We start from the raw sequence: 115,343 nt of genomic DNA on the forward strand, positions 1-115,343 counted from the left end.
TAGTTACGCTTGTTTTTGATTGACTTGATTTAGCATTAATGTTGCACTTGTTGTAAAGTGAGTTTGCATTATATAAATGTATATAATTTGCTATGTTTCTAACTGTCAGTGGTTTATAGTTGTTTTGCCTCTAAGTGCTTTGATTGCATATTTGCTTTAAAAAATCTTTTATAACTTTGGTGCTTATGAAAGCATTAGAAGGAAAAGTAGCTCTGGTAACCGGGGCATCAAAAGGAATAGGCCGTGCCATTGCACAAAAGTTTGTGGAAGAAGGCGCGCAGGTAGCATTTACCTACTTATCAAGTGTTGAAAAAGGTCAGGCCCTGGAGCAGGAACTTACTGCCAACGGTGGTAAAGCAAAAGGCTATCGCTCCGATGCTTCTGACATCGCGCAGGCTGACAAGCTGATCGAAGATGTTGTTGCTGAGTTCGGTAAGATCGACATATTGGTGAACAACGCCGGCATTACCCGCGACGGTTTGCTGATGCGCATGACCGAGGACCAGTGGGATGCCGTGATCAACACCAACCTGAAATCTGTTTTTAACCTGACAAAAGGTGCTACCAAGCACATGATGCGTGCCAAGAATGGCTCTATTATCAACATCACATCGGTGGTAGGTATAAAAGGTAACGCAGGTCAGGCTAACTATGCAGCTTCTAAAGCTGGTAGCATTGGCTTTACCAAGTCTGTTGCCTTGGAGCTGGGTTCGCGAAATATCCGTTGCAACGCTATTGCCCCAGGCTTTATTGAAACAGAAATGACCGGCGAGCTGGATCAGAAAGTGGTAGACGAGTGGAGAAAGGCTATTCCGTTGAAGCGTGGCGGTACTCCTGAGGATGTGGCAAACTGCGCTGTATTCCTGGCGTCCGACCAGTCATCTTACATTACCGGGCAGGTATTGCAGGTAGATGGCGGTATGCTGACTTAACAATTAAGAATGAAGAATTGCGGATTATGAATTAAATTTATACTTCGTAAAACTATATAAAGACCAATGCTGTAACGTTTACGTTAGTAGCATTGGTCTTTTTCGTTTATCTTTAGTTGAAAGACATCCATTCGTAATTCAAAATCAGAAATAGCTTGAACAGTTTCCGACTGATAACGACTTATTCGCCGTGGCTTATACTTGCCTGCCTGGCTGTGGGGGCGCTGTATGCGTGGTTACTGTATAGTAAGCGTGCGCCGTGGCCTAAAAGTATAAACTATGGCTTAGCAGCTTTAAGGTTTCTGGTAGTTAGCTTTTTGTGCTTCCTGCTGCTGGGGCCAATGGTGCGGTATATTGCGAACACTACTATAAAGCCGGCTATAGTTTTTGCGATGGACAATTCGCAGTCGGTGAAGTTGTTTTCTGATTCGGTGCAACTGAACCAGGCGCAGCTGCGCTTGCAAACTATACTTTCCAAATTACAGGATGCTGGCTATGAAACAGAGATCCGAACCCTGAGCGATACTACCAAACCTGAAACACTGGAGCAACTGCATTTTAAGGCACCTGCCACTAACCTGAGTCAGTTTTTACAGAACATCCGTAGCGACTATAGTAACCAGAACCTAGCAGGTGTGGTTTTGCTTTCTGATGGTATCGTGAATCAGGGAATCTCACCTACCTATGCCAACTATAACTATAGTATTTACCCGGTAGCAGTAGGCGATACAGTGCCTAAAAAAGATATTGTGCTGGCATCGTTGCGTTACAATAAAGTAACCTATAGTGGCAATCGTTTCCCGTTGGAGGCAGAAGTGGAACAACAGGGCTTTGGCAATAGAACAGTGGCCGTAACATTAAAAGAGAATGGCAAAGCGATAGACCGAAAAACTATAACTCTAAAGCAGGGGCAGGCCGTACAGCAGGTGCCTTTCCAGGTGATGGCTGGTGGTTTGGGTAAACGCCATTACGAAGTGCAAGTTGTGCCGCAGCAAGGTGAGTTTACAGCCATCAACAACACCAAGCATGCTTATATTGATGTGGTAAAAGGCAAGATAAAAATACTGATAGCCGCCGCTGCGCCACACCCGGATATCAATGCCCTGCGTGCCGCCATTGAAACGAACGAGAACTACGAAACAGAACTGTTTATACCTGGCCTTACCTCTTTAAAACAACAGGATTATGATGTGGCTATACTCCACCAGTTGCCGGGCAGAACAGCCGGAGGCGATGCAGCTTTAAGTCTGGTACGACAAAAGAACATTCCGAGCCTGTTTATACTTGGCCCACAAAGTGACATTCAGGATTTTAACCGTCTGAACGCAGGAGTAAGGGTAAGTACAACTGGTCAGGCAGATGAAGTAACTACGGCTATTAACCCTAACTTCAGTACATTTAAAGTGGCAGATGAGGCTACAGAGCGACTGAAACAATATCCGCCGGCTACAGTGCCTTTTGGCGATTACCAGGTGGCTCCTAATACTGAGACCGTGCTATACCAGCAGGTTGGCAGTGTTCGCACGACAAAACCTTTGCTTACAGTGCAAACGGCTGGTAACACACGTAACGCTACGTTGCTGGCATCCGGAACATGGCAATGGCGCATTGCTGAAGCAGCCAATAACCAAAATCCTGTGGTATATGATAAGCTGATTACAAACCTGGTACAGCTGCTAAGCGCGCCCCGTAATAAGAAACGCCTGAACGTATATCCATCCCAGAACGACTATACCAGCAACGACGAGATTATTTTTGAAGCAGAAGCTTACAACGAAGCGCTTGAGCCTGTCTACGGACAGAAAATTACACTAAGGATTACCGATGAAAAAGGAGGGGCCAAGTCTTTCACCTTCGCAAATGGGGAGAACCAGGCAGGAGTAAATATAGGTTCGCTGGTTGGCGGCCGCTATACCTACACAGCAACAGCACACATTAACGGCTCGCTGCAGCAGGACAAAGGCGAATTTATAGTTGAGGAACTGCAATTAGAAGCGCTGCATGCCGTAGCCGATCATAATCTGCTTTACCAACTGGCCAGCAACACCGGCTCCCGATTATACTACCCTAACACCTTAGAGCAGCTTGAGCAGGATATCTTAAAAGCCAACCATAAACCTGTAATCGACAGCACTGAAGATGTGCGGGATGTTGTGGATCTGAAGTGGCTGTTCTTTGTATTGTTAGCGTTGATAACCGCGGAGTGGTTTGTAAGGAAGTATAATGGGAGTTATTGATAAAGATTCCTTAGTTTCCTCAGCGCCTGTGAGCGTCTTACTGCTATAGTTTGCATATTGTCATCCCGAGCGCAGTCGAGGGATCTTATATGTCCTGTAGTTAGAGTCTATACTTACTTGAACCAAGCTATACTTCCATAGCTGCCTCTATTCCTGGGAGCTCTACTTGCCTTTCGTTCATTTCCAGCTTTGGTGCGCTCACCGCCGCGGGGCCTCGCCTTTGGGCATCGCGCTGCTGATTTGAAGCTACCCTCGCTGTGCTCGTGTTGCCTTCGGCACCGCAACAAATCAAAGGCGCTCCACCCAAAGACTGTTAGCAGTTCGATAGCTATAGATAATTAGAGATACTATAGTTGCATAGCTTTATCAGCAATGTATTTCCGTAGGGACAGGTCACGAACTGTCCGCTCATGGTCTGTAGCTATAAAATTATAGCTTGTGCTATAGCAAAGGCAGAACTGTCCCCTTAAGGGGACTACAGGGGTGTAAAACAGTTACTATAAAACAATAACTTAAGAGTTCGCAGGAGCTGAGAAGCGTGCCAAAGGCTTTTGGATTCTGTAAGGTCTTCATAACCTGAACCAGTAATCATATAAGTACTAATTCCCACTAAACTAGGAAGGACTAAAACAAAAAAGCCACTCGGTTAAGAGTGGCTTTTTATCTTGTGATCCCGCTGGGATTCGAACCCAGGACCCATACATTAAAAGTGTATTGCTCTACCAGCTGAGCTACGGAATCGGTACTGCTTGTTTACCCTGAATGGGAGCGCAAAATTAGAAGCTTCATTTTAAAAATCAAATTTAAATTCAGCTTTTATTTTACAGCTTTACCCTTACAGGTGCAAGAAACAAAAAGCCTTTTCGTTCAGAAAAGGCTCTGCTCTTATTTGTGATCCCGCTGGGATTCGAACCCAGGACCCATACATTAAAAGTGTATTGCTCTACCAGCTGAGCTACGGAATCTTTTAGTAACTTGCAGTGCTAAGGGCGTTTCCCTTAATTGCGATGCAAAAGTAACAGCAATCTGATTAAATGCAAAATCTTTGGTTCAAAATATCTGGCTTTTTAGCTGTTTTTTTGCTCTTGCTTTTAAAACCAGCTTATAGTCAGGAACATAAATTTATGTATGCCAAAGCTGATTCTTTGTTTGAACGGCAGCATTATACCGAAGCGCTGACGTTATATGAGCAAATCCTGAATAAAGAGCAGCAGTACTCCCCGCAAATGCTGCTTAAAATGGCTTACATAAAAGAAGGACTTCGTGATTATACCGGGGCTATGTATTACCTGCATTTGTTTTACACCAAGCAACCCAGCCGGTCGGTGTTGAAGAAGATGGAAGAACTGGCCCAGGCGCACCGCCTGAGTGGCTATGAGTATAACGACTTGCAGTTCTTTAAAACACAGTTCAGTAAATACTACATGCGTATCCTGGAGCTGATGTTATTGGCGGCTGTGGTAACAGTAACGGTGATGGTAGTAAGCTGGCGGAAAGGCCATACATTTACCCGTACTTTTAAGACTGGCTTTGTGCTATACCTGCTGTTTATACTTTACTATATCAATTTCCTGAACCTGGGCCGTGGCGGCATCATTAAAAGTAACCAAGTTGCTATTATGTCAGCGCCTTCGGCTGGGGCTAACTGGCTGGCTACAGTTTCCCAAGGCCATAAAGTACCCATTACTGGTGAGCGCGATATCTGGTACGAGATAAAATGGAAAGGGGAGACGGCCTATATCCGCAAGAAGAACCTACTGCAGTTACCTTAAGTAGTTTTTAGTTTTTCGTGTTTCGAATTAATTATAAAATGAAATACCAAACACGAAAAACTAAACACGATCTATTTCAGCGGCGAATCCTTCTCTTTAGCCATATGGTTGTAAACAAGCTTATCTGTTAGACTTGGAAACCACTTATTCAGGAACACAGTCAGCTTGCCCTGAAAGGTCATTACAAGATCTCGCTTGCGTTTTATAGTTGCTTTAAGTATCTGGTCTGCTACTTCCTCCGCTGTCATCATGTTACCTTCGTCGCGTGGCGATTCACCTTGCTGCTGACCATTAGCAGCCAATGCCGTGTTTCGGATATTGGATGCAGTAAAGCCAGGGCAGGCAATAAGTACATGTACACCTTTGTGCAGCATTTCGGTACGTAGTGTTTCCAGGAAGCCATGCATGGCAAACTTAGAAGCGGAATAACCCGTGCGGGCAGGCAAGCCACGATATCCAGCTATAGATGAGATACCGATAATAGAACCTTTAGCAGCCATAATGTAAGGCAGCGCAAATTTGGTAGTGTAAACAGTACCCCAGAAGTTAATATCCATCACCTTCCTAATCACATTCAGGTCCAGGTCCTGGAATAAGGCGCGCATTGATATACCAGCGTTATTGATCAGGATGTCCAGCCTGCCAAAGCGATCTACGGTTTCCTGCACCATGCGCTGACAATCTGCTTCTATACTTACGTCGGCGTTAATGGCTACATTCGCTATACCTGCTGCGCTAAGTTCCTGGCTCGTCTGGTCCAGGTTCTGCTGGTTACGACCTGATACGGCTACTTTAGCACCTGCCTTACCAAATGCAATAGCACATGCCTTGCCTATACCTGATGTACCACCAGTGATCAATACAACTTTATCTTTCATTAAATAATTGCTGTTTCTATAATTGCAAAGATAAGCTAAGATTATCAGGATAAAAGAATAGCGGGAAGTGTTGCCGTTATGTATTTTAAACTTAAGCTATGGGTAGGATTATAGCTGATACAAATAAAAAGCCCCTGCTGTGATGGCAGGGACTTTAAAATACTTAATTATTAGGCTTCAACTTTAAAGAGTCTGCCAAAAAGTTCGTGTTTATACTTCCGGTTCTCTCTGAGTACAGCTATCATTGCAAATACAGAAACAGCTATTAATACAGGGTATAGCAGGTAAAGCAATGGGTGTAGTAACGGTAATAACAATAAGCCAACAAGCAGCAACGAAAGCATGTTATAAAGGTATGATGTTTTAGCACTAAAGCTCATCATGCTGCCTTTAACTACTTTAGGACTAACAAATGAGGCAAGTATACCTAGCGGAGTTAAAACAAGTACCGAAGCCACATACATTACCAGCATGAACATAGCATCTTCATGGTTAAAGAGTGCTACATAAAGCGCCAGCATTGCGGCATCAATCAGTAAAGGCACACGCAAAGGTATCAGGCTTGATTTAAAGAAATCTTTAGCACTGCCGCTGGTGCGCTCAACCGTTAACCACAGGTTTTTGTAAAAGCCCCACACGTTGTTGAACACGTACGAGTAAATAATAGCTGGGCCAAAGAAGATCCAGATCGTTAAGTTCTTATCGTAGATGTGGATGCCTTTAGCTGTGTAAACAGCTGCATCTGCACCAAGTATAATCAGTTTTAGTCCTAGGCCAAACAATAGTAACTGACGCGCCTGCTTAGAATTTTTGAACAAGCGCCAGCCCAGGCTGCGGTGTTTGTTGTGGCTATAGTTTACCACCTTGCGTTTCGGCTCCATGGCTGCCAGTTCCAGGAAATAATTTGCGCCCAGAAATGCTCCCAAAGATGCCAGATGTACTACCAGATCAAACCAACTCTGTGCTGGGTTATACATAGGCAGTCTTGCCTGCAACGCTATAAATGCACCACCCAAAACAGCTGCAGAAATAAAGTTGAGGTGAAGCCAGCGCATTTTACGCTCCACCAGTACCTGCAAAGAGCGTTTGGTAACGTGTGCCGTGAGCAGCACCATCGTACTTTGTAAAAGGTACAGGAAAGTATAATCCGGTGAAAGTATAAACAGCAGGAACAGGAAATTAACCAGTACAAAGTTAAAGGGAGAGAAAAGCTCAACAGGCAATTCTACCCAAAAACGTTTTAAAGGCTTAATAGGGTACAGGCGCGGGATCAGGTCTAGTTTAGGTACATAGGCCGGGAAAAAGCCCCGAATTACAGTAATACCCAGGACAAATAAGTTAATGTAGCGGATTACTTCTGTAACACTTGTAGCACCTCCATTATGGGCCTGCTCCAGTAAATAGGAAAACAGCCATCCATAGAAGCCCGATAACACAATACCACCGCCAAGCAGGAGCACCCGTTGTAGTTTATTTTGTCTGAAAAATCCGGCAAGTCTCGCGTTAAGCGAAAACAGTACTAAATCCATTATCTGTAGTTAAGAGTTATGAGTTAAGAGTTTTGAGTCGGAAATATAAATTACTTTCTAACTTCTCACTTTTTAACTTTCTAACTTAGTTAAGCATCCACTCAAAATCAGCTTCGGCTGTCTGGTGGTGTGGTAGCAGTAGCTGGAACAGGGCCTGATCGATCAGGTTTTCTCCGTTCATGGTGAACTCCTGTAATGAGCCGTTATACATCAGTTGTCCATCGTTCAGCACACCTATGTGGGTGGCAATACGCTCTACATAGTTAAGGTCATGCGACGATATCAAAACCACGCGGTTAGGAGTAGAGTAGCTTCGGATTAGCTTAACCAGTAGCTGCGCTGCAATCGGGTCAAGGCCGGTAAATGGTTCGTCAAGTATAAGCACCTGCGGTTTGTGAAGTATAGCTGCCACTATTCCTATCTTCTTTTTCATACCTGTAGAGTAACCCGCAATGTTCTTATGCAACGACTCCTGGTCAGTGAAAAAGTAATTGGTAAGGCTCTTTATGCGCTCGGCAGCTTCTGCAGTAGGCAACTGGTATAGTTTAGACACAAAGTTCAGGTACTCCAACCCAGTAAATTCTTCTATCAATGGGTTGTCTTCGCATAATGCACCTAAATTTCGCTTTACTTCAAGGTGATTAGTGGCATAGTCTTTACCAAAAAGAGAGATAGATCCTTTATCCGGCTGTATCAGATCAAGTATAGCATTCAGGAAAGTACTTTTACCAACACCGTTTTTGCCAAGTAAACAATAGCATTGACCGCTCTCTATTATCAGGTCCAGCTCCTGCAGCACATGCTTCTTACCATATGCTTTCGTTAATCCTTTTATCGCTATACTCATATGCTCTTTTGTACTTTTACCTTTGTGCCTAATTGAAAACTGTTTCAGGTTGAGTCGCTTTAAAGTTACTTACTGCCTCTGAAAAGTCCTAGTGTAAAGCTTTTAAATTTAAAGCTTTATATTTTGTAACAGACATATTTTAAGTGTGTATGTTTTGCAACATCCGTAACAAAGAAAATAGTTCTGTAACAGAGTTATACTTTTAGATAATATTTAAACTAGTAAATAAGACTTGCTTGGGTTATATCTGAATTGTATTTAATTTATGTAATGGTGTAGTTGGTAAGGCTATATTAAATAACATTTTAAGGGTTATGTCGTTTATTATTTAGATAAACCTAAAATTTAGTTTAAGTTTGTTTATTAATAGTTACGGCTGATATGATAAAATTGTACACTGCTTTACTTCTGTCTATTCTTCCTGTTATAGGGTTAGCACAGAACGGCAAGGTAACAGGCATTATAAAGAGTGGAACTGAAAGGATTGGATTTGCAAGTATCGGGCTTGAAGGAACCAGCCTTGGTGCCACGGCAACAGCTAATGGTAGTTTCGAGATAGGACAGGTGCCTGCAGGCAACTATAAGCTTCTGGTGTCGGTGCTGGGTTATAAAAAGTTTAGGCAAAGTATATCCGTAAAACCCGGCCTGGATACAAACCTGCAGGTGCAATTGGAAAAAGATGATGCCCGGCTAAACGAAGTAGTGGTAACCGGAACAATGCGCGAAACCTACTTAACGGAGTCGCCAGTGCCGGTTGAAATCTATACCCCGGCCTATTTCCGGAAGAACCCGACTCCAGCTTTGTTTGAGGCCCTGGAAATAGTAAATGGCGTACAGCCTCAGATAAACTGCAACGTATGCGGTACCGGCGATATTCATATAAACGGAATGGAAGGGGCCTATACAATGGTGTTGATAGATGGTATGCCGATCATGAGTGCATTGTCTACGGTGTATGGGCTGAGCGGCATACCCAACAGCCTGGTAGAGCGGATAGAGGTGGTAAAAGGGCCGGCATCTACCTTGTATGGGTCAGAAGCGGTGGCCGGCCTGATAAATGTGATCACTAAAAGCCCTGTAAAAGCGCCTGTTGCAACAGCAGATGTATTTTATACTTCCCATAAAGAACTGAACGCGGATGTAGGTATAAGTAAAAGGCTGGGTGCAGCATCCACTATACTTAGTACCAACTATTTCCGGAACCAAGACAGGCGCGATGTGAACAACGATAACTTTACAGACATTCCTCTACAGCACCGGGTATCCGTTTTTAATAAGTGGAGCCTTGCAAGAACGGGCGGTAAAACAGCTGACCTAGCACTCCGGTATTATTATGAAGACCGCTTCGGCGGTGAATTGCAATGGTCTCAGGCTTTTCGGGGCGGCGACAGCATTTATGGCGAGTCGGTGTATACACGTCGCTACGAAATGCTGGGCGCTTATCAACTGCCCATATCGGAGCGTGTTATGCTCAGCTACTCTTATAATGATCATCTCCAGAACTCAGTTTATGGCAATACTATTTACAAAGGCCACCAACGGGTATTATTTGGGCAACTGGTTTGGGATAAGCAACTTACATCTGCCTTTAACTTACTGGCGGGCACTGCTTACCGCTATACTTATTACGATGATAATACCCCTGCAACCGGTACCCAGGACAAAACTGATCCGGATTATACTTCGCTGCCCGGAGCTTTTCTACAGGGCGAGTATAAAATTGCCCCAACCACAACGTTATTAACCGGGTTGCGCTACGACTATAATTCCGACCACGGCAGCATATTTACGCCACGCTTTAACCTGAAATGGAGTCCGGATAAAGACAACACGCTCCGGCTTAGCCTGGGCAATGGCTACCGTGTGGTAAACCTTTTTACAGAAGACCATGCCGCGCTGACCGGAGCCCGCACCATCGTTATCCGGAATGAACTTAAACCTGAGCAGTCTTACAACGCCAGCCTTAACTACCAGCGCTATATTAACCTGAGCGCAGGGTACCTCGAACTGGAAGGCTCTGCATTCTATACTTACTTCACAAACAAGATCGTAGCAGATTTTCTGACAGATAATGACCTGATCATTTATGACAACCTGAGCGGGTATGCTATTTCAAAAGGGTTGGCCCTGGATGCAGAGTTGGTTTTTACACTTCCGCTTAAGTTAAATACAGGCATTACCTGGATGGACGTATACCAGGTAAACAAACTTGGCGAAGGCCGTAAAGAACGTGTTCCGCAACTTAATGCACCTGCTTTTTCAGCTACGTTTGCGGCTTCTTATAACTTTATAAATGCAGGGCTTACCTTAGATTATACCGGAAGTATAAAAGGGCCTATGCACCTGCCTGTGCAGGAAAACGACTTCAGGCCGGATAGGTCGCCGTGGTTTACCCTGCAGAATATCCAGCTTACCAAGGCATTGGCTAATGGACTGGAGTTTTATGGTGGTGTAAAGAATATCTTCAACTTTATGCCCAGGCACCCACTCATGCGCCCATTCGACCCGTTTGACAAGCATGTAGAAGTTGATAACCCCAATAACTATACTTTTGACACGGAGTATAATTATGCGCCATTGCAGGGCAGGAGAACATTTATAGGTGTAAGATATACATTGCCAAAAACTATAAAATAATGATGCCTATTATGTTATGGAATTTTTAAGAGCAGCCACAAACCGTGATTTGCATATATGATGGCAGCTGTTTACTTTTGCACCCACCTAATATCCGCGCACGTGGTGAAACTGGTAGACACGCCATCTTGAGGGGGTGGTGCCTTCGGGTGTGGGAGTTCGAATCTCCCCGCGCGCACTTTACGATAGCCGTAGCTTTAACAAGTTACGGCTATTTTATTTTCTCGAAAGGATTTTCAGGTTTTACCAGCAACACTCTTTCACGCTCAACCACTACAGCACCGGCAGGAGCACCTTTGGGTTTGCGAACCCATTTTTTAGGCGTGTATAGGACAGGGCAAAGCGAGTCCTGTTTACGTTTAGAATACCAGGCAGCTAACTGTGCCGCTTTTTCAAGAACCGTGTTAGGTATAGTTTTGCCAGCCTGATGTTTGATAACTACATGTGAGCCTGAAACATCTTTAGCGTGCAGCCACATATCTTCTTTGTAAGCATGACGCTGTGTAAGTTCATCGTTATTCTGAGAACTTTTGCCTACTAATATCTTATAGCCTTCTGTCTCAAATACCCTGAAAGGCGATTGCTGTTGCGCCTGCTGTTTTGAAGTGAGTAAATTGGCGTACTCGCGTAAGTATAATTTCAGCTCTTTATAGTTTTTAATTTCAGCTAAGGCATGTAGGGCATCTTCCAGAAGAATGATCTCCTCCATTTTCCGCTCCGCTTTCTCTTCCAGCTGCTGGATTTCCAGGTGCTGGTTTTTTGCTTTGCGGTATAGTTTCTCTGCCTGCTTTTGTGGCTTCTCACCACGTTTTAACTTAAAAGTGCGCTGCTGATCGTTATAAAAATCATAAAGGGTTACTTCTTCTGCCTGTGGCGGAATGTTATTCAGGTTAGCCATCAGGATATCGGCCGTCTGAGAATAGGAGCGGTTATAGCGCATTTCCTGTAGTTGCTGCGTTGCCTGTTCTAACACTGTTTTAGAGCCGTTCAGCTTTTTGGTAAGCTGTTGCTTTGCCTGCTCGTACTGCTGCTCAAAACCAGTTTCAGATAAGTATAAACGGGTATAGTTATTCAGTGCCTCCAGCGGGTCAGTAAAAGTATAAACTACTTCTCCTAATTGTAGCAATGATAACCTGAGTTTGCCTTTATAGCGGATGATGTAATAGCCATTGGGGTTATCTAATTGCTCAAGTACCTGTTGTACCAGTTCCCATTTTTCTTCCAGCGTGGCAGAATTATAGTTTTGTTGCTCTAAATAAGCTACCGGCAGCTCTCCAAAAGTAGGGTATAGTTTGCGCAGGTTACCTTGTGCAGCTGTAAAGGCAGCAAAATTCTGAGGTAACTGCCGGTCCATTTCCAGCGGGTTAAGGTCAGCATCGGTTCCAAACTTTTTATGAAACAGGTGCAGCGGTTCGTTGTGCTGGTACAATACTATGTTCGATCTGTTGCCAAACAACTTGAAAAGCAGCAGCATATCATCAGTAAGCTGCAGGTAAAAGCTACGTTCGTTATGGTGCTGCACTACATCCACCACCGTTTGCCCGATCATCTGCTTAAAAAGGTTTACGCTGTTGGCACGTGCCCGCTTAAAATCATCCGGGAAAGAGAGCGCAGAGAAATGTGCCGTTAAACCCGCACGGATATAGAATTCTGTATTTTCATCAGCAAAGCCAATTACCAGCTCGTCTTTGTTCTGGCTAAAACAGGTAATTACTTCTTTGCCAACCAGCTCCTGGCGAAGACTGGCAGAAAGGTGCTGCAAAAAATGATAGTTCTGGTGCAAATTTTTAGAATTACGAATTACGAATTACGAATTACGAATTACGAATTACGAATTACGAATTCATTTCCTTGAACAACTATAGTTTGTGTATTGTGTTTGGTGTTTCGTTTTTCGAGTCTGTATCTAATTCCGGTCAACGAATAACAAGCAACGATCAACTATAGCTGTATCTGCAGGCCATCGTAGCCGAGCCTGATAAATTCAGGAAGTTGCTGCTCTACTTCACGGTGCAATCCCATTAGATGGCTGATGTGTGTCAGATAAGCCTTTTCAGGTCTTAGTTCGGTAAGTATATCTATAGCCTCCTGAAGCGAGAAATGAGAAATGTGCGGTTCTTTACGCAAAGCGCCCAGCACAATTACTTTAGAGCCACGTACCTTATCCATCTCTTCTTCTGAAATAGCATTGGCATCCGTAATGTATGTAAAGTCGCCTACCCGGTAACCGAGCACAGGCAGTTTGTAATGCTTTACCCGGATTGGAATAAATTCTACGCCTTCTACCTCAAAAGGCTCTTCGGCAATAGGATGTAGCTGTACCCTCGGAATACCCGGATATTGAACCCCTGAGAAGATATAGGCAAATTCCCGCTTCAGCTGTTCCAGTACACGCTCTTCGCCATAAAGCGGCATGTCTTTGTGCTGACTGAAGTTATAAGCGCGGATATCATCAAGGCCTGCTGTATGATCTTTGTGTTCGTGTGTAAAGATAAGAGCATCAAGCGTACGGATACGCTCACGTAGCGCCTGCTGACGGAAGTCAGGGCCGGAGTCGATGATGAAGCTTTTGCCGTTTACTTGCAGATGCACCGATACCCGGAGACGGTTATCACGGTAGTCCACAGAACGGCAAACCTCGCAGTTGCACCCAATAACGGGTACACCCTGCGAGGTTCCCGTACCTAACAGTGTTATTTTCAATTATTTTGCTTCGTGATTTCGGATATCGTGGTATAGTTGCCTGTTCTTATCACTAAGACGGCTTTCATCCAAAGCAATTGAGCGCAGGATATCGTAGAGGCAATTCACTTTACCTTCCAGGCTATAGTATTTATTCACTACGGCCACTTTCATATCCTTCAGCACACAGTAGCCGGCTTTAAAATTGCCTTTCTCATAACGCAGCACAAAATCCGACTCTGCAAAAATATCTTCCAGCTTGTTTAAAAAAGGCCGCGTGTACTTCAGCTCCATTTACTCGGCAGTATACTGTTTTACGGTTTGCACCAGCATGTCGAAGTCCAGTGGTTTTGGCAGGTAAGCATTTATACCAGCCTCTTTAAAGTCTTCCATGCTATAGTTATTGGCGTTACCTGTTACCGCAATAATCGGAATACCTGCAATGTCTTTGTTCTTATGGGCGCGGATCTCCCGAGTACATTCCATGCCGTTTTTGATCGGAATGTTCAGGTCCATCAGGATCGCATCGATCTTGTTGTTCTCCACTGTCTTGATTACCTCGCCACCATTTTTAGCGGTCAGGATCTTATAGTTCTGCAGTTCCAGGATCTTTTTTGTCAGGTTCAGAATAACAGAGCTATCCTCTGCTATCAAGATTGTTTTGGTCTCTGCCATAGGTGTAGGTTAGATGATAATGTCCTTATATATTTTTCGATAGTTTTCGTACTGATCGAGCAGCTTCGCGAAGTTTTCCTGCACGCTGTCGAAATTGTCTTGTTTAATGTCGTGCTCCAGCTGTTTGGCTAGCTCGGCAAGCTGATTTATACCTAACGTAAAGCCGGTGCCTTTTAGCTGATGCAATGTACTTAAAATACTCTTGTAATGTTGTGCCTGAAGGTCTTTTTTGGCTTCCTCAAGTAATTCAGCGGCTTCCAGCTCAAACTCTTCATACAATTGTATGGCAAACGCTTCGCCCCCGATCTGCTTCAACTGCTCTACAACCTCTTCATTGATAACGTCTTGAGGTGGCATTTCTTCCTCGGTTTGAGTAGCATTTGTTTCCTCTATATTTGTGGTCAGTTCCTGCAGTCCGTACCACTCTGGTCGTTCCCATTTACTGATCACCCCCAATAGGTCTTTGCTCTTTACCGGCTTCGATACATAGTCATCCATTCCCTGCCCCATGAATTTATCGGCATCATCTTTCATAGAGTAGGCTGTCATGGCTACAATAGGAGGGCAGGCATCACCTAACTGTTCTTTGATATGTTTGGTAGCGGTAATTCCATCCATCTCCGGCATCTGAATATCCATAAAGATGATGTTATACTTGTTGGCGTTGGCCAGTTCTATTGCTTCGAAACCGTTAGATGCGATGTCAGTACGACAGTTCAGGCGTTCCAGCTGTTTCTGAGCTACCTTCTGGTTTATCTGGTTATCATCTACAAGGAGCACATACGGGCTGTTTTTCAGCACTTCCACTTCAGCATTCAGTTCCTGCATGCGAAGCTGTTGGGCTGCTACAGCGGCATCGTCGGCCTTGCGTACCTTTATTTTAAACCAGAAAGTGCTACCATCATTTTCTTTAGATTCTACTCCAATCTCACCGCCCATTATACTTGTGAGCTGTCTTGAAATGGCAAGCCCCAGGCCTGTGCCTCCAAATGTTTTAGTAGAGGAGTTATCTAATTGTGTAAAGTCAGTGAAAAGTAACTGCTGATCTTCCGGGCTTATACCTATACCTGAGTCCTTAACACGTACGTGCAGCATGTATTCTTCTGCATTCTTGTTCAGAAGCTCGCTGTTAACAGTTATACTTACTTCTCCGGCATTTGTAAATTTAATTGCGTTCGATGTAAGATTAGATAATACCTGCAACAGGCGTGTTTCATCGGTTAATACATACCGTGGTGTTTCCGGAGAAATATGGTAGGTAAAAGTAAGGTCTTTCTGTTGTGCCCGGTTTGCAAACAGAGAGTGTATCTTGCCTAACGTATCATGCAGGTCTACGCTGCTTTCGTGTAGCACCAGTTTTCCAGCCTGTATCTTGCTAAGGTCAAGTATATCATTAAGTATAGCCAGTAAGGCATCCGAAGACTTACGTAACGTATCGATGTACTCCTGCTGTTCAGGGTCAGAGTTGATGTGGGTGAGTAAGTCGATCATACCAATGATACCATTCATTGGCGTACGTAACTCGTGGCTCATATTCGCAAGGAACTGCGTCTTGGCTTTCAGCAGGTTTTCTGCTTCTTCCTTCGCCTTAAGTAGTTCTATCTGTGTGCGTTTCAGCTCCGATACGTCACGGATAACCCCTTCCAACGCAATTGGCTTATTGTCTTTGTCATAAATAAGGCGGGCATCGGCCACTACCGTAATCGGAGTACCGTCTTTGCGTTTCATCAGGATTTCATAATCCCTGATGGTTTTATGTTCCAATACATATTCCCGCATGCGTATCCTGTCTTCAGGATTTACATACAGGTAGGTGATATCCTTGCCTAATATTTCTTCTTCATCAAAACCAAATATCTGCTTTACCGATGGGCTGACCAGTTCCAGCGGGCCATTTAAAGAAGTGCGGTAATAAACGTCCTGAAACGATTCGAAGATATGTCGGAACTTCTCTTCGTTCTGAGCAAGTGCCAGCTGCGATTTTTTCTTGTCAGTAATATCAAGCGCAATGGCAGATACTTCTTCAAAGGTGCCGTCTTCCAGGTAGATCGGGTTCAGGAACACCTCGCGCCAGCTCTCCGGATTCTGTAAGTATACTTCGAAATGCTGCGGCTTACCTTCAAAGGCATTTCTATACTTTTGCTGCCAGAAATTGAAAGTGAACTCGTGATGGTTAATCAGGTGGCTTTCTACTAAGCTATCGAAGAGCTCCAGGTGATTGCCTGTTCTTCTCTCAAAGGTGGCTGCAAAGTTTCGGTTAAAGGAGGTTAACTCATAGTTCTTGTTGAGTGTCCACATATGGTGTGTACCACTCTCAAAGATTGCGTTTAGCTTGGCGTTCTGGTTATTTATCTGCTCCTCGTTGCGCTTACGTTCAATGGCAAGAGCAACCTGGTTCGATATGAAGTGAAGTATCTCAATATCAGTATGCACATAAGCATCCGGGTTCTGGTAATCCTGTAACGTGATAACTCCAATAATGCGGTCTCCGATTGCCAGCGGAGAACAAAGTATAACTTCCGGTATGGTGCCCTGGATAACCAGGTTCTCGCGCTGCGCAAGGTCTAATAGCTCCTGCTTCTGCATGTAAAGCGGCTTGCCAGTATTAATAATATACTCTGATAAACCACCAGAAAAAGGCCTTCGTGGTTGTGTCTGAGTTGTTTTATCGATGTATTGATCTACGAGGTATGCGAAGTTGAGGTACTTGTGCTCGTTGTCGCAAAGTGCAATGTAGATGTTGCGCGTTTCGATGATCTTGCTTAGCTCGCGGTGGATAGCGCTGTAAAGGGAGTTAAGATCTTTACTGCTGATGGCCAGGTTAGCTATACTATAGTATACTTTCTGTAAGCGCTCTGCTTTGATACGGTCTGTAATATCGTGCAGGATAGCGCGTGTAGCTACAGGGCGGTCGTCTTGCCAGCTGCAGGTTATACTTCCGATCAGGTGTACAGGCTTACCAGCCTTGGTAAGAAACACCGTCTCAATCTTGTTCACATTTTCCCCTTTATACAAATTGCGTAGCTGGTAAATCAGCTTGGCTTTGTAATAGGGGTGTACTATATCGTTCAGCGTTAACGACTCAATATCTTCGTCACTATAGCCTAAACGATCTTTCCATGCTTTGTTAACAAATATGAATTTATTATCGACCGAAATGTTCTGAATAAGGTCATGCGCATTGTCGAATAGATCCTGCAAACGAACTTTGTTGTCCTTCAGGGCCTCCATGGCAATACGCTTGTCGGTCATGTCTTTACCTACACTGGTTATGCCGGTAATTTCGCCATCAGGACCATACTCGAGCATGCAATTCCAGCGAATGGTTTTCAGCTGACCTGATTTAGTAACCAGGTTGCGCTCGTAATATGCATTAAGGTGCTTTGTAGCAAGTGTATGCAGGAAGTCCTGCCAGCGGTGCTCTCTTTCCTGCTCCGGTACCAGTAACTCGTAAAAGTTTTTACCTATCAGCTCATCGCGTTCATACTCCACATATTTCAGGAAGTAATCGTTAGCAAAAGAGATATTACCGTTTACATCCAGGTTATAATAAACAAGATTTACTTTTTCCAGGAAATCGCGGAATTGCGCCATAGACTCTTCAGCCACTTCTTCGCGCCGTTTTGCCTGCTGTATTTGCTTGCGCTGCGTTATATCGCGCTTAAAAGCCTGCAGGTAATATTCCCCATCAATCAGGATGCGACTCAGGTTGATTTCGGTATCAACATACGTACCATCTTTGCGGATATTTTTCCACTCAAACGTGACAGGAGTACCAGTTGTAAGTACCTGCTCCATCAGTTGAGCGGTTTTCTCTTTAGAATTAGAACCGTCAGGTTGATATTCTGGAGAAAAATCCATGGGAGTAGCGCTCACAAGGTCTTCGCGCTTGCAGCGGAAAAACTGGAGCGCTTTCTCGTTACAGTCAACTACCTGCCCGTCTTTAAACAATAGGATAGCATCGTATGCAGAATCGAAGAGCATTTTATACTTGTCTTCGCTATGCGATAACTGCATTAAAAGCTCGTGGCGGGAAATGTAATTACCAATAGCTGTGCCCACAAAATCAAGCAGCGACAGGAACGACTGGGTCATGTGATGATCTCCGCCAGGCCACACCAGCAGTATAGCAAGCAGCTTATCTTCGGAGGTAACAGGTACAGCAGTTAATTCGCGTTGTAATTGATCGGAGAGTAGTCGTGTTAAATCGGCAAGGCTACGGCGTTTTTCATATGTCAGAAGTTGCTGTGCCAGCTCAGGACGTATTTCCAGATTAGATAATAACTCCTGTGCACCCACATCGCCAGCAGAGTAGGCAAGCTCTGCGATGCCAGTATTCTGATTGTAAGTATAAACGCAGCCACCTGTCACATCGCTTTTCTCCAGAAGTTCATCCAGGGTATACTTTAGTACTTCCTGCTGGCTACCAACTGCCGAAAGGTTTGTGATAAGGTTATTTACGAACTCTAACTGATGGTTTCGAAAACGTACATCCTGCTCTGTTCCTACAACTTCGTACAGATTTTTAGCAGACCCGAAAATCATTTCGCGGCCTTTAAACAAGCCTTTCCGAAGTGATATCTCTATTGGCAGTAACTCATGGGTTTTATCCTGAATCCACCACTCAAACTTTTGTGGCTCGCCAGCCATGGTGTGTTGTAACTGGCCCTTAAGAGCCACACGTTCAAACAGGTTCAGGTTAAAGCTTCTGTATACTGTCTGGCCTATTAGCTGCTGTTTCTTTTGCTGGGTCAGGCTTAATGCCTTTTTATTGATGTCAACAAACGTCCCTTCCTCATCAAGTATAAAAAGTGGCTCAGTGCTGTTCTCAAATACATTGTGGTAACTGTTGTCGTCGATCTCTACCCTGGACGTTTCTGTTTCTGCAGGTTGAAGCTCTGCTACCAGAAACTGAGATTCTTCGAACTGAACGGGTTTTAAGCTATAAGTATAGCTTTGGGAATTTGGACCCACTTTTCCTGAGCGCAGGCCATCTATTTTTTCTTTAGGTAGACCCAGCAGGTCTGATATGTGCCTGGAGGAAGTATAACTGCCAGCTGCAGGTACAAAAGTAGCTGCACGGGCATTTGTTGCCAAAACCTGGCCGGCCGCTGAAGCTATTACCAACCCATATGCAGGATCAGACAGCTGCACAAGTACCTGTAGTAAAGAATTTGCTTGTAAATGCAGATGGTCAGACACCTGCCGGCTTGGTATATATGGCATTATTACAATTTGCTAAAGTATAGGAGCAAGAACTAACAACGCTTAGGTGCCCCATTGTACATTTTACGATTTTAGCGATAATTTTACAAAAGAAACAGAACATTTACCGATTTCTGTTCCTTCTGTACTAAAGCAAGTGCACGTCAACTATAAATTTCACAGGCATGGGGCATCAGCCAGATTTAATGAAAAATAAATACCTGATTGTGGTAGTAGGTCCTACGTCGGTGGGTAAAACAGACCTGTGTGTGCAGTTGGCAAAGCACTTTCATACGGATGTTGTGTCAGCTGACTCAAGGCAGTTTTTCAGGGAAATGAATATTGGCACTGCAAAACCTTCACCTGAAGAACAGCAGGGCATTACACATCATTTTGTTGACTCACATACCATTGCCGAAGACTATAATGCCGGCGCCTACGAGCAGGATGCCCTTAATTTACTGGAGCAGCTTTTTAAAAAACACGATGTAGTTATACTTACCGGCGGCTCCGGGTTATACGTGCGGGCACTCTGCGAAGGGATGGATGAAATGCCTGAAACCGATTCGGCACTGCGCGAACAGTTGGCCGCAACTCTTGAAGCTGAAGGTATAGCTCCTTTACTGGCGCAATTGCAAGTACTAGACCCGGTATACTATAACCAGGTTGACCAGGCAAACCCCCAGCGTGTGATTCGTGCCCTGGAAGTATGTTTATCAAGTGGGCAGCCTTACTCTTCTTTCCGAAAAAGCGAACGGGTTGAGCGACCTTTCCAGATAGTTAAAATTGGCCTTACCCGCGACCGGCAGGAACTATACAACCGCATTGACCAACGCATGGACCTGATGTTGCAGCAAGGATTACTGGAAGAAGCTAAAGCATTATTCCCCTATCGGTCTCATAACGCCCTGCAAACGGTGGGTTACAAAGAGATATTTGATTACCTGGAAGGAAAATATGATTGGGAAGAAGCGGTGCGGCTGCTAAAGCGTAACAGCCGTCGCTATGCCAAACGCCAGCTTACCTGGTTTACCAAGCACCCCGAAGAATATACCTGGTTCCATCCGCAGCAGTGGGATGAGATAGTGAGTTTTATAGAGTTTAAGAGGTTTGAGTTAGGAAGTAAGATTTAGGGAGGGAAGAGTTAGAGAAGTATACCTTTTATAAGTATAACACCTAAGGTAATTTATACTTTACTTTCATTTATAATGCCTTCCAAATTTTCTAACTTCTCTATCTCATTCTTCACTAACTCCTAAACTGAAAGTATATCTATCATGCGGCTGTAGTTGGGATTGAGCGCTTTAACCTTGGTAATGGTCTCAATAAACGGGGTATAAACCAACTCTGCATTTATAATCCCGGCCATTTCGCAGGAGCGACCCTGAATAAGGCCCTCCACGCAGGCTATACCTAACTGGCTGGCCAGCATTCTGTCAGATGCAGTGGGAGCGCCGCCGCGCTGCACGTGGCCAAGTATAGTTACCCGCGCATCCATTTGTGGTATCTCCTTTTGTACTTTGGCTGCTATTTCTACTGCGCTTCCTTCTTCATCGCCTTCCGCAACTATAACTATAAAAGATGTTTTGGAACGGCTCCAACCCAAACGCAAAGCTTCCACCACTTTTTCTATACTTGTTTTAGTTTCGGGTATCATTACAATTTCAGCACCACCGCCTACTGCACAAGGTATAGCTATATAACCGGAGTCACGGCCCATTACTTCCACAAAAAATACACGCTCGTGGCTGTCTGCCGTATCCCGGATCTTGTCTATGGCATAAATAGCTGTGTTTACTGCCGTGTCATACCCAATTGTGTAATCAGTACCATACAGGTCGTTATCAATTGTGCCGGGCGCACCTATGGTAGGGATTCCAAATTCCTCATAAAAGATATTTGCGCCTGTAAAGGTACCGTCGCCTCCGATGGCTACTAATCCTTCAATACCATGCTTTTTCAGCTGCTCATATGCCTGCTGGCGCCCTTCTTTGGTCATAAAGTCTTTGCTGCGTGCCGACTTAAGTATAGTGCCGCCCCGTTGTATAATGTTACTGACCGATGAAGACTCCAGTTTTATGATCTCACCTTTGATCATGCCGTTATAGCCGCGCTTGATGCCGTATATTTCCAGCCCGTTAAATATTGCAGAACGTACTACTGCACGTACACATGCGTTCATACCTGGTGAGTCGCCGCCGGAGGTAAATACTGCTATTTTTTTCATTAATCTGGTTTCGTAAATAATTTTTTGCTGCCTGGCAGGCAATTTAAGCTTATACCTCGTTTTTTTCAGGAAGTAACGCAGAAGCGCTATTTTTTAAAAAAAATGAAAAACATTATCTCTTAAATAGGGAAAACCGTATGCAATAGCGGCAATTAAATCTATGTGTTCAAATTTTAACTGTGCCTGTTGCATAACATAAGGCAAAAGAACTGCATTTAAAAAAAGCCTGTGGCTAAAATAAGATATTAAAATAAAGTAAGGCAACCTATGTTTCGTTTTTTTGAAAGTGAAGAAACAAAAAAGTTAAAAAGCCATTTGACCAACCTGGGCGCACTGGCAAAAATAGACGGGCACATAGATCCGGCAGAAATAAACTTTATTATCTCGATAGGTACCCGACACGGCATGCGTGCCAGTGAAGTAAAAGACTTGCTCTCTGGTTCTTCTAAAATTACGCCTCAGCTCCCAAGCAACGATTCAGAGCGTTTTGATCAGATTTACGATATGGTAGAAATGATGCTGGCAGATGGTATTGTAGACGAAAATGAGATGGACTTTTGTATGCATATGGCTACAAAACTGGGCTTTAAAAAAGCTGTAGTTGGCGTTTTGGTCCGAAAGATATCAACAGGTGTAAAAGATGGCTTAAGCCGCGAACAGATAAAGAACGACGCACAGTCTTTTCTGAATTATTAATACCCGGCCAAGATGCGAAAACTACTTGAAAGTAACAGGTTGATTCTTGTGTTGTATGGTTGTTTGCTGGTTTCACTGGCATCTTTCTTTATTATCCGGGAACAAGATATTTTACACCAGATTCATCATGAGTTGCCGCTTATGTTCTTGGTAAGGTTCGGGGTTTTCTGGTTTGTTAGCCTGATGATAGCCATAGTGTTATACCTGGTGCACCTGAGTTATTATCATCTGTTCCTTAAGTCGCCGGATAGAACACTTGCCCGCAGAGTTGGTTATCTCACGTTTTGGTTAGGTGTGGGAGGTGGTACGTTAATAACTGTACTACTATACCTTTATCATGAATATCCGGATTATTTCTACCTGTAGGTATAGTTACTCTTCGGCAGTAGCATAGCTCTTAAATGCTTCATCTTCTAAAACATATGCTGTGGTATTGCTTTCCGTACTGATAGCTACAGCGTCGTAAGGAGCCTTTATCTTTTTGGAGGTGTCAGTTTCGTCCTGTAGTTCCGCTCCTCTTGCCAACAAGTGCAAAATGTATAAACTCTGCAGTTTGCCCCGCTCATTAAAAAGTACATCCCGTTTCAATTCATATGTTTTCCAGTTCCTAGCCGAATCCTGAAGCAGGGCGATCATTACTATATCTTTGTCCTGTTGTAACTGCAGGGCATAATCAGGGATGGTATCCTGGTTAAAATTTCCTGTAATTATAGTCGGGCCCTGCTCATAAACTTCTGCGGATTTCTCTGCGCTTTGGGATAAAACAGGTTGCTGCCATCCCGGATAGCGTTTATCTAGTACCTGAGTTGCCGGTGGAGGCAATGTAAGAGCAGGAGGTATTGTAGGATCATCTATCTGCACCCCATCCTCACGGGTGTTGGCAATACTATCCAATACCTCTGTGCGGCCGCCTGTTTCTATCTGTTCGTCTGTAACCTTTTTATTTTCAGGACCACAGCTGCCCATTATAACAACAACAATGGCTAACATTGCCGTTGTTTTCTTACATCTCTCCAGTCTCATATAGTAGGGTACTACAGATACAGCCATGCAGTTACATTGGCCAGAATACCGGAACCATCAGAAGTATAACCGCAACCAATAGCAGGGTTAGGGGAGATCCGATCTTAATGAAGTCACTGAAGCGGTATTTCCCGGGGCTATAAACCAGTATACAGGCCGGCTCAAACGGTGTAACCAACGACACCGAAGCCGCCAGCATAATAGCAATGGCAAAAGTACGGGGGTCTGAGTTCATCTCAACAGCTGCTTTTAAAGCCACAGGTACTATTACAAGAGCAGCGGCAGCGTTAGACATGGGTTGTGTAAGTATAACAGTAAGTATAACAAAGCCTGCCAGCACTGCCAGTTTACCCAATGGCCCCATTATGTCTACTATACCTTTGGCCAGAAAGTCGGCTGCACCTGAGTTGTCCATGGCTGTACCAAATGCTGTCATACCACCTATAAGTATAAGCAGGCGCCAGTCTATAGCTCCATAGGCTTTTTCTGTGCTGATGCACCGGAACACGATGCATGCAATGGCAGCCATTAAAAAGGCAATGGAAAGTGGCAGCACTTTGGTAGTTCCCAGTATTATCGCCAGCAGAAAAGCTACAATTACAAACGTGCCTTTTCGTTTTTTGAACAGTAAAGGCTCAAACTCATCTAATAGGGCAACATTGCTGGATGATCTTAATTGCGCCAACCGTTGAGAAGCGCCTTGTACCAGTAACACATCCCCTAATTGCAGGCTTATACTTCCTATTTTAGTACGTAATGTTTCGCCGTGGCGCGAGATAGCGATCACAACCAACCCGAAGCGCTGCAGGAAATTTACTTCTTTTACAGTCTTGTTAATCAGGTTAGATTGCCTCGGAATCATAAGCTCAGCAAGGCGTATGTCTTCTGTCTGGAGGTCTTTTTCGAGAATCACGTCGGCCATTATCTCAATGCCCTTTGTCTCCTTTACCTTCATTAGGTTATCAAGATCACCTTCCACCAACAACACATCGCCCTCTTCTATCCGGGTTCTGAAATCCGGGAGGAAGTTTTCTTTTCTGCGGATGATATTCAGTATCCTGAAATGAAGTGTTGTGAGATCTGAAGCAAATACCAACTGCCCGATCAAAGGAGAATCCTCCATGACAATGATCTCTGTGAGGTACTTCTGCAATTTATACTCTTCTGTTAGTTGCTGATCAGCATGGTCAGGTAACATCCGCTGGCCTATGGTCATCATATAGGCTATCCCAACTATAAAAATGATCAGGCCTATACCTGTTATCTCAAATAAGCTTACAGGTTCAAGACCGGTTTTGGCTATATACCCGCTAACTGCAACGTTGGTAGAAGTACCAATAAGGGTACATGTACCGCCAAGTATAGCTGCATAAGCAAGTGGCATTAGCAGCTTGGAAGGGTTTGTATTTGTGCGTTTTGTAAGGCTTACCAAGGGGGTAATGAACATAGCCGTAACCGTGGTATTATTCATAAACGCTGATACAATGCCTGTAGTAAACATGATTATAAAGAGCATCAGGTTTTTACTCTTTTTGGCGAGTTCAGCCATACGAACTACTGCAAAGTCCAATATACCGGTTTCTTCCAGAGCTGCACTTATTATAAATATAGAAGCAATTATGATGATAAAATCGCTGCTGAACCCGGCAAAAGCTTCTTCTGGGCTAATGATGCGAACAGTGGCTAACACGATAAGAATCAGTAGCGTTACAATCTCTACAGATAGTTTCTCGGTCGAAAATAGCACTACAGCTATTACCAGAAGTGTTAGCACAAGGGCAATTTCCATAGATGCGTTTCTGTGGTTTAAGCGGGAGAATATGCAGCGGTATGGTCTGCAGTTTCGGCTTTTACGTTGCTTTAAAGTGGTAGGTGGTGTTTTAGATGAAAAAGTTTATTCTTTACACCTGCTGATCTGACCTTCCAAATACAGTTCCTAACTTATACTTGGATGTAGCACTGCTTAATATGCGACGAATCTATTCAAGTAATTAGTTGGGTAGGAACCATAAAAAAAGCTCCTGCTATAAACATAACAGGAGCTTAGTAGGAATTAAAGCAAATTACAATATCTATAAATTCTTCAACCAGCTGTTGCGAAGCGCGAGTTGCTGTGGTGTGGCTTGTTCGTTTACTTCGAACAAATGCTTTTTAACCTCATCTTTGCTCAGGATTTTGCAGGCAATATCCTTTTGCTCGCCATTACGCTTAACTGTAAAAGTATAAGCATCGCCAATATTAAGTGTGCCTAGCTTAGGCAGCACCTGGTTCGCATTCCCTAAAGAAACAGCTACACCATCAAGGGCTATAATCTCATCTCCAGGCTGCAAACCTGCTTTCTGCATTTCTTCATCTACCTGAGTTAAGGAAAGTACACCTCCCGGAGCACCAATAGCATAACCTAACCCTTTTACTTTATTGCCTGTGCTTAAGGCAGCTTTATAGTTTATACCCAGTTTGCCAAAGTAAGAGGCAACTGGTAGTGGCTCTGCATTTTTAATATAGCTGTTCATAAAATCAGCTATTTCCGGGTACGTTTTAGAAGCGAAGATTTCGAAGAACTCATTTTCCGGGAAAGCTTTATCAGGGCCATACTCTTTAGATAGCTCATTTATTACTTCGCGCAGACCTCTTTTACCGCCTGATAACTCTAATAAACGGATATCCAGTAAGGTAGCTACAAGTGCCCCACGGTTGTAAATATTAAAGTACTGTTTATGGCCTTCAGGGGTGTACGAAGTAAGTGCCAGTTTTTGCAGACTATAGTTCTTATCCAGTTGGTCATCGATCAGTAGCTTTTGCCTGGTATCGGCCAGGTAGGCAGGCAATGGTTTCTGGCCGCTGCGCAGTTGCATAATATGCGATGCCCACTCTGTTGTGCCCTCGTACAGCCACAAGTGCTGCGATGGCGTTGGCTGCACAAAATTAAACTGCTCTATAATTTCGCTGTGTATGTTAAGCGGCGTGATGATGTGGAAGAACTCGTGCGCAGCAATATCGGTCAGGTGTTTGGCATACTCAGGGGTCAGGTCTTTTTCCTGCATTACATAACCTGAACTATACGAGTGTTCCCAGGCACCCCAATCCTGGTCTTCGAAGTGGTATAGGAACGTATAACGATCCACCGGGAAATCAACCACAAACTTATGTGCAGATTCCAGCATGGTGGTCATGTTGGTCATCAGGTCCTGCGACTTTATCTTACCTGTTTTGGAGTAAGTATAAATATCAATGGTAGTGCCGTTATACTCCGTCTGTGCCTTGGTCAGATTACCGGCCATAATCGGGGAATCAACAATATGGTCATAGTCTTTAGCTACATAGTACCCATTCTTGTCGCTGCTAAGAGCAGTACCAACCAACCACTCTTTCGGGTGCTCCAGCTTAATACGCATTGGGGTAGCCTGTAAACCAGTTAAGTAACCAAATACAGCTTGTCCGTTAATCAAAGCATGGTCCTTTTCCAGAGAAGTGCCGCACATGGCGTATACCTGGTCTTTATCTACAGGCGTATCAAAGGTTTCAGCGATCTGGTAACTTATTTTACGTACCTTTTCGGGCTTGCTTAGTTGCCATTGGTTGGTGCTTATCTGCTTTGTTTCCAGCTCACGGCCTTTTTTATCATAGGCTTTAAAATCTTTTACAAAACGGCCCATATCCATGGTCTGGTAAGTACCGGGCGCAGTTGCTGCAAACTGGAAAGTATGGTTTTCAGCTTTCAGGCCTTTTACATCCAGTGTAACTTTAAAACGGTCATCTATACGGTCGTTCAGGTTAACGGTGTAAGTAAGTTCAGGGCTTTTAGAAGCTTCGGCTATGGGTGCAAATGCCAGCAGGCAAAGCAGTGCAACCGAGGTGGTCATTTTTTTCATAGTTAGAGAGTTTATTTTAAAATGAAAGTATAAAACCGGATGACCAATTGCCAACTAAATAGATGAACCTGCCCAACAACTCGACTAACTGCCTGCCCTGAAGATATAGCCTTTAATATATCGTAATTTCGGTTTAACCTGTATCTTAGCTTAGAACACGCACTAACTTAAACTATGAACATACAGGAACTGGAACTGCACACACGGCAGCTTGGCGCAATAAAAAACTTCTATACACAGGTGCTGGAGCTTCCGGGGCATCACGAATCAGATAATCAGATTTGTTTTGCAGCCGGTAACTCCAAATTATACTTTAAACATGATCCTGAACGGTCGCCCGGTGTCTACCATTTTGCGTTTCGCGTTCCTTTTCTTTTGTTTGATGATATAGTAGAAAAGCTGCGCGGGCGAGTTGAGTTTCTACCAGATCCTGCATCCGGAAACGAAATAATAAAACACGTTGAGTGGCAGGCGCAGGCAGTCTACTTTCTGGACCCGGAAGGGAATATAGTTGAGATTATTGCGCATAAAACCATACCTGCCATACAGGATGTAAGTATAAATGCCCCGGCACATATAGTTTCAATTTGTGAGATAGGACTGGCCGTACCTGATGTACCTGCTTTTGCTACAGAACTGAAAAATAAGCTTGAACTAAGCCAATGGAAAACAGGAAATGAAAAGTTTGAGGCGGTAGGCGATGCAGAAGGTCTTTTTATACTGGCAGAAGAAAATCGCCCGTGGTTCCCGACAAAACTTGGTGCCGCTGATTTGCCTGTGAGGGTTATGGTTAGCACGCCTGGTAAGGCAAATATAGAGGCGGGCCAATACACTATCGAGCAGCATTAAGCCTCCCGAATTTTAGTAATAGCTTAACACTGCAGGCTTTAGCTCGTTTATAAAGGGAGTAAAACCTAAATAAGCTAAAAGCTATGGAAAGAAACGACGAATATTACAGCAACAACTATCAACAGCACTACAGTAACGAGAACAACCCTAGTCAGTTCAGTCAGCGTTACACGCAGCGGGGCAACTACTATGGCATGCCGGATAACCAGCGCGAATATGGAAATGTGCGGATACAGCAGCGCCATGATTTTAATGATTTCAGCGAAGGCCCTGTAGGTGGCTACGGGGCAGGCAACTATAACGAAAACTACGAGCGTGTGCACCGCAACCGCGACGACCATTATCGTTACGGAGATGATCCTCATTTTAAACAAAGTCATGGCTATACCGGCCAGAGCGACTACCGCAGCAATGACTACAGAAGCCAGGACTACAAAAACCGTGACCGAGATAATCAGAACTATAGCCGCGGACAGCAATACAGCTCAAACTATGATGTAGCCGGAAACCGCCGTTATGCCCGCCAGGAAAACAGTTACGAAAACCCGGGACATGGCAGAAGATACAGTGAATATGGCCGCGACGAGCGCCGCAACTATGGCCACGAACTGACAGACATCCATCATGACCGAGGCGAATTTGACCATAGCCGCCACGATAACAACTATGGCCGCAACTACAGACCTTCCAATCAGTTTGACTTTGATGAGAACAAGGAAGATTACCGCTATAGCGGGCGCATAGAGAGTACTGGCTCCAACAGAAATGAGAACCGCGAAAACATGAGCAGAGGCCCACGTCCGTCCGGACCGGATTATTCCAAATGGTCACCGCTCGGAAGTTATGGTTATGAAACCTTTGGTATATAATGTATAGCCGGAAAACGCCCGTTCTTTACAACGGGCGTTTTTTATACTTGCTATTTTACAAACAACCTCATTATGAAAAAATATTGTTATCAGCTATTCCTGCTACTGCTGCCATGGCTTTACAGCTGCACCACGGCCAATCCAAAACAGCCAGAAGAAGAAACAGATTCTATCCTGGATGCTTACTGGATGCTGCTTTCGCTGGAGGGGCAAAGTCCGCAGAGTGAAAACAGCACACGAACCGCCTACATCCGTTTCCAGGAGCGCGAGAACGATGTAAAAGGCTTTGGCAGTTGTAACAACTTCTTCGGCAAATATGAGCTGAACGGAAACTCGCTTAAACTATCAAGATTAAGCTCTACCCGTATGTCCTGCCCTGACATGGCGGAGGAAACCAGGTTTATGCAGGTGCTTGAGCGGGTTGATTCGTACAGAATTGCAGACAGAATCTTAACATTATACCAGGGGAATGAAGCTATTGCTACCTTCAGGAGTGGGAACCCCGATGAGTTAGAACAGCCGCCCCTTGATACTAAAATAAGAATTAAAAGACTTTGATTATACTACAGAAAATTAAACTTAAGTAGCAGACAGTGAATATACTTAGGTAAGAATTGCTGCGTTATAGCAGTACACTTTATAAACAGATACTTAGCGAAACAAACCTACCTAGTTGTTGAACTTATACTTACTCCTGTCAGGTTTTACAAGCAAGGCAGACTATAAGTATTTGCTGAAGATTCTCTCACCTTAAATTTCGCTGATATGTTTAAAAAGCACCTCTTGCCCCTCGTTTTTATAATCGCTTCTATCTTTGCAACTAATCAGGCTACGGCGCAAACTGCTGCCCACGAAAACTGGCTGCACGAGTATAACACAGCTTTAAAGCAAGCTAAAGCAGAGCATAAGCCAATTTTAATGGTATTTGCCGGTTCTGACTGGTGCAAGCCCTGCATTATGCTGAACAAGCAGGTATGGGAAACCGAAACCTTTGAAAAATACGCCAAGGAAAATCTGGTGCTATTAGAACTTGATTTCCCTAGATTTAAAAAGAACCAGTTACCAGCCGAGCAGGTAAAGCACAACGAGCAGCTAGCCGAAAAATATAACACAGAAGGCATTTTTCCGCTGGTAGTGCTGGTGGACGAAAATGGTAAGGTGATCTCCAAAACAGGATACAAAACCGGAGGTCCTGAAGCTTACGTAAAACATCTAAATGAACTGCTGCACCATTAATTAACATTTATAGCCCATGCTGCATCGCGTTAGCTTACTATTTATAGTTTGTTTGCTGCTGATGCAGGGGAATACATTTGCCCAGGGAGCACCTTCTTCTGCCAAAGCGCACAAGAAAGTGCTCCTTTTAATGGGGACCCGATTTGAACTGGTAGCTGTAGCTGAAAGCGAGCAGCTTGCAAATAAAGCCATAGATGCGGGTATAAATGAGATCAAACGTATCGAAGCCCTAATCTCGGAGTGGCAACCTACCAGCCAGACCAGCGCAATAAACCGGGCCGCAGGGTCCATGCCTGTTTCTGTTGACCCCGAACTATACGACCTGATCTTCCGAAGTATAAAAATATCCAAACTTACAGGTGGCGCTTTTGATATTTCGTTTGCAGCTGCTTATAATATCTGGAAGTTTGATGGCAGCATGACCAAAATGCCATCCCCTGAAGAAGTTGCCGCTTCCGTTAAACACATAGGTTACGAACATATCATACTCGATCCTAAAAACCACAGCGTATTCCTGGAAGACCCGGAAATGAGGATCGGGTTTGGAGCGATTGGTAAAGGCTATGCAGCTAACCGGGCACGTGATGTGATGCGCAAAATGGGTATAAAGGCCGGTATAGTTAATGCCGCCGGCGACATGATTACCTGGGGCAAACAACCCGACGGACAGCCCTGGTACGTGGGCATTGCCGACCCAGCCGAAAAAGACAAAGTATTCAGTTGGCTCACAGCTAGCGAAACAGCCATCGTTACCTCCGGCGATTATGAGAAGTATGCAGAAATAGACGGCAAACGTTACGGCCACATCATCGACCCCAGAACCGGCTACCCTGCCACCGGCCTTAAAAGTGTTACCATCATCTGCCCCGATGCCGAACTGGCTGATGCGCTGGCTACCGCTACTTTTGTGCTTGGCCCTGAAGAAGGTATGTACCTAATCAACCAGCTGAAAGGAGTGGAGTGCCTGATGATAACAGATAAAAACGAAATGCTGACATCGGATAACCTGCACCTGCACTTTTACCAGAACAAAAAATCTCCCTCCAGTACAAGCAAAACAGCCAAAGCCCCTAAACAACCTTAATGCTCTTATACTATGAAAACGAGATTCAGAACATTGCTTGCATGTATCGGGCTTATTGCCACAGGCTTGCTGAGCGGTTGCGAAACAGTGAAGCCGTTCCAGAAATCCTACCTGAACGAAGAGGAAATGCAGCTGAGCGCACGGAAGGTACAAACCTTTGAAATGAACTTTGAATCGTACAGAGAGGGTGCAGCCGGGGCTACCGGTGGTAAAATGGGAGGAGGCTGCGGATGCAACTAAAGTATATCGGGATGCTGGTAGCTTGCACTATGGCTACCTCTTCCATGGCACAGAACACAACTACAACAACAACTACAACCAGTGGCCGCAGAGTACGGGAATTGTCGCCGGCAGAAGTAAATATACTGGGGAGCTACTACAGCCAGACTGGTGAGCACTCGCCGGTAACAGGTGGCATCGGTACCGAAGAACTGACTGATATCACACCAACTATCATCGTAAATGTGCCCTTGGATACGGTTACCAACCTGAACGTAAATTTCGGGATGGATTTCTATAGTTCGGCATCGTCTGATGAGATCGATTATAATGTTTCCGGTGCTTCTAAATCTGACATCCGCACACACCTGAACGTGGGCATCAGCCGCAGCAACAACGCCCGCAGAACTATAAAAGGCATTACCATCGGCGGCTCCACCGAATATGATTATCAGTCGATTTCGGTAGGGGTGAACTGGGCAAAAATTTCCAGGGACGGAAACCGGGAGCTTAGCCTGGGCGCCCTGGCTTATTTTGATACATGGTCGCGTATTTACCCGATTGAGCTGCGCGGGCAAGGCGAGCTGCTGAGCGAGGATAAACGGCAATCTTATAGTTTGTCGGCTACACTTTCACAGGTGATCAATCGTAAAATGCAGGCCGCCCTTTCGTCAGATATCGTGTACCAGACCGGTTTGCTTTCCACGCCTTTTCATAGGGTTTACTTCCAGGACCAGGAATTGCCCGACATCGAGCGCCTGCCCGATAATCGCTATAAATATCCGGTAGGTTTGCGCTTTAACTACTATACTTCCGATTACCTGACGATGCGCATCTTTTACCGGTTTTATACCGATAGCTGGGGTATGACAGCCAATACCGTAGAGCTGGAAACGCCGATCAAAATAGGCCCATTCTTTTCATTCTACCCGTTCTACCGCTACCATACCCAAACCGCTATCGATTATTTTGCACCCTATAAAGAACATACTTCAACCGAAGAATTTTATACTTCAGACTACGACCTGGCAGGTATAAACAGCCACAAAGCCGGCCTTGGGGTGCGCTATTCGCCGCTGGAAGGAATTGCCCGGTTTGGTTTGCCTTTCTCGAAAAATGCCACCCGCTTTAAAAGTATAGAGCTACGGGCAGGTAATTACTGGCGCAGCGACGGACTCAACGCGTTCATCATCAGTGCCGATCTGGGCTTTACCCTCCCTGACAGATAGATTATACCTGTCTGAAAACATACAGCATTTCACGGCCTATCTGTAAGGCTCGTTCACGGTAGGCTTGGGCTTGCTGCGGGGTATTATCTGATGCTTTAGGATCGTTGTAAGTAATGGCAATGCGTTTCTCAACGCCGGGCACAAACGGGCAGTTGTCATCCGCATCGGAGCAGGTCATTACAGCTGCAAAATCAGCTTTAGGGTTGGCCACATCATCAAACCGTTTCGACCACACTTCTATAGTTGGCTCATCAGGGCTATACTTTACTTTATACTTCGGATTTATAGTTTCCGGACCCGTCTCTATCTCAAACCCAAGTTCCTGCATGGCCTGTACGGCAGCCGGGTAAAAAGCAGTCGCCTCGGTTCCACCGGAGTAAGTTTTTACAGCAGGTATGTTATAGTTTGCAGCAGCGGCCTGCGCCCATAGTTGCGCCATATGGCTGCGCCGCGAGTTGTGCGTGCAGATAAACACCAGGTTTATATTTTGGCCGGCTTTCTTTTTCTGTTTGATATAGTCCGTCAGTTGATTTAGTAGCTCCTTTCGCTCTTCCGGGATCTGGTCAAACGTTTGGGAAAGTTGTGCTATAGTTTGGGAGAGGGTTGGGTTTAGGCTCATGCTGTTTCTTTGGTGAGTTTGTCTTTGTATAGTTTACGACGTAGCCAGAAAGCTACATTTACCAGCGCAATAAGTGCCGGCACTTCCACCAGCGGACCAACTACCCCGGCAAATGCTTCTCCGGAGTTAAGGCCAAACACGGCAATGGCTACGGCAATGGCCAGCTCAAAATTGTTGCCGGCCGCCGTAAACGCCACTGATGCGTTCTCGGCATAGTTAGCTCCCGCCGCTTTGGAAACTATAAAGCTAACCAGGAACATCACGGCAAAGTAAATTACTAACGGCACCGCTATACGCAGTACATCAAATGGTATGGTTACGATCAGCTCACCTTTTAAACTGAACATCACAACTATAGTAAACAGCAGGGCAATTAAAGTGATAGGAGAGATGGCAGGCAAGAATTTGGTCTGATACCAGTCCTGGCCTTTCAGCGGCACCAGTATTACCCGGCTCAGCACACCCAGCACGAAAGGAATACCTAAGTAAATAGCCACACTCTCTGCAATCACGCTGATCGAGATATCAACTATAGCACCTTCGAAACCAAACAGTGGCGGTAGCTTAGTGATGAATAACCAGGCATAAAAGCTATAAAGAAACACCTGAAAGATACTGTTAAGCGCAACCAGTCCGGCGGCGTATTCACGGCTACCATCGGCCAAGTCGTTCCATACCAAAACCATCGCAATGCAACGTGCCAGACCGATAATTATAAGCCCGGTCATGTACTCAGGGTAATCGCGCAGAAAAGTAATAGCAAGTATAAACATCAGCAACGGGCCAAGTATCCAGTTCAGCAACAGCGATAATCCTATCACTTTTACATTGCCGAACACTTTTGGCAGCAACCTATAGTTTACCTTAGCCAGCGGCGGGTACATCATCAAAATTAAACCAATAGCAATGGGTATGTTGGTAGTACCGCTGGAAAGGGAATTGATGTAGCCGGAACTGTCAGGTATAAAGTAGCCCATAGCCACGCCGATCAACATTGCCAGGAAGATCCAAAGGGTGAGGTAACGATCCAGGAAGCCCAGTTTTTTCCGGTTGTGGGCAGGTGCGCAGTGTTCCATTTTCGGGTGTAAAGGTGTGTTGTAGATAATGGCGCGAGCGTCCACGCTCGTGACTTGCTATGGTTGGGCCTCTGGCCCAGTCGGTTATATGTTTATATTAGCAAAAGTGTCATCCCCCTAGCCCCTTCAAAGGGAGACTTTGAGTTACTACTTATCCATTTTGTCATCCTAAAAGGATCTAAGTGGAAGAGAGATTAAGCATCTGCTATTAACCCACCCCAACCCTCCGAGGAGGGGAATTATACTTGTGGTAAAGTCCCCCTTTGAAGGGGGTAGGGGGATGACACTTTTGCTGAGAAAAAATCTAGCAGCAACCGGCACCGGGTGCGCAGCAGGCAGCTTCAGCAGGTTTGTCGCCGTAAACGGTGATGCTGAAAATACCGGTGTTACTCTCACGGAATGCTTTAATGCCAGCTTCGTCCAGGTAATCTTTAAGGATCTCATCCGGTAACTGTATGGCTTTTTCTTTCTGCACGGTTACGTTGGCAAAACCGGCTTTGCGGATAATGTCTAGGTAAGCATCTTTTTGGATAGCGCCCGATACACAACCGGCATACATCTCGGCATCGTTCACCAAACCGGCAGGCAGATCACCAACCAGCACCACATCCGAAATACTGAAGTGGCCGCCAGGCTTCAGCACACGGTACGTTTCGGCGAAGGCTTTCTGTTTATCAGGTACCAGGTTCAGTACGCAGTTGCTGATCACCACATCTACCCGGTTGGCAGCCAACGGCAGGTCTTCAATTTCGCCCTGGCGGAACTCTACGTTGTTAAAGTTCAGCTTTTCGGCATTGTCGCGGGCTTTGGCGATCATGGCATCGGTCATGTCCACGCCAATCACTTTGCCGGTGTCGCCAACTATAGCGCGGGCTACAAAGCAGTCGTTGCCGGCTCCGGAACCAAGATCCAGCACCACATCGCCTTTTTTTATCTGGGCAAACTCAGTTGGTACGCCGCAACCTAAACCTAAATCGGCATCAGGGTTGTAGCCTTCCAGTTCGGTATAGTTGTCGGCAAAAATGGCGTAGTCTACGGTGCAGCAGCCGGTGGCGCCACAACAGGAGGCTTCGTTCTGTTCCTTGCTCTGCAGCGCAATTTCGCTGTACTTGTCCTTTACTATTTTCTTTAATTCTTCTGCATTGTTCATAGTCTTCAAAATTAAGTTTTATCGGTATTTTACGATCAATTATTCCAAAAAATTTTAGCAGCAGTTAGTGCCGCACGAGGTGTAGCTGGCAAACATTTGCTGCATCAGTAACTGGGCATGTTTCCAGGCTTTTTCATCGATACAGTAACATACTTTTTTACCGTCAATGTCACCTTTTATCAGCCCGGCTTCTTTCAGTTCTTTTAAGTGCTGCGACACTGTGGATTGCGATAGCGGAAGCTCCTCCACTATGTCGCCGCAGATGCACAAACTGCGCTCCAGCAAAATGCGAAGTATAGCCACGCGTGCCGGGTGCGCCAGCGCTTTTGCATAAGTTGCCAGTGTTAAATCTGCTTCTGTAAAGGCCTCTGTTTTAGTTGTTCCCATTAATGTTTCTTTCTTATCGTAATATTACGATGATAAAAATAAAAAGTAAAGCAAACTATAAAATATTTTTCAGGAGCCAGTAGAAAAGTAAAGTATAACTTATAGGTATAGCTGCGTAGACAATGCTTAACAGACAGGTTTACATGCAGCAGGAAACTATAATCGGGGTTGATATTGGTACGACCAGCACCAAGGCAGTGGCTTTTGGCGTGGATGGAAAGTTGCTGTTTCAGTATGCCGTAGAGTACCCGATCTATAGTTCGCAGCCTGGTTATGCTGAACAAGACCCGGAGCAGGTTTTTAAAGCCGTGTTACAAACGCTTCAGGTTATAGTTGAGAAAATCAGGCAGGCAAATTATAGTTTACTGGGTGTTAGCTTCAGTAGCGCGATGCATAGTTTGATTGTGCTGGATGCTGCGGATAACCTGCTTACCAACTGCATTATCTGGGCCGATACGCGAAGCAACCTGCAGGCAGAAAAGCTGAAACAAACCGAAACCGGCTATGATATTTACCTGCACACCGGCACACCCATCCACCCGATGTCGGTGTTGCCGAAGCTGATCTGGCTGCGTGAACAGCAACCGGATTTGTTTGCCAAAGCAGCCCGATTTATAGGCATAAAGGAATATGTGTGGCACAAGCTGTTTGGGGAGTTTATAGTTGATCATTCGGTTGCATCTGCCACTGGGCTGTTCAATATTTTCCACCTTACCTGGCATAACCCTGCGCTGCAAATTGCCGGAATCTCACCACAACAACTATCCAAACCGGTACCTGCCACTTACTGCAACTATAACTTAAAACCAAACTATGAGGAGCAACTCCATCTGCCTGAAAACACACCTTTTATAGTTGGTGCAAACGATGGCTGCCTGGCAAATTTAGGGGCAAACGCTATGGATGATGGCCACCTTACCATTACGATCGGTACAAGCGGGGCAGTGCGTGTTATGGCCAGACAACCAGCTACCGACAGGCAGCAACGCATTTTTAGCTACATCCTTACCCCGGAGCATTATGTGCTGGGCGGAGCTGTAAATAATGGGGGAGTGGTGCTGCAATGGTTCCGGGATACTTTTTACAGTTCAGAAACGGCAACTGCCAAAAATCATAACGAAGACCCTTATGCGCTGCTCTGCAACGATGCTGCTACTGTGCCTGCCGGAGCCAATGGTTTGCTGTTTTTGCCTTACCTGTTTGGTGAGCGCGCGCCTGTCTGGGATGCCAGCGCCAGCGCCTGTTTTGTAGGGATGCGATTTGGACATACACGCGCTCACTTTGTACGGGCGCTACTGGAAGGCATCACATTCAACATTTATAGTGTGGCAAAAGCGCTGGAGCAGGTTGCAGGGGCGGTCAGTAAAGTATATGCAAATGGCGGTTTCTCCAGGTCAGCACTATGGGTACAACTACTGGCCGATGTTTTTAATAAGGAAGTGCACCTGACGGAAACGTACGAGAGCTCTGCTTTTGGCGCGGCTATAGTTGGCCTATATGCTCTAGGCAAAATTGACAAGCTGGAAGATGCTGCCAAACTGGTAACTATCACCAAAACCTATACACCCAACCCTGAAAACCACCAGCGCTATCAGAAGAACTATAAGATTTTCGAAGAACTCTATACCAAGCTAAAAGATACTTTCAGCCAGTTGGATGATCTTAGAAACGAACCATAGCACCGCAATGCAAGTAAGATTTATATTGAAATTAAACTGAAAGAGTATGCAGATAGGACTGATCGGGTTAGGTAAAATGGGCTACAACCTGGCCCTGAATCTCCGCGACCACCAGCACGAAGTAGTAGCCTTCGACATTACCCGTGAAACTATAGACAGAGCTGCTACCGAAGGCATAACTCCCGCTTATACCATACCCGAAGTCGCGCAGAAACTATCTGGACGAAAGGCTGTCTGGATAATGGTGCCCGCCGGTGACCCTGTAGATGCTGTAATATCTGAGCTTTTGCCTCTCCTGAAACCCAACGACATTATTATTGACGGCGGTAACTCTAACTTTAAACAAACTATAGTTCGGGCAGACAAGCTAAAAACGCAGCAGATTCATTTACTGGACTGCGGCACCAGCGGCGGATTGAGCGGCGCACGAAACGGAGCCTGCACCATGGTGGGCGGCGACCCCGATGCTTTTACCTATGTAGAGCAGATATTCAAAGATATTTCAGTAGAGAAAGGCTATCTGTACACAGGAAAATCGGGGAGCGGGCATTTTGTGAAGATGGTGCACAACGGTGTGGAATATGGAATGATGCAGGCCATTGCCGAAGGCTTTGAAGTACTTTATAAAAGTGATTTCGGGCTAGACTATAAAGAAGTGGCTCGCGTCTGGAACCATGGCTCGGTGGTACGCAGCTGGCTGATGGAACTGGTAGAGAACGCTTTCAGCAAAGACCCGGATCTGTCAACTATAAAAGGCATTATGCATTCGTCTGGCGAAGGAAAATGGACCTTAGAGACTGCGCTGGATATGCAGGTACCAACACCGGTAATTGCCCTTTCTGTGCTGATGCGTTATCGCTCTTATGAAGCAGATACGTTCTCAGGAAAAGTGGTGGCAGCGTTACGCAACGAGTTTGGCGGACATAAGGTGGAGCAGGCGGAGTAAGTTATACTTGTAAACCAGCGATTTAAAAGTGATAAGAGGCAAATGCCACTAGATTTATCGTTGTCATTGATAGCTTATACTTTGCTGCATTACCTTGTGCATCTGTAAGCTTAAATGTTGGCCTGGTACTTAGTATACCTGATTCTAAACCCAACGAAAACTGATTAAGGTTAATCAAGGTACCGGCACTCGCGCCATAAGCAAAAGAAGTATTGGTATCCGGAGCATGATTTATAGTTCCGTAGGGTGTTTCAACCTGCAGAGAGGCCGAGCGATTAAACGCAGCTCCGACAGAACCTTTTAAATAAAGATTTCGGGTGAGGGTGGAAAAGTTAAATTGTAGATCTGCCAGCGTAAATACCGATTGCCATGATTCACTGTTTTTGCTAATCACCAGTTCATCTGTATCACTTGCAAATTCATCTAAATCCATTGCGTTGCGGCGTAGGCCAAGTGTGGCGCCAGCAGCTAGGTAGGGTTTAATATCATGTAAGTAACTTATCTGTGCTAACGGCCCGGACAAGGCAAACGGAGTAAAAGTATCTTCGAAATCAGAACTGCTAAAGTCGCCAACCGGAAAAGCACCACCAAATGATATACTTATTCGTGAAGAATGAGTTAACGAATCAGGTTGTGCGATTGTGGTAAAGGCACAAAGTACAAGCAGCAAACCAAGTATAGATTTCTTCATTTAGGTAGTGCTAGAAGGTAACCTGGTAAGTATAAACCTGGCCTGGAGGCACGGTAACGGTATCTTCGGTTACGGTTTCGGTGCCGGCTTTCCGCTTCTCAGTCCGGATAATGACCTGCTGGTTTGCAGCAACTTCAGATTGATCTTCAGGAGTAGTTTTACTCCAATACAGTGTTTGCATACAATTCTGGTCCTCTGCCGACTCACCTATGTCAAATATAAAGCAGGTATACATGTAGTCTCCTGTCTGCATGACTGCTGTGTTCTGTGCCTGCACTTTTATTATTGCTTTCTGGGGCAGATTATAGTTAAGCGAAATGGTAGTGTCGCGACCCAGTTCGTATGCTGTAAGTATAGTTGTGCTACCTGGTTCCGATAAAAACTTAGTCTCGTTGATGTGCGCATTCACTTTTATAATTCCCGGAGTGTTCGAATCCTGTAACTCGTCATCGCGCAGCAGAAAACTTAGTATATAGTTTCCGTTTGTATCGGTAGTGGTCACAGCTTTGCGGCGTGTCTCACCTCCTAACATATTGCTTTCATCCCAGATTACATCCAGTTTTACGCCTGCCAATGGTTTGTTTCGGCCATCGGTGGTAAGTTTACCGGTAATTACGGTGCAGGAGCCGGGGCAGTGTTTGCTTATAAAATCATCTGTTTCTTGAGCGCAGCCGGAAAGTATAAGCAAGAGTGAGAGTAGTAAGTATAACTTTGTTTTCATAGGTATAGCCTTTGCACTAAACTAGTGAAATATAGACTATTTGCTATAAAGTAACAAAAAGTTATTTGAGTAGGTCCTGGTGTTGTTTGTTACGGGCGATATACTTAGCAACAACCGGGCAGGTAGCTATCACAGTAAACCCGTTATCGCGGGCAAAGCATAAACCTTCTTCAATCAGTTGCTGAGCGATTCCTTTGCCGCGGGCCGATTCGGGTACATAGGTGTGTGTAAAGTCTATTTCTTTCTCTGAAGGTTTTGCGTAAGCCAGTTCCGCTTCTTCGTCGTCTTCTAAGGTAACAGTAAACTGCTGATATTTTTCTTCGTGTACGATCTTTACATCCATAATAAAGTAGTTTAGTGATGTAAGTTTACGCAGCAGTCGTTGTTAGGGTAAACCACCGGTAGCTCCAACTATAAAATTATAGTCAGACCAATATCATTTTAATATGGTCAATGCCATCTTCGTCGTACACATCGCTGCTCTGCACAAACCCAAAGCTTTCATAAAACTTTTTGGCGTATAACTGTGCACCTATTTTAATTGGCCCATCCCCGAAAAGCTTCCGGCACTCTTCAATCGAGAAATCTACCAACTGCTTGCCTACACCTGTACCCCGCACAGCCATACTGGTAACAATTCTACCAATCGACATTTCAGTATAGCTTAAACCCGGTGGTACCAATCGCGAAGATGCTACTAAAGTCTGCCCATCGTAAAACAACACGTGGTAGCATTGCTGGTCTTTGTCATCCAAGTCCAGGAAAACACAGTTTTGTTCTACCACAAATACTTCGCTTCGCAACCGGAGCAGGTCGTATAGTTCGGCGTTAGTAAGGTCGTTAAAGTGTTTGCAGATACGGGTAAGCGACATAAATAGTATAGGTTAAATAAAATCTCAGCAAATTTAGTGTATCTGGAGCAGCTTACATGAAAATTTAGCTCACTTCCTGTAATTCAATTTTTTAAAACGATTGTAGAAGATAGGATGTAGTATAAGTTATCAATCATGTCCTATATTTGTAGATAAATTTATACTAATTAATGTGGCATGGAACTACCATTTCATCCTGAGTCGGTTACAGAAGAAGTGCTGCAAAATGACTTTGTCTCGATTATTAACTGTCAGTCCGATTCCTGCATTCTGATCAAATGGAAAAGACAGATTGATTTTGAAGAGCGAAAAGAGATCTTTTTGTGGGCGTACCAATTCTGCAAGGATAATGAAGTAAAGAATTGGCTAATTGATGATGAAGAAATATACATAATTACATCAGAGGAAAGAAATTGGGTAGCAAACGAATGGACGGAGATAGTGGCAGATTCAGGAATCCGGAAGATAGCGGTTTATGTTCCGGAGTATAACTACAATGCCCTTGCTAACCAGACTGATTTTACCCAAACGGCACAAAATAACTATCAGCGGCACGGCACAACGGAGCACGAAGTGTTTACCGATTACCAGACCGCCATGCACTGGATACGGTCTTAAGTATAGGAAATAAGGCTTATAAAATAAAAGGTCCTGCAGGTAATACCTGCAGGACCTTTTATTTTAAGCTAACTATAAAAATTACTTATTTGAGCTACCTGATTTAGAGCTGCCAGATGGCACCGGGAAACCACGGTCACGCATCAGGGCATCAATCTTGGCATCACGGCCACGGAACAGTCTGTAAGCTTCAGCTGGGTCCATGGCGTTGCGCGGCGCAAACAGGTACTTCACCAGCTTGGCAGCTACTTCTTTATCGTAGAATCCGCCCGGCGCTTCTTCAAAAGCTTCAGCAGCATCAGAAGTAAGTACGTCGGCCCACAGGTAACCATAGTAACCGGTTGCATATCCTTCGCCGGAGAATACGTGTCCGAAGTGTGGTGTACGGTGGCGCATTACTACTTCCTTCGGCATGTTCATGGCAGCCAGGGTTTCGCGCTCAAACTTATCAGGGTCTAAGCCATTCGGGTCTGCCAGGTGAAGTTTCATATCCATGATGGCAGAAGCCAAGTATTCTGTTGTTTCAAAACCCTGGTTAAAGGTAGATGCTTTCTTGATCTTAGCTACCAGATCGGCAGGCATCGGCTTGCCTGTTTCATGATGCTTCAGGAACTGGTTGATCACCTTATCTGTAGATAACCAGCGCTCCAGCAACTGCGACTGGAACTCGGTATAGTCTCTCACGCCGCTGTTCAGGGTCGGGTACTTTACATTAGCAGCCAGGAAATGCAACGCATGGCCAAATTCATGGAAGAACGTAGTCGCATCATCCCATGAAACCAGAACAGGCTCACCCGGCGCAGGCTTCACGAAGTTAGAGTTATTAGATGCCAGTACCGTTTTCTTACCATCGAAGGTAGTATGCGCGCGGTAGGTAGTAGCCCACGCACCAGAACGCTTACCTTGGCGTGCAAATGGATCAAGGTACCATAAGCCAATATGCTCACCAGTAGTTTTATCGGTTACTTCCCATACTTTCACATCCTCATGAAATACAGGAACCTTGCCTTCCTCTACAGGCGTGAATTTAAAGTTAAACAGCTCGCCTGCTGTAAAGAACATAGCCTGTGTCAGGTTGCTCAGTTCCAGGTATTGCTTTACTTCATCAGAGTTCAGGTCATACTTCTGTTTGCGCACTTTCTCGGCGTAGTAGCGGTAATCCCAGGGCTGTATTGTTATCTTGGTTTTGCTGGTAGCGTTTGCTACTTTCTGCATATCGGCTACTTCTTCTTTTACGCGGGCTATGGCAGCTGGCCAGACAGCATTCATTAAAGCCATAGCATTTTCAGGGTTCTTCGCCATACGGTTTTGTAAGCGCCACTCAGCATAGTTGTCGTAACCCATCAGCTTCACACGCTCGTTGCGCAGTTTCAGGATTTTGGCAATGATGGCATTATTGTCTTTGTCGTCACCGTTATCGCCACGCGAGTAGTAGGTGTTCCATACTTTCTCACGCAGGGCACGCTCATCCGAATAGGTAAGGAACTGGTCCATGCTGGAGCGGGTGTTTGTAACAGCGTACATACCAGCTTTGCCACGATCTTCGGCAGCTTTGGCTGCGGCCTTCACAAAATCTTCGGGTAAGCCTTTCAGCTGGTCTTTGGTCAGGTACGTTACATAGTTCTCTTCGTCGGCCAGCACGTTGTTCCCGAATGCAGTATAAAGCGACGAAAGCTCTTTGTTGATCTCAGCATAGCGTTTCTTTGCTTCGGGGCTCAGGTCAGCACCTTCCATGGCGAAGTTCTCATATACCAGTTGTACCACACGCTGCTGGTCGGCTGGTAACGGGTTCTTCTGAGCGTTCTCATAAACTGTTTTGATACGCTGGAACAGCTTCTCGTTCTGAGATATTTTAGAGCTGAATTCAGAAATTTTAGGGGCCAACTCTTCCTGTATCTTTCTGAACTCTGGTGTAGATACGTTGCTGCTCCAAATACCATAATATGTAAAGGCTCTGTTCAGTTCTTCACCAGCCCGCTCCATCGCTTCTATAGTATTCTCGAAAGTAGCGGGAGCAGGGTTATTGGCTATAGCTTCTATCTCAGCTAACTGTAACTCCATTCCTCTTTCCATAGCAGGCTTCAGGTCTGCCAGGTTCATTTTGTCGAAGGCAGGTACGCCACCATACGGCCCGGTCCATTCTGTCAGCAGCGGATTGGTTTCAGCCTGCTTTTGTTCTACGGCAGTAGGTGTTTGCGATTGCTGCGTTGTTGTGGAAGTACAGCTTGCAAGGGCCAGTAAAGCCATTAGTCCGGTTTTGGTTCCGGTGGCAATTATATTGTTTCCCATAGGATGTTAACTAGTTGTTTTGTGGTAAGTGTAAACACTGAATCTTAATTAATAACACAAGATACTATAAAATCAATGGTTATACGCGCTGCCAGGCAAATGTTAGTTTAATCTGCTTCCAAAATCATATTTAAGCGTAATACTATCAGGTGGTTATACGTTATACAGAAGTGTGTCTGCTATTTACCCGTTTATGTAACGGGTTTACCCATAAAACCGGCAGGCACCTGTCGTTTCCTTTTTTTTAGTTTCTCGTATATGTCTCTATGGATCTCACCCAATTCAATACATATTCTACAGCAGCACGATTCGAGATAGTCTGGGAACATGGTACTTTCCTGGCTTATCGCGGCAGAAGAGGGTATCGCATCGAACTGTTTGATCTTGGCAACTTCCTGGCTGAAGTATGGTTTAACCCACAAACTAACGTTACAGCGCTGGTTAGAGGGTATCAGAGCAAAAAAGCACTGGAACTGTATGTTGGCAAGATCAACCTAGAAATGTTAAGCTAAATCTGCCTGCTCTCACCCGTAGCACCTGAGTTTAGTAGTTTATCAGATCAGACTACCCGTCTATAACTATAAACTATAAATATCACAACTATAGTTTTACAAAGCTGAAGCCTTGCGATCTGTTAGCGGGGCTTTTATAGTTTATATCCATAAAACTTTTTCTGTTTTATAGTTGATCAGTACTTAATTAAGAAGATTTGAATGCGTTTTTTATAATTTGCGCTTCTATTACATCTACCCAGGCACTTAAAAACATTAGATGAACATAATCAAGAATTTAAAGATCAGAGATAAGCTTATTCTTCTTCTCTCACTTTTACTTATCCCGCTGATCTATTTTGTAATTACAACCATCAAATCTGAGATTGATGAAAATAATAAACTGAAACAGGAAGTAGTTCATTTAGAGGAAGCTGAAAGGATATCTGATCTTGTGCATGCCTTGCAAAAGGAGCGTGCCCGCATAATGGCTGCTGCCATGGGCAACGAATCTTTTTTATTGGAAGCCCGGAGCCTGCGAAGTATAACAGACAAAGCTGAGCAAGATCTGAAGGACTTTCTGATAAGTTCCGGACGTCAGTTCCCGGACCTGGTGTTACTGAATGAATTAAAAAAATACCGAAACGATCTGGATCAGAACAAGCTTAATGTACAGAATTTCAGAACGTATTCATCTGATCTTATTTTTACTTTCCTGGATAGGATGGATGCCAGTGCAACAGGTGTAAGTAATGCTGAGATCTCAACCCAGCTGGAAAGCTTCCGGAACCTGGCAGATGCAAAAATTCAGTTAGGCAGGATAAGAAGCCTGCTGATGATGGTAATACAGGATAAAGCCTTTACCTATGAGAATTACGGGCAGATTAAATCACAGATAAATTTCTATAACGAGGCGCTCAAAGACTTTAACAGGTTTGCCAACGAAGAAACAATACAGGATATCCGGGAGGTTACAACTTCAGATAACTATAAGCAGGTAGCTGCCATTTTACAGGCCATTGAATCAAACCCGCGGCTCGATCTTTCTGCTTATTCCACAACAACTACGTTCAATGTTTTTACTCAAAGTATAGAAGATTACAGAAAAGGGGAGTTGCGCCTTATCGATAGGATTAGAGCACAGGTACAGGAAGAGAGCAATCAGAAACAGCAGAACATGGTGCTGCTGATGGTATTTATAGCTGCCATACTTGTGCTGACAACAATACTTTCTGCTTATATCATTAACATGATCTCCGTTTCGTTATCGAAGTTAAAGTCCGCGGCAGACCGTATTAAGTTAGGTGCTACAGATGTTGACATAGATATTTACAGCAAAGACGAAATTGGCAGTGTGGCTTCTTCCTTCAGGGGCGTAGTGCATAAAACTGTTGCTTTGTCGGAGGTGGCACAGGCAATAGGCGAGGGTCGCTATGATGTGGATATAACTGCCCAAAGCGAACATGATGTGCTGAGCCATGCCATCAAGGACATGAAGGATAACCTGCAGACCTTTACAACCGAGAATGCAAACCGTAACTGGGTATTAACAGGGGTTGCAGAATTTAACAGCCAGGTGAGCAGCGAAACCACTCTGAATAAAGTGGCAGAAAAAGCGATCTCTTTCCTGTGCCATTATACCAGCTCTGAAGCAGGTATAATATACTTGCACAACGATGCCGGTAAACTGGAGCCAGCTGCCAGTTATGGTGTGCCGTATAGCCTGGAACAGTTGCCATCGTTTGCAGTAGGTACAGGTAAGGTAGGGCAGGCTGTAAGCGAAAAGGGCATTATTGTACTGGAAGATGTATCAGAAGATTACCTGAAAATTAAAACCGGGCTTTCTGAAATTGATCCGGCCTCTGTTATTATTCTTCCTTTATACTTCGGTAAAACTATAGTTGGGGCTATTGAGCTTTGTTCGCGCCAGCAATACACCCTTTTGCAACAACGTTTCTTCGATGCTGTTTCTGAGCGTATTTCGGTGGTAATGCATACCCTGAAGGCGCACCTGCAAACACAGGAGCTTTTATACGAAACACAGAACCAGGCCGAAGAGCTCGAAACTCAGCAGGAAGAGCTTCGCCAGTTAAACGCGGAGCTAAAGGCATCTGAAGAAGAATTGCGTGTAAACCAGGAAGAACTACAGGAAAAAAATACTGAGCTGGAAGAGAAAGCCCAGTTGCTGGAAGAGCAGTACGAAGCATTGAGTGGTAAGAACAAAGCCCTGGAAGATGCCCGCGCTGCTATTGAACTGAAGATACAGCAGGTAGAAACAGTTAGCAAGTATAAGAGTGATTTCCTGGCAAACATGAGCCACGAGCTGCGCACGCCGCTTAACAGTATACTTATACTTTCCAGGTTGCTGGCCGATAATGTGGAGAATACGCTGTCTACAAAACAGATCGATCATGCCCAGATCATACACCGCTCGGGCAATGACCTGCTGAAGCTTATAAACGAGATACTGGACCTGTCGAAGATAGAATCTGGTATGGTAAAACTCGAAACCGATGAACTGAAACTGGAAGACCTGAGAATGGAGCCAATGTTCCGGGAAGTGGCTGCCAAAAAGAAGATACGCTTTACTGAGAAATATACCCCAGGAAGTTTCAATACTATAGTTACAGATCGTTTCAGGCTGGAGCAGGTACTTAAGAATTTTATTGGCAATGCCATTAAGTTTACAAACGAAGGCGGCGAAGTAGAACTGGCAGTGTATGAAGTAAAACAGCGGCCACGCTTTAAATCCGAGCAACTCCGGGAGCAGGCAGATATAGTTGCCTTTGCAGTACGCGACACAGGTATAGGTATCCCGAAAGAAAAACAGGATGTGGTATTTGAAGCGTTTCAGCAGGCAGATACTTCTACTACCCGCAAGTATGGCGGAACAGGCCTGGGCTTAACTATAAGCAAGGAGCTGGCAACCCTGCTGGGTGGCGAAGTTATGCTGGAAAGCGAACCAGGCAAGGGAAGCACCTTTACGCTATACTTACCACGAGTGCTACAGACAGTAGAAGCCAGGAAAAAGGAAACAGTAAAAGTTACTCAGAATGCTTCTTCTTTCAGCAGGGCAGAATCCATGAGCCACGTCTTCGACAAAATGGAGAAGAAGGATAAGCATGATAAAAAAGATATCTCGGTACTGATCGTGGAGGATGATAAGGGCTTCAGCGATATTCTGGCAGACTTTGCTGCCGCCAAAAACTTTAGAGTACACCAGGCCTATACCGGTACAGACGGCTTACGCATGGCCACTGAACAAAAGCCGGATGCCATGCTGCTCGATATCCAGTTACCGGATATGAGTGGTTGGGATGTGCTGAAACAGATACGGGAGGATAAGGCTCTTCGCCATACCAATGTGCACGTTATGTCGGCGTATGATAAAGAGGTGATAGGCGAATACGAAGGTAACGAAGAGTACCTGCCGAAACCGGTAACCCTGGAGATGCTGAACAAGGCTTTCACTACCATTTCGGGCGCTTCAGGAGCATCAATCGAGAACATCCTGATAGTGGAAGACAACGAGGTAGAGAACCATGCGGTAGCAGAACTGTTGTTGGCTCATGGCCTGAAATCTACATCAGCTTACACAGCCGAGGAAGCAGAGCAAGTATTGGCCAAGCAGAAAGTAGACTGCATTATACTTGACCTTAACCTGCCAGGCATGAAAGGCTACGACTGGATGAAGAAGATCAAATCTACTACCGGTCTGGCTGATATTCCGATCATCATTTACTCTGGTAAAGACCTGAGCGAAGAAGAGGAGACTTCCCTGAAAGAGTTTGCTAATACGATCATCATCAAGAACGAGTATTCTTACCTGCGCCTGCTGGATGAAGTACAGCTTTTCCTGCACAAGGTAAATCAGAAACTGCCAGCCGGCAGCGACTTTAAAATGAAGCTGCACGTGCCGGAGGAAATACTGAAGGATAAAAAGGTACTGGTAGTGGATGATGATGTGCGCAATATTTACTCGCTGAGCAGCCTGCTGGAAATGCACGGCATGGAAGTAGTAGTAGCTTACGATGGAAAAGAAGCGCTGCAGAAACTACAGAGCGAAACAGGTATAGATATGGTACTGATGGACGTGATGATGCCTGAAATGGACGGGATAGAAGCTACAAAACGAATTAGGCAGATTTCTCGTTTTAAGCAGCTCCCGATAATCGCGCTCACTGCAAAAGCCATGAAAGAAGACAAGGAGAAATGCCTGGAAGCAGGTGCATCCGATTACATACCTAAACCAGTAGATACCGATAAGTTGCTGACTTTAATGCGGGTGTGGTTATATGAAGCATAGCAGCGAGATACTTTTTGAACAGGATGTAGAATCGCTGCTAAAGGATATTCATCTCCAGTACGGGTATGATTTCAATGGGTATGCGCGGGCATCTGTGTACAGAAGGATCAAGCGTTTTCTGGCACATAAACACCTGAACAGCTTGCAGGAACTACGCGCCCCACTATTTGCCGATAGTTTCTTTTTTGAGAATTTTCTGCAGGAAGTGACCGTGAACGTGACTGAGATGTTCCGTGACCCGTCTTTTTTCCTGTCGCTGCGCCAGCATGTGCTGCCTATACTTTCTACGTATCCGTTTATTAAGATCTGGGATGCCGGCTGCTCTACCGGCGAAGAGTTATTTTCGCTGGCTATACTTCTGAAGGAAGAAGGCCTGCTCGAAAGAACAAAGATCTACGCCACCGATATTAACCAGAAAGTGCTGAAACAAGCAAAAGAAGGTATATTTTCGGCTAAACATATGCCGGCTTACACGGCAGCCTATTATGCTGCGGGTGGTAAACAGGAATTTTCAAGTTATTATACAAGCAACTATGGTAGCGTAAAATTCAACTCCTCGCTGGTGAAGAATGTGGTATTTTACCCACATAACCTGGCTACCGATTCTTCTTTCAATGAATTTCACCTGATCCTGTGCCGCAACGTGCTGATATACTTTGGACGCGAGCTGCAGGAGCGGGTATTTAACCTGTTTGATGAAAGCTTAGTGAGTCTTGGGTACCTAGGCCTGGGTAAAAAGGAAACGCTGTCTATGTCCGGAATCAGTGGCAATTATATGGCAGTTGATAAGAACAACCGGATCTACCGGAAACAGAACTGATGACTGCATCTCCGAAATTAATTGTGATAGGTGGTTCCTGGGGCGGAATACAGGCATCGTTGCAGATACTGCAGCAGTTGCCACCGGACTATAGTATCCCGATTGTGTTGGTATTGCACCAGCTCCGCAATAATGAAGGAAACCTGCAGCAGGTATACCAAAAGAAAATAAAGCTGCGTGCTGTAGAGATAGAGGAGAAGGAAAGTATAAACAGCGGGTATGTATATTTAGCGCCGACCAATTATCACGTACTTATAGAGAATGATTATACATTTGCTTTAGACGACTCAGAACTGGAAAATTACTCCAGACCATCTATAGATGTGACCTTTACAAGCGCAGCCGACGTGTTTGGAGACCAGGTAATCGGAATCTTACTTAGTGGTGCCAGTAAAGACGGAAGTTCAGGATTAAAGTATATCTTTGAAAAACAGGGCAAAGCCATCGTGCAAAATCCTGAAGAAGCTGAAGTAGACACCATGCCACAGGCAGCCATCGACCTTATACCTGGTTGTAGTATCATGAATTTAACTAGTATACAAGCATTTTTACTTTCTTTACATGTTAGCTGATCAGCATCTTACTCCTGCAGTTTTAGATAGTGCCGTGCAACCGGTCAAGATCCTGTTAGTGGATGATAAGGTAGAAAACCTTGTTAGCCTGGAGAGTTTACTTGCAAAAGAAGATGAGCATATAAGCTACATTTTTGCCAACTCCGGTGAAGAGGCTTTAAAAGTTGCTTTACAGGAAGAGCTTGCCCTTATTTTGCTGGATGTACAAATGCCCGGCATGAACGGTTATGAAGTAGCCCGCTACCTGCGCGATATTTCCAAAACACGGGATATACCTATTATTTTCGTGACAGCTATAAACGAGCAGGATGCGCATGTAATTGAAGGCTTTGAGGCAGGTGCCGTAGATTTTCTGTTTAAGCCGTTGCACCCTTACGTTACAAAAGCCAAGGTATCCACGTTTGTAAAGTTTTACCTGCAGAAAAAAGAACTGGAGCGCGTAAACAAAGCCACCCTGGAAATAAACCAGCAACTGGAAGAGCGTGTGAACGAACGTACAAAAGAGCTCACCAAGGTAAATAAAGACCTTGATAACTTTGTATACACTGCCTCACACGACTTAAAAGCCCCTATAAATAACATAGAGGGCCTGGTAAAAGCGCTGAACGAAACATTGCATGAAAATGGCACAGAACTGGAGGGTGTGGCGCCGATCATGGAAATGATAGATGGCTCTATCACCAGGTTTAAGAACACACTCCTGGACCTGACAGAGATTGCCAAAGTAAAGCATGAGGAAGAGGCAGGCGAGGAAAGTATAAACCTGAAAGAGATACTGGAAGATGTAAAACTGAATATCAAAGATCTGATTCAGCGATACGATGCCATTATTCTGGATGATTTCTCGCAGGTGCCAGACATAGTTTTCTCCAGGAAGAACCTGCGCAGCATTATCTACAATCTTATTTCAAATTCTATTAAGTATTCTTCACCGGAGCGTAAACCGGAGGTCAGGATAACATCTGCTTCAGCAGGAGATTATACGTTGCTGACTGTGCAGGATAACGGACTGGGAGTTAAAAAAGAAGACCAGGAGAAGGTATTCGATATGTTTAAGCGACTGCACGCGCATGTAGAAGGCACAGGCGTAGGGCTTGCCATCGTTAAGAGAATAGTAGAAAATTGCGACGGTAAAATAGAGTTCCAGAGTGAGCTGGACAAAGGTTCTGTTTTCAGGGTATATCTGAAATAAGGCTAAACTATACCTGCAGTACCTGCACCTGCTTTATGTATTCTGTTAAACTCAGTTCTTACTACAGGCTCTATTCCTTTTCGGATTACCAGAGCATGCGAACAGCCTTGCCATACATGCAGCACGTGGTATTAGCAAAAGCCTTATCTGATGTGCAGAACGCTGAAGCACGTCGTTTTGTGCAGCGCATTACCGGCAAAGGCTATAAGAATTACCTGGAGCCGCTCGGTTCAGAGCAAGCGCTTTACTCTGCCACCAGATCGCTCATCACCGCCCTGCAACTACTCTACAAAAGCAATGGATACTCTGCCAGGTACATTGTAATTGAACGAGGATAGCAGATTATTACATATTGCAGCCAGTGCACTAACTATAGTATAATAACAGACATGGAAGAAAGACCTATTCGTAATAAACAGTCAATTCAGCAACTATACAACGATATACTTCCCATGCTTGGACAGCACATCCATAAGAATATTGCACCCGTGCTACCGCTGTTCGAAAACTTTACCCTGGAGCGCCTGCTTGATACCTGGACAAAAGACCCTTCTGCAGACTCGGATAAGGAAGTAAGTGTAGATAACGGAAATGTGCAGTTCCTGGGGCTTATACTTCGATTGGAAGGCTTTAACAAACCCGGTATTGAACCTTTTGACCTGCGCAAAGACCTGCTTTTTAAACTGGAATACAACCATTACACCGTAGGCCCCGACAAAAACACCATCTGGCTGGAAAGAGATTACCTGCAACGCTGGGAAACCGCAGACTATGAAACTATAGCCAGCAAATGGGGAGATGCTTTGGTTGAAGAACTGACCGAAAAGTTGAGAGGGCAGGAGTAGAAGTTTAACCGGCCTTGTTCGTTATTTGCCTTTATTAAAGCCACATAAGAAATCTTAAAGTTATAAAATGCAACTCGCCTAGCAAAAGTACTGTTTAGCTCATCCGTGCGTTCTCTTTTTGATTAGCAGGTAATTTTCGTTAATTTAAAGAGGGCGTTTTAAAGTATATTCTGTAAAGATAAGGAGGAAGCTATGGCACAACAGAACTGGAAATACATTGCTATCACGTTGCTTTTAGTAGTTGGACTACAGCTATTTAGCCAACAACAGGTGATTACAGCAGGTAATCAACATGAGCTGGCAGAGGATGAACGAAATACTGATGCTATAAGGCCTACAGTTGTGCCCAGCTCGCTCAGCTTTGCCGGCGAACCGGTGCCGTTGCATGTACCCGATGTGGCAGAGCGCCTGGACCGTGAACTGCTGGTAAACTCATACCTGCACGCCACCACCTTGCTTGGCCTTAAACGCATGCAGCGTTACGAGCCCGAGATCAGAGCTATACTTAAAGAGAACGATATACCCGAAGATTTTATCTACCTGGCACTTGCTGAAAGCCTGTTTGGGCAGGTTACCTCACCGGCTGGTGCAGCAGGTTTCTGGCAACTGATGCCCGATACTGCCCGCGGCTATGGCCTTATTGTGAACAGCGAAGTAGATGAGCGCTTCCATGTACGCAAAGCCACGTTTGCAGCCATAAAATACCTGAAAAGTGCTAAGAACCGTTTCGGGTCATGGACCAATGCAGCGGCCTCTTATAACAGGGGTATGGGGGGCCTGGACCGTGCGCTGGAACAACAGGGTGTACAAAGCTATTATGACCTTTACCTGAACGACGAGACCTCGCGCTATATGTTCCGGATTCTGGCTTTAAAAGAGATATTAGGCAACCCACAGAAGTATAAATTTGAGCTACCCGAAGGAGCAGGTTACCAGCCACTGCCAACACGAACCGTAAAGGTTACCGCTACCATTCCTAACTTAGCTGACTACGCTTTGCAACAGGGCACCAACTATAAAACCCTTCGCCTGTATAACCCCTGGATAAAAGACTTTGCCCTAACTGTGCCACAAGGAAAGGAATTTGAGCTGAAGTTGCCTGTGCAGGCGAACTAACAAGTATAGCTTTAGTGGATTTATAGATGAGGTCTAATAATAAATTAAAGGGTTTTACTTTAAGTAGAGAATAGGCAGAGTTACTAATTACTTCAAAAGGCCTTGCAGATTTTGATCTGCAAGGCCTTTTTGTTTTTAAGTACCAAGAGCCGTTCTCGAATGGTTTTAAATGACTGATTCCATCTGTAAATGCGGTTTGCAGGTTCTATATCAACTTGTTTATGCAATTGAATTAATGTAAACATATTTTAACTTAAGTTTTGCCGCCTTTTTGCCATCCTATTCCAATCCTAAAATTTGCCCCAACTTATTCTTGACTATTAACTATTCATAATATTGTTAATAGTACATACCAGCAGTTATAACCACACCCGACTTCTGCTACATTTTGAAGCTAACTATTATAGAACTGGATCACATTCAATAAAATCTTACCGGCTTTATATATATTTACTATTGAATATATTTCAATATTATTCTAGCTATACAAACAGTAAAGTCTGCACATCGCCTGAATAGTTCGGTTTTTAACCATACTTATATGAACAACAAACTTCTACGCTACTTATTTATTTTCTGTCTGTTTGCTATCCCGGCACATGCACAAACCCAGGTAACCGATATTCAGTGGTCAAATGCTGAGCTAAGCTCTATGCCATCTGGGTATTTAGAGTATAGTGGGAAACTATACTTTGCAGCTACTTCTGACAATTATGGAGAAGAGCTTTGGGTCAGTGATGGTTCAGAATCAAACACGCTCTTATTCAAAGATCTTAACCCGGGCTCTGGGAGTTCTGCTCCAAGGAACCTGCTCGTATTAAATAATGAGCTATACTTTGTTGCAAACGATGGCATCAGTGGCCAGCAGTTGTTTAAGACAGACGGCACCACAGGAAACATTCAGAAGCTTACCAACTTTATTGATAAAACTATACCAAGGCTGACGCTAGTAAATGATCAGATCTTCTTTACGATCACAGAAACTATTTCAGATGGAGGAGATGGCTTTTTGGCAATCTGGAAGAGTAATGGTACCAAAGCAGGTACAACGTTAATAAAAGACAAATTAAATACCTGGAGTAAAGTGACAGCCTTTGAAGGTAGTTGTAACGGCCTGTTCTTTTTTGAATCACAGGCAACAGATAGTCCTAACTATACCAAAATGTGGAGAAGCGATGGTACTCCTGCTGGTACTTACCCACTAACTTCAAACCTGGAAGGAAGCGGTTCAGGCTATAACGGATTTGGTGAAAGTGGTGGGAGAATATTTTCTCAACATATTATTTATAACAACAATCTATACTTTGTGGCTCGCGGTACTGTTTTTGGCTCAGACCAGAGTGTAGGTATCATGAAGACTGATGGCACAGTGGAAAATACTGTGCCGGTAGGTAAAGTGCATGAAGGATATTTGATCAACCATGGTGGAGTAGCTGAATTGAGTGGCAAATTATACTTCTCATTTTTTGAGTATAAAAAGAACAGGCTTTTTATCTGGGAGACCGATGGTACGGCAACAGGTACAGAAAAAGTGTATGATAAGACTGCTGAGCAATATTTTGGCCCATCTAACCTTATAGCTCATGAAGGTAAACTCTTTTTCTCAAGTGCCGGAAGTAGCGGGGCTGGTACTTCTTTAATGAGTCTTGATCCGCAAAACGATACAGTTACTCCAGTAGCACAACTGGAAGTTGTTACCACAAAGCCTTACGAATTGTTTGGCGGAACATTGAACAGTAACCAGCTCTTTGGCATAAAGCAAGGTCTGATGTTTTTAGGGTTAAACAAGCCTAACTTCACGAATACAAAAGATTTTCACATAATTAATTTAGCAAGTGGAAGTAGTACTAAGGCTCCGGCTATAAATTATGCTACCAGTTTTTATTTATTTAACGGGCGCTATTATTTTTCAGGATACTCTTCAAATACAGGACTAGAATTGTGGTCTGCAGATCAGCTTCTTGAAAACTATAGCATACTAAAGAATATAAATAAAGGCAGAACTGGTATTTACAGCAGAGAAGTAGTAGCCTTAGGTAACAACATGATTTTCGATACCCACGAAGCAAAAGCAGCGAAGGGAAGGGAACTATGGCAATTTAACACCAATTCTCAAACTGCTTCTGTGTTAGCAGATATAAACCCGGGAGCTCTATCATCAGATCCGTCACAGCTTATAAAGTTTAAAGACAAGATTTACTTTATAGCTAATCAGAACGACAAAGGGAGAGAAATTTGGTCTACTGACGGTACAGAAGCAGGTACAATAAGACTGACAGATTATGCAAACAACGTATGGTCTTCTTATCCTAGTCTGCTAACCAACCAGGGCGAAGAGAACCTGTACTTTGCGGCGTTTAACGAACAGGAGAGACGTAGTTATCTAATGAAAACAGATGGTACTACACTTACAACAGTTAAAGATGTAGGTGTAAACATGTACGATTCTCCCTTGTTTATAAAATCAATTGTGGCTACAGAAAACAAAGTCTTTTTCGCGACAGAATTTGATGGTGACGATCTGTGGGTAAGCAATGGCACAAGCGAAGGTACCTTAAAGTTAAAGGACTTTTGTAATATTAAACAGATCACCTATGGCAATGGCTTCATCTACTTTATTGCTAATGAATATGGAGATTGCAAGGGAGAAATAAAGCTGTGGAAGTCTGATGGTACGGTTTCAGGAACAAAAGCAATTTTCGAATCTGGAGCGATGCCGTTTACTAATATCAGAAGCCTTTATAGTTATAACAATGCACTTTATTTTGTTGCTTATACCGAGGGGTCTGGAAGTGAAGTATGGAAAACAGATGGCACTGCAGCAGGTACAACAAAGGTAAAAGAAATAGGACCTGGTGCTTTGTCAGGTATAGGTAGCCCTGACTTTACCGTTTTTAACGATAAGCTTTATTTTGCGGCAGATGATGGAGTTCATGGGACCGAACTTTGGCAAACTGACGGGACTACTGGCAATACGTTTATGGTAGCTGATATTGCTGCAGGAAGTATAGCATCGATGCCCCGAAACTTGACACCAATTGGGAACAAGCTTTATTTAAATGCCACTACCACTGAAAACGGGAGCGAATTGTTGGTTACAGAAGGTGCTGATGTTTCGCTTGCTGCAGAGATGGTTCCAGGATTAAATCATTCTGATCCAACTAATATAATGCTAGTAAATGGTAAGATTTACTTTATGGCTAATACTCTTAGCGCCGGAAGACAACTCTGGATGTTAGATGGCGAAGATGTGACAGGCATAGAGGAGGAGATAATTAAGAAGAGCCTTACTGTGTTCCCGAATCCAGCTTCTGAATATATCACATTTTTATATGACAAAGGAAGCAAAGCTAAAGTAAGCGCTATTGAGCTTACAGACATGCAAGGTAAAAAGCAGGTTTCTATCGTTAACAGGGAAGCAGGAAAAATAAATATAAGCCATCTTTCTCCAGGTATTTACTTGCTGACCTTCCAAATTGGCGCAGAACGAGTATCAAAGAAGTTTATTAAAATAAACCAGTAGCTTTTAACTGATTGTACTTGGGCAGCATATACACCAGAGCATAAAACCAGTTATACCTATGTTCGAGAACTTTGTGCTGGAGCGCCAGCTCTATACCTGGACCAAAGACCCCGCCAGTGACAATAATAAAGAGATAAGTATAGAGAACGGTAACGTGCAGCAACTGGGGCTCAGGCTAAGACTGGAAGGCTTTAACAAAGGCAACGTTGAGCCTTTTGATATCCGGAAAGACCTGCTTTTTAAACTGGAGCATAACCACTACACGGTCGGCCCCAACAACGATACCCACTGGCTGGAAAAGGATTACCTGCAGCGCTGGACTACATCAGAATACGAAATAGTGGCTGGTAACTGGAGCGATGAATTAGTGGATGAGATAACTGATAAGCTAAAAGGTTAAAGTATACTTGCTTTCATCATTACTCAAAAAGCCCATGCAAACTGTCTGCATGGGCTTTTTGTTTTGATTATGATCTGAAAATTCTGGTCTGGGTAGTCATTAAAGCCTTCTGACAGTTTAGCTTGTAATTGATTCTGTGAGGCTTTTATCTCACTCACTTAAATATAGCTGTTGTTATATATTTATTTTGCCTTTATCTTACCAAACAATCTAATCTTACTTTTTATGAAAAACTTAAACTTATGCTTGCTGCTGTTTGTGGCTATTTTCAGTAGCGTTGTGCTTACATCTTGCTCAGACGAAGAGGAAGGAAAATCCTGTATGGAAGAACTTAATGACCTGGCTCAGCTGAACTACAACAAAGTACTTGCTTTCTCAAACGATCCTACTCCGGAGAACTGCAATGCTATGAAAAAGACAGCTACTGATTTCTTTAACAAAGCTAAAGAATGTGGTGATGCCGACATGATTTACGCTGCAGAAGAGAACCTTAGAGCTATTGAAGATTGGGACTGCGATAATTTATAATAACCTGATGTTGAAAGTTAGTGAGTATACTCTATAACTATAGAAGTTTACATGGTTAAGTAATACATCTACATTACAAGAGTATGTTGGTTTTAAAGTATAACAGGCAGGGAAGCTTTCCTGCCTGTTATACTTTGTATGCTGTCAAACATGAGGCTATACACCAGCTTCTAATGATGAAGCGTAGGAGTAGTCTGAATAATAGGTGGAGTCTTTTCCTCGGCTTTCTCTCCCGGACAAATATAGTTATAAACAACACCAGCCAGCATTGCTCCCAAAATAGGGGCCAACCAGAACAGCCACAATTGTTCTATCGCCCAGCCACCTGCAAACACGGCCTGGCTCAGGCTTCTGGCCGGATTTACGGATGTATTGGTAACTGGTATACTTATTAAATGCACCAGTGTCAGGCCAAGACCTACTGCTATTCCTGCTAAACCTGCGGGAGCTTTTGGATAAGTTGAACCCAGGATGACGAATATAAACATAAACGTCATGACTACCTCGGTTGCCAGGGCTGCCCCCAAAGTATAGCCACCCGGAGAGTGCTCACCGTAACCGTTCGCAGCAAAGCTACCTAAGTCAAAACCAGGTCTGCCGCTAGCTATTATATAAAGAATGCCGGCGCCGGCAATGGCACCTAATACCTGCGACAATATGTAGGGCAAAAGTTCTTTCTTATCAAAGCGTCCGCCAACCCAAAGGCCAATAGAAACTGCCGGGTTCAGATGGCAACCCGAAATATGCCCTATGGCATAAGCCATGGTAAGTACCGTTAAACCAAAAGCAAACGATACCCCTACGAATCCAATTCCTAATTCGGGATAGGCCGCTGCTAAAACTGCGCTTCCGCAGCCACCCAGCACCAGCCACATTGTCCCGATAAACTCTGCGATCATTTTTTTCATAGTGTAATACTGATTTTTTAGTCTGATAAATCTGAATAATAGGGCGACCTTAACAATCAGGAGGCGATAAATATTCACCGCGATTTCACTAATACCTGTACAGGGGGATGTATATACCTTATATTTCGGTATCTTGAAGAACTTCAGACAACAACTTTCCGGTTTGATCCCGGAGATTAGTTGTTTCTTTAAAATACATCAACAAATATTTTGATAATCAGGATATCAATATGACGGATTGGCCGCAGTTATCTTTTATTGAATTTTCTGCCACGGGGTGCATTTCTCCAAAATCTTCAGCTTCTGACTTGTGTCCATTAACTGTTTTTAGCAGATGTTTCACGGTTGTAACCGTACTCGTTAAAAGTTGCTGATTAAAGTCCAGCTGACTACCACTTTCTGTATAACCTCTAATAGTCTCCCAATACGCCATGCGAAGCAGTTGGAGCGTGTAACTTACTCTATGCTAATCGGATACTGGTCTGAAAATAATCTCAGCCCTGAAAACGATGCAACGAGTACGGTAAGTTTGTCCAAGATTTAAATTCGATTCTACTTAATAATATTTACCTGCTGTAAACCATTTAGTTTCAATATTTTAATCCAAAAATTAACCTGCATTTCCTTAATATTTTAGAAGTACAAAATCGGGTTTAAGCCTGTAAATTGACTGCTAGTGTTTTAGCAATTCATAGATTTGTTACCTTAATTTGGTATAAAAGCTCATTCCATCACATGTTGGCTATCCTAGTCCGAATCGCTCCAGAAGCGCTTGCTTGTGGTTCTTGCTTACTTTAAGCTCCGTGTTGTTCTGCAGTTTCATAATTAAGCCGCCGTTAAAGTGGTTTTCCAGTTCAGTTACCTTTTGCAGGTTCACCAAAGTTGATTTATGGATTCTGCAAAACTGCTTTTCTGCCAGCAGCTGCTCCAGGTTTTTGATGCTGTCCCGGATAAGAATGCGCTGTGATTTATAGTGGATGTTTACATAATAGTCTTCCGCCTCAAAGTACCAGATATCGTTTAGGTCCAGGAGAAGGATCTTGCCGTTGGCTTTTATACTTAGCTTGTTCAGCGCATTAATGGAGGTAACCGGACTAATCAGTTTTTCTTCTTTCTGCGTTGTCTGTTCCTGCAGCAATTGCCGAATTTTTTCGCTTAAGTCTCCGTGGTTCTTTTGCTCTACTACACTTTTGCACTTGGCAAGGCAGTTGCAGAAGCGATCGTTCGTGAATGGCTTTAGGAGGTAGTCTATCGCGTGGTGCTCAAAAGCGGCAATGGCATATTGGTCGTAAGCGGTAACAAAAGCTACGGCGGGAGGGGGCACAGAGAGTGACCGAAGCAGCTCAAAGCCATTAACTTCAGGCATCTGGATATCCAGGAAAAGTATATCGGGTGTTGTGTGCTGCATCAGGTCTATTGCTTCTAAAGCGTTTGCGCAGATACCGATTACCTCTACCTCAGCATCTGCTTGTAGTAGTGCAGCCAAACCTTCGCGAGCGGCCGGCTCATCGTCAACAACTATGGTTTTATACTTGCTCATGAGGCTATATTTATACTTGCCAACACCAAACCGTTTTGCTGCTCTAAGGCAAAATGTGCTTTATCGCCGTAATGCAGTTTTAAGCGTTCCCGTACATTTTGTAACCCAATGCCATTTCCGTTAAACACCGTGGTTTCTAATTTGCCGGTATTTTTAATGCTGATGATTAAATCATTTTCCAACTGATGGCTTTCAATCCTAAGAATAGGAGAGGAGTCTATGGAGTTCATCAGGCCATGTTTAAATGCGTTCTCCAGCAGAGGCTGTAAAATCATACCGGGCACCAGTATCTTTTCGGTTTCCGGCTGCACATCAAATTCAACTTTTAACCTGTCTTTAAAACGCACCAGTTCAATGTCGAGGTAGTGGCGGCAATACTCCAGTTCTTTGTGCAGGGGAATAAGCTGCTTTTCATTTTTATAAAGGCTGATGCGCAGCAGCTCGGCCAGTTTCGCCAGCATGTCGGTAGCTTCTTCGTTTTTGTTAGCCCGCACCATCATCGAAATGGTATTAAATGTGTTGAAGATAAAGTGGGGGTTTAGCTGCATGCGCAGCATCTGCAATTGGGTTTGTACCAGCTGCGACTGCAGTTCGGCATTAAGCTTGGCCTGTCTTTGATTTGCCTGGAGGTTTTCCCAGCCAAGCCAGGCTATAAAGATGACGATTGTCGTAAGCCAGCTGATAAAGAACAGTCTGGAGAAATGGTAAAATCCACCATCCCAGTAGCGTCCTGCCTCAAATGTGGTGTCAAAAGATATGATGGATGCCAGCAACCCGTAGCTTATCACACTTACAAAAGCATGAATGGCGGCGGCAGCTATAGTTAATAAAATGTATTTAACCCACTTATTTGGTGCCCCCGCTCTGCTTAGCAATTGCAGGTAAGGTACCGTTACAACACCCCAGACAATGTGAACGGCAATTTTATAGCTGCTATGCTGATACCATACAACAGGAGGAGTTGACGCATGCATGTCCAGCAGCGTAGTGTATAAAACATAAAGAATTCCCACGAAAAGCCAGAATAGCAGGCTGGCAGGCCATTTATACTTGTGTAAGATTTCGCTTTTAATGGGCATTATACTTTGGTGTGTTGTCAAAATTACAGGAAAGTTATCAGAAAGTTTTTAAATGACTACCGACAGTACAAATTTTAGTATCGCCATTTTATTGCGGTAAAATGCAGCAGTAAATTCTTGTTTTTAAGGCAGTACTGTTTGTTCTGTAACTCACAATTATACTCTTTAAAGCCATCAAAGTGAATACAAAAAGGTTTTTCATAGTTTTAGGTTGTACTAATGGTTTCTGATCACTACTTACTGATCACTGCTAACTGCTTCCTGTAATTACTAATTCGACTGGCTGGCTCTGCGTTGTTCCTCTTCCGAGACGGAGCTTCTTCGGCGTAGCGGTTTTAGGTCTTTGTTGCCGAAGTTGTAGGTAAAGTTCAGGCGCACCTGGCGGCTTTCCCAGCGGCTATCCATGTCCATGTTCATGTTCGCGAAGTTTATGGTATTGCTCATCCTGCTAGTTTTAAAGATATCCGTTATACTTAACCGGATGCTGCCACGCTGCTGTAAAACCTGTTTTTGTATGCCCAGGTTCACGTTGTAATTAGACTTTACATGATAGGCACCCATCACGGTAGGAGAATGGTAGAGGGCGCTCAGCTCCATCGATAAGCTATTTGGTAGTTTAAAGGAGTTGCTGGAGTTTACAGTCGTACTCAACTGCCCGATGTCAAGTTTCTCGCCCAGGAACACAGTGTTGAACTTGTTGTAGAACACGCTTACGCTGTTGTTGCTCACCCACCAGTTTGTTACTATAATCGGGGCAATCAGGCTCAGGTTATAATTGTAGAAGTCCTTGAAATTTTCTTTAGAGGCATACCCTATCCCTGTTTCATCATCCTGGTGGGTAATGTTTGTGAAGAAGTCTTTTGTTTGGCTGTAGCCAAGTGTTAAAGTATAGCTACTGTTATAGTTACCCGACAACTGTATGGTATTGGTAAACTGCGGCTGCAGGTATGGGTTACCCTGCACATATGTATAAGGGTCCATAAAGAAGATGAACGGGAACAGGTCGCGGTAAACCGGGCGGTCTACGCGGCGGCTATACGATAAGCCAATGTTATACTTTTCGTTTAGTTGCTGCCTTACCGAAATGCTCGGGAAAAACTTCAGGTAGTCTTTTTTGTCTGTGGCCTCCGCTCTTTCAGATTCTCCTTCGGCCATAGTATGCTCGGCGCGTAAGCCTGCCTGTATTCTGAACTTGTTGATTTGTTTTGAAAAGTTTACGTATGCTGCACTGATGTTTTCTGTATAAAGGAAATCGTTTGTCCTGGTCTCGTCGGTTTTCCAACTATTATCCTGCAGTTCTTCATACAAAATATCGGTTTTGGTTTTTACATGGCTCAATTTTACGCCGGTTTCCAGTTGCGTGCCCTGGCCGAGTGGCAATGCATAATCGCTTTTCAACACAAGTATGGAAATATCGGCAGGCACATCGCTTCTCAGGGTCTGGCTGTAAGTTGGTTTGGCTGGGTTCGCGAAAGTAAAGTCCGTGGTAATGTTATCGTTCTGCTGGAAACCGAAACTTGAGTAATCTACATCAGCGGTTATCTCATGGCCTTTCTGTGTAAAACTGTGCTTGTAGTTAGCGTTTAGCGTGTAGTTAAACCATTTCGTATCGATGTGGTTTTTTAGTTGCAAAGCAGAGTCTGGCGCGGCAGTCGGGTTACTTCTGAAGTCTGTGGTATTTCTGGGGTCTACTTCCATGATGTAATTATTGCCATTGAAAAGTATGCCTAGCTGATCGTTTTTGCTTAAAGTAAAGTCTGCCCCGGCCTGGTAAGTATGGCTATGTGAAAATGAAGGTCTGTAGTTAAACTGATCGAAATAAGTTGTCTGGCCTTCGTGCGTTACACTTCTTTTCAGATCAAGTGTTACATAGCGTTTGTTATACAGGTAGTTATAGTTGCCAAAGAGGTTAAAGTTATCGCCCCGGGTATTCAGGTTGATGCCTGCATTGGCTTTGCCATACTTGCCGTAGCCTGTGCCAGCCGCTATACTTCCGTTGGTGCCATCGGCCAGGCCTTTTTTAAGCTTTATGTTGATGATACCTGCATTGCCGGCTGCATCATACTTTGCAGAAGCATGCGTGATAAGCTCCACTTTTTCCATGGTGTTGGCACTCATGCTACGAAGCAGGTTTGCCACCTCGGCTGCGGGTAAATTTGTCTGTTTCCCGTTAATGGTTACCAATACGCCCGTTCTCCCGTTCAGGGCAATGCCGCCATCCTGATCTATACTTACACCCGGGAGCTTCTCCAGTACCTCCAGTCCGTTGCCTCCGCTTGCCGCTATACTTTGGGCTACATCCAGCACCAGCTTGTCTTCCTGTACTTCCAGCAATGGCTTTTGCCCCTGCACCGTTACCTCTGCCAGCTGGTTTACAGTTGGTGTAAGCATGATAGGATCAACATTGATAGGCTGTTCTGTTACCGTTATACTTTGGCTGAATGCCTGCTGATACCCCAGTTGCTTAACAGCGATAATGTAAGTGCCAGCCTTAATGGAGGTGAAATGGAATTTGCCTGACTCATCCGCTAGCGTACTTCCAACGGCAGCAGAATCCTTTGCCTGCAAAAGTATAACATTCGCATACTCTATGGCCTTGCCCTCTGCATTTACTACGCTTCCATGTATGGCAGGTGCTTGTTGCGCATGTGCCTGCACCAACTGCAGCAGCACAAGCAGGAGAATAGTGGTTACTCGTTTTTTCATAGTTTATCGGTTTTAGGAATGGTGGTGTTCGGTTATGATAGAACCTGTGCAAAGATGCTTTGCCTGCAGCGGGAGGACAATGGAAATGATGTGAGATGCCTGATAATTGCTGTGCTTGTGCTGAATGATGCAGTGTAGGAGAATGGCAGGTAGAGGCTGAATGATTTTCCGTATCTAGGAGGAAGTTAATATACCCTGAAAACAAAAAGCCTTGCAAATTTTCATCTGCAAGGCTTTTATACTTTAGTGGTACCCAGAGCCGGGGTCGAACCGGCACAACCGAAGTTATTGGTGTTTGAGACCAACGCGTCTACCAATTCCGCCATCTGGGCTTGTTAGTTCTAAACTTTGGTTTGGTAGTGCCCAGAGCCTGTAGTCGAACTAAAAATGCTGTTCCTCTTTCAGGAACGTCCTGCAAACTTAGATAAAGTTTCCTGAATACGCAACAGGTATTTTTTCTTCAGATAGTAGGTTTTTACTTCAGCCAGGGCCTCTTCTTTTGTAAAGCCGTGTAACTCAGGGTATCGCTGCAATACCGGCAAAATATCGTTATCCAGCTGGGCAACTATACCTGTACTTTTCTCGCCTATCTCGTGCAGTTTAGCAGCGTCAAAATCAAATTCCAGTTCCATCAGCTCCTCGTTAATTTCCATCATATCCATCAAAAAGTCCGAAGGAATCTCATTCTTCCCTTCCTCCAGCAAGCCGTGCTCTTTTAAAATATACTGCATGCGCAGGTCAGCATCCGATAGTGTGCGGTAGGCATTGGTGTTTAGGGTAGATAGCTGCAGAATTTCCTGTTGTTTTTCGGGGCTTTCATTGGCGTAAAAGTCAGGGTGGTACTCGCGGCTAAGCTGGTAATATTTGTTCTTTATGGCTTTCTCGTCAAGTATAAAACTTTCAGGTATATTATAAAACTCGAAGTAGTTCATAGTTCAGTTTTAGTTAGCTTCTTCTCTGATGTAATAAAAGCATGCGGTTTACGCCTATAAAGGTACAGCAAAAGCCTATAGTTTGTTTGATTCAATTTCTAAGTTCCCAAAGCGAGTGAAGTTCATGGGAACGTCTTGGGTTATAGTTTCATAATTACCGCAGTCCAACCACCCCTTTATCCCCTCCTTGTCTAAGGCGGGGAGTTTTTAGTTCTTGTTATAGTTGACTTTCTAGTTCTATAGTTTCCGGTTATCATCCCCCTTCACCCCCTTCAAAGGGGGACTTTTCAGGTTTAGCTATAATTTGGTTTATAGTTCTATGGTTTCAGTCTATGAGCGGACAGGTCGCGACCTGTCCCTACGAAATTATGACCACGATAAAACTCGAAGCTTATTGTTTCAAACTATAGTTAAGCGGTAACTATGAGAAAGATCACAGTCTTTGGGTTGAGCGCCTTGTAAATATCTGGTGCCGAATAGGCATTGCGACTTTAGGAGCAAAAGAGATTTGCACAGCGCGATGCCCGAAGACGGGGCCTCCCGGCCATGAGGGCACCGAAGCAAACTATAGAACTATAGGTAAGTAAAGCTCCTAGGATTAGTTGAAGTTTGGAAGGATAGCTTGGTTTAGGCGAGTATAAACTTAGCTATAAGACATATAAGATCCTTCGACTTCGCTCAGGATGACAAAACAAGCAATATAAGGCACATATGCTCCCTGGGTTAAGCTCGAAATAACAGAGAGGTAAAACGCTGTCCTGAGCTATGCAGCCACCCAGGTCTATAGATTTATACATCTACCTGCACATTAGACCAGGCCTGTGGCTTATCGGCAAAAAGGGCTTTGGTGGCTTTCCATACCTGCCCGAAAAGCTCGGAATCGCGGTAGTTGTTCAGGTGTTCTTCCGAGTCCCACAAACTATAGGTGCTGTACACGTTAGGGTGATTCAGGTCCTGTAATAACTCTACATGGTTGCAGCCTTCAAATGCACGAATCTTGTCCTTAGAAGTTCGGAATATCTCCAGGAACTCCCCGGTCTTCTCCGGCTGAAACGTCATCCGTACGATGCGAATAAGCATAATTATGAATAATTGGATTTTGAATAACTGAATGTGAAAGTAAAGTTAATTTTTTATACCTGCTTTATTCAATCATTCGGTTATTCAGTCATTCAACATTAACTCAACTCCCCGGGTAAAAGCGAACGTCTATTTGTGAGTCGAAACCTAGACCTAATAGCTCGGCGGCGTGGCCTTTGTTAATGCCGATACACAACTGGTTTTGGGAGTTAAAAATACAGCAGCAGTCGCCGTCGTCTACTTGTGTATAGTTAGGGTGGATGCGGCCAATCGTTTCACGGCCAAAATGTATTGTAAAAGTTCTGCCATGGGCTATCGTGTCCACGCTATCGCGGGTTATGTTTGTAATGAGGTTTCCGTAGCGGTCTACATGAATGACGTGTCCCATAATGGAGTGATCGTTCAGGCGCAGCTGCCGGTTAAGTAGCTGACGTATAGCTGTAGTTCGTTCGCCAAGTACTTCTATATCGCCGCCTTTTGCCAGGTATACAGCAGCAGGGGCCAACAGATCTTTTACCGGGAAAGGCATCAACGGGTCCTGCGCATTCAGTTCCACTACCAGTTCAGGTTGCCCGTCTGTAATAAGCGATAACAAACCATTGTCGGGTAAAAGGAAGTAATGCCCGTTGTGACGAGCCGCATGGTAACGACCATTTTTACTGCCATGTGTATCAACACCAACCAAATGTACCGTGCCTTCCGGGAAGTCCTGGTACACGGAGCCAAGGACGAACTCCGCATGGGCTATGTTAAAAGGTTCGATCGCGTGGGTGATATCAACGATCTTACATTCAGCGTCTTGAGAAAGCAATTTTGCCTTTACTGCCGCCACATAATGATCAGTATATCCAAAATCAGATATAAACGTAATTACAGCCATCTTTAGAACTATAATTTAGATAAATTTGTAAGTATATAAACCAAATTTCTTTAAATTAAAGAAAATATAACCAACATTCTATATAAGAGCTAAACATTTGGTAGAGAAAGTAATAACACTCGAAAATATTTCCCTGATTGACTTCCTGGGAACCGAAAATCAGAATATAAAACAACTGGCTGCCGCGTTTCCTAGCAGCAAAATCATATCAAGAGGTAACGAGATCAAAATTCAGGGTCAGACGCCTGAGATCACTAAAATCCACGAAATTCTTTCGTCGCTGATAGACCATTACCACAAGTTCGGGAAGATTACGCATAACAGCGTAAATAGATACCTTTCTTCGGATTCTTTTACCGATGAAGAAGTGATTGTTACATCGCCGGACGTAATTGTGTATGGTTCTAAAGGCGGTGTGATAAAGGCGAAAACACCTAATCAGCAGAAGCTGGTAGATGCCGTGGAGAAGAACGACCTGGTGTTTGCGCTGGGGCCTGCCGGTACTGGTAAAACCTATGTGTCGGTGGCGATGGCGGTGCGTGCCCTGAAGAATAAGGAAGTAAAGAAGATCATCATCTCCAGACCAGTGGTGGAAGCGGGCGAGAGCCTTGGTTTCCTGCCGGGAGATATGAAGGAGAAGGTAGATCCTTATCTGCGCCCGATCTATGATGCCTTGGAAGACATGATTCCGGTTGAAAAGCTGAAGTATTACCAGGAAAACAAGATCATCGAAATTGCACCGCTCGCATACATGCGTGGCCGTACCCTTAACAATGCATTTGTGCTGCTGGATGAAGCCCAGAACACGACGCCAGCTCAGATGAAGATGTTTTTAACGCGTATGGGGCCGAACGCCAAACTGATGGTGAACGGAGACTGGTCGCAGATCGACTTACCGCGTAACCAGCGTTCCGGTTTGATGGAGGCCCTGAACATTCTTCGCGGTGTAAAAGGTATTGGCGTTGTGGAAATGACAGCTGATGACGTGGTGCGCCACCGCCTGGTAAAAGATATTGTGAATGCTTATACCAAGCTGGAGGAAGAGCGCCGTGCTAAGCGCGATGCACAGGCTGAAGAAGACGAAAAGAATGGTGTAGTTAACCATAAACGTGTAAGACAGAACGCATAATCTATTTCAGGTTACATGATACAGGTTATAAGAGCTGAGCAGGAGCAGGACCTGAAGAAGGCTTTCCAGATACGTGAGCAGGTATTTGTGGAAGAGCAGAAAGTGCCTCGTGATGCCGAAAATGATGCTTTCGAAGATATCGCAAACCACTACTTAGCTACCTGCGAAGGTGTGCCGTGTGGGGCTGCCCGCTGGCGCATAACCGACCAGGGTGTAAAACTTGAGCGCTTTGCAGTGCTGCCTGACTATAGAAACAAGCAGGTTGGTGCTGAAGTCTTGAAAGCTGTCTTAAACGATGTAAAAGCAGAGCAGGCTGACAAAAAGATATACCTGAATGCGCAGTTACCAGCGGTAAACTTTTATAAGCGGAACGGCTTTGTAACGGAAGGCGACATGTTCACAGAATGCGATATCCAGCACTATAAAATGGTATTTGTGGGCTGATGCTGCAATGGGCGCCATATCCGTTTTTAAGGATCGCGCTTAGCTTTATAGCAGGCATTTTGCTCTATGTAAGTATAGGTGAAGATTTCAGGTATGGTCCTGAAGTCTTCACCTTTTTTGTTTTCCTATTCTTTAGCTTATACTTATACGTGCGCAAAAACAGATCTGCAGAAACGAATGCCTGGGTAGGTATAGCCGGGTTATTTTGTTTTGTTGCTGCGGGTTTCTGGGTCACTGATTTGCGCACGCCTCATCTGCAACCAGAGCATCTTGCTAACCTTACCAATAAGCCAACTAACTACATCGGCACTGTTAATGATTATGTTATCCAGAAGCCGGGTTATCAGCGCACAGTGCTGGATGTAGAACAGGTATTGGTGAACGGCAAATGGCAACCTGCAACAGGGTTGGTGCAGGTAACTGTACCACACGATACACCCGAAGATTATACTTTTACTTATGGCGATAAATTACTTGTAAAAGGGTCTCCGGTGCTAGTGCCAGGCCCACTGAATCCGGAGCAGTTCAACTATAAAGCATACCTGCAGCAGAAAGGTGTTTACCATCGCCAAAACCTGCAGGCACATCAGTTTACACACCTCGGGAATGAGCCACCTAATTACCTGCAGTTTGTAAGTATAAAGTTGCGCCGCTACCTCGAGAATGTAATAAAAGAGCATGTGCCGGATAAGCGCGAAGCTGGTATTGCTACAGCACTTATACTTGGTGTAAAAGATGACCTGGATAACGCTATACGGGATAGTTATGCAGCTACCGGAACCATGCATGTGCTGGCCGTTTCGGGTATGCATGTCGGGCTGATCTTCGGAGTGTTTCTGCTCCTGTTTAAAAGTATAAACTTGAATTACTCCCAGCGGCTGCTTTATGCGCTGCTTGTGCTTGGTTTACTATGGTTATATGCTTTTGTAACAGGCTGGTCGCCGTCGGTGCTACGGGCAGTTTTGATGTTTAGCTTAATAACTATAGCTATGGTCTTGAGCAGGCGGCATAACATTTATAATACCCTTGCTGCTGCAGCTTTCCTGCTGCTCTTCTACGATCCTTATCTACTGTTCGATGTAGGATTCCAGTTGTCGTTTCTGGCAGTGTTTGGGATAGTGGCCTTGCAGCCTGGTATCTATAGTTTACTTATTGTAAATAGCTGGCTTTTAGATAAAGTTTGGGAGCTGTTCTCTATTGCTGTCGCAGCACAATTAATAACTCTTCCGTTAGGTATCTATTATTTTCATCAGTTCCCGGTATACTTCTGGCTGGCTAATATTGTGGTGGTGCCTGTTTCTACCCTTGCCCTTTATAGTGGTATGGCTGCACTGGTCTTCCATTGGGTGCCTTTGCTGGCTGATGCGCTCTTTGCATTACACTTTGGCTTGATCTGGGTTATGAACGAGTTTAACCTGTTGCTTACAAACTTACCACATGCACTTATTAACGGTTTAGATATTACTGCGCTACAGTCGTGGTTGTTGTATGCAGTGCTGGCGCTTATATTCTTATTTCTTTTACAAAAGCAGTTGCGCTACTTAACGTTTGCTGTGCTTATAGTTGGTGTGCTTGCAGTGCAGCAGATTCTAGAAGAGTCAGAACAGCAAAACCAAAAACTGCTGGCTATTTATAGTCTGCGTGGAAGTACGGCTCTTTCCTTTCTCCAGAACCGGGAAGCTATACTTGTTACTGATAGCACTCTGCTTCAAGACAGGCAAAATTATACTTTCAACATTCAGGCGCACCTATGGGATCTGGGTGTTACTGCACCAGTTTTTAAAGTAGTAGGGGAGTCATTAAAAACTAAAGCCGGTGTGTTTTCACAAACTTTACCTGACGGAAATGAATTGCTGGTTTGGCAGGGAAGGAAATTACTGTTAGTAAGCAAGCCCCTAAAGATACAGCCTGTAACAACTATAGATTTAGATTATGTTATACTTACCAAAAATGCCAGAATTAAACCTGAAATGTTAAAGCCTTTTAAGGTTAAAGCTGTGGTGCTTGATGGTAGTAATAAGCTTTGGTACATATCCCGCATGAGATCAGAATTAGCAAAGTATAAATTGCCGGTGCATGATGTAACTACCGCAGGTGCGTTAGTGCAGAAACTATAGATTTAACTTATAATAAAAAAAGCCGCCCAGAAATTAGAGCGGCTTTTTTATTATTCTGTCGGGGTTGTCTGAGGTGCTGTGCTACCCGCAGGCCCACGATTGCCTCTGTTGCGGTTGCGGTTATTGCGGCGCTTCTTCGGCCTGTTTTCTGAAACAGCCTGTTGTGCAACAGGTGCTGTAGTTGCTTCACCTGTTGTTACTCCTTGTTCCGGTCTTGGGCCAGCCTTAGGTTTATTTCTGTTACGGTTTCGGTTTTTGTTATCAGAACGGCCTTTGTTATTTCTTTCAGGTCTGCTTCCTTCTCTATGACGAACATGACCTCTTTTATTTGGATCGTAAGCAGGTCCGGGACCAAAGTCTTCCGGTAAAGCTAATTTAGGTATTTCCCGCTCAATTAACTGCTCTACCCTGCGTACACGGTACATGTCGTTCTCGTTCACAAATGTAATCGCCATACCTGTAGATGCAGCGCGCGCCGTACGCCCCACACGGTGTACATAATCTTCAGCGTCCTGCGGCATATCGAAATTCAGCACGTGGCTCAGGTTGTCGATGTCGATGCCGCGTGAAAGTATGTCAGTGCCAACCAGTATCTGGTATTTTTTGTTTTTAAAATCGCGTAGGGCAGCTTCACGTTCATCCTGGGTCATGTCAGACTGTATCCCTTCAGCTTCAAAGCCCATTTTGCGCAGAGACCTTACAATCTGGCTTACGTTTGATTTGCGGGATGTGAAAATGATCATATTCTGTACTTCCAGTTCACGCAGAATGTGCTCCAGTAAAGGAAGCTTCTGGTTGTCGTAGGTCAGGTACATGCGCTGGTCAATTCCTTCGGCAGGCTTTGATACAGCCAGATTTATTTCTTCAGGGTTCTGCAGTATCTGCTGTGCCAGGTCGCGTATCTTTTTAGGCATGGTAGCCGAGAAAAGCAGGGTCTGGCGGTTGGCAGGTAGCTGGCGCACAATCTTCAGGATATCGTCCATAAAGCCCATATCCAGCATTTTGTCTGCTTCATCCAGTACTAGATAATTCAATTGGTCCAGCTTTACATAACCCAGCGCCATATGCGACATCAGTCGGCCCGGAGTAGCAATAATAATGTCAGCGCCACTGGTAAGCGCGCGTTTCTGCTGGTCCCATTCACCACCTTTGTTTCCTCCATAAATCGCGATGGAGCTAACGGGCGCAAAATAACCTAAACCTTCTACCTGCTCATCTATCTGTTTAGCAAGTTCGCGGGTAGGTACAAGTATAAGTGTGCTGGTATGTGAAGCGTTGGCGTGGGAGATACGGTCTATTAGCGGGAGCAGGTAAGCAGCCGTTTTGCCAGTTCCTGTCTGTGCGCAGGCTATCAGGTCTTTTTGCTCAAGTATAAGTGGTATTGCCTGTTGCTGTATAGGGGTAGGGGTGTTGTACCCCATAGACTCTATTCCAGTAACAACGTCTTCGTGTAATTTAAATGAATGAAAATTCAAGGTTATAGTTTTTATATCTAATAGTTTGGGTCCTGATAAGCATTGAGCCTATTAGGTCTATGGTAAAGATAAAAATATTTATGATCATTTCTATGCCTGTAGTCTCCTTCACACCCAATCATTAAAACCTGATTTGTAAATACTGCAATATTTTGTTGTAATAAATTTTGTAAAGTGCAATATATATTATATTTGCAATATATTAATTAAAGCTATTGAAATTCACTTTGGATAAAGTATAGGCTGTTTTTGTATGAAACATATAAGAATATAAATATTTACATCAAACAAGAAGTATATAAAAAATTATATTTAGCTGTAACATTTGATATAGTGGGGCGTAAGATGTGAAAGTAGCAAATGCTATTTAAACACTGACTTCATCTTACAGTTATTATATTCAGTATGAAAAAGGCTATACAAGATTCGCCAAACTTTTATCTTTTGCTTGGTGTAAATATTATTAATGCGCTTTTCTTCTTGTTATAAGAAGCATTTAACAGAAAACATAAAAGGCTATCCTGCTTTTGCAGGATAGCCTTTTATGTTTTCTATAATTCTAAGTATGCTTTAAGCTCCTTCCAGTTTTAAACCAAGTTAAAGTACAGCCTCGTTTTGATAACTGTAGCTTGTCAATCTCTTTCCTCAGGTTAGAACCATATTTATAGATATTTTTACGAAGTTTGGAAAGTAACCAAAAACCGGGAGCTATGATTTGTAATAATATGCTGGTGTTGGAACTGGCCAGTGTGTTAGCCGGGCCTAGCGTAGGTCAGTTTTTTGCAGAACTAGGTGCAAACGTTATTAAAGTAGAAAATGCCGCAACGAATGGTGATGTTACCCGCCGCTGGAAGTTAAAGTCAGAACCCGCCGATACAGATACACCCGCTTACTTTTGCGCTGCCAACTGGGGAAAAGTATCATTGCCTTTAAACCTAGGGAATTCGCAAGATCTGGAACACCTATATGAACTGGTAAAAAAGGCTGATGTAGTAATTGGCAGCTACAAGCCAGGTGATGCCGAAAAATTAAAAGTAGATTATAAAACACTGCAAAGTATAAATCCAAAGCTCATTTATGGCCACCTTACAGGTTATGGTGCTGAAGAAAACAGAGCGGGATATGATGCGGTAGTGCAAGCCGAAAGCGGATTTATGTACTTGAATGGGCAACCAGAAGGCGAACCTACCAAAATGCCGGTCGCGTTGATGGATATTCTGGCAGCTCATCAATTAAAAGAAGGTTTATTAGTAGCATTAGTGCAGCGTGAGCGAACAGGGCAGGGGCAATACGTGCAGGTATCATTAATACATGCAGCAGTGGCGGCATTGGCAAACCAGGCTACCAGTTGGCTGGTAGCTGGGTATAATCCGCAACGCATGGGCTCTGATCACCCAAGTATAGTGCCTTATGGAAGTGTATACACTACCAAAGATAAAAAGCAACTGGTTTTAGCTATCGGCGACGACAGGCAATTTGAACGGTTGTGTCAGGTGTTAGATGCTGCTGAACTGGCGCTGGATGAGAAGTATAAAACAAACTATAACCGGGTGCATAATCGGCAGGAACTGAATAAAAAGCTAAGCCAGCTGATCGCAGATTTTGACCAGGAAGTATTGTTGCAGGCGCTTCATAAACTGCATGTTCCGGCAGGAGCTGTAAATTCTGTAGCAGATGTTTTTAAGACCCCGCAGGCAAAGCAAATGCTATTAGAACATCCTGATACAAAGCCCGGTGTAAGACAGGTAGCTTTCCGGGTAGGTGCCGAAGAACCGCTGTTGTTAACCCCGCCACCACCGTATAACGTCTGAATTCTTAACATATAAAACTGCTGAGAAGGTTATATTTTATAACTCTTTAGCTGCTTATCCTGTAAAAACAATACAAAAAAGAGTAAACCAGTTATGGCAGTCAAAGAAGACAGATTAAGTGATATAATCAATGGCCTTCATCAGAAGTCAGTTACCAAACAAGCTATATACCGCAATACTAAAGCTACGTTTGAGCGGATGAAGGAAATTGCTCAGGATATAGTTAAAAAGCTTACGGAACGGGTAACAAAACAGGACGCAGATGTGATCATCGAGTATAAAAACATCAGTGAATTTGAATTTCATGTTAAGTTCTCTGGCGATCTGCTCATGTTTATCATGCATTCCAACATTATTACTTTTCCGGACGATTGCGAGCTGATGCGAAACGATTACATAGAGGAGGACTTTCGGCGCAGGTTTTTCGGTCATATTATGGCTTACAACTTTATGGCCGATACTATAAAATATAACCGTTTAGATGATCCCGGTTACCTGGTAGGGCGCATGCTTATAAACATAGACAGGCACTTTGTAATTGAAGGAGTGAAACAAATGGATCTGCCGTATGACCGTATTTCGCAGAACGTGATTAACAATAAAACACTGCGGCTTATAATTGAAAGTGCTATGGTAGCTGCTGTTAATAACGACCTGATGGGGCAGGATGTAAGCGAAATCGAACGCATTACCCTGAAACAGAAACACGAGAACATGATTACACTGCCTCGTAAAGTAGGTTTCCATGTGAGTCAGGATCTGACACACTAAGTATAAATACATATTAGTAAAGCTTCTGACTGTTTACAAATTTGTGCTTGGCACTATGAATTAGGGCAGTTAGCAGACCTGCTAAAGGGATATTAAAAGTATTTACAGACTTTTAATATCCCTTTACTTTGTTACGGAAATACCTATACTAAATTTGCCGGGTACCTTATAACTCATACTATTCCTGTGTCGTTTTATATCACTGATTTACAGTTGTTTGTGTAGTTTCTTATCGCTTCTCTGATTTTGAGTTACGTTCAAAATTCCTACTCTTTCCTCTAAAAGAGTACCTGCCTTGTGTCTGATATCTACTAATGGTAAAGTATAAGCTGTTGCACAAAGATTAGAGGTTGCATTAACATGTAAAACAGATCGATGTGTTAATCAGGATTATGCTTCTAAGCATTAACACTATGAAAAAAAATTATTGGCTTTTGCTATGTATTTTATTGTTCGCCTTTACAAGTTGTGATAAGGATGATGACACCAATAGTGCAGTACCAACACCTACTCCAACTCCAACACCAACACCAACACCAACTTCTGATGCTGATCCTCCACAGATAACGATTTTTTCTCCTTATCAAAATGATTCTTACTTAGCGATTGCTGTAGTGGGGATATATGCTGAGATCACAGATGATGTGAGTTTAGACAAAGTTGAATTGTTTTTAGTAAATCCTTCAGGTGAACGCAAGCAGTTAAGTATTGAGAATGCCGGTACACAGGAAACCAATAAGAAAAAAACTATCAACCAGATTTTGATACCCAGCAATACTATTTCTGGTGATCACGGGATTTTAATAGAAGCAAAAGATAGGTCGGGGAAAGCTGTAAGTAAGTCAGTTAGTATAAGGGTAATTGCTGAAGATCTTGCAGACCTGGATTTCAAGACAGCTTTTATATCGACAGGCTGGTTCGAACGGATGGGTTGTTGTAATAGAAGTTGGGATGTTGAAATGTTTAACAAAGCCTTTTATTCTATTATTAACAGGTCGCCGTGGGATTATTCAGTAGATACGACTTATGTTAATGAGTTCGGGTTAGATTTTGGTGGGCATAGCCAACTTTGGTTTAAATGGGACACAAATAAAAATGAATATTTAGAGAATAGTGAACTAGAAAACGGACTAGATGATTTGAGGTTCTTTAAAAATTGGGATAAGAACCAGGATAATTTGATCTCAGAAGATGAGTTGGCAGACGGAATTGCTATACTTTGGGATGTAAACAAAGATAATAAAGTAACTCCGGATGAATTTGAAAGAAAGCTATTAAAGTACTTTTTAAGTTAATTTAAAACAGGAAAGCCCCGGCTATACTTTAAAGCCGGGGCTTTCCTGTTTTAAACGGCTACCTGAGGCTCCAAACTGTCTTTATATTCAGAAAGCGCTTTATCCAGAACCGGTAGTGAATCCAGTAACTCCTGAAAGCTGGAAATACAAAAATACTGGCTTTGGAAAGTCTCTTTAATGTAAGAAGTATTAAGTATCTGCTCTACATCAAACTTATACTTTAGGCTCTCATTAGAAACTGCCAGGTTACTTTCCCCGACCGACGACAGGATACCAGCCCCATAGATTCTTGGTTCACCATTAAGTGTAAACAGCCCGAATTCAATTGTATACCAGTAAATACGAGTCAGCAGGTCGATGATGTCTGGCCTGTTGATGTATTGTAAGGCAAGCTGCGAGAGATCGGCCAGGAACTGGCAGTAAACAGGTATAGTTAGCAGGGGTACATGGCCAAACACATCATGAAACATATCCGGCTCTTCCAGGTACTCCAGTTGGTCCATAGTTCTTATCCAGACTGTCGCCGGAAACTTCCGATCTGCAATCAATTGAAAGAATAAAGTGTCGTCTACAATGCCGGGCGCAGGCACTACTTCAAAACCGGTAAGGGGTTTCAGACGCTGGTTCACTTCCTCAAAATCCGGAATACGACCCCGATTGAAGCCTACTTTTTCCAGTCCTTCAAAAAACTCTGGTATGGCTTTACCTTGTAAATTCTGGTACTGGCGTTCGAAAAGTATGGCCCAAACGTTATGATTCTCTTGTGTGTAGCTGCTGTAGTTTTGTGTAATGTTCATCAGTTTATAATTTATAGTTACAGATAGGTATAAATGCAAAAAAGCAGGGCTTTCGCTCTGCTTTCAGTATCACTTCATACAAGCCTTTACAGGCTGTGCTGATGCTTAAATATCAGTGTGATTGCCAAAGAGAGCGTAGCACGTGCTGCGATAATAATAGCTATAGTAGCTATAAATGCTCTGGCAATAAGAATAGATGGCATGCAACAGCTCCTGACCAACAGGTGTTGGCAGTGTAAGGGAGATCGCTATGGGAGCTTGTTGGTACATGCGTTGATTTATAGGCTAATATTGGCAAAGTTTATCGAGGAAAGCAAGCCTGAAGCGATAACATATTAAAATAAAAAGTATAGCCGCAGCAATAAGTCATAAACATATTTAATTGAAAGTTTTTGGTACGAAGTATTTGATTGATTTGTATGAGGCTGTAAATCAGTAGGTAAGCATTGTTCGGTATTTTTGGGTTTTCGTATAGTAAAGTATAAGTGCAGTTATCATGAAAGCTATACCTGGTGCTCAAACAATAGGCCTACCTTTTCTTTCACGGCGACCATTATTTGCTGTTATCATTGCCAGTTTATTATTGCTTCAGGGGTGTGCTGCAACTTCCGGCGCCAGCGAAAAGGGATTACGCACCAAAAATGTAATTATTGTGGTAATTGACGGGGTACGCGCTTCTGAGGCTTGGGACTCTGTGCCTGGCGCTATTCCGAATATGTCTTCTAAACTAAAAGGAAGAGGCGTTTTCTTTACTGACTTTCAGAATGATGCTTATACTTATACCAACTCCGGGCATGCGGCGATAACTACCGGGGTAAACCAGCCAATTGATAACTACGGAGCAGAGCTACCGGCCCATCCATCCATCTTCCAGCAATGGTTAAAACAAACCGGTAAGCCAGCTACAACTGCCTGGATAATCAGCAGCAAGGATAAACTAAATATTTTGGCGAACACAAAGGACTCTGTCTGGCAGAATACTTATATGCCTTCGCTTAACTGTGGTGTAAACGGGCCAGGCACCGGTTACCGTGCCGATTCGCTAACCCTGATAGAGGTAAAACGGGTATTGACCACAGATAAACCCAATCTGATGCTCATTAATTTTATGGAGCCCGACGGGTATGCGCACGCTGCTAACTGGAACCACTACATCAGGGGCATTTCCCGCAACGACAGGTATGTAAAACAACTGTACGATTTCCTGCGAAAAGATAAAAACTATAGAAAAACAACAACTCTCCTGATTACTACCGACCATGGCCGGCACCTGCAAGGCATAGATGGCGGCTGGATAGACCATGGGGATAACTGTGCAGGTTGCCAGAAGATATTTTTACTGGCGCTCGGTCCTGATTTTAAAGCAGGGACAGTGGCAACCAAGTATACATTAGTTGATATTCCGGCGACAGTGGCAAAAATGATGGGTATTACATTAGAGCAATCGCAGGGGCAGGTAATGAAAGAGTTGTTTACAACTAAAAAGCTTCGGGCCATGGGGCTTTGATTTAACGATAGCTGCCTTTGCCAGTTATACCTGTAAGTTTGGGCAGTAGGTGTTTACTAAAGTATAGCAGGTGAAATGCACCACTTCTGGCTTTATACTACAGCATTATTCCTAGCCTTTAGCCCAGCATTACCTGAGCAAGTATTGGCATCAGAAACTATACTTGTCGCCAATCATTCCTCCAATACACTTCACGCCCAGCAAAACGAAAACCCGCTTTATACTAGCGAAGAACTACTGGAGTTTAAACTCTCGATGGATTACAAGGAGCTGCTGCAAGACCGGGGCGATGACCGGAAATATCATCCTGCTATTTTATCTTATACCGAAGCGGACGAGCTTGTTACCGTAATGAACCTGAAAGTAATGGTGCGCGGTAACCGACGACGTGATGAGAGCGTGTGTGCATTTCCGCCCCTGCTGCTCAACTTTGTTCGTAAAACTTCTCAGCACACCATTTTTAATAAAGTAAATAAGGTAAAGCTGGTTACGCATTGCATTAACGAGGATTATGTGATCCGGGAGTTTCTGGTTTATAAGCTTTACAATGTGCTCACCAGCAATAGTTTCAGAATTAGGTTGTGCAGGGTTACGTATGAGGACCTGAACAGCAAAAGAAAAACGGAGCAGAAGTATGCTTTTATGCTGGAAGACGACGATGAAATGGCAAAACGCAACAACGGCAGGATAGTGCCCAATAAACTGATGCTGAAAATGCAGGAAATGAACGAGCAGGAAATGGCTACCCTGGCTTTTTTTCAGTACATGATCGGCAACACCGACTGGTCTGTACCTTACCGCCATAACATCGATCTTGTGTCCTTAGATTCTATGGAAGCGCCTATTCCGGTGCCGTTTGATTTTGATTATGCGGGCATCGTAGATGCGCCGTATGCTTTTCCTCCTCCCGAACTTAGTATTTTATCTGTAAGGCAGCGGTTATTTAGGGGATATACATACTCACCAAACACAATCCGGAAAACCATAAACACCTTTAACGCACTCCGGACTGCTTTGTATGGCGTGTATACGCAGTGCGATCTGTTAGAAAGCAGCTATCGTAAACGAACCCTGAAATACCTGGATGATTTTTATGATACGATAAACGACCCTAAAGATTTTGAGAAGAAGATTTTAAAAGTAGCCAGGAAGAATGAGGAGAACTATGTAACAGTAAAAGGACTGAAATAGGAGTATATAAAGGTATATAAAGTATAAAGGCAGCCCTGGTCGCTGCCTTTATACTTTATGTTATACAATCTCTGCCAGTTCCAGCCAGCGGAATTCTTTTTCTTCGAGTTGCTCATTTATTTTTTCGAGCTCAGTTGCCCAGGTGTTTAACTGCGCGTGGTCAGTGGTGGTGCCAGCATTCATCAAGTCAATGATCTCGCTTTTGCGGGCCTCAAGGTTTGCAATATCCTTTTCCAGTTGCTCATATTCTTTTTTCTCCTGGTAGGTTGCCTTGCGTTTGCCGGTTGGTGGCTCAGGTTTCTTTTCAGGGGCAGGTGCTGTTACCTGTTTTACTTCAGGCTCCAGCTTTTCCTGCTCTTTCAGCCACTCGCGGTAGTCGGTGTAGTTACCTGGGAAGTTGCGGATCTTGCCATTGCCTTCAAATACGAACAGATGATCAACCAGCCTGTCCATAAAGTAACGGTCGTGGCTTACCATCAGCAGGCAACCGCCAAAGTTCAGCAGGAAATCTTCCAGTATGTTTAGTGTGATAATGTCCAGGTCGTTGGTAGGCTCATCCAGTATCAGGAAGTTCGGATTTTTGATTAGCACACGTAGCAACTGTAAACGGCGCTTTTCACCACCGCTCAGCTTGTTCACCATAGTATACTGCTGCGCCGGCGCGAACTGGAAATGTTGCAGGAACTGAGATGCGGTTATCACTTCGCCGTTTGCCATTTCAACTACTTCGGCAATCTCTTTGGCAATGTCGATAACCCGCTGGCCCTCTTTAAACGTGAGTTCTTCTTGGGTATAGTAGCCAAAGACAGTTGTCTGTCCGGCATCTATCGTTCCGGAGTCAGGTTGTAGTTTACCGGTCAGCATGTTCAGGAACGTGGATTTACCGGCTCCATTCGGTCCAACTATACCTATGCGGTCCTTCTTTTTGAACACATAACTGAAATCATCTACAATCTTTTTGTTGCCAAACGATTTAGAAATATGATCTACTTCGATGATCTTACCACCCTGGCGCGTAGTTTTTACCAATAGCTCCAATTGAGGTCCGGCTACTTTCTTGGCGGCCTTTTCCTTAAGTTCTTCAAAAGCGTCTACTCTATACTTGGCCTTTGTACCGCGTGCTTTAGGTTGGCGACGAATCCAGTCGAGTTCTTTGCGCATCAGGTTGCGGGCCTTCTCGGTTTCGGCGGCTGCCATCTCTTCCCGGGATGCTTTTTTCTCAACAAAATAGCTATAGTTGCCTTTGTAAGTATAAAGCTGTCCGCCATCCAGTTCCGCAATTTCGTTAGCCACTTTGTCCAGGAAGTAGCGGTCGTGGGTTACCATCAGCAGGGTCGTGTTCTGGGTAGACAGCAGGTTCTCAAGCCATTCTATCGTGTCCAGGTCCAGGTGGTTGGTGGGCTCATCCAGAATCAGCATACTTGGTTCTTCGATCAATACGCGGGCCATAGCCACACGTTTGCGCTGCCCACCTGATAAATGACTGATCTTATCTTCAAGGTTATGGATACCCAACTTAGAGAGAATCTGCTTTACCTTCAGTTCAAAATCCCAGGCTTGCAGTTCATCCATGCGTTCCATTATGCGCTGCATTTTGTCGGAACTGGTATTTGGGTTTTCTATGGCAACTTCATATTCCCGGATCACATCCAATACTTCGCCCTGCCCCGAAAATATAGTTTGCTGCACCGTCAGGTTCTCATCAAACTCAGGGTTCTGGCCCAAGAAGCCAACCGTAATTTCTTTGCGGATGCTTACGCTACCCTCATCAGGTGGAATTTTGCCTGCCAGTACGTTAAGTAAAGTTGTTTTGCCGGAGCCATTTACGCCTACCAGTGCCACACGCTGCCCCTGACTGATGCCAAAGTTCAGGTTTTTAAACAGCCAGCGCTCGCCGTAACTTTTTGATATATTTTCTGCAGATAGGTAATTCATAAAGCAAATTTAGGCATTTCTGCCGGAAGGGGTTAAAATAAAACAGGCCAACCTATAAGGCTGGCCTGTTTTGTCAACTAATGTAGTCTTTTATTACATGTGTCTGTTATGCTCCGGGCTGGTATGTGCTCTTCTGTAGCTTGTGCTTGGTACACGGTGTGTAGTAAGCGAAGCAAGTATAGAAAATACTCCCAGAATCAAATGTGGCGAATAAATTCGGTCGGCGAAACCAAACAGCCATGGAGAAAGGGCTAGTAAAACACCTAGTCCGAAGTCTACCATTAAATGGCTTTGCATAGGTATACGTCTGATTAAACCTACTTCAAAGTCAGTCATTACTGTTTGTGCCAATACCAGAATACCTGCAATTACCATTGTCCAGGTAGCTGCATCGTTATCAGAAAAATCAAGCACCCAAGGGGCGATGATCATAAAAATACCAACTATATAGTCCAATATTCCGTGGAAACGGGTTGGGATAAATCTCATAATAATCCTCCTTTCTTAATGATACTCAGGTATTGGTATACGGATAAGAAAAAAGGAAGGGTCAAAATTTTGTACAATTAATTTAGCGGCGCTAGTCAGCCACTACCACTGTGCGTGCAAAATAATCATGGAACATCTGGCTGCGGCGGGTGGTAAGTATAAGCAGAAAACCCAGCCCTACAGGCAACAGCGACAATATTTTGCTGAAGTAGCGTAAGTTAGCCTGCCAGAAGTTGATCTGCTTACCACGTAGGTCAGATACCTTTAACCCTAATGTAAATTTACCTATAGTTGCCTGCTTTAAAGAAGACTCCAGAACAGTATAGTATAGCCAATGCACAGCTGCAAAGTAGGGGTTAAAGAAAAGTACTTTACCAATCAGGAGAAGGTCGGCTAAGCTTATACCATTATGCTGTAAGGTTTTGTCCCAGGAGCTAATGTGCTCTGAATTGCTGCCTGCAGAGTAATATAAAATAGTATAGAAAAAAACGAGTAGGGTGGTATCTACCAGGAAAGCCACAAATCGGTTTGTAAGGCTGCCATAAAGTGAAGAACGCTTTACAGTTGGTGCTGGCAGTGTAAGAGCTGTTTGCATAAGGGGTCTTTTTCTATCTATTTAGATATAAGGTTGAAAATAGTATAGTTCTGACTGCAGTGCACATCGTAATAAATGTGCAGTAGATTCACCTTTGGCAGGCTGGTAGCAAGGCTAAAGCTACCAGTTGTAGATTCAAATTCTTATTAAATATAAGTTATAGTTTAAAGCTAACAAAATATTTAATTAAAATTATAATGTTAGATATAATATTGTAATATATCAGTTGCAAATGTAACTCAGTTTAGTTGTATATAATTCCAACTAACTGTTTTTTCATGTGAACAGACATATTTTAAAGGTGAAAGTATTGTAACGCAGTTTTTAAGTAACTTCGCATACGATGGAAAAGGAAAAAAGACACTGGCCAATCGGTATTTTTGATAGCGGAATTGGAGGACTTACTGTAGCTCAGGCGATTACAAATTTACTTCCGGACGAGCGAATTATTTATTTTGGTGATACTGCCCATTTGCCTTATGGTGATAAGTCTACTGCTGCCATTCAGGCTTACTCCATTAAAATATGCGATCTGCTTCTGAAGCAACAGTGCAAAGTAATTTTGATTGCCTGTAACTCCGCATCTGCTGCTGCATATGAACTGGTGAAAGAATATGTGGGAAGCAAAGCACGTGTTTTAAATGTAATCGACCCTATTGTAGCTTACATTGGTAAAACCTATCCTCATAAAACTATTGGCCTTATCGGGACCAAGCAAACAGTAAACTCTAATGTATACCGCAAAAAAGTGGATGCGCTGGGTTTAGGTATAGAACTTAAATCGCATGCTACGCCACTGTTGGCTGCCATGATTGAGGAGGGCTTTTTCAACGATACCATTTCTGAGAGTGTGATTCATACATACCTGTCCGATCCCGATCTGCAGGGTATTGAGGCGCTTATACTTGGCTGTACGCATTATCCGCTGATTAAAAAGCAAATCGAGAATTATTACCAGGGCACTGTAGATGTGCTGGATGCCAGTATGATTGTAGCACAACAGGTGAAAGATTACCTGGAACAAAATGGGTTAGCATCTGATAAGCTTACGGGGGATCATCATTTTTATGTGTCAGATTTCACCCGATCCTTCGAAGAAAGTACCCGAATTTTCTTTCAGCGCCAGGTGCATTTAGAGCATTATCCGTTGTGGGAGTAGTTAGGAGTTAGAAAGTTAAAGAGTTAAAAAGTTAGAAAGTTATTTTTCGCAATTTCAATCGGTAACGGAGAAATCTTATTTGTCTTACAGCCAGAACTAAGCTATACTTCCATAGTCACTTCCATTCCTGAGAGCTTTACTTACCTACAGTTGTCATGGTTAGCTTTGGTGCGCCCACGGCCGCGAGGCCCTGTCTTCGGGCATCGCGCGGTGCAAATCTCTTTTGCTCGTGCCTCGCAATGCCTAATGGCACCAGATATTTACAAGGCGCTCAGCCCAAAGACTGTGATCTTTCTCATAGCCACTGCTGAACTATAGTTTGAAAGTATAAGCTTCGAGATTGATCGTGGTAGTAGTTTCGTAGGGACAGGTCAAGACCTGTCCGCTCGTGGTCTGTAGTATAGAACTATAGCTAACCTATAGCCAAAGGCCAAACTGTCCCCTTGAGGGGACTATAGGGGTGTAAATACATTGGCTAAAGAACTGTAGCCGGAAGGATAGCCCTTGCATATAAGCTCCCCGCCTTAGACAAGGAGGGGCTAGGGGTGGTTGGACCGACTGTAACTATGGAAGTTACCTTCAACTACAACACCAACTCAAAACTCAGCACTCACGACTCAGGACTCAAAAAATTGCCAATTTTCCCCTAAAACCCGTACCTTTAACTATACTTGCTTTAGAACTCATGAAAAAACGATACCTGCGCATTGGTGATCTCAAGCGCAATGCATTTATAGTTGCCGCTGCTGCCTGTATGGGCCTTGCCAGTTGCGGAAATAACAACAATAACAACGACTGGAATGCTGGTGAAGAAGTAGCTGTGCCGGATGGCATCATTACCGAACTAACCGAAGAAGCTCCTGACCAGTGGAAAATAACCGACGAGCGTACTACTGCACCAGGTGCAAGTATGGCTATTTTAAAGTATAACGATGGACGTGTGGATACCCTGAAAGGATTAGAACTGGAGAACCGCATGAAAGAACTGGCAGCCAATCAGAATACCTACCAGCAGGGTGGCTTTGGTTTAGGAAGCGTACTTTGGTGGAGCGGAATGGGCTATATGGCTGGCCGTATGATGTCTCCGAACCCTGCTTATTATGCTAATCCAAGCCACATTCGTCGTACAGACAGCTGGAGACAAAATGTGCAGACATACCGCCAACGGGCCACAGCGCCAAGCTCAGGCAGAAGCGGTTTTTTCAGAGGTCGCAGCAGTGGCGGCGGCTTTGGCGGTTAAGTTATACTTCACAATTAATATTTCATGCTGAATAATAAAGTGAGTATTCGCCTGCAACCACATACAGGCGATGTGGAAACGGCTGTGCGTGGGCTTGGCTGGGATTGGTGTGTAGAAGATGGCTGCGCAAACTATGTGCCCGGTGAGGCCGTGGTAGTAACCGAGAAAGAAGCCGATGCACTTCTGGAAGCCGCCAATACATTGTATGACATGATGGTGCAGTCGGTGCCCAACGATGTGCCCGATGCTTTCCTGAAGGTGCTCGGCATACCTGAAAACCTTTGGAAACTGGTGCGCCAGTCCTGGAACGACGACCGCCACTGGCACCTGTACGGTCGTTTTGACCTGGCGCAAACCCCCGAAGGTCCAAAGTTGCTGGAATTTAACGCCGATACAGCTACCTCCATACCTGAAACAGCGGTGGTGCAATGGGCAAGTCTGGCTGCAGCCGGCAAGCATTCTGCCAACCAATATTCCGGACTGTACGAAGCGCTGGTAGAACAATTCAGGACGTGGCGCATGATGAACAATGATCTGGCTCCGGCTTTACTCTTAACTTACATTGGCAGCAGTGCCGAAGACGAGACTAACTGTGCTGTGCTGGCACAAGCCGCTCAGGAGGCAGGTTTTGATACCCATCTTTGCCCAATCGAGGATGTGAATATAACTACAGAAGGCGCTGAAAAAGGTGTTTGGGCGCAGGTAGGAGCAGAGCAATGGCGTCAATTTCCGTTCCTGTTCAAGCTTTTGCCCTGGGAGCAGATTGCCTGGGAAGAACCGCAGCTTTGCGATAGCCTGACCCAACTTGTGCGCAGCCGGAATGTAATTATTGCCAATCCGGCTTATACTTTACTTTTCCAAAGCAAAGGAATGCTGGCCTGGCTTTGGAAAGCTTACCCGTACCACCCGCTGCTCCTAGAAGCTGACTTGGAGCCTTTAAGCGGCAAATATATCCGCAAACCATACTTCGGTAGGGAAGGGCAAAGTATAGAAGTAGTAGATAAAGTGCGTGTAACAAAACTGGAAGGCGAGTACGACCAGCAACAGCAGGTATACCAGCGCTGGTGCGACCTCCCCGAAGATAACAAGGGCTATAGCTACCAGGCAGGTGTTTTCTGGGCAGCCGAAGGCTGTGCTATAGGCTTCCGTCGCGAGAAAGGAATTATTACCAACTTGTCGCAGTTTGTGCCGCATTTGGTGGAGTAACCAAAATTAGAAGAAGTATAAAATGTCTATAGAATCAGAAGCAGATTTAATTGGGATTACAAAGGTTAGCGAAGTTGTGGCTATTACGCTGAAGCAAATGCGGGAGTATGCAAAACCGGGTATGACAACTAAAGAACTAGATGATTTTGGGTATGAGATATTACGGTCTTATGGCGCAAAGTCAGCACCAAAGGTTACCTATAACTTCCCTGGTTATACGTGCATAAGCGTGAATAACGAAGCCGCCCATGGCATTCCTTCTACTAAAACTGTGCTGCTGGAAGGGGATTTGGTAAATATTGATGTTTCAGCGGAATTAGGCGGTTACTTTGCAGATAATGGTGGTTCTTTTGTGGTAGGCAAAGATATAAATGGTCTTAATAAGCTTGTTAATACTTCGACAAGTGCTTTATACAAGGCGCTGAAAGAGATAAAAAGCGGAGTAAGAATATCAGATATAGGCAGAATAATTGAGACAGAAGCGAAAAAGAATGGCTATAAAGTAATCCGGAATCTGGTAGGCCATGGAGTGGGAAAGAGCCTACACGAAGCACCACATGAAATCCCCTGCTTTTACGACAAGTTTAATACACAGCGATTTAAGAAAAACAGTGTTGTAGCTGTAGAAACATTTATCTCTACCAAAGGGAGCTATACCCGCGACAAGGGCGATGGCTGGACACTCTTGGCAGAGAAAGGTGGTTATGTAGCTCAACACGAGCATACCATACTCATTACAGACAGCGAGCCTATTATACTTACCAAGGCTAATGGTATTTAATGAATCCTACCTATTCATTGATCCCCGCAAATTTCCAAATTAAAACTTACCTTTGCCCGGTAATAAACTATAACCGCCTATGCTTGCTTTTGTGCTTACCCTTGTGCTGTTGCTTTCGATAGTGATCGTGCTGGCGTATGCAGAGCGGAAGGTGGCGGCTTTTATGCAGGACAGGCTTGGCCCAACCGAAGCTGGTCCGTATGGTTCGCTGCAATCGGTGTTGGATGTGTTGAAGCTGTTGCAGAAAGAGGATATTGTACCTGCCGCTGCCGATAAAAAGCTTTTCAAATTAGCTCCCATCTTAATTTTTGCCGCTGTTTTTGCTGGTTTCGCCGTTATCCCATTCACCCCTGAACTTGTGCCTGCGGGTATTGGCATTGGTGTGTTTTACCTGTTGGCAATTATCTCATTGGATGTAGTTGGTCTGCTGATGGCGGGCTGGGGCTCGAATAACAAGTATGCCATGCTGGGAGCTATGCGCTCGGTAGCACAGATCGTGTCGTATGAAATTCCGGCTGGCTTGGCTATACTTTCAGCTGTAATGGTTTGCCAGTCCCTGGATTTCCAGGAAATAAGTTACCAGCAGGGCGCTTTGATGAACCAGTTCCCGGGGCTGGAGTATGAAATGAACTGGCTGTTCGGCATCGAAGCTCTGGGCATCAACACCACAACTATAGGCGGCATCACTACCTGGAATATTTTCAGGGCTCCTATACTTTTAATTTCCTTCATTATATACTTTATCGCCTCGCTGGCCGAGAGTAACCGCGCACCTTTCGATATTCCGGAAGCGGAGTCGGAACTAGTGGCAGGTTTCCACGTGGAGTATTCAGGTTTTAGGTTTGCTGTGTTGTTTCTGGCAGAGTATAGCATGATGGTGCTGGTAAGTCTGGTGGCGGTTATACTTTTCCTGGGCAGCTGGAACACGCCTTTACCGAACATTGGCCCTATTAGCCTGGCCTACTGGACCACCGGCACCGTAGGAAGTATATCAGGTATACTTTGGGGTGGCTTCTGGCTGCTGAGCAAAACCTTTGTGCTGCTGTTCCTGCAACTGCAGATACGCTGGACGTACCCACGCCTGCGCGTAGACCAGCTGATGCACCTATGCTGGAAAGTACTTACCCCAATTGCGTTAGTTGTAGTTTTAATAGCAGGCATCTGGCGATTGTTAATGATCTAACTAAAATGTCATTTTGAGTGAAGCGAGAAATCTATTTAAAATTCTATAGAGATCTCTCCTGACGGCGAGATGACAGAACAATAAAAAATTCCCCTCCTCGGAGGGGTTAGGGGTGGGTTAACACTCCATAAAGATTATGGAAAGCAAAACCATAAAACATAAATCCGGATTCTGGGACGTGGTGAAGTCGCTGGTGAGTGGCCTGCGCCTGACGTGGAAGCACTTTGTGCGTGCCAAGAACCGCCGTACCCCGGAGTATGTAACCGATAAAAACTATTTTAACCAACCCGATGGACTGGTAACGCTGAAGTACCCTTACGAGGCCATACCTGTACCTGACAACGGCCGCTACCGCCTGCACAACGAAATAGATGACTGCATCGTCTGTGACCTATGCGCTAAAATTTGCCCGGTAAACTGCATAACCATAGAGTCTGTAAAAGCAACTGAAGAGATTGGCGTAACCTCTGATGGCACAAAGAAACGCCTGTATGCACCGGTATTCGATATTGATATGGCCAAGTGCTGCTACTGCGGCCTTTGCACCACTGTCTGTCCAACCGACTGCCTGACCATGACCCCAGTGTACGATTTCGCGGAAGTAGACATCAAAAACATGATCTACCACTTCACTGATCTAAGCCCGGAGCAGGCTGAAGAGAAAAAGCTACTACTGGCAAAGCAGCAGGAAGAAATGGCCGCAGCAAAAGCAGCAGCGTTGGCAGCCAAAAAGCAACAAGGCTAACTGATTACTGTTAACTGATAACTGAAAAAATGCTTTTCTACATCTTCGCCATACTTGCCATAGTTTCGGGAGCTTACATGGTGCTGACGCGCAACCTGCTGTATGCGGGTTTTTCGCTGCTCATTACGCTACTAAGTATTGCTGGCATTTACGTACTGCTTTTCGCTGATTTTATAGCTGTTACCCAACTGATGGTGTATGTGGGCGGGGTGCTGGTGCTTATACTTTTCGGTATCATGCTGAGCAGCCGTGTACACGACAAATCAGTACTGTCGGAGAATGTGAACACAGTATGGGGGACGTTGATAGCCGGACTTATAGTTGTTGGCCTAAGTTATTCTATACTTAAAGCTAATATCAGCTCACTGCCCTGGTTACAGACAACAGAGTTAAATGTATTGGGTGACCAGAAAAGCACAGTGCAAACTATAGGTATAAAACTTATGACGGATTTTGTATTGCCTTTCGAAATCGCTTCGTTGCTGTTGCTGATTGCCCTGATGGGAGCCGCCTACATTGCCACCGACAAACAGAAAGTATAGCTATGGCACATATTCCATTAGAACATATTTTACTTCTGAGCGCTGTACTTTTCAGCCTGGGCATATTGGCTGTTATTACCAAACGCCACGCGGTGGTAGTGCTGATGGGCATTGAGCTGATATTTAATGCTGCAAACTTAAACCTTGTTGCCTTCAGCCGTCATGATCCTCAATTGTTGCAGGGGCAGCTTTTCTCGCTGTTTGTTATAGTTGTAGCCGCCGCCGAAGCTGCCGTTGCCTTAGCCATTGTGCTGCGCGTGTACCAGCACTTCAAAACTGCCAACTTAAATGAGATTGCCACAGTAGAGAACTAGTATGGTAAACAAGTCGACCTTTAGGGTTTCTAAAATGGATTGTCCTTCTGAAGAACAGATGATCCGGATGAAACTGGAAGGCGATAAAAGTATAAAGCAGCTGGATTTCGATATCCCGAACAGACTATTAACAGTTTACCATAGCGGAGGAACTGCAACTATAGCAGGTGCTATCAACGAGCTAAACCTCAATTCTACATTACTTTCCACTGAGCAAACCGAAGCTACGCCTACAACATTACAGCCTACAGCCGATAGAAAATTGCTCTGGATAGTGCTGCTTATCAACTCTGGCTTTTTTCTGCTGGAGATCGTCACCGGGTTTATTTCTAAGTCGATGGGTTTGGTGGCCGATTCGCTGGATATGCTGGCGGATGCTTTTGTGTATGGTTTGGCCTTGTTTGCAGTAGGTGGAGCCGTGAGACGGAAAAAAAGTATAGCCAGAATAAGTGGGTTTCTTCAGCTTGGGCTTGCCGTGTTAGGCTTTTTTGAAGTAATCCGAAGGTTTCTGGGGTACGAAGAAGTGCCTGTTTTTCAGACCATGATCATTATTTCTTTCTTGGCGCTGATAGGAAATGCTACCTCTTTATACATCCTCCAGAAGTCCGGAAGCAAGGAGGCGCATATGCAGGCTAGCGTGATTTTTACATCTAACGACGTGATCGCAAATATTGGTGTAATTATAGCCGGCTCACTGGTATACTTTACAAACGATAACTTACCAGACTTACTTATTGGTGCAATTGTGTTTCTGTTGGTTGCTAGAGGAGCTTTCCGTATCCTGAAGCTGGCTAACTAAAGAATTAGTGTTTTCTTATATATAGAGTTGAAGATTGGCTATTAATAGAAACACTTTCTGCTTAACTTTGGCGACAGAATCTACATAAGAAAGTATAAACTTGGAGCTTACCGAACTACTGAAGCCGCTGGCTGGCACGCCCCAAACCACTACCGCGTTGGTAGTGCTGCTGTTGCCGCTACTGGCTTTTTTTGTGCTGTTCTGTTTTGGTAAGCGTTTGCCTCGTCGTGGCGACTGGCTGGCGATCGGTATCTCGGCTATCACTTTTGCGCTTTCGGTTTACCTTTTCACCCAAACCTGGAACACCGCTACTTTTCACACGCGTACCACCTGGTTTAGCCTGCCCTCAAGTATAGTTTCTGATTTTACAGCCGGAATTCTGCTGGATAACCTGACCGTGCTGATGCTGGTGATCGTGACCTTCATCTCCACGCTGGTGCAGTTATTCTCGGTAGGCTACATGCACGGCGACACAGGCTACCACCGCTACTTTGCTTACCTGGGGTTGTTTACGTTCAGCATGCTAGGTATTGTGCTGGTAGATAACCTGTTGCTGCTGTTTATTTTCTGGGAATTAGTGGGTTTTTCATCGTACCTGCTTATCGGTTTCTGGTTTGAGCGGCCGGCAGCTGTGGCCGCTAACAAAAAAGCCTTCCTGGTGAACAGGGTAGGGGATATTGGGTTGTTGCTTGGCCTGTTTGCCTTTTATACTTACTTCCGCACTTTCGACCTGGAAACGCTTCGTACACTCATAAGTGCCGGCAACTGGTCAGACAATAGCTTTATACTTGACTATACTTTAAACGGGGAGCTGTGGCAACTGGAGCTAAGTTCGCTGCTGCTTACTTTAGCCGGATTAGGTTTGTTTATGGGGTGTGTGGGTAAGTCGGCGCAGTTTCCGCTGCAGATCTGGTTACCGGACGCCATGCAGGGCCCAACGCCGGTTTCGTCGCTGATACATGCGGCAACCATGGTCGCAGCAGGTGTATACTTGCTGGCTCGCTGTTATGCTCTTTTCACCCCGGATACGCTCACGGTTATAGCTATCGTTGGTGCCATTACCGCATTGCTAGGTGCTATTGCAGCCCTCACGCAATACGACATAAAAGCAGTTCTGGCCTTTTCTACCATCTCTCAGTTGGGATATATGGTAATGGGTATGGGCACAGGGGCACACGATGCGTCACTTTTCCACCTGACGACGCACGCATTCTTTAAGGCTGCTTTGTTCCTCAATGCTGGTATCATCATCCATGCCATGCACCGTGCGTTGTATCATGTACATCAACCTGCCACAAGTATAGATCCTCAGGATATCCGCAACATGGGTGGCCTACGCAAGGCCATGCCAATTACATTTTATACTTACTTGCTGGCGGCTGCAGCTTTGGTTGGTTTGCCATTGTTTTCTGGTTTCCTTTCGAAGGATGCTATACTTTCAGGAAGCTGGGCCTGGGCACAAACCATGAGCGCGAACGGCAACAACTTATACTTTGTAGTTCCGGTAATCGGCTTTACAGTGGTGCTGCTCACGGCTTTTTACATGGCCCGCCACATGTGGTTCATGTTTTTCGGTAGCTTCCGTTTGCCTTTTAATATACAGCAGGTGCGCCTTTCCGCTGAAAGGGAAAATGAGCGCGTAATGGTTTTGCCGGTGGTCTTGCTGGCCATACTTTCGCTGGGAATTTTCTTCTCGCTTAACCCATTAAGCTTCAGTAATAGCTGGGTGATGAACGGGATCAGCCTAAAAGCTACAACTGATGGCGCTCTACTGGCAGACGAGCTTTTGCAGGCAGTAACAGCGCAGGACGAGGCCAATCATACAGCACATTTGGTTATTGGTATACTTTCCGCTGTGTTGGGTGTGGCTGGTATAGGACTGGCTATCAGCAAGTATAAAAACAGAACCAGCGAAGCCCTGCTACATGCGCAGCCGAAGGGTTTGTCAAGCAGAGTTTCTTACAACCATTTTTACCTGGATAACTTCTTCAATACCACATTTGTAAAGCCAGCACTCTGGACAGCTACCACACTTTACCGCGTAGATAAGCGCATCATAGATTATAGCCTGAACTATGGCAGCAAGTGGTTGGTCGTGATTTCGAAGATAGTTGGCTGGTTTGACAGGTTAGTGGTAGATGGATTGGTATGGCTGGTAGGAGCGCTTTCGAAAGTGTTCGGTATGCTGGGCCGCAACCTGCAGAATGGCAAAGTGCAGAGCTATTATGCGTACTCGCTTTTCGGATTTATTTTGATAATACTATATATCGTGCTGTTTTAAAGTATCTTTGAGTTGAAAATGTGGAGATAAACCGACATGATCTTAATGCTTGTCAGCCCAAAGCAACTAAAGTAAAAACTCGTAACTCATAACTCAGAATTCGTAACTCTTGACTGATTTTATACTTAGTAGCCTTATTTTTTCACCATTGTTAGCAGCGTTTGTGTTGTTGCTGATGCCTGCGCGCATGCAAAAGCCTATGAAAGCAATAGCTTTAGGTGGGGCGTTGGTGCAGATGGTGCTGGCTATACTTCTATACTTCCGGTTTGATGGTGCCGCCACGGCCAACGGACAACAAGGCTACCAGTTTGTAGAGAAACTAGACTGGATCGGCTTTTCGTTGGGTAGCCTGGGCCGTTTCCAGATCGAGTATTTTGTAGGGGTGGATGGCATCAGTATCAGCATGGTGCTGCTCACGGGTATCATCGGTGTTATCGGCGTTATCTCCTCCTGGACCATCAAAAAGAACATTAAAGGCTATTTCCTGCTGTACCTGTTGCTGCTTACGAGCGTAATGGGCTGTTTTCTGGCGCTGGATTTCTTCCTGTTCTACCTGTTTTTCGAGTTCATGCTCCTGCCGATGTACTTCCTGATTGGTATCTGGGGTGGGCCGAAACGCGAATATGCTGCCATTAAGTTCTTCATTTATACCTTAGTAGGTTCGCTTTTCATCCTGATCGTGATGATCGGGCTTTATACTTCGGTGATAGACCCGGCGGCGACAGCTGCGCAGTTGGATATGTTGCAGCAGGATGGTACTAATCCGAATGTGATCCTGCAGGTACAGCAACTATTGCAGCAAAATGCCATTAGTAGTGCCGACATCGTGCGTACGTTCAGCATTCCGGCCATGATGGATCCTGCCAACTTTATACCTGGTAGTTTACTGCATGTGCTGTCTGGTACAGTGCTGTGGGATCTGCCCATTCGCTTTATCGCCTTTCTGTTACTGTTTGCCGGTTTTGCTATTAAAGTGCCATCTGTGCCGGTGCATACCTGGTTACCAGATGCGCACGTTGAAGCGCCAACGCCCATCTCTGTTCTACTGGCAGCTATACTTCTGAAAGTAGGTGGCTATGGTTTAATAAGAATTGTGTACCCGATCTTCCCTGATGCAGGTGCTTATTTTGCCGTGCTGGTTGGTGGTCTGGGTGTACTTTCCATTATTTATGGTGCACTTTGCGCGCTGGCCATGAACGACCTGAAAAAGCTGATCGCTTACTCATCTGTGTCGCATATGGGTTTTGTGCTGCTGGGGCTGGCTTCGCTTACTTCCGAAGGTGTGAACGGTGCTATCTACATGATGTTCAGCCATGGCATTATTTCGGCGATGCTTTTCCTGGTGGTAGGCGTTATCTACGACCGCGCCCACGACCGTATGATTCTGAATTTCCGAGGCCTTGCCAAGCGCATGCCGGCTTATACTACGTTTGTAGTGATCGCCTTTTTTGCTTCGTTGGGTTTGCCTGGTTTCTCTGGTTTTATAGCAGAATTGCTGGTGCTGGTAGGAGGTTTTAGCTCTCCTGATATCACAGGTTTGCTACCACGCTGGCTGACAATTGTGGCTGTTTTCGGGTTGTTGTTGGCTGCGGCTTATTACCTGTGGGCTTTGCAAAGAATGTTCTTCGGGAAATACTGGATCTTCCCGGAGCTGCGCGAAAAAGCTTCCATGTCTGACCTGAACGCACGTGAATACCTGATGTTGGTACCGCTGGCTATACTTGCCTTGCTGTTCGGTATTTTTCCGCACCTGCTACTGGATAAGATCGGAATGGCGGCGCAGGGTTTTACCGAACTGGTGCTCCAAAATGGGCAGGAACAGCTTAATATGGTGTTGTCTACGATCATTAAGTAAGTGAAAGAGCAAGCCACCAACCTTAGCCAGTCGATTGACGCCATTTTAGCCGGGGCAGGTTCGCTGTTGCCGGAGTTGCTGCTGGCCGGTTTCTTCCTGCTGCTCGTTACGTTCGACCTGTTCAAGTCTAAAACTATAAAACAGCTGCTGCCGTGGCTGGCTCTTACCGCTCTTTTCTCTGCTTTTATACTTCAGATCTTAGGAGGCTATACTTCGGGTGGCGTGCAGTTCCTGAACCTGTTGCGCTCTGATGGGCTGGCACGGTACAGCGGAATCCTGTTCAGTGCAGCAGGTATCTTTACCATCCTTCTCTCACTTCAAAGCAGATCACTTGAGAAGCTGAAAGAAGGCAAAGGCGAATATTATGCCCTTATCCTGATGCTGGTGCTGGGCCTGAACCTGATGGCAAAGTCCATTAACCTGTTGATGGTTTTCCTGGCTATCGAAGTTGTTTCTATAGCTTCCTATATCCTGACATTAACTTTAAAACAGGAAAAACGTGCGGTGGAGGCAGGCCTGAAGTATATTCTGTATGGTACTTTGTCGGCGGGTGTGATGCTATATGGCATGTCGTTTTTCTATGGCTTTACCGGCTCGCTCAACTACACCGAAGGCTCTTTCTGGCAGGCGCTTTTGCAGGCTGATTACCTGCTGGTAACGATAGTAGCTATACTTGTATTTGCCGGGTTCTTTTTTAAAATATCTGCGACTCCTTTCCATTTTTGGGTGCCAGATGTGTACCAGGGAGCGCCTATGCCTATCGTTGCCTTGTTCTCTACAGGGCCAAAAATGGCAGGCATCATTGTTATACTTCGCTTCGTTGCTGCCTTTTCCGACCCGGCTGTAGCAAGTTATTTTGATGATATTCTTTGGTTCCTGGGTATTGCAGCGCTGGCAACGTTAATCATCGGTAACTTTACCGCACTCTGGCAAAATACGCCGCGCCGACTGATGGCTTATTCGTCGGTTTCGCATGCAGGTTTTCTGCTGATGGCACTGCTGGCTTTTGGTACCAACTATACTTCGAGCGTACTCTTTTACCTGACGGTGCTGCTGTTCATGAGCTATGGTGTTTTCCTTTTCCTGCAGCTATCCGAAGAGAACTTTGGGATTACAAAGCTGGAGCATTTTACTGGATTAGGACATAAACTGCCTTACCTGGGTGCCATGGCTTTGCTATACTTGCTGTCGCTTACGGGGCTTCCGCCGCTGGCTGGTTTTATGGGCAAGCTACTTATTTTTAGCAATGTCTGGGAGGCCTATTCTTCTTCCAATCAAACCATGCTGCTTATACTTTTGGTGGCGGGTGTGCTGCTTACGGGCGTGGCACTGTTTTATTATATCAGGATTCCGTACTACCTTTTCCTGAAAAGGAATTTAACTGAAGAAAAATTAGTTATTTCACTGTCGAATAAGCTGCTGCTGGCGTTTTTTGCGGTGCCGCTGCTGGTCCTGTTCTTTAAACCTGACCTGTTGCTGCTCTGGATCGAGAAACTGCTGGCTCAAGCATTTTAACAGCAAACATGAGCGATTCAATAAAACACGAATGCGGTATTGCCCTGATCAGGCTCCGAAAACCAATTGAGTATTACGTTGAGAAGTATGGTACGCCCATGTACGGCGTTAACAAGTTGTTCCTGCTTATGCAGAAACAACATAACCGAGGCCAGGACGGGGCAGGCGTTGCCAGTATAAAAATTGACGCCGGTCCGGGCATGGAGTACATCAGCCGTTTCCGTTCTGTTAAGACCCGTGCTATAGACAGCATTTTCGGGAAGATCGGAAAAGAGTTTAAAGAGCTGAAGGAAAAACATCCGGAAAAAGCGGAAGACACGAACTGGGTTTGGCAGAACCTGCCTTTCCTGGGTGATGTATACCTGGGCCACCTGCGTTACGGTACGCACGGCGTAAACAGCGTAGACAACTGCCACCCAATGGTGCGCGAAAACAACTGGCGTAGCCGCAGCCTTGCTGTTGCCGGTAACTTTAACATGACCAACGTAGACGAGCAGTTCCAGAAACTGATCGAGTTGGGCCAGCACCCAAAACAAAAATCCGACACCATTACCGTTTTAGAAAAGATCGGCCATTTCCTGGACGAAGAGAACCAAGAGCTATTCGAATCTTATAAAAATGAGTTTACCAATAAAGAAATAACCAGCCTGATAGAAGAGAACCTTGATCTGGAGCGTGTGTTAAAGCGTGCCGCTAAGGACTTTGACGGTGGTTACGCCATGGCTGGCCTGACTGGTTACGGTGCTTCGTTTGTCGTCCGCGACCCGAACGGTATCCGCCCCGCTTATTATTACATTGATGATGAAGTGGTGGTGATCGCTTCAGAAAAGCCTGCTATCAAGACGGCTTTTGATGTGGATTATGCGGCAATTAAAGAGATTACTCCGGGCCACGCGCTTATAGTGGATAAAGAGGGCAACCCATCGCTGAGAGAGATACTGGAGCCACGCGAGAAATTATCGTGCAGCTTCGAGCGTATCTACTTCTCTCGTGGTAACGACCCGGAGATCTACGAAGAGCGAAAGAACATGGGCAAGCGCCTGTGCAAGCAGATACTGGAAGCCGTTAACTACGACCTGAAAAATACTGTTTTCTCCTACATCCCGAACACAGCTGAAACTTCGTGGCTGGGGATGATGAAAGGGATTGAAGATTACCTGCGCAGCTACCGCAAACAAGCTATACTTAACCAACAGCTTTCTGAAGAGCAACTCGATGAGATTCTGCAATTTAAGCCGCGTGCCGAGAAGCTGGTGATTAAGGACGTAAAGCTGCGTACTTTTATTACCGACGATAACAACCGCGATGACCTGGTTACGCACGTGTACGACACGACTTACGAAGTGGTGAAGAAAGGTGTGGATACCTTGGTAGTGCTGGATGACTCTATTGTTCGTGGTACGACGCTGGAGAAGTCTATCATCAAAATGCTGGACAAGCTGGAGCCGAAAAAGATCATCATTGTGTCTTGTGCACCACAGATCCGTTACCCGGATTGCTATGGTATAGACATGAGCCGAGTGAAGGAGTTCGTAGCTTTCCGTGCTATGCTGGAGTTACTGAAAGATCGTGGCTTATACTTTAAAATAGATGAAGTATACGACAAGTGCGTCGCTGCAGAAGGTACAGAAGCTTTCAAAGAAACCAACTTTGTAAAAGAGCTTTTCGATTTATTTACGCATGACGAGATCTCAGCCAAAGTATCGGAAATTGTAAAAGCGCCGGAAGTAAAAGCAGAAGTACAGGTAATTTACCAAACCATTAACGACCTGCACCTGGCCTGCCCGAACCACAAAGGCGACTGGTACTTTACCGGTAACTATCCAACCCCAGGCGGTACACGTGTAGTAAACCGTGCCTTCATGAACTTTGTAGAGAAAAAAGCTGTGAGAGCTTACTAAGCTAAACTATAGATCAATAAAAAAGCACTGCCTTATAAGCAGTGCTTTTTTATTGATAGCTATACTTGTTATTTTTCTTCTACCACCTTGCCGTCTTTGTAAACTATAGTTTTTACTACTTTGCCTCCTTCGTTGTAGTATTTCCAGGTGGTTACTTTCTTGTTGTTGATGTGCTTGCCAACAATCTCTGTTTTGCCACTCTCGAAATACTGTTTATAAGGTCCGTACTTCAGTCCGTCTTTATGGTTGGTTTCAGACTTTACTTTGCCTGATGGATAATACTCGTAGCTGATACCCATGATCTTGCCAGCATCATAGGTAGCTTTTGATTTTACCTGTCCGTTTTCATGATAAGCCAATCTTTCGCCTGTTAGTTTACCTTTCTCATACGTCTCGCTGGTGCTCACCTTTTTGCCGGGTTCATCAAAATACGTTTTCCAGTTGCCGTGGGGGAGCTTGTCTTTAAATTGTTCTTCGGCTTTCACGTTGCCGCTTGGGTAGTAGCTTGTGGTTTTGCTGTCAGCACCGTTGTTGCTGAAGTTGCCTTCTTCGCGCAGAGTACCATCTTCGTAAAAGAACTGCGTCTGGCCGTTTGGTTCACCGTTTTTATAGTTTATCAGGCTGCGTACTTTCCCATTCTGGTAGTATGCTTTGCTTGGGCCATGCATTTTGCCTGCTACAAATCCGCCTTCGGTACTCAGCTTGCCATTCGGGAAGTAACTCTTGAAAGTACCCTGCCGCTGGCCGGCCACGTTATTGACTTCCTGCTGCAGTTGCCCATCCTGGTAATAGGTTTTATAAGAACCTTCCAGCATGCCACCACGGTAAGTCGCATCGCTCTCCAACTGGCCATTTGGGTAGTAGGTTTTGGCAGGGCCGCTTTGCTGGCTGTTTTTATAGTATATCTCAGATTTTACCTTGCCATCGGGGTAATATTCTTTTACCAATCCTTCTGGAAATCCCTTTACAAAAGTAGTCTCCTTGCGGATCTTGCCGTCGTCGTAAAAGGTCTTGAACAGGTTGCTTTGCTGGTCGTTTTCGTAGCTGCCTTCCTGCATCAATCTACCGTCCGGGTGGAATGCCTGGAAAGGACCGTGCTTTACATCCAGCTTATAAGTTACCTTAATTTTAGGCTTGCCATTTTGGTAAAACTCCGTGAACACGCTGTCCTTTTTCCCTTCCACAAATTTGGCAAATGCCTCTCGCTCGCCGCCAGGGTAGAAGCGAACATAATTCCCAACTATACTGGAGTCGGGCTTCATAAAGTATACTTCTTTTATAGTGGTGCGGCTTTCGTCGTGGTAGGTAATCACTTTTTTGGTCTGCCCCACAGCAACTGTACTTACCAGCGATAAGGTAAACAGCAATGAAAATAATTTATACATAAGTATAGAATGCAATGATGGAAGTATAAGTTTATACTTTCTTTTTAATGATCTCTTTAGCTACCAGCTTCATAAACGGGTCAGCATCTTTTAAATAGCTTTTAGCAAACTCAGCTGCCTTGGCATGGTTCACTTTATCCAGGCTCATCAGCGCCCTTCTGATAACATAATTGTCTTTGTCGCGGTTGATCAGGTTCACCAGCAATTGCTCCCTGTCTTCCACTTCCGAATTGCCAAGTAGTTCAGCTATCTGCCACCTTGCCTGCGGTTGATCTGAATTGATCACCTTTTTCACGAACCTCAGTTTAGACTCCAGCTTCTCATCTACTTTCTGAAGTATAGTTCCGGATTCGTTATCTATAGCCAGCGCGTAAACCAGTAACTGGGCCAAGTCATGGTTAAATTCTTTGTTCAGCTCTTCCAATGCTTCGGTTGCCGCTTTATGCAATTCCTCCCAGCCTGGGTATTCAGCTTCCCATTCCCCTAAACCACGTTCTTCGTTATAAGTAGCAGGCGTCATGTTAGCCCAATCCCAGAACTTAGCTAATTCAGTTTCTAACGACATTCGTTTCTTTCGTATTGATAAACACTAAAAGTATAGAAAACAGTTTAATGTATGGCTAAGGTATAAAAAAGAAGCCTTACGTTTTAACGTAAGGCTTCCTGCAAAATGTATGCCTTAGGGCATGTTATACTTTCTCGATAACCAGGGCAGATGCGCCACCGCCACCATTACAGATACCGGTTACACCTATTTTACCGCCTTTTTTATTCAGTACGTTGCAAAGTGTAGTTACAATACGCGCACCTGAGGCACCCAGCGGGTGACCAAGTGATACCGCACCACCAAACACGTTTACTTTACCACCTTCTAAGCCTAACTTCTGGTTGTTAGCGATAGATACTACCGAGAACGCTTCGTTGATCTCGTAGAAATCTACTTCTTCAGGAGTAACGCCAGCATTTTTAAGTGCTTTAGGTATAGCCAGGGCTGGAGTAGTTGTAAACCAGATCGGATCCTGCTCCGCATCAGCAAAACCACGAATCTTTGCGATCGGCTTTACGCCCAGCTCTTCCGCTTTTTCTTTGCTCATCAAAAGTACAGCGGCAGCACCATCGTTCAGGGTAGAGGCGTTGGCAGCAGTTACTGTACCAGCTTTGTCAAACACAGGCTTCAGGCCAGGTATTTTATCAAAGCTTACTTTTCTGTACTCTTCGTCTTCTGTAACCAGGATCGGGTCTTTGCCACGCTGTGGTACTTCAACCGGTACGATCTCATCTTTCAGTAAGCCAGCTTCTGCAGCAGCAGCTACTTTCTTATAAGAGTTAATAGCGTATTCATCCTGCATCTCACGGGTGATCTTCATTTCACGAGCAGTGTTCTCGGCAGCGCTACCCATATGGAAATCGTTGTACACATCCCACAGACCATCTTTTATCAGACCATCTGCCATCTGTACGTTACCCATTTTAGCACCCCAACGAGCTTTGTCAACATAATATGGTACGTTGCTCATGCTCTCCATACCACCAGCCACGATCACATCTTTATGACCCAGCATGATAGCCTGCGAAGCATACATAATAGCTTTTGTACCTGATGCACATACTTTGTTGATGGTAGTACACTCTACATTGTAACCAAGACCAGCCTTAACAGCAGCCTGGCGCGCAGGAGCCTGGCCTAAGTTTGCAGACAGTACGTTACCCATGATAACTTCCTGCACCTGCTCTTTATCTACACCGGCTCTTTCCAGTGCACCTTTAATAGCTATAGCACCCAGTTCAGTGGCAGACAGGCTTGACAAAGCGCCGCCAAAGCTGCCGATTGGTGTGCGGACAGCTGAAATGATATATACTTCTTTAGTTTGCATGAATTTGTAAGGATTTAATTGGTACTGTGAAATTATCAGGATTTATACTTAAAACCAAACGAACGTTAGGCTGGATGGATTGTTAAATTGCTAAATTGTTGATTGTTATTTCTTAAGTAAGTAGTAATTCCGCATAGCGTGTGCAGCTCCTACGAGCGTTTTAACTCCCGAACTCTCTAACTCCTAAACTCTTTAACTGGCAACTTTATTTTATCCTTTAAAAAGGTAAACTATAAACCAACTATGGTTTTAGCTATAACTTGACCAAGGTTTTAAACCTTTTGAGGTTTTGCCTATCTTTAGATACGAACAACTGATCAACAATAACTAACCAACCTATTTTACCCAGGATGAAGAAACTTTTATACCTGGCTGTACTCTGTAGTGCCGGCTTTTACCAGGCTCAGGCACAACAGCAAACAGCAAAAAAGCCCCTTACCCACGACGTTTACGACAGTTGGAAGGGCGTAGATGGAGAGAAGATCTCCAACAATGGCAAGTATGTACTTTTTAACGTGAACCCACAGGAAGGCGATGGCGAACTCCTGATCCGGGACATGGTAACCAACAAGCTGACCAGCTACCCGCGCGGCACTAAAGCTTCTTTTACCAACGACAGCCGTTATGCTGTTTTTCAGGTTAAGCCGGAGTACCAGAAAGTGCGCCAACTGAAACTGAAAAAGAAAAAAGCCGACGACCTGCCAAAAGACTCGCTGGCGATTGTGATGCTGGAAAGTATGAATGTGGTAAAAATGCCGCGTGTAAAGTCTTTCCAGCTACCGAAGGATGGTAACCACTTTGTAGCTTATCACCTTGAAAAAGAACTGCCTGCTAAAAAAGATGCCAAAAAAGCTGAGACCACTCCGGCAGCCACAGAAGAAAAGAAAGCGGAAGCTGCCAAACCGGCTGTAGCTAAAAAAGCACCTAAAAAGAACAAAAAGTATAACGGCACCGAACTGGTACTGCGCAACCTGCAAAGTGGTCAGGAAAAGCGCTTCGACAGAGTAATAGATTATACTTTCTCGGAGAAGGGCAACATGCTATACTTTATAAAAGATGAGCTGGACTCGCTGCATAAAGCTGGTGTGTTTGCTGTAAGCACTGCCGACCTGAAGGTAATGCCGATCGATACAGGTAAGGTATCTTACAAAAACATAACACCAGATAAAGCAGGAGAACAGCTGGCATTTGTGGCTACCAACGATACGCTGGAAGCCGAGATCCGCTACTTTGCCCTGCACCACTGGACCAGAAAGGATAATCACAAAATTATACTTGCCGATACAGCCCGCGCCGGTATGCCAAAAGCCTGGATGGTGAGCGAGCATGGCAAGCTGAATTTCTCAGAAGACGGCAAGCGCCTGTTCTTTGGCACGTTCCCGCGCCCAACCCGCTACGAAAAAGACACTACGCAGCTGGAAGAAGACAAAGTAAGTCTCGATATCTGGACTTACAAAGATCCGTTGATACAGCCGATGCAGCTCAAGAACAAAGACCGCGATCTGAAGCAGTCTTTCCTGGCGATGTATGATTTTAAAGGAAAGCGCATGCAGCAGCTGGCTACCCTGGAGATTCCGGATGTATACCTGGATGCTTATGGCGAAGGAGATGTGGCGCTTGGTGTGAGTGATGAGAAGTATAAAATGACCATCGGCTATGATACGCCTACTAAAAAGGATGCTTACCTGATCGACCTGAAAAAAGGAACACGCAAGCAGGTGCTGAACGAAACACGCGGTTATCCAAGATTATCACCTAAGGGTAACTATGTGTACTGGTACGAACCAACCGACAGCAGCTGGCACACACTGGCTACAAAAGGTGGCAAAAACCTGAACCTCACAAAGAAGCTAGGCGTGGCATTTTATGACGAATCGAATGATGTACCGGCGCTACCAAGCTCTTATGACTTTGCTGGCTGGGTAGAAAACGACAGCTACCTGCTTGTATATGATAAGTATGATATCTGGAAACTGGACCCAACCGGAAAGAAAGCCCCTTTAAACCTGACCGACAAGTATGGCCGCCAGAACAAGCTGAGCTTCCGATATGAAATGCTGGATGAGGAAGAGAAGTTTATACCTGAAAATGCTACGCTATACTTAAGCGCTTTCAATAACAAAGACAAGTCAGGTGGATATTTTCGTGATTATGTAAGCAAAGAAGTGCAGCCGGAGAAATTGGTAATGTCGCCGAACAGCTATGTACGCTTGCGCAAAGCTAAGAATGAAAATCGCTTTATGTTCCGCAAAGGCTCGTTCCAGGAGTTCCCGGATCTGTATACTACAACAACCACTTTTGATAAACCAACGCAGCTGAGCAATGCCAATCCGCAGATGAAGGATTACCTGTGGGGTACGGTAGAACTGGTAAACTGGAAATCAACAGACGGAATCCCATTAGAAGGCTTGCTTTATAAGCCTGAGAATTTTGATCCAAATAAGAAGTACCCGATGATCGCTTATTTCTATGAGCGCTCTTCTGATGAACTGCATGCGCACAAAACACCTGCGCCAAGTGCATCAACGGTAAATATATCTTACTATGTGAGTAACGGTTACTTGGTATTTGTACCGGACATTGTTTACAAAAACGGTTATCCGGGCGAGAGCGCGATGGACTGTATTATACCTGGTGTGCAGAAACTGGTGATGCAGGGTTTTGTGGATGAGAAAAACATGGCATTGCAGGGCCAGAGCTGGGGTGGTTACCAGATCGCTTACATGGTTACTAAAACCAACCTGTTTAAAGCTGCTATGGCCGGTGCTCCGGTTTCTAACATGACAAGTGCTTATGGTGGTATCCGTTGGGGTACAGGCCTGAGCCGCCAGTTCCAGTACGAGAAAACCCAAAGCCGCATTGGTGGCACACTTTGGGAAAAGCCGATGCAGTTTATTGAGAACTCGCCGCTGTTCTTTGCTGACCGTGTAGAAACACCGCTACTGATCATGCACAACGATCAGGATGGAGCAGTTCCGTGGTACCAAGGTATAGAGTACTTTATGGCCCTGCGCAGATTAAATAAACCGGTTTGGATGCTGGTATACAACGGAGAAGATCATAACCTGATGCAGCGTAAGAACCGCAAAGATCTGTCGGTGCGTATGTCGCAGTTCTTTGACTATTACCTGAAAGGTGCCCCAATGCCAATCTGGATGAAGAAGGGTGTTCCGACTATCTTAAAAGGTAAAGACTATGGTTTTGAGTTGGAGCCGCAGCCACAACCTGAGCCGGAAGTTGCCAGTGAAGTAAATCAGTAATTTATACATAGTGAATTGTAAAAAGGGGAGCAGGTATTAACCTGCTCCCCTTTTTATTAAAACTACTATCACCCTCAAAAAGAGATAGCTTACCAATAATTTAGTATAACTATAATAATTAATTTTTGATTTATACTTATTTTTGCTGCTCCTCAAACTCTTTCAAAGTAAAACTATGGACAATACTGCATTGGTCGATTCTGGCCTGATACTGCTTGCTCTAATTGGCGGGTGGTTCTATTCCGATTTCCTGTACCGTACAAGAGAAACAGCTTTTAAGAGGCTGCCGCTTTTCCTGATGGTTTTTGCCGGTTTCTGGTGCTTGTTTAACTGGTTGGGCCATACCATTGCTGTGCTTATATTTAACATTAAAACCATGCAGGTCGGTACCTTTGTATATAGTTACCATTTTTATTCGCTGCTTTTAATGGGTATAGCATTTGCCATTTTCAGTGGCTACCAGTTAAACCAGATCCGCTTGCTGAGCAGGGGAGAAAAAGTATACAGGCAACTAAAGCAGGTCAGTTTTCTGATCATGGCATTAAGCCTGCCTATTTTTCCGCTTAACCCGATAGGTCTGCTCCCGGTTATTTCATCCATACTTATACTTGTTACAGCTGCCGCAACCCGTAAACAATGGAAGCGGGCAAGAACAGAACTGATAAAAGTAGAACAGGTGGTGCCTGCTTAATTATCAATTAGTTAAATAAAAAAGAGAGCCTTATTTGTGGCTCTCTTTTTTATTTAAGGCTATGACTTACTAAATTATTTGCCTTGATTCGCTACTTTAATGGCACCACAGGCAACAGGAAGTGTAGGCCAGTATTCGCCATCAACCGTCATCCCATGTAGTACTATTACATTGTTCTGTAATGGAAGTATGCCTGCAGATACTGTAAAAGTTTGTGTGTAGTTAACACTGCCATCCGGTGCTGTTGGGAATGGTGCTAAATCGAGAAGTACGGGGCCATAAAATGGTACTCCTTCACCTAGTTCTACTAATCCATCGCCATCTGTATCAGCAGACATTGGCGGACATACCGCATTTCTGTTATCATCTGTAAAACCATGCATGTGTTGCGGGTGTACCATGCCTGGTTCTAAACCGGTTGCCATTATATGCACAGTCAGTTGGTTTCCTTCCAGCGTTAATGTGGCTGTACCGTTTACACCAGAATCATTTAAAGACATTATGTTGGCAGTGTAAGTTTGAGTCAGGTTATAAGACTTACTTCGGTGTGCATCCTGTGCGTTATCTGCCTGTAACTTATTGGCATCCGGCGATACATTTGAATCATCGCATGCACTGAAACTTAAAAGGAGGGCAAAGAGTGCCACATAACCGGTTGTGTTCTTGATAAAGTTTTTCATAGGTATATATTTTTTAAATGCGACATACCTACGGGGCAGATTTACCCAATTTTATAAAGGAGAGCTGAAAAGCGGGTGAACAGCAGCTTAGAAGGTGGGAGAGGACACAATTAACTTGTAAACGAAAAATCCAGTCTTAAAACTTCAGAATTTAGAGGGCAAAATAGCAGACTAACATGGAGATTTAAGGTTAGTTACCAGCTTCACCAACTTTAAAATTTCTAACTTATAAACTTTCTAACTAAGCCCCTCTCCATAACCGTGCAGGCTGCTGAGCGGCTGGTTAGTCTTCATGAACTGGCCAGTGCCAAAAGCTACTTCTTTGCCTTTATCATTATAGAGTGTGGCTTCCGCTACAAACAAGTTCTTGCCTATAGTTCTTACTTTGCCTATCGCTTTTAAAGTGCCGCCAGTTACAGGTCTTACAATGTTTATCTGAAAAGAGGAAGTAACTATAAACACATCCTGTACCACAGAGGCGACAGCAAAATAAGCGGCATCATCCAATAATTTAAAGTATAAAGCACCATGTATAGCATTGGCTCCATGGTTATACTTTGCCTGCACCGGCAACGTGATCTCGGCCAATTGATGCTGAACTTTTAGTTCGCTGCCATCTATAAATTGCTGTATGTTGGCGCTGTGGTATAGTTTCTCCAGCAGGTGGTAATGTGTTGTCGCTTCCATAGTCTATACTTCTGAGTTGCAAGTATACGATCGGTGACTTGTACTACCAATAAAATTTCCGAGATAGAGAACTGTGCCTGACGGAGATTGAAAACAGAAAGGCGCTGATAAATATTACCAACGCCCGCTGCAATCACCTGTTTGTTGTAAATTTTTTTATGCTTTATGCCATTGCATTTCGTGAGGCCATGCGTGCCAGTACATTAGTAGTGGAAATGCCAGCTTTTTCCATTTTCTCAACAGCTTGTTCCTGTATAAGATCTTTTAACTGATCAAGGCAGGAATCAAAACCAGTGTGGTCGCCCATGCGAAATACATTTTCCTGCTCTACCTCAAGCCAGGTAGCAATATCAGCGTGGTTGTGCTGCAGGCGAACTTCCAGTTTATCCAGTGCATTGGCTACTTTAGCTTCGTAAGTAGCTTTGGCTTCAAACTCATGCCATAGTTCGTAAACATGCTGACCTATACCAATACCTAACTTTTCGCGCAGGCTTTCAATAGCAGTTAATTCTTTCTGTAGTTTTATTGCCTTAGCTTCTTCCGTCATTACCTGGAAAGCCGGTACATCACCTGCTTCTATCTCTACCAGGTCATGGACCAGAATCATTTTAAGCATATGGGCAGTATCTACTTCTTCATCTAAGTATGGCTCCAGCAACACAGCCATTAAAGCCATTCGCCAGGTATGTTCAGCCACACTTTCCTGACGTCCATCTGATAGCCAGCTGTGGCGCAATTCAGATTTCAGGCGTTCCGCCAACGTAATTACTTCCAGAATGCTCTTAAGTTCCTTTTTCATGTTGAGTTGTGGCTAAGGCCTTACAATCAGCGGGTTATTGCAAAGTATAAGGCAGTGTTTGCAGGTTCGGTTACTGTATTATGATTCTGCTATATAAGTAAGAGCCATATTCAGTACTGATGGTTGCAAGCTTATAATTTTTTTGTGAAAAAAGATACGCTACACTAAAATTAGGCTGTAATGTCAGCAGTGACTAGCTGTCTTAATTCCTTTACCCGCTCTTCAAACATCAACGGATCTCTGCCTTCGCCAAGTATAGCTGCCTTCTTAAAGAGGTCCATCAATTCGTCTTCATGCTGCGCCTTTTTACCTTGTTTTATATCCACGTAGCTAAAGCGCATCCATATTACTGACTTGATGCGTTCATTTTTCTTATCAAGCATCAGAGCTTCCATCATAATATCGCTTTCAGTGAACCAGCGCAGGCAGGTGCGTATGGTAACAGTTTCCATCAGTTTTGCCTCACGCAGAAAAGCCATCTGGCTTGTTGCTACCACCCATGCCTTACCTGCAGTTTGCATATGGCGGTAAATATCAAGGTTATAGTTATCGCGAAGCTGGTCTTCACGGGCATTCAGAAAATAATCTGTATAGCGGCCATTGTTCAGGTGACCAAACGGGTCACAATCTTCAAAGCGGATAAGAGTAGTACTCTCTAAGTACTTAGGAAATGTAGTTTCGTTCATAGTTATGAATTTTAAAAAAAGACCGATTGGTTTATTTGTAGTTAAAAAATTTTAATTTTTCATCTCCTGTATCATATGGTGCAGCTGCTTTAATACCGTGTGCAGGTAGTGTGGCTTACCATATGCTTTTGATACCATAACGCCGCCTTCAATCATGCTGATGAAAAGAATTGAAAATTGTTCGGCGTTCACTGTAGTTTTAAATTCTCCCTGCTGTATACCTTGCTGTACTATACCTTCCAGGGAGCGGTGCATTTTGTTCAGTACTTTTACTACACTGGCACGCAGTAAAGGGTTAGTGTCATCAGCTTCAACAGAGGTGTTCAAAACCGGGCATCCACCAGTTATAGGCGGTGATATGATATATTTTTTATAAAAGTCAAGTAAGGCTTCGAGTTTGGCTGTAGCAGTAAAATGAGCTTTTATAGTTTGGGAAAGTAACTGAAGTATAATAGCTGAGGCATGCTTGAAAGCGGCAAGTGCAATTTCCTCTTTGCTCTCAAAGTGACCATAGATGCCACCTTTCGTAAGTCCGGTCGCTGCCATTATATCCTGTAAGGAAGTACCCGCATAACCGCGCTGATTAAACAGGTGTGCTGCCTGTTCAATAATATACTGTCGGGTGCGTTCGGCTTTAGTTATTGCTACCATATACAAGAGTACGACAAAATAAACCAATCGGTTTGTGGATTCCAAATTTTATCCGTTAGTCTAGAAATTTAAAGTATAACCTGGATCTGCTACCAGTCTGGTTTGCTTTTATCTTTCTTTCTGATGGCCTTTTTAGGGAGTTGTTGCAGGTATTGGAGTTCTGCATCGCGCATGGCATTAAGCAGCACGCGTGCTTTTTCGGCACTGATTTTTACTTGTTGGCGTTCGGCCTGTGTCTGGGCATGGCTGTCATCTGCAGCTGCATTTTCTGTGCTTCCGCGCTTGTTTTGCTGGTCAGGATCGAACTGGTTATTTAGTTGCTGCCCTTCGATGTTGCCTTTTTCGTTGCCGGCTGCCTGTTCCTTATCTTTCTGCTGAGACTGGTTGCCTTTACCGCCCTGGTTTTGTTCCTGGCCCGCCGGGTCTGGCTGTGGCTGGTCTATTTCTTCTTCGTTGGTGCCGTTTGCATCAGGTTTCTGCTTCGGCTGTGGTTCCTGCTCCTCATCCGAAGAAGGCGGCATTTGTTCGTCTAATTCTTCGTTATGCGGTGTTTCAGGTTCCTGTTTTGGCTGTTCTGCTTTTTCAGGATGAAGTATAAGGTACTTTTTCAGTAACTCGTAATTGTAGCGGGCTACTTCATTTTCGGGGTTGGCTATGAGTGCGTTTCTATAAAGAGCTAATGCATGCGCATATTTTTTCCCGTCAGCAGCAATGTTACCCAACTGTAAATTTACAATAGAGCGGATATGGTCGGATGCGTGGTCGGCGAGCAGGCGGTATTGGTTCTGGGCTTCGGTCATCAGACCCGCTTTAAAATAAGCGTGCGCAAGATTCAAACTCAACTGATCATCCTGTACCTCCAGATCTTCCAGTAAGTACTCGTACGCTGTAATTGCTTCTGCATATTTTTCCTGTTCATAGGCTTTTGCTGCGCGGTCTGCATAGTCATTTATCCGGGATATGGTCTTTAGGCCTGCCCCCGGTATACTCAGGAAAAGAAGTATAGCTATCCAGGTTTTCAAATCCGAACGATCTTTATAGTTAACAAAGCATCCAGCAGGATCAGGACAAGCGCCAGCGCCAGCGGGTAAACATACTTATTGGCGGTTACATCTATCGTTTTACTCTCGCGCAGTTCGCCTTCTATATTATTAATGGCACTCACCAGTTTGCTGATCTCGCTAATGCGGTCATTTACTTCAAAGTACTGTCCGTTGGTGAGTTCAGCCAGCTTTACCAGTGGCTCAGGTTGTAACTTTGTAATTACAACATTGCCGTCGTTGTCGTGTTTAAACCCATTGCCCTGTGGTATGCGGCTGCCCTCTGTGGTGCCAACACCCAGGGTAAATACCCGAATGTTCTGTTCCCGGAGCTGCTCAGCCAATTGTTCTACATCATCACCAAAGTCTTCTCCATCGCTGATGAGTACAAGTACACGCGCCTTTTGTTCTGCAGCAGGGCTATTCCCCAACTGTCCGAACTTATCAAGAGCCAGTTTCAGTACAGGTTCGTAATCAGTTCCGGTGTTTGGTAGCAGGCGTGTATAAAGCGTGCGGGTGTAAAGTTGCAGAGCATTCTGGTCGTAAGTTAATGGGCTTTGTATGTAAGCATCGTCCCCAAACACAATTAACCCGATACGATCAGAATTAAATCTTGTGATAAGTCGCTCAACTTCTTGTTTGGTTTTCTCGAGGCGTGATGGCTGCACATCTGTTGCGTTCATAGACGCCGAAAGGTCAATGGCTATATAAAGATCCTTGCCTATTGTTTTGATCTCTTTTTTCATGGCCCCGAAAGATGGACCAAGTATAGCAATAACTATTAGTATAAGGTAGAGGTGGCGCAGTACAAATTTTACCCAAACACCATGCGGCCGCTGCCCGAAAAATTCTGCTACGCGCTTTACACGCCACAGGTAGCCGATGTAGAGCCCTAAAAAGAGCACACCGAACAAGATCTCGAGCAGGGTGATGGTTTGATACCAGGTCATAGATAACTTAAAGAGCAGCTTGTACTTTATATTTTACCTGAAAGTATAGCCTAGCCAGTTACAAAGATAATAATTAAAGCAGCCCTTGGCTATGTGATTTTAGCTCCTGAAACACGTAGCCTGAAAATTTTTATAGTTATATATAAAAAAGTTTTGGAATAGGAGTGTGAGCAGTGGATTTAGTATCAATAACTTAAGGTAGTTTACTGCTATTAATTGAAAAAAAAGCAATAAAAAGGTGGCTGAAATTTAGCAGGAGCTATTGCGCCATCATAAAGTTTTTGTAAGTTTGCATACTCTTTAGCAGAAAGAGGCCCGGAGGGGTGGGTGAGTGGCTGAAACCAGCAGTTTGCTAAACTGCCGTACTGGTAACGGTACCGGGGGTTCGAATCCCCCCTCCTCCGCAAGCGAAAATTTTTTAAAAATGTTTTGACAGTTTAAAAACTTCGCTTACTTTTGCACCGCGTTCAACAATAACAGCGACACAATCGCTTCCGGAGTTGAAAGCATAGTTCGGGGTGTAGCGTAGCCCGGTATCGCGCCACATTTGGGATGTGGAGGTCGTAGGTTCGAATCCTGCCACCCCGACAAAAAATTTCGGAAGAGATTCCGAAATTTTTCATTTATAGGAGACAGTAAATTACTGTAGCCATGGTCTCGTAGCTCAGCTGGATAGAGCAACTGCCTTCTAAGCAGTAGGTCTTTGGTTCGAATCCAAACGGGATCACTTTAAAATCAAGCACTTATAAGTCTAATCTTATAGGTGCTTTTTTTATGTGCACACAATTTGCACATTATTTGTCTGTAATGAACTCATTGCTACTTGTGCAAATGTTATTCTTACCAGTTTCAGACAACTGTAAATCTCTCCTTTTAATGAGATTGCCTTCCTATCATAACATGAGCGTTTTCATGTTTACCAGTTAGCAGAAGCCGAATGTGGTGCTCCCTTGCTTGGTGAATAGTTTAGAATTAATAGTAAATTTAAGTCAATGCTTTTAGAGGGCATGGTTAAAGTCTAACTAATCTGACATGGTCATAAATAAAGCTCTCTTAAAGGTCAATTAAATAGAAAACTTACATAGCACATTAATCAACACTGCATGACTGGTTTTATAGCAGAAACAATTGTAGCATATGCTATTGGTAAAGGTCTTGATATCGCACTTGCCAACCGCGAAGATTTTAAGCAAAGACTCAATAAAATCATAGAAGCTTCAATAGATGAGTATGTAGAAAGGTATCATATAAATGAGCCTAAAGGCAAGTATGCATTCTTTAGATCTCAGCTCTTCATGGAAGAGGTGTTGAAATTCAGGCTTTTCAAGAGAGATGGGTATAAGATTGATCAAGCGAAACTTGAGAGGGAATTGTCCAAGTTCCAAGACTTTATAAGTCCATCAGAGGAAGAGTTGGGCAACTTTATGCAGGTGTTTGATTCTAGGGTTAATGCAGACGAAAAGCTAAAATTGCTTGAAATAGAAACCTTCTATAAAGAGGAGGTTTTTGAAATTACTCAAAAGTTGAACCGTGTTCTGCATTATTTAGAGACATCAGTAAAGGAAACGATTAACCTGTTAGAGGGAGAATATGAGCGAGAATTGAACGAATGTTTAGAGGATATACATTCTTTTAAACCTGAATCTGCACTAAAGAGAATTGAAGGGATTCAAGCACAAGTTAATAATAACGCTAGACATGTGGGTGACCGGTTAAAAGCTAATTTATATCACTTGAAAGCTATTTGCCTTGGGCTTCTGCAGGAAACTGAGAAAGCGAATGAAAATATCCTGAAGTCTTTCAGGTTGGCCCCTTATAACGAGGTGTATTTACAGAAAGCCTGCTATACCTATTATATAATTGGAGATAGGAAGTACGAGACATTAGTTAGTAAACTAGAGATTGTTGAGGAATATAGTCCATTTTTATGGGCAGTAAAAACGCTGCAGCATAAAAGAGATGCTCTGGCTTTTGTTGAACAGGAGGTTCCTGAGATTGTTAAAAATAAGATCGATTATAAGAGGTTGGTTTTTTACCACCTGATGAATGCTTCAAATCAGGAATTATCCAGAGTATTAAAAGCCTTAAGAGAGGAAGAGAATGGAGAGTTACCTGAGACGATAACCTATGAAAGCTTTAGATATTGGGTTTTAAAGCTTAATGTAGCCTACGGGAACTACATGCGCAATACCCCTATCATGCTGAATGAAGGAGCTGGCGTCACAGAAGAGGGGCTATTCGTCTATAAGCTTGCTGAGAAGATTCTCGAGGTAATAAAGGGTAGTGAGGTATTTGAAAAGTTTACAGAAGTCGAGTTTATTTATTATTGGCTTGAGTTTGAACTCTACGAAACACCTAACACAATCGACAAACTGAGACGGTCGTTTAAGCGGCAATCTGTACAAAGAAATGACTTCACTTTACTTTTTGCTAACGCTCTTTTTAAAAGTGGGTGCTTGGATGAAGCTTTAGATGTTATCAATACTTATAAAGGAGAGCCGGACAAGTATCTTCTATCCTTAAAGGCTTTCTGTTTGTTCTTTAAGGATGATATCATAGGCTATCAAACTGAGGTAGAGAAGTACCTAGAATCTCTTGATAGCATTAATGAGCACAACATTATAGAAACATTGAATGTAGTTTCTCCTTTCAAGTCGGATGCTCATAATTGGAACAGAATTCACGAAATACTAGATCAAAAGCATTTTTCTAACAAGGACTATCAAACTCTGTTAAATCTTTTTCTCTTTCGTACAAAAGCAGAACCACTTAACCAGGAAAGGCTTGACCAGTTGGAAGGGTTGAAAGAGACTTTTTCAGATGAACATGGAATTTGCTATGGTCTGGCGTTAATTTATTTCAGTTGTGGTGAGTATAAGCAGGGAGTTGAATTGCTTGCATCCTATGTAAATGAAGACAAGCCATCAAGGGATCTGCTGCTTTACATTAATGGCCTTGATACTTTAAAGGATCAAGGCCAGTTAACTTTACTAAGGCTACTTAAGAAGTGGAGAGAAGAGTTTCCGTATAATGATGTCTTGCTGCGCAGAGAGATCGAGATAAGAAGATACCTAAATGATTGGTTAGAAATACAGAAGATTGCAGCCTATGGGTTAACAATGCATGCACTTGATGAGAGCTATTGGACAGCGTATATCTTATCTCTTGATAGAAACGGGAATGAAGATGCTATAGAAGAGGCCGTCGATAAGGTGAAAGGATTAACCTTCAGATCAACTCCCAACGCCATGCTAGTTGCAGGCGTGTTGAATAGAAGAGGCCACTATAAAGAGGCTCTCGATATTGTTTACGCGAAGGCGATCAATCAGCTAGATAGTGTTGCCCGGCAAAACTATTTTGCGCTCTTACTTCGACTACCTGAGAATCTTTTAGCAGCATATGATACTGTAGAAGAGGAGCGATATGTTAGATATCAGATAGACGGTAAGGAGCAAATTGTTTTCGTTAACGAAGAGTCTTTAACCCAAAACCCTATAGTCAAAGAATCTCTGCACAGGAAGGGAAATGAGGTTTTTACAGTTACAACTGGATTTTCACGGAGGCTCCAAAATGTAAAAATTCTCCGGGTAATGAATAAATACTTGGCACTTCATGATGAAATTCTACTAGAGGCGAGAGATAATCCTATAAGCAACCTGCAACTAGAATCTATAAACTATAAAACAGATGATATAAAAGATTTCGAAAGAACTTTTGTAGAAATGTTCGGCGCGCAGGAACATGAAAGACAAAAGCGCACGGATGAGAACCTGAAGAATTACTATGATTTTAACCTGTCTTTCTCTGAATTGGTTATCGGTAATTTCAACAGTGATTATATAGGGGCTTATTATTTTATTACTTCAAAGGCAGGAAACGGGCTGGTAGTGACACCAATCAGGTATTATGAGCAAAAAGTAGATATTGAAACTTCAACTATAGTAGTAGACTTCACAACAGGGCTGCTTTTATATGAGCTGTCTAAGGAAGTAAAAATAGAAATAGGGGCTTTTGTAATCAGTAATTCCTTTATAAGTATCATTGATAATGAAATCCTAAAAGCTAAGCACGAGCCAAAATCTAAGATATCTTTGTCTGTTATAAATGGTAAAGTCGTTCCTCATTTTTTGCCTGAGGATTATAATAGTAAAAGGCTTGCTCTTTTAGAGGAGTTTAAATTATGGGTGAATGAACACGCAAGAGTTGAGGTGCCTGAGGAGAAGTTGGACGCTGCAAGAAAATTGTATGAGCAAAAGGAAGTAAACAAAGTCTTAGAGCATTGTATTGATAACGTAACACTTGCCCAAAGGGAGGGTCACATATTATTATCTGACGATTCACTTAATTTTAAATTGTTATCACCACTTTCAGGAAAGATTATAAGTTCGGAATACTTTCTAATAAATGCCTATCCTAATAATCAAAACGAGATTTATGAGTTTTTACTGCAAAGGAAGTTTAGAGGAATATCTTTAACTACAGAACATTTACGCTTAGCTTATTTTAATCAGCATAAACCGGGGAAACAACACCTTTATAATGCAGCTCTCCTTAATTTATCTCTAAAGATTAATTTTAGCTTAGATCTTGTTACCGTCTGTATTCTCTTCCTAAAGCAATTGGCACTCAATGCTAGCATCTCTGATGAGAAATATAGGATGGATGCAGCTAACTTATTTTTACATTTATTAAAAGGTAACACAACTCTTACCATAGGAACACTTCTTACAGATACCATTCAGAAAGAATTTCATCTTTTGCCAAAGCATTTGCTTATTACCTTAAAGGCGCTTGAGGATGCTGTGGCAATATTTGATTAAATAGTTTATCATCCTCCTGAAATAACTAGTGTTATCTTGCTAATTAATAGAGCATATGAAATATAAAAGTACATAAAGA

General features: G+C 44.2%; 95 protein-coding genes and 7 tRNA genes. 56 read left to right on the forward strand and 46 right to left on the reverse strand.

The annotated features are described in order from the left end of the window. The first annotated feature begins 185 nt into the window (after window positions 1-185). A complete protein-coding gene (gene fabG, locus MJ612_RS00475) occupies window positions 186-932 on the forward strand; it encodes a 3-oxoacyl-[acyl-carrier-protein] reductase (protein WP_187028424.1) in 747 nt (248 codons plus the stop codon). A 155-nt stretch (window positions 933-1,087) separates the two neighbouring features. Continuing rightward, window positions 1,088-3,169 (forward strand): vWA domain-containing protein, encoded by a 2,082-nt coding sequence (locus MJ612_RS00480; RefSeq protein WP_187028426.1) that lies wholly within the window; start codon window positions 1,088-1,090, stop codon window positions 3,167-3,169. A 668-nt stretch (window positions 3,170-3,837) separates the two neighbouring features. Here the strand turns inward: MJ612_RS00480 and MJ612_RS00485 are convergent. Together MJ612_RS00485 and MJ612_RS00490 are read right to left on the reverse strand one after the other, a co-directional pair. After that, window positions 3,838-3,910: transfer RNA gene (locus MJ612_RS00485), tRNA-Lys, on the reverse strand. A 151-nt stretch (window positions 3,911-4,061) separates the two neighbouring features. Then, window positions 4,062-4,134: transfer RNA gene (locus MJ612_RS00490), tRNA-Lys, on the reverse strand. A 120-nt stretch (window positions 4,135-4,254) separates the two neighbouring features. On the opposite strand from MJ612_RS00490, the gene MJ612_RS00495 reads away from it, so the two are divergent. Beyond that, the gene (locus MJ612_RS00495; protein ID WP_250418997.1) at window positions 4,255-4,941 is read left to right on the forward strand and encodes an SH3 domain-containing protein; all 687 of its coding nucleotides are present in this window, start codon (window positions 4,255-4,257) and stop codon (window positions 4,939-4,941) included. 71 nt (window positions 4,942-5,012) lie between these two features. Here the strand turns inward: MJ612_RS00495 and MJ612_RS00500 are convergent, their stop codons facing one another. From MJ612_RS00500 to MJ612_RS00510, 3 genes are all read right to left on the reverse strand, one after another. Further along, window positions 5,013-5,819 (reverse strand): SDR family oxidoreductase, encoded by an 807-nt coding sequence (locus MJ612_RS00500; RefSeq protein ID WP_187028430.1) that lies wholly within the window; start codon window positions 5,817-5,819, stop codon window positions 5,013-5,015. A 170-nt stretch (window positions 5,820-5,989) separates the two neighbouring features. Continuing rightward, complete coding sequence (locus MJ612_RS00505) at window positions 5,990-7,348, reverse strand: hypothetical protein (protein ID WP_187028431.1); 1,359 nt, start codon at window positions 7,346-7,348, stop codon at window positions 5,990-5,992. 85 nt (window positions 7,349-7,433) lie between these two features. Further along, a complete protein-coding gene (locus MJ612_RS00510) occupies window positions 7,434-8,195 on the reverse strand; it encodes an ABC transporter ATP-binding protein (RefSeq protein WP_187028432.1) in 762 nt (253 codons plus the stop codon). A 381-nt stretch (window positions 8,196-8,576) separates the two neighbouring features. On the opposite strand from MJ612_RS00510, the gene MJ612_RS00515 reads away from it, so the two are divergent. Next, window positions 8,577-10,832, forward strand: a complete 2,256-nt coding sequence (locus MJ612_RS00515; protein ID WP_187028434.1) for a TonB-dependent receptor — start codon at window positions 8,577-8,579, stop codon at window positions 10,830-10,832. 96 nt (window positions 10,833-10,928) lie between these two features. Then, window positions 10,929-11,010, forward strand: a tRNA-Leu gene (locus tag MJ612_RS00520). Between the two features lie 33 nt (window positions 11,011-11,043). Here MJ612_RS00520 and MJ612_RS00525 read toward each other — a convergent pair. The 5 genes from MJ612_RS00525 to MJ612_RS00545 all read right to left on the reverse strand — a co-directional run bounded on the left by MJ612_RS00525 (window position 11,044) and on the right by MJ612_RS00545 (window position 19,415). Further along, complete coding sequence (locus tag MJ612_RS00525; RefSeq protein WP_250418998.1) at window positions 11,044-12,594, reverse strand: NFACT RNA binding domain-containing protein; 1,551 nt, start codon at window positions 12,592-12,594, stop codon at window positions 11,044-11,046. A 179-nt stretch (window positions 12,595-12,773) separates the two neighbouring features. Beyond that, complete coding sequence (locus MJ612_RS00530; protein WP_187028438.1) at window positions 12,774-13,535, reverse strand: MBL fold metallo-hydrolase; 762 nt, start codon at window positions 13,533-13,535, stop codon at window positions 12,774-12,776. Then, window positions 13,536-13,808: a hypothetical protein gene (locus MJ612_RS00535; RefSeq protein ID WP_187028440.1), complete on the reverse strand. Its 273-nt coding sequence runs from the start codon at window positions 13,806-13,808 to the stop codon at window positions 13,536-13,538. Continuing rightward, window positions 13,809-14,189 carry a response regulator gene (locus tag MJ612_RS00540; protein WP_187028442.1) on the reverse strand — a complete coding sequence of 127 codons (381 nt, stop codon included), beginning with the start codon at window positions 14,187-14,189 and terminating at the stop codon, window positions 13,809-13,811. It abuts the gene before it with no gap. A gap of 9 nt (window positions 14,190-14,198) precedes the next feature. After that, entirely contained in the window at window positions 14,199-19,415 is a 5,217-nt protein-coding gene (locus MJ612_RS00545; protein ID WP_187028443.1) for a PAS domain S-box protein, read from the reverse strand. A 185-nt stretch (window positions 19,416-19,600) separates the two neighbouring features. Here MJ612_RS00545 and miaA point away from each other — a divergent pair, with 185 nt between their 5' ends. Then, complete coding sequence (gene miaA, locus MJ612_RS00550) at window positions 19,601-20,527, forward strand: tRNA (adenosine(37)-N6)-dimethylallyltransferase MiaA (RefSeq protein ID WP_187028445.1); 927 nt, start codon at window positions 19,601-19,603, stop codon at window positions 20,525-20,527. Between the two features lie 122 nt (window positions 20,528-20,649). On the opposite strand, the gene pfkA is transcribed toward miaA, so the two are convergent. Continuing rightward, window positions 20,650-21,621, reverse strand: coding sequence for a 6-phosphofructokinase (pfkA, locus tag MJ612_RS00555; protein WP_187028447.1), 972 nt, complete (start codon window positions 21,619-21,621; stop codon window positions 20,650-20,652). Between the two features lie 267 nt (window positions 21,622-21,888). Here pfkA and MJ612_RS00560 point away from each other — a divergent pair, with 267 nt between their 5' ends. Together MJ612_RS00560 and MJ612_RS00565 are read left to right on the forward strand one after the other, a co-directional pair. Next, window positions 21,889-22,317, forward strand: coding sequence for a tellurite resistance TerB family protein (locus MJ612_RS00560; protein WP_187028449.1), 429 nt, complete (start codon window positions 21,889-21,891; stop codon window positions 22,315-22,317). Window positions 22,318-22,329: 12 nt separating this feature from the next. Beyond that, window positions 22,330-22,683, forward strand: coding sequence for a hypothetical protein (locus MJ612_RS00565; RefSeq protein WP_187028451.1), 354 nt, complete (start codon window positions 22,330-22,332; stop codon window positions 22,681-22,683). Between the two features lie 6 nt (window positions 22,684-22,689). Here the strand turns inward: MJ612_RS00565 and MJ612_RS00570 are convergent, their stop codons facing one another. The 3 genes from MJ612_RS00570 to MJ612_RS00580 all read right to left on the reverse strand — a co-directional run bounded on the left by MJ612_RS00570 (window position 22,690) and on the right by MJ612_RS00580 (window position 27,212). Next, window positions 22,690-23,367: a hypothetical protein gene (locus MJ612_RS00570; RefSeq protein ID WP_187028453.1), complete on the reverse strand. Its 678-nt coding sequence runs from the start codon at window positions 23,365-23,367 to the stop codon at window positions 22,690-22,692. A 4-nt stretch (window positions 23,368-23,371) separates the two neighbouring features. Next, on the reverse strand, window positions 23,372-25,129 hold the full coding sequence (locus MJ612_RS00575; RefSeq protein ID WP_187028455.1) for an SLC13 family permease: 1,758 nt from the start codon (window positions 25,127-25,129) through the stop codon (window positions 23,372-23,374). A 283-nt stretch (window positions 25,130-25,412) separates the two neighbouring features. Continuing rightward, a complete protein-coding gene (locus MJ612_RS00580) occupies window positions 25,413-27,212 on the reverse strand; it encodes a M61 family metallopeptidase (protein WP_187028457.1) in 1,800 nt (599 codons plus the stop codon). Window positions 27,213-27,386: 174 nt separating this feature from the next. On the opposite strand from MJ612_RS00580, the gene MJ612_RS00585 reads away from it, so the two are divergent. The 7 genes from MJ612_RS00585 to MJ612_RS00615 all read left to right on the forward strand — a co-directional run bounded on the left by MJ612_RS00585 (window position 27,387) and on the right by MJ612_RS00615 (window position 32,698). Beyond that, window positions 27,387-28,061 (forward strand): VOC family protein, encoded by a 675-nt coding sequence (locus tag MJ612_RS00585; protein ID WP_187028459.1) that lies wholly within the window; start codon window positions 27,387-27,389, stop codon window positions 28,059-28,061. An 83-nt stretch (window positions 28,062-28,144) separates the two neighbouring features. After that, window positions 28,145-28,930: a hypothetical protein gene (locus MJ612_RS00590; RefSeq protein ID WP_187028461.1), complete on the forward strand. Its 786-nt coding sequence runs from the start codon at window positions 28,145-28,147 to the stop codon at window positions 28,928-28,930. A 72-nt stretch (window positions 28,931-29,002) separates the two neighbouring features. Next, complete coding sequence (locus MJ612_RS00595; protein WP_187028463.1) at window positions 29,003-29,488, forward strand: META domain-containing protein; 486 nt, start codon at window positions 29,003-29,005, stop codon at window positions 29,486-29,488. A 207-nt stretch (window positions 29,489-29,695) separates the two neighbouring features. Next, entirely contained in the window at window positions 29,696-30,166 is a 471-nt protein-coding gene (locus tag MJ612_RS00600; RefSeq protein WP_187028465.1) for a thioredoxin family protein, read from the forward strand. A 16-nt stretch (window positions 30,167-30,182) separates the two neighbouring features. Beyond that, window positions 30,183-31,250, forward strand: a complete 1,068-nt coding sequence (locus tag MJ612_RS00605) for an FAD:protein FMN transferase (RefSeq protein WP_187028467.1) — start codon at window positions 30,183-30,185, stop codon at window positions 31,248-31,250. A gap of 12 nt (window positions 31,251-31,262) precedes the next feature. Beyond that, window positions 31,263-31,490 (forward strand): DUF4266 domain-containing protein, encoded by a 228-nt coding sequence (locus tag MJ612_RS00610; RefSeq protein ID WP_187028469.1) that lies wholly within the window; start codon window positions 31,263-31,265, stop codon window positions 31,488-31,490. Between the two features lie 29 nt (window positions 31,491-31,519). Continuing rightward, window positions 31,520-32,698, forward strand: a complete 1,179-nt coding sequence (locus MJ612_RS00615) for a DUF3570 domain-containing protein (protein ID WP_187028471.1) — start codon at window positions 31,520-31,522, stop codon at window positions 32,696-32,698. 1 nt (window position 32,699) lies between these two features. Here the strand turns inward: MJ612_RS00615 and MJ612_RS00620 are convergent, their stop codons facing one another. The 4 genes from MJ612_RS00620 to MJ612_RS00635 form a co-directional block, all read right to left on the reverse strand. Further along, complete coding sequence (locus MJ612_RS00620; RefSeq protein WP_187028473.1) at window positions 32,700-33,317, reverse strand: arsenate reductase/protein-tyrosine-phosphatase family protein; 618 nt, start codon at window positions 33,315-33,317, stop codon at window positions 32,700-32,702. Then, on the reverse strand, window positions 33,314-34,393 hold the full coding sequence (gene arsB, locus MJ612_RS00625; RefSeq protein ID WP_187028475.1) for an ACR3 family arsenite efflux transporter: 1,080 nt from the start codon (window positions 34,391-34,393) through the stop codon (window positions 33,314-33,316). Before arsB ends, MJ612_RS00620 begins: the two co-directional genes overlap by 4 nt. Window positions 34,394-34,697: 304 nt before the next feature. Further along, window positions 34,698-35,543, reverse strand: coding sequence for an arsenite methyltransferase (locus MJ612_RS00630; RefSeq protein WP_187028477.1), 846 nt, complete (start codon window positions 35,541-35,543; stop codon window positions 34,698-34,700). 54 nt (window positions 35,544-35,597) lie between these two features. Beyond that, entirely contained in the window at window positions 35,598-35,930 is a 333-nt protein-coding gene (locus tag MJ612_RS00635) for an ArsR/SmtB family transcription factor (protein ID WP_187028479.1), read from the reverse strand. 122 nt (window positions 35,931-36,052) lie between these two features. Here MJ612_RS00635 and MJ612_RS00640 point away from each other — a divergent pair, with 122 nt between their 5' ends. Beyond that, window positions 36,053-37,609 carry a gluconokinase gene (locus tag MJ612_RS00640; RefSeq protein ID WP_250418999.1) on the forward strand — a complete coding sequence of 519 codons (1,557 nt, stop codon included), beginning with the start codon at window positions 36,053-36,055 and terminating at the stop codon, window positions 37,607-37,609. Window positions 37,610-37,655: 46 nt separating this feature from the next. Further along, complete coding sequence (gnd, locus tag MJ612_RS00645) at window positions 37,656-38,555, forward strand: phosphogluconate dehydrogenase (NAD(+)-dependent, decarboxylating) (RefSeq protein ID WP_187028481.1); 900 nt, start codon at window positions 37,656-37,658, stop codon at window positions 38,553-38,555. A gap of 22 nt (window positions 38,556-38,577) precedes the next feature. On the opposite strand, the gene MJ612_RS00650 is transcribed toward gnd, so the two are convergent. The 4 genes from MJ612_RS00650 to MJ612_RS00665 all read right to left on the reverse strand — a co-directional run bounded on the left by MJ612_RS00650 (window position 38,578) and on the right by MJ612_RS00665 (window position 40,839). Then, entirely contained in the window at window positions 38,578-39,246 is a 669-nt protein-coding gene (locus MJ612_RS00650) for a hypothetical protein (RefSeq protein WP_187028483.1), read from the reverse strand. A 10-nt stretch (window positions 39,247-39,256) separates the two neighbouring features. Beyond that, complete coding sequence (locus tag MJ612_RS00655; protein WP_187028485.1) at window positions 39,257-39,967, reverse strand: hypothetical protein; 711 nt, start codon at window positions 39,965-39,967, stop codon at window positions 39,257-39,259. 61 nt (window positions 39,968-40,028) lie between these two features. Further along, window positions 40,029-40,310, reverse strand: coding sequence for a GNAT family N-acetyltransferase (locus MJ612_RS00660; protein ID WP_187028487.1), 282 nt, complete (start codon window positions 40,308-40,310; stop codon window positions 40,029-40,031). Between the two features lie 82 nt (window positions 40,311-40,392). Further along, window positions 40,393-40,839, reverse strand: a complete 447-nt coding sequence (locus MJ612_RS00665; RefSeq protein WP_187028489.1) for a GNAT family N-acetyltransferase — start codon at window positions 40,837-40,839, stop codon at window positions 40,393-40,395. Between the two features lie 177 nt (window positions 40,840-41,016). Between MJ612_RS00665 and MJ612_RS00670 the strand changes: the two genes are divergently transcribed. After that, entirely contained in the window at window positions 41,017-41,457 is a 441-nt protein-coding gene (locus tag MJ612_RS00670; RefSeq protein ID WP_187028490.1) for a hypothetical protein, read from the forward strand. Window positions 41,458-41,538: 81 nt separating this feature from the next. Here MJ612_RS00670 and MJ612_RS00675 read toward each other — a convergent pair whose 3' ends face one another. Further along, a complete protein-coding gene (locus MJ612_RS00675; protein ID WP_187028492.1) occupies window positions 41,539-43,746 on the reverse strand; it encodes a M3 family metallopeptidase in 2,208 nt (735 codons plus the stop codon). A 266-nt stretch (window positions 43,747-44,012) separates the two neighbouring features. On the opposite strand from MJ612_RS00675, the gene MJ612_RS00680 reads away from it, so the two are divergent. From MJ612_RS00680 to MJ612_RS00730, 11 genes are all read left to right on the forward strand, one after another. Further along, on the forward strand, window positions 44,013-44,258 hold the full coding sequence (locus tag MJ612_RS00680) for a hypothetical protein (RefSeq protein WP_187028494.1): 246 nt from the start codon (window positions 44,013-44,015) through the stop codon (window positions 44,256-44,258). A gap of 259 nt (window positions 44,259-44,517) precedes the next feature. Further along, entirely contained in the window at window positions 44,518-48,543 is a 4,026-nt protein-coding gene (locus MJ612_RS00685; RefSeq protein WP_187028496.1) for a response regulator, read from the forward strand. Next, on the forward strand, window positions 48,533-49,363 hold the full coding sequence (locus MJ612_RS00690) for a CheR family methyltransferase (protein WP_187028498.1): 831 nt from the start codon (window positions 48,533-48,535) through the stop codon (window positions 49,361-49,363). Before MJ612_RS00685 ends, MJ612_RS00690 begins: the two co-directional genes overlap by 11 nt. Beyond that, window positions 49,363-49,935 (forward strand): chemotaxis protein CheB, encoded by a 573-nt coding sequence (locus MJ612_RS00695; RefSeq protein WP_187028500.1) that lies wholly within the window; start codon window positions 49,363-49,365, stop codon window positions 49,933-49,935. Before MJ612_RS00690 ends, MJ612_RS00695 begins: the two co-directional genes overlap by 1 nt. Further along, on the forward strand, window positions 49,925-51,127 hold the full coding sequence (locus MJ612_RS00700) for a sensor histidine kinase (protein ID WP_187028502.1): 1,203 nt from the start codon (window positions 49,925-49,927) through the stop codon (window positions 51,125-51,127). Before MJ612_RS00695 ends, MJ612_RS00700 begins: the two co-directional genes overlap by 11 nt. 35 nt (window positions 51,128-51,162) lie before the next feature. Continuing rightward, on the forward strand, window positions 51,163-51,465 hold the full coding sequence (locus MJ612_RS00705; RefSeq protein WP_187028504.1) for a hypothetical protein: 303 nt from the start codon (window positions 51,163-51,165) through the stop codon (window positions 51,463-51,465). 51 nt (window positions 51,466-51,516) lie between these two features. Then, on the forward strand, window positions 51,517-51,972 hold the full coding sequence (locus tag MJ612_RS00710; protein ID WP_187028506.1) for a hypothetical protein: 456 nt from the start codon (window positions 51,517-51,519) through the stop codon (window positions 51,970-51,972). Window positions 51,973-52,164: 192 nt separating this feature from the next. Next, window positions 52,165-53,088 (forward strand): lytic transglycosylase domain-containing protein, encoded by a 924-nt coding sequence (locus MJ612_RS00715; RefSeq protein ID WP_187028508.1) that lies wholly within the window; start codon window positions 52,165-52,167, stop codon window positions 53,086-53,088. Between the two features lie 541 nt (window positions 53,089-53,629). Then, entirely contained in the window at window positions 53,630-56,611 is a 2,982-nt protein-coding gene (locus tag MJ612_RS00720; RefSeq protein ID WP_187028510.1) for an ELWxxDGT repeat protein, read from the forward strand. 58 nt (window positions 56,612-56,669) lie between these two features. Beyond that, window positions 56,670-57,011, forward strand: coding sequence for a hypothetical protein (locus MJ612_RS00725; protein WP_187028512.1), 342 nt, complete (start codon window positions 56,670-56,672; stop codon window positions 57,009-57,011). Window positions 57,012-57,236: 225 nt separating this feature from the next. Beyond that, entirely contained in the window at window positions 57,237-57,539 is a 303-nt protein-coding gene (locus MJ612_RS00730) for a hypothetical protein (protein ID WP_187028514.1), read from the forward strand. 170 nt (window positions 57,540-57,709) lie between these two features. Here MJ612_RS00730 and aqpZ read toward each other — a convergent pair whose 3' ends face one another. From aqpZ to MJ612_RS00770, 8 genes are all read right to left on the reverse strand, one after another. Continuing rightward, the gene (gene aqpZ, locus MJ612_RS00735) at window positions 57,710-58,447 is read right to left on the reverse strand and encodes an aquaporin Z (RefSeq protein WP_187028516.1); all 738 of its coding nucleotides are present in this window, start codon (window positions 58,445-58,447) and stop codon (window positions 57,710-57,712) included. Between the two features lie 742 nt (window positions 58,448-59,189). Next, window positions 59,190-59,987 (reverse strand): LytR/AlgR family response regulator transcription factor, encoded by a 798-nt coding sequence (locus MJ612_RS00740; RefSeq protein ID WP_187028518.1) that lies wholly within the window; start codon window positions 59,985-59,987, stop codon window positions 59,190-59,192. Then, window positions 59,984-61,087, reverse strand: coding sequence for a sensor histidine kinase (locus MJ612_RS00745; RefSeq protein ID WP_250419000.1), 1,104 nt, complete (start codon window positions 61,085-61,087; stop codon window positions 59,984-59,986). The genes MJ612_RS00740 and MJ612_RS00745 overlap by 4 nt, the downstream gene beginning before the upstream one ends. 249 nt (window positions 61,088-61,336) lie before the next feature. Next, window positions 61,337-63,772 carry an outer membrane beta-barrel protein gene (locus MJ612_RS00750; RefSeq protein ID WP_187028522.1) on the reverse strand — a complete coding sequence of 812 codons (2,436 nt, stop codon included), beginning with the start codon at window positions 63,770-63,772 and terminating at the stop codon, window positions 61,337-61,339. Between the two features lie 247 nt (window positions 63,773-64,019). Beyond that, a tRNA-Leu gene (locus MJ612_RS00755) sits at window positions 64,020-64,104 on the reverse strand. A 69-nt stretch (window positions 64,105-64,173) separates the two neighbouring features. Continuing rightward, on the reverse strand, window positions 64,174-64,704 hold the full coding sequence (gene hscB, locus MJ612_RS00760; protein WP_187028524.1) for a Fe-S protein assembly co-chaperone HscB: 531 nt from the start codon (window positions 64,702-64,704) through the stop codon (window positions 64,174-64,176). A 789-nt stretch (window positions 64,705-65,493) separates the two neighbouring features. After that, window positions 65,494-65,784, reverse strand: a complete 291-nt coding sequence (locus MJ612_RS00765) for a putative quinol monooxygenase (RefSeq protein ID WP_187028526.1) — start codon at window positions 65,782-65,784, stop codon at window positions 65,494-65,496. A gap of 103 nt (window positions 65,785-65,887) precedes the next feature. Then, window positions 65,888-66,664 (reverse strand): SAM hydrolase/SAM-dependent halogenase family protein, encoded by a 777-nt coding sequence (locus tag MJ612_RS00770; RefSeq protein WP_187028527.1) that lies wholly within the window; start codon window positions 66,662-66,664, stop codon window positions 65,888-65,890. 97 nt (window positions 66,665-66,761) lie between these two features. Here MJ612_RS00770 and MJ612_RS00775 point away from each other — a divergent pair, with 97 nt between their 5' ends. The 3 genes from MJ612_RS00775 to MJ612_RS00785 are packed head-to-tail and all read left to right on the forward strand — an operon-like array spanning window position 66,762 to window position 70,354. Continuing rightward, window positions 66,762-67,793, forward strand: coding sequence for a PhoH family protein (locus MJ612_RS00775; protein WP_187028529.1), 1,032 nt, complete (start codon window positions 66,762-66,764; stop codon window positions 67,791-67,793). A gap of 15 nt (window positions 67,794-67,808) precedes the next feature. Further along, window positions 67,809-68,237 carry a GNAT family N-acetyltransferase gene (locus MJ612_RS00780; RefSeq protein WP_187028531.1) on the forward strand — a complete coding sequence of 143 codons (429 nt, stop codon included), beginning with the start codon at window positions 67,809-67,811 and terminating at the stop codon, window positions 68,235-68,237. After that, complete coding sequence (locus MJ612_RS00785) at window positions 68,237-70,354, forward strand: ComEC/Rec2 family competence protein (protein WP_187028533.1); 2,118 nt, start codon at window positions 68,237-68,239, stop codon at window positions 70,352-70,354. Before MJ612_RS00780 ends, MJ612_RS00785 begins: the two co-directional genes overlap by 1 nt. 50 nt (window positions 70,355-70,404) lie before the next feature. Here MJ612_RS00785 and MJ612_RS00790 read toward each other — a convergent pair whose 3' ends face one another. Continuing rightward, the gene (locus MJ612_RS00790) at window positions 70,405-71,775 is read right to left on the reverse strand and encodes a DEAD/DEAH box helicase (RefSeq protein WP_187030644.1); all 1,371 of its coding nucleotides are present in this window, start codon (window positions 71,773-71,775) and stop codon (window positions 70,405-70,407) included. A 764-nt stretch (window positions 71,776-72,539) separates the two neighbouring features. On the opposite strand from MJ612_RS00790, the gene MJ612_RS00795 reads away from it, so the two are divergent. The 3 genes from MJ612_RS00795 to MJ612_RS00805 all read left to right on the forward strand — a co-directional run bounded on the left by MJ612_RS00795 (window position 72,540) and on the right by MJ612_RS00805 (window position 75,706). Beyond that, complete coding sequence (locus MJ612_RS00795) at window positions 72,540-73,640, forward strand: CaiB/BaiF CoA transferase family protein (protein WP_187028535.1); 1,101 nt, start codon at window positions 72,540-72,542, stop codon at window positions 73,638-73,640. A gap of 93 nt (window positions 73,641-73,733) precedes the next feature. Next, window positions 73,734-74,411 carry a hypothetical protein gene (locus tag MJ612_RS00800; protein WP_187028537.1) on the forward strand — a complete coding sequence of 226 codons (678 nt, stop codon included), beginning with the start codon at window positions 73,734-73,736 and terminating at the stop codon, window positions 74,409-74,411. 413 nt (window positions 74,412-74,824) lie between these two features. After that, window positions 74,825-75,706: an EF-hand domain-containing protein gene (locus tag MJ612_RS00805; RefSeq protein WP_187028539.1), complete on the forward strand. Its 882-nt coding sequence runs from the start codon at window positions 74,825-74,827 to the stop codon at window positions 75,704-75,706. A 50-nt stretch (window positions 75,707-75,756) separates the two neighbouring features. Here MJ612_RS00805 and MJ612_RS00810 read toward each other — a convergent pair whose 3' ends face one another. Further along, entirely contained in the window at window positions 75,757-76,542 is a 786-nt protein-coding gene (locus MJ612_RS00810) for a phenylalanine 4-monooxygenase (RefSeq protein ID WP_255487926.1), read from the reverse strand. A gap of 457 nt (window positions 76,543-76,999) precedes the next feature. Between MJ612_RS00810 and MJ612_RS00815 the strand changes: the two genes are divergently transcribed. Together MJ612_RS00815 and MJ612_RS00820 are read left to right on the forward strand one after the other, a co-directional pair. After that, window positions 77,000-78,010, forward strand: coding sequence for a sulfatase-like hydrolase/transferase (locus MJ612_RS00815; protein WP_187028541.1), 1,011 nt, complete (start codon window positions 77,000-77,002; stop codon window positions 78,008-78,010). Window positions 78,011-78,085: 75 nt separating this feature from the next. Then, the gene (locus MJ612_RS00820) at window positions 78,086-79,201 is read left to right on the forward strand and encodes a hypothetical protein (protein ID WP_250419002.1); all 1,116 of its coding nucleotides are present in this window, start codon (window positions 78,086-78,088) and stop codon (window positions 79,199-79,201) included. Between the two features lie 60 nt (window positions 79,202-79,261). On the opposite strand, the gene MJ612_RS00825 is transcribed toward MJ612_RS00820, so the two are convergent. The 3 genes from MJ612_RS00825 to MJ612_RS00835 all read right to left on the reverse strand — a co-directional run bounded on the left by MJ612_RS00825 (window position 79,262) and on the right by MJ612_RS00835 (window position 82,220). Next, complete coding sequence (locus tag MJ612_RS00825; RefSeq protein WP_187028543.1) at window positions 79,262-81,136, reverse strand: ABC-F family ATP-binding cassette domain-containing protein; 1,875 nt, start codon at window positions 81,134-81,136, stop codon at window positions 79,262-79,264. Between the two features lie 93 nt (window positions 81,137-81,229). Beyond that, window positions 81,230-81,625 carry an SPW repeat protein gene (locus MJ612_RS00830; protein ID WP_187028545.1) on the reverse strand — a complete coding sequence of 132 codons (396 nt, stop codon included), beginning with the start codon at window positions 81,623-81,625 and terminating at the stop codon, window positions 81,230-81,232. 91 nt (window positions 81,626-81,716) lie between these two features. Next, window positions 81,717-82,220 carry an RDD family protein gene (locus MJ612_RS00835; protein WP_250419003.1) on the reverse strand — a complete coding sequence of 168 codons (504 nt, stop codon included), beginning with the start codon at window positions 82,218-82,220 and terminating at the stop codon, window positions 81,717-81,719. Window positions 82,221-82,563: 343 nt separating this feature from the next. Between MJ612_RS00835 and murI the strand changes: the two genes are divergently transcribed. The 13 genes from murI to MJ612_RS00900 all read left to right on the forward strand — a co-directional run bounded on the left by murI (window position 82,564) and on the right by MJ612_RS00900 (window position 97,741). Beyond that, complete coding sequence (gene murI, locus MJ612_RS00840) at window positions 82,564-83,379, forward strand: glutamate racemase (protein ID WP_187028547.1); 816 nt, start codon at window positions 82,564-82,566, stop codon at window positions 83,377-83,379. 685 nt (window positions 83,380-84,064) lie between these two features. Continuing rightward, window positions 84,065-84,619, forward strand: coding sequence for a hypothetical protein (locus MJ612_RS00845; protein ID WP_187028549.1), 555 nt, complete (start codon window positions 84,065-84,067; stop codon window positions 84,617-84,619). A gap of 24 nt (window positions 84,620-84,643) precedes the next feature. Then, window positions 84,644-85,825, forward strand: a complete 1,182-nt coding sequence (locus MJ612_RS00850) for a glutathionylspermidine synthase family protein (protein ID WP_187028551.1) — start codon at window positions 84,644-84,646, stop codon at window positions 85,823-85,825. Between the two features lie 22 nt (window positions 85,826-85,847). Further along, window positions 85,848-86,606 (forward strand): type I methionyl aminopeptidase, encoded by a 759-nt coding sequence (gene map / locus MJ612_RS00855; RefSeq protein WP_187028553.1) that lies wholly within the window; start codon window positions 85,848-85,850, stop codon window positions 86,604-86,606. A gap of 79 nt (window positions 86,607-86,685) precedes the next feature. After that, entirely contained in the window at window positions 86,686-87,789 is a 1,104-nt protein-coding gene (locus MJ612_RS00860) for a complex I subunit 1/NuoH family protein (protein ID WP_187028555.1), read from the forward strand. A gap of 136 nt (window positions 87,790-87,925) precedes the next feature. Beyond that, window positions 87,926-88,534 (forward strand): NuoI/complex I 23 kDa subunit family protein, encoded by a 609-nt coding sequence (locus tag MJ612_RS00865; protein WP_187028557.1) that lies wholly within the window; start codon window positions 87,926-87,928, stop codon window positions 88,532-88,534. A gap of 29 nt (window positions 88,535-88,563) precedes the next feature. Further along, entirely contained in the window at window positions 88,564-89,076 is a 513-nt protein-coding gene (locus MJ612_RS00870) for an NADH-quinone oxidoreductase subunit J family protein (protein ID WP_187028559.1), read from the forward strand. Between the two features lie 2 nt (window positions 89,077-89,078). Then, the gene (gene nuoK / locus MJ612_RS00875; RefSeq protein WP_222619593.1) at window positions 89,079-89,390 is read left to right on the forward strand and encodes an NADH-quinone oxidoreductase subunit NuoK; all 312 of its coding nucleotides are present in this window, start codon (window positions 89,079-89,081) and stop codon (window positions 89,388-89,390) included. Between the two features lies 1 nt (window position 89,391). Beyond that, on the forward strand, window positions 89,392-90,189 hold the full coding sequence (locus MJ612_RS00880) for a cation transporter (protein WP_187028560.1): 798 nt from the start codon (window positions 89,392-89,394) through the stop codon (window positions 90,187-90,189). Window positions 90,190-90,289: 100 nt separating this feature from the next. Beyond that, window positions 90,290-92,470 (forward strand): NADH-quinone oxidoreductase subunit L, encoded by a 2,181-nt coding sequence (gene nuoL / locus MJ612_RS00885; protein WP_250419004.1) that lies wholly within the window; start codon window positions 90,290-90,292, stop codon window positions 92,468-92,470. 109 nt (window positions 92,471-92,579) lie between these two features. After that, window positions 92,580-94,325, forward strand: a complete 1,746-nt coding sequence (locus MJ612_RS00890) for a complex I subunit 4 family protein (protein ID WP_187028561.1) — start codon at window positions 92,580-92,582, stop codon at window positions 94,323-94,325. After that, window positions 94,326-95,840, forward strand: a complete 1,515-nt coding sequence (locus MJ612_RS00895; RefSeq protein WP_187028562.1) for an NADH-quinone oxidoreductase subunit N — start codon at window positions 94,326-94,328, stop codon at window positions 95,838-95,840. An 8-nt stretch (window positions 95,841-95,848) separates the two neighbouring features. Then, window positions 95,849-97,741: an amidophosphoribosyltransferase gene (locus MJ612_RS00900; protein ID WP_187028563.1), complete on the forward strand. Its 1,893-nt coding sequence runs from the start codon at window positions 95,849-95,851 to the stop codon at window positions 97,739-97,741. 68 nt (window positions 97,742-97,809) lie between these two features. Here MJ612_RS00900 and MJ612_RS00905 read toward each other — a convergent pair whose 3' ends face one another. The 3 genes from MJ612_RS00905 to MJ612_RS00915 all read right to left on the reverse strand — a co-directional run bounded on the left by MJ612_RS00905 (window position 97,810) and on the right by MJ612_RS00915 (window position 101,000). Next, window positions 97,810-99,126: a toxin-antitoxin system YwqK family antitoxin gene (locus MJ612_RS00905; protein ID WP_187028564.1), complete on the reverse strand. Its 1,317-nt coding sequence runs from the start codon at window positions 99,124-99,126 to the stop codon at window positions 97,810-97,812. Window positions 99,127-99,157: 31 nt separating this feature from the next. Beyond that, entirely contained in the window at window positions 99,158-99,691 is a 534-nt protein-coding gene (locus MJ612_RS00910; protein ID WP_187028565.1) for a HEAT repeat domain-containing protein, read from the reverse strand. 124 nt (window positions 99,692-99,815) lie between these two features. Beyond that, entirely contained in the window at window positions 99,816-101,000 is a 1,185-nt protein-coding gene (locus MJ612_RS00915) for an acetyl-CoA C-acyltransferase (RefSeq protein WP_187028566.1), read from the reverse strand. Between the two features lie 350 nt (window positions 101,001-101,350). Here MJ612_RS00915 and MJ612_RS00920 point away from each other — a divergent pair, with 350 nt between their 5' ends. Continuing rightward, the gene (locus MJ612_RS00920) at window positions 101,351-104,260 is read left to right on the forward strand and encodes an alpha/beta hydrolase family protein (RefSeq protein WP_187028567.1); all 2,910 of its coding nucleotides are present in this window, start codon (window positions 101,351-101,353) and stop codon (window positions 104,258-104,260) included. Between the two features lie 175 nt (window positions 104,261-104,435). After that, window positions 104,436-104,951, forward strand: a complete 516-nt coding sequence (locus MJ612_RS00925; protein ID WP_187028568.1) for a hypothetical protein — start codon at window positions 104,436-104,438, stop codon at window positions 104,949-104,951. A 74-nt stretch (window positions 104,952-105,025) separates the two neighbouring features. Here MJ612_RS00925 and MJ612_RS00930 read toward each other — a convergent pair whose 3' ends face one another. The 7 genes from MJ612_RS00930 to MJ612_RS00960 all read right to left on the reverse strand — a co-directional run bounded on the left by MJ612_RS00930 (window position 105,026) and on the right by MJ612_RS00960 (window position 110,444). Then, window positions 105,026-105,631, reverse strand: coding sequence for a hypothetical protein (locus tag MJ612_RS00930; RefSeq protein WP_187028569.1), 606 nt, complete (start codon window positions 105,629-105,631; stop codon window positions 105,026-105,028). 237 nt (window positions 105,632-105,868) lie between these two features. Next, the gene (locus MJ612_RS00935; protein WP_187028570.1) at window positions 105,869-106,318 is read right to left on the reverse strand and encodes a PaaI family thioesterase; all 450 of its coding nucleotides are present in this window, start codon (window positions 106,316-106,318) and stop codon (window positions 105,869-105,871) included. 163 nt (window positions 106,319-106,481) lie between these two features. After that, the gene (locus tag MJ612_RS00940) at window positions 106,482-107,117 is read right to left on the reverse strand and encodes an HD domain-containing protein (protein WP_187028571.1); all 636 of its coding nucleotides are present in this window, start codon (window positions 107,115-107,117) and stop codon (window positions 106,482-106,484) included. A 170-nt stretch (window positions 107,118-107,287) separates the two neighbouring features. Further along, complete coding sequence (locus MJ612_RS00945) at window positions 107,288-107,803, reverse strand: acyl-CoA thioesterase (RefSeq protein WP_187028572.1); 516 nt, start codon at window positions 107,801-107,803, stop codon at window positions 107,288-107,290. Between the two features lie 51 nt (window positions 107,804-107,854). After that, on the reverse strand, window positions 107,855-108,454 hold the full coding sequence (locus MJ612_RS00950) for a TetR/AcrR family transcriptional regulator (protein WP_187028573.1): 600 nt from the start codon (window positions 108,452-108,454) through the stop codon (window positions 107,855-107,857). A gap of 89 nt (window positions 108,455-108,543) precedes the next feature. Further along, a complete protein-coding gene (locus MJ612_RS00955; protein WP_187028574.1) occupies window positions 108,544-109,476 on the reverse strand; it encodes an aerotolerance protein in 933 nt (310 codons plus the stop codon). Further along, the gene (locus MJ612_RS00960) at window positions 109,473-110,444 is read right to left on the reverse strand and encodes a VWA domain-containing protein (protein WP_187028575.1); all 972 of its coding nucleotides are present in this window, start codon (window positions 110,442-110,444) and stop codon (window positions 109,473-109,475) included. The genes MJ612_RS00955 and MJ612_RS00960 overlap by 4 nt, the downstream gene beginning before the upstream one ends. 317 nt (window positions 110,445-110,761) lie before the next feature. On the opposite strand from MJ612_RS00960, the gene MJ612_RS00965 reads away from it, so the two are divergent. The 4 genes from MJ612_RS00965 (at window position 110,762) to MJ612_RS00980 (ending at window position 115,264) form a co-directional block, all read left to right on the forward strand. Continuing rightward, window positions 110,762-110,848 (forward strand) — tRNA-Ser (locus MJ612_RS00965). Window positions 110,849-110,958: 110 nt separating this feature from the next. Beyond that, a tRNA-Pro gene (locus MJ612_RS00970) sits at window positions 110,959-111,032 on the forward strand. A gap of 65 nt (window positions 111,033-111,097) precedes the next feature. Continuing rightward, window positions 111,098-111,171, forward strand: a tRNA-Arg gene (locus MJ612_RS00975). Between the two features lie 376 nt (window positions 111,172-111,547). After that, window positions 111,548-115,264: a PIN domain-containing protein gene (locus tag MJ612_RS00980; RefSeq protein ID WP_187028576.1), complete on the forward strand. Its 3,717-nt coding sequence runs from the start codon at window positions 111,548-111,550 to the stop codon at window positions 115,262-115,264. The last annotated feature ends 79 nt before the right edge of the window (window positions 115,265-115,343 follow it).

Origin of the sequence: Pontibacter deserti (assembly GCF_023630255.1) — a bacterium.
In the GTDB taxonomy this organism is placed as follows: domain Bacteria; phylum Bacteroidota; class Bacteroidia; order Cytophagales; family Hymenobacteraceae; genus Pontibacter; species Pontibacter deserti.

Excerpts from the sequence above, each read along its gene's own strand:
- fabG (WP_187028424.1), top strand. The coding sequence starts at position 186 with ATGAAAGCATTAGAAGGAAAAGTAGCTCTGGTAACCGGGGCATCAAAA.
- MJ612_RS00500 (WP_187028430.1), bottom strand. The coding sequence starts at position 5,819 with ATGAAAGATAAAGTTGTATTGATCACTGGTGGTACATCAGGTATAGGC.
- MJ612_RS00505 (WP_187028431.1), bottom strand. The coding sequence starts at position 7,348 with ATGGATTTAGTACTGTTTTCGCTTAACGCGAGACTTGCCGGATTTTTC.
- MJ612_RS00510 (WP_187028432.1), bottom strand. The coding sequence starts at position 8,195 with ATGAGTATAGCGATAAAAGGATTAACGAAAGCATATGGTAAGAAGCAT.
- MJ612_RS00515 (WP_187028434.1), top strand. The coding sequence starts at position 8,577 with ATGATAAAATTGTACACTGCTTTACTTCTGTCTATTCTTCCTGTTATA.
- MJ612_RS00535 (WP_187028440.1), bottom strand. The coding sequence starts at position 13,808 with ATGGAGCTGAAGTACACGCGGCCTTTTTTAAACAAGCTGGAAGATATT.
- MJ612_RS00540 (WP_187028442.1), bottom strand. The coding sequence starts at position 14,189 with ATGGCAGAGACCAAAACAATCTTGATAGCAGAGGATAGCTCTGTTATT.
- MJ612_RS00545 (WP_187028443.1), bottom strand. The coding sequence starts at position 19,415 with ATGCCATATATACCAAGCCGGCAGGTGTCTGACCATCTGCATTTACAA.
- miaA (WP_187028445.1), top strand. The coding sequence starts at position 19,601 with ATGAAAAATAAATACCTGATTGTGGTAGTAGGTCCTACGTCGGTGGGT.
- pfkA (WP_187028447.1), bottom strand. The coding sequence starts at position 21,621 with ATGAAAAAAATAGCAGTATTTACCTCCGGCGGCGACTCACCAGGTATG.
- MJ612_RS00560 (WP_187028449.1), top strand. The coding sequence starts at position 21,889 with ATGTTTCGTTTTTTTGAAAGTGAAGAAACAAAAAAGTTAAAAAGCCAT.
- MJ612_RS00565 (WP_187028451.1), top strand. The coding sequence starts at position 22,330 with ATGCGAAAACTACTTGAAAGTAACAGGTTGATTCTTGTGTTGTATGGT.
- MJ612_RS00570 (WP_187028453.1), bottom strand. The coding sequence starts at position 23,367 with ATGGCTGTATCTGTAGTACCCTACTATATGAGACTGGAGAGATGTAAG.
- MJ612_RS00575 (WP_187028455.1), bottom strand. The coding sequence starts at position 25,129 with ATGGAAATTGCCCTTGTGCTAACACTTCTGGTAATAGCTGTAGTGCTA.
- MJ612_RS00580 (WP_187028457.1), bottom strand. The coding sequence starts at position 27,212 with ATGAAAAAAATGACCACCTCGGTTGCACTGCTTTGCCTGCTGGCATTT.
- MJ612_RS00585 (WP_187028459.1), top strand. The coding sequence starts at position 27,387 with ATGAACATACAGGAACTGGAACTGCACACACGGCAGCTTGGCGCAATA.
- MJ612_RS00590 (WP_187028461.1), top strand. The coding sequence starts at position 28,145 with ATGGAAAGAAACGACGAATATTACAGCAACAACTATCAACAGCACTAC.
- MJ612_RS00595 (WP_187028463.1), top strand. The coding sequence starts at position 29,003 with ATGAAAAAATATTGTTATCAGCTATTCCTGCTACTGCTGCCATGGCTT.
- MJ612_RS00600 (WP_187028465.1), top strand. The coding sequence starts at position 29,696 with ATGTTTAAAAAGCACCTCTTGCCCCTCGTTTTTATAATCGCTTCTATC.
- MJ612_RS00605 (WP_187028467.1), top strand. The coding sequence starts at position 30,183 with ATGCTGCATCGCGTTAGCTTACTATTTATAGTTTGTTTGCTGCTGATG.
- MJ612_RS00610 (WP_187028469.1), top strand. The coding sequence starts at position 31,263 with ATGAAAACGAGATTCAGAACATTGCTTGCATGTATCGGGCTTATTGCC.
- MJ612_RS00615 (WP_187028471.1), top strand. The coding sequence starts at position 31,520 with ATGGCTACCTCTTCCATGGCACAGAACACAACTACAACAACAACTACA.
- MJ612_RS00620 (WP_187028473.1), bottom strand. The coding sequence starts at position 33,317 with ATGAGCCTAAACCCAACCCTCTCCCAAACTATAGCACAACTTTCCCAA.
- arsB (WP_187028475.1), bottom strand. The coding sequence starts at position 34,393 with ATGGAACACTGCGCACCTGCCCACAACCGGAAAAAACTGGGCTTCCTG.
- MJ612_RS00630 (WP_187028477.1), bottom strand. The coding sequence starts at position 35,543 with ATGAACAATGCAGAAGAATTAAAGAAAATAGTAAAGGACAAGTACAGC.
- MJ612_RS00635 (WP_187028479.1), bottom strand. The coding sequence starts at position 35,930 with ATGGGAACAACTAAAACAGAGGCCTTTACAGAAGCAGATTTAACACTG.
- MJ612_RS00640 (WP_250418999.1), top strand. The coding sequence starts at position 36,053 with ATGCTTAACAGACAGGTTTACATGCAGCAGGAAACTATAATCGGGGTT.
- gnd (WP_187028481.1), top strand. The coding sequence starts at position 37,656 with ATGCAGATAGGACTGATCGGGTTAGGTAAAATGGGCTACAACCTGGCC.
- MJ612_RS00650 (WP_187028483.1), bottom strand. The coding sequence starts at position 39,246 with ATGAAGAAATCTATACTTGGTTTGCTGCTTGTACTTTGTGCCTTTACC.
- MJ612_RS00655 (WP_187028485.1), bottom strand. The coding sequence starts at position 39,967 with ATGAAAACAAAGTTATACTTACTACTCTCACTCTTGCTTATACTTTCC.
- MJ612_RS00660 (WP_187028487.1), bottom strand. The coding sequence starts at position 40,310 with ATGGATGTAAAGATCGTACACGAAGAAAAATATCAGCAGTTTACTGTT.
- MJ612_RS00665 (WP_187028489.1), bottom strand. The coding sequence starts at position 40,839 with ATGTCGCTTACCCGTATCTGCAAACACTTTAACGACCTTACTAACGCC.
- MJ612_RS00670 (WP_187028490.1), top strand. The coding sequence starts at position 41,017 with ATGGAACTACCATTTCATCCTGAGTCGGTTACAGAAGAAGTGCTGCAA.
- MJ612_RS00675 (WP_187028492.1), bottom strand. The coding sequence starts at position 43,746 with ATGGGAAACAATATAATTGCCACCGGAACCAAAACCGGACTAATGGCT.
- MJ612_RS00680 (WP_187028494.1), top strand. The coding sequence starts at position 44,013 with ATGGATCTCACCCAATTCAATACATATTCTACAGCAGCACGATTCGAG.
- MJ612_RS00685 (WP_187028496.1), top strand. The coding sequence starts at position 44,518 with ATGAACATAATCAAGAATTTAAAGATCAGAGATAAGCTTATTCTTCTT.
- MJ612_RS00690 (WP_187028498.1), top strand. The coding sequence starts at position 48,533 with ATGAAGCATAGCAGCGAGATACTTTTTGAACAGGATGTAGAATCGCTG.
- MJ612_RS00695 (WP_187028500.1), top strand. The coding sequence starts at position 49,363 with ATGACTGCATCTCCGAAATTAATTGTGATAGGTGGTTCCTGGGGCGGA.
- MJ612_RS00700 (WP_187028502.1), top strand. The coding sequence starts at position 49,925 with ATGTTAGCTGATCAGCATCTTACTCCTGCAGTTTTAGATAGTGCCGTG.
- MJ612_RS00705 (WP_187028504.1), top strand. The coding sequence starts at position 51,163 with ATGTATTCTGTTAAACTCAGTTCTTACTACAGGCTCTATTCCTTTTCG.
- MJ612_RS00710 (WP_187028506.1), top strand. The coding sequence starts at position 51,517 with ATGGAAGAAAGACCTATTCGTAATAAACAGTCAATTCAGCAACTATAC.
- MJ612_RS00715 (WP_187028508.1), top strand. The coding sequence starts at position 52,165 with ATGGCACAACAGAACTGGAAATACATTGCTATCACGTTGCTTTTAGTA.
- MJ612_RS00720 (WP_187028510.1), top strand. The coding sequence starts at position 53,630 with ATGAACAACAAACTTCTACGCTACTTATTTATTTTCTGTCTGTTTGCT.
- MJ612_RS00725 (WP_187028512.1), top strand. The coding sequence starts at position 56,670 with ATGTTCGAGAACTTTGTGCTGGAGCGCCAGCTCTATACCTGGACCAAA.
- MJ612_RS00730 (WP_187028514.1), top strand. The coding sequence starts at position 57,237 with ATGAAAAACTTAAACTTATGCTTGCTGCTGTTTGTGGCTATTTTCAGT.
- aqpZ (WP_187028516.1), bottom strand. The coding sequence starts at position 58,447 with ATGAAAAAAATGATCGCAGAGTTTATCGGGACAATGTGGCTGGTGCTG.
- MJ612_RS00740 (WP_187028518.1), bottom strand. The coding sequence starts at position 59,987 with ATGAGCAAGTATAAAACCATAGTTGTTGACGATGAGCCGGCCGCTCGC.
- MJ612_RS00750 (WP_187028522.1), bottom strand. The coding sequence starts at position 63,772 with ATGAAAAAACGAGTAACCACTATTCTCCTGCTTGTGCTGCTGCAGTTG.
- hscB (WP_187028524.1), bottom strand. The coding sequence starts at position 64,704 with ATGAACTACTTCGAGTTTTATAATATACCTGAAAGTTTTATACTTGAC.
- MJ612_RS00765 (WP_187028526.1), bottom strand. The coding sequence starts at position 65,784 with ATGCTTATTCGCATCGTACGGATGACGTTTCAGCCGGAGAAGACCGGG.
- MJ612_RS00770 (WP_187028527.1), bottom strand. The coding sequence starts at position 66,664 with ATGGCTGTAATTACGTTTATATCTGATTTTGGATATACTGATCATTAT.
- MJ612_RS00780 (WP_187028531.1), top strand. The coding sequence starts at position 67,809 with ATGATACAGGTTATAAGAGCTGAGCAGGAGCAGGACCTGAAGAAGGCT.
- MJ612_RS00785 (WP_187028533.1), top strand. The coding sequence starts at position 68,237 with ATGCTGCAATGGGCGCCATATCCGTTTTTAAGGATCGCGCTTAGCTTT.
- MJ612_RS00790 (WP_187030644.1), bottom strand. The coding sequence starts at position 71,775 with ATGGGGTACAACACCCCTACCCCTATACAGCAACAGGCAATACCACTT.
- MJ612_RS00795 (WP_187028535.1), top strand. The coding sequence starts at position 72,540 with ATGATTTGTAATAATATGCTGGTGTTGGAACTGGCCAGTGTGTTAGCC.
- MJ612_RS00800 (WP_187028537.1), top strand. The coding sequence starts at position 73,734 with ATGGCAGTCAAAGAAGACAGATTAAGTGATATAATCAATGGCCTTCAT.
- MJ612_RS00805 (WP_187028539.1), top strand. The coding sequence starts at position 74,825 with ATGAAAAAAAATTATTGGCTTTTGCTATGTATTTTATTGTTCGCCTTT.
- MJ612_RS00815 (WP_187028541.1), top strand. The coding sequence starts at position 77,000 with ATGAAAGCTATACCTGGTGCTCAAACAATAGGCCTACCTTTTCTTTCA.
- MJ612_RS00820 (WP_250419002.1), top strand. The coding sequence starts at position 78,086 with ATGCACCACTTCTGGCTTTATACTACAGCATTATTCCTAGCCTTTAGC.
- MJ612_RS00825 (WP_187028543.1), bottom strand. The coding sequence starts at position 81,136 with ATGAATTACCTATCTGCAGAAAATATATCAAAAAGTTACGGCGAGCGC.
- MJ612_RS00830 (WP_187028545.1), bottom strand. The coding sequence starts at position 81,625 with ATGAGATTTATCCCAACCCGTTTCCACGGAATATTGGACTATATAGTT.
- MJ612_RS00835 (WP_250419003.1), bottom strand. The coding sequence starts at position 82,220 with ATGCAAACAGCTCTTACACTGCCAGCACCAACTGTAAAGCGTTCTTCA.
- murI (WP_187028547.1), top strand. The coding sequence starts at position 82,564 with ATGGAAAAGGAAAAAAGACACTGGCCAATCGGTATTTTTGATAGCGGA.
- MJ612_RS00845 (WP_187028549.1), top strand. The coding sequence starts at position 84,065 with ATGAAAAAACGATACCTGCGCATTGGTGATCTCAAGCGCAATGCATTT.
- MJ612_RS00850 (WP_187028551.1), top strand. The coding sequence starts at position 84,644 with ATGCTGAATAATAAAGTGAGTATTCGCCTGCAACCACATACAGGCGAT.
- map (WP_187028553.1), top strand. The coding sequence starts at position 85,848 with ATGTCTATAGAATCAGAAGCAGATTTAATTGGGATTACAAAGGTTAGC.
- MJ612_RS00860 (WP_187028555.1), top strand. The coding sequence starts at position 86,686 with ATGCTTGCTTTTGTGCTTACCCTTGTGCTGTTGCTTTCGATAGTGATC.
- MJ612_RS00865 (WP_187028557.1), top strand. The coding sequence starts at position 87,926 with ATGGAAAGCAAAACCATAAAACATAAATCCGGATTCTGGGACGTGGTG.
- MJ612_RS00870 (WP_187028559.1), top strand. The coding sequence starts at position 88,564 with ATGCTTTTCTACATCTTCGCCATACTTGCCATAGTTTCGGGAGCTTAC.
- nuoK (WP_222619593.1), top strand. The coding sequence starts at position 89,079 with ATGGCACATATTCCATTAGAACATATTTTACTTCTGAGCGCTGTACTT.
- MJ612_RS00880 (WP_187028560.1), top strand. The coding sequence starts at position 89,392 with ATGGTAAACAAGTCGACCTTTAGGGTTTCTAAAATGGATTGTCCTTCT.
- MJ612_RS00900 (WP_187028563.1), top strand. The coding sequence starts at position 95,849 with ATGAGCGATTCAATAAAACACGAATGCGGTATTGCCCTGATCAGGCTC.
- MJ612_RS00905 (WP_187028564.1), bottom strand. The coding sequence starts at position 99,126 with ATGTATAAATTATTTTCATTGCTGTTTACCTTATCGCTGGTAAGTACA.
- MJ612_RS00910 (WP_187028565.1), bottom strand. The coding sequence starts at position 99,691 with ATGTCGTTAGAAACTGAATTAGCTAAGTTCTGGGATTGGGCTAACATG.
- MJ612_RS00915 (WP_187028566.1), bottom strand. The coding sequence starts at position 101,000 with ATGCAAACTAAAGAAGTATATATCATTTCAGCTGTCCGCACACCAATC.
- MJ612_RS00920 (WP_187028567.1), top strand. The coding sequence starts at position 101,351 with ATGAAGAAACTTTTATACCTGGCTGTACTCTGTAGTGCCGGCTTTTAC.
- MJ612_RS00925 (WP_187028568.1), top strand. The coding sequence starts at position 104,436 with ATGGACAATACTGCATTGGTCGATTCTGGCCTGATACTGCTTGCTCTA.
- MJ612_RS00930 (WP_187028569.1), bottom strand. The coding sequence starts at position 105,631 with ATGAAAAACTTTATCAAGAACACAACCGGTTATGTGGCACTCTTTGCC.
- MJ612_RS00935 (WP_187028570.1), bottom strand. The coding sequence starts at position 106,318 with ATGGAAGCGACAACACATTACCACCTGCTGGAGAAACTATACCACAGC.
- MJ612_RS00940 (WP_187028571.1), bottom strand. The coding sequence starts at position 107,117 with ATGAAAAAGGAACTTAAGAGCATTCTGGAAGTAATTACGTTGGCGGAA.
- MJ612_RS00945 (WP_187028572.1), bottom strand. The coding sequence starts at position 107,803 with ATGAACGAAACTACATTTCCTAAGTACTTAGAGAGTACTACTCTTATC.
- MJ612_RS00950 (WP_187028573.1), bottom strand. The coding sequence starts at position 108,454 with ATGGTAGCAATAACTAAAGCCGAACGCACCCGACAGTATATTATTGAA.
- MJ612_RS00960 (WP_187028575.1), bottom strand. The coding sequence starts at position 110,444 with ATGACCTGGTATCAAACCATCACCCTGCTCGAGATCTTGTTCGGTGTG.
- MJ612_RS00980 (WP_187028576.1), top strand. The coding sequence starts at position 111,548 with ATGACTGGTTTTATAGCAGAAACAATTGTAGCATATGCTATTGGTAAA.